The organism is Chryseobacterium takakiae (assembly GCF_900129385.1).
Classification (GTDB): Bacteria; Bacteroidota; Bacteroidia; order Flavobacteriales; family Weeksellaceae; genus Chryseobacterium; species Chryseobacterium takakiae.
In genome coordinates this window covers 57672-173014 of the sequence record NZ_FQVO01000001.1, presented here as the reverse complement: position 1 = coordinate 173014, position 115343 = coordinate 57672, and the positions used below count along the sequence as shown (strand labels likewise).

Below are 115343 nucleotides of genomic sequence, written 5' to 3'. Positions count from 1 at the left end.
CATATTCTTTCATCTTTTCGATTTCAGAAAAAAGCAACAGGAACTTTGCGTCCACATTGATCCCGAGGCGATTTACATACAACCTGAATTGCCGTTTTTCCGAGGTCGTAAGCGACTTAATAAGGACAAATAAAAAATCTTTATGCAATTCTGCCATTGTAAATTTTTAATTTTTAAAATATTGATAAACAGTAATTTAAATTCAATTTATAACATTTTGAATATTGTAATTTTTGTAAAAAAAGGAAATGAATAAACGTTTCATCTTTTTAGTTTTGAATCAAAATTAAGTAAAATACTTCATTATGAATTCCGAAAAAGTTGAAATTTTTGACACCACACTGCGGGACGGAGAGCAGGTTCCGGGCTGTAAACTGAATACGGAGCAGAAACTGGCAATTGCAGAAAAGCTTGATGAACTTGGGGTTGATATTATTGAAGCAGGTTTCCCCATTTCCAGTCCGGGAGATTTTCATTCGGTTTCTGAAATTTCAAAACTCGTGAAGAATGCAAAAGTCTGCGGATTGACAAGAGCCAATCAGAAAGATATTGATGTAGCTGCTGAAGCACTTAAATTTGCAAAAAGACCAAGAATTCACACAGGAATCGGAACTTCGGATTCCCATATTAAATATAAATTCAATTCCAACAGGGAAGATATTATTGAAAGAGCGGTACAGGCTGTAAAGTATGCCAAAACTTTTGTGGAAGATGTAGAGTTTTACGCCGAAGATGCGGGAAGAACCGACAATGATTATCTTGCAAAAGTCTGTGAAGAAGCCATAAAAGCAGGAGCTACGGTTCTTAATATTCCTGATACAACAGGATATTGCCTTCCCGAAGAATACGGACAAAAGATAAAATACCTGAAAGAAAATGTAAAAGGTATTGAAAAAGCAGTGCTGTCATGTCACTGTCATAATGATCTGGGATTAGCGACTGCTAATTCAATTTCCGGTGTCATCAATGGAGCAAGACAGATCGAATGTACCATCAACGGGCTTGGAGAAAGAGCCGGAAATACAGCTTTGGAGGAGGTTGTCATGATTCTGAAACAACATAAAAATTTAAAATTATACACAGAGGTCAATTCCAAAATGCTCAATTACATGAGTGTTTTGGTGTCTGATCTGATGGGAATGCCGGTGCAGCCTAACAAAGCTATTGTTGGTGCAAATGCCTTTGCGCACAGTTCCGGAATTCATCAGGACGGCGTCATTAAAAACAGGGAAACCTACGAAATTATTGATCCTGCTGAAGTGGGTGTTAATGCTTCAACCATTGTGCTTACTGCCAGAAGCGGTCGTTCGGCATTGGCTTACCGGTTCAAGAATATCGGATTTGATGTTACTAAAAACGAACTGGATTTTTTATATCAGGAATTCCTCAAAATGGCTGACCGTAAAAAAGAAATTGATAATAATGACTTAACTGCCATCATCGAAAGAGTAACGAGAAAAATAGGATAGCAGACTGTTTTCAATTATACAAGATAATGAATATTGAGAAAAAAACACTTTTTGACAAAGTCTGGGATGCTCACGTTGTAGAAACGATTCCCGACGGACCTCAAATCATATACATCGACAAGCACCTGATTCACGAGGTAACAAGCCCGCAGGCTTTTGCAGAACTGGAATCCAGGAACCTGGAAGTTTTCAGGCCAAAGCAAATTGTGGCGACTGCCGATCACAATGTTCCGACATGGGACCAGGACAAGCCGATACGGGATGAATCTTCCAGAAACCAGGTTCAGCAATTAACGGAAAACTGCAGAAAAAACAATATCGAGTTGTATGGTCTGGGACATCCTTACCAGGGGATTGTTCACATTATTGCTCCGGAGCTGGGAATTACCCAACCGGGAATGAGCATCGTTTGCGGCGACAGCCATACTTCTACGCATGGTGCTTTCGGATCAATTGCTTTCGGGATCGGGACCAGTCAGGTAGCACAGGTTTTTGCGAGCCAGTGCTTATTGCTGAATAAGCCTAAATCCATGAGAATTACCGTAAACGGTCAATTAAATAAGAATGTTCAGCCGAAAGATGTGATTCTGTACATCATTTCAAAAGTCGGGACCGATGGAGGAACAGGCTATTTCTGCGAGTATGCCGGAAATGTTTTTGAAGAAATGTCGATGGAAGGGAGAATGACCGTCTGCAACATGAGCATCGAAATGGGAGCCCGCGGCGGAATGATTGCTCCGGATGAGACTACTTTCAACTATGTTAAAGGGCGAAAATTTGCTCCGGAAGGAGAGGAATGGGAAGAGAAACTGGAGTACTGGAAAACCCTGAAGTCCGATGAAGATGCTGTTTTCGATGCTGAATTTTCGTTTGAAGCTTCTGAAATTTATCCGATGGTAACCTACGGAACCAATCCGGGAATGGGAATTTCGATCAGCCAGAACATTCCGGATCCGCAAAATGATTCTGAAGAAAAGGCTTTGAAATACATGGGATTAACAGCCGGACAGGCACTTTCTGATATTAGGGTGAATTATGTTTTTATCGGAAGCTGCACCAATGCCAGAATTGAAGATTTCCGTTCGGCGGCAAATTACATTAAAGGAAAAAGAAAATCGGAACACGTTCATGCCTTAATTGTTCCGGGTTCTCAGCAGGTAGCCAAACAAATATATGAAGAGGGCCTCGACACCATTTTTACGGAAGCCGGATTTCAGATCAGGCAGCCCGGATGTTCGGCCTGTCTGGCGATGAACGATGATAAAATCCCGGAAGGAGAATATTGCGTTTCGACTTCCAACAGGAATTTTGAAGGAAGACAGGGACAGGGTGCAAGAACGATTCTTGCAAGTCCGTTAACGGCTGCAAAAGTTGCCGTAGAAGGGAAAATTTCGGCTTTTGAAAACTGATGGTCAAGTGAATTTTACTTGGTAAGTGAATGGTGAATGGTGAATCTTAAAATTGACAATTGACTCACGAAGTGAAATTAACCATTCACTCTTTTAGCCCCGATAGAAACGGTTACCCCGGAGCAAGCGTTAGAGAGATGCTGAGTATAAGGATTTAGCATTGGAGAAGGCAGGAAGAATGGGAGCGAGGAGTATGAGTGGATAGCGGGAAAAAGCTCCTGAAAAAATTAATTTATAATTAAAACTATTTTGATTCAGAAAAAATGCAAAAATTAGTCATGATACAATCCCGGGCAATTCCGTTGCCTGTAGAAAATATAGATACCGACCAGATTATTCCGGCCCGGTTTTTAAAAAGTATTGATAAAAAAGGGTTTGGGGAGAATCTTTTCAGAGACTGGCGTTATGATGTTCATACAAACGAACCCAACCCGGATTTTGTATTAAACAATCCTAAATATTCAGGTGAGATATTGGTAGCCGGAAATAATTTCGGTTGCGGAAGCAGTCGGGAGCACGCGGCGTGGGCTTTGACGGATTATGGTTTTAAGGCTGTTATATCCAGCTTTTTCGCTGATATTTTTAAAGGAAATGCTCTAAATAACGGGTTGCTTCCGGTAAAAGTTTCCGAAAGGTTTTTAAAAGAAATCTTAAATGACATTACTGAAAATCCCGAAAAAGAAATTTTTGTAGATGTTGAAAAACAGACGGTAAGCTTTGGGGACCTTTCCGAGTATTTTGAAATTGATCCCTACAAAAAAATCTGCCTGATGAACGGGTATGATGATATTGATTTCCTGATCAGCCGAAAAAAGGTTATTCAGGAATTTGAATTAAAAACGCAGAAGATTTATGAAAACAAGTTTTAAAATTGCCGTTCTTCCTGGAGACGGAATCGGCCCGGAGGTAGTGAACGAAAGCACGAAAATCCTGAATGCAATTGGCGAAGCTTTTAATTATACCTTTGAATTTACCTACGGATTGATGGGCGCGGAAGCGATTTTCAAGACGGGAAATCCTTTGCCGGAAGAAACGCTGCAGATTTGTAAAGAGTCCGATGCCGTGCTTTTCGGAGCCATCGGGGATCCGTCTTTTGATAATAATCCTGACGCAAAAGTGCGGCCTGAACAGGGACTCCTAAAACTCCGTAAGGAACTTGGGCTTTTTGCCAACATCCGTCCTTTAAAAACATATGCTTCCCTGATCGATAAAAGCCCGTTAAAACGAGAGGTTATTGAAGGAACTGACATTCAGATTTTCCGGGAACTGGTTAGCGGAATTTATTTCGGTGAAAAATTTACGGATGAAGAGGCCGGGTATGCGTATGATATTTGTAAATATAACCGTGATGAAATTGCACCGATTGTTCACATGGCTTTCCAGGAAGCGCAAAAACGCAGGAAAAAATTAACCCTGATTGATAAGGCTAACGTTTTAGATACTTCCAGATTATGGAGAAAGGTTTGTAAAGAAATTGCGCAGGAATATCCAGATGTGGAACTTGATTTTATGTTTGTGGATAATGCGGCGATGCAGTTAATTTTAAATCCGAAGCAGTTTGATGTTATTGTAACAGAAAACATGTTCGGCGATATTATTTCGGATGAAGCCAGTGTGATCGGCGGTTCTATCGGTCTGCTTCCATCCGCATCGATCGGAAACGAAAATGCTTTGTTTGAGCCTATACACGGATCTTATCCTCAGGCAAAAGGGAAGGGAATTGCCAATCCTGTAGCGTCTGTTCTGAGTACAGCGATGATGCTGGATTATCTTGAATTGGATCAGGCGGCCGAAAAATTAAGACAGTCTGTAGAATATGCTATTGAAAACAAATATGTAACGGTAGATCTGAATGCTGATCAGTATTATTCAACAAGCGAAGTGGGAAGCTTCATTGCCGATTACATCAAATATTCTGAAAAGTCCTATTATAATTTTGAAAATGTGAAACTCGGAAAATCCACGATTGTCTGATTTTAAAATATAATTTCGCTTCGCTGAAAATTAGATAATATAGTTAACAGTCCATAAAATTCAGACGGCGGAGCGAATTTTTATATGGTTTGATTTTTATTTGTATATTTTTTTTCTAAAAAGGTTCCGCTTTTCATAAGCAGAACCTTTTTATTTTATTCTTCAATATTATCCGTTTTTCCGGATTTATTGTTTTTTGAAGATTTCTGAACGTCTTCCTTATCTACATCCGAAGGGTTTGTTTTCTTTGATGATGCCGGAATATTCGGGAAATCCTCGTTTTGCTTTTTTGTTTCTGCCGTGTTTGCAGATTCCTGTTTTTTGTTTTCTTCTGAGTCCATTGCTTTTAAATTTTACAGTTTTAGAACACCCAGCTTGCCTGTCTGGTCTTCTATTGTATAATTCAAAGCCTTTGCCAAAACGAAAATGGTATTCAGATTTTCCATGAGCTGCTGTTTGCCTTCACCTTTTAACCTGTTCTGATCAATGGAATTAATGGCCGTAGTTTTGGCCTTCTGCGTCACGTTTTTAATGTCTTTTTCAGAAATCCTGTTGAAGAAAGAATCATCCAGCGACTGGATTTCCACACTTGGGGTAATTCTTATCTCCGGTTCCGGCAGTTCTCTTATAATCAATTTTTTATTAACGGAATCCACTTCCATTTTCATCTTGTTAAGATCATACGAAACCTGCGCATTGGTTTTGGTATAGGTAATAATACTGTTGCTGGATACTTCCTTTCCGAAAAACTCGTAGCCCATTTTGGTCTTCTGCATGGAGGACGTATTCTGCTCCAGAACCACCATTTTATTCATTTTTGAGATTTGATTGGTCAGAATATAATAATCTGACTTTTCGGTTTTCTCAGCAGGATTTAAACAGGATCTGAAACTGAAAAACAGGATCATCATCAAAATGACTCCTGCCAGAAACGGTAATATTACTTTTAAATTTCTCAAGATTTATTTGCTAAAAATTTCTTTGATTACGGACTGATCGTCTTTTTTTAATATTTCAACAAGATCTCTTTCAATATATCCTGTTGTCGGCATTTCTATAATTCTGCCGATTTCCTTGCCATATCGCTCTACAATAATCGTAGGTACCTTCTGAACGTTATACGTTGCTTCATCTCCCGTTGGCGATTCTTTTTTACGGTTGACAGCAATAATGGTAAGTCTGCTTTCAGGGTATTTTACATCCTCCAGAATTTTCATGAGGCGCGGAAAATCCCTGTGGCTGTCTTCACACCATGTTCCCATAAAAACGATCATATTATAAGAATTGATCTTCGCTTTTTTAAGCTCGCTGATGGCTTTCTGGTCCAGTGCATATTCATCGTGCTCTTTTACATACCAGTCGGCATAAGGAGCTTCCAGGAATTTTGATTTCAGCTGATTTCCCAACAGCATTTTGCCATCGTCGGTAGTTTCCACTTCGCGGCCCACCACAACTTTTTGTGCAGAAAGCTGCTGAACGGCCAGGAACAATACAGATACCGCAAGGATACTCTTAATAATTTTTTTCATTCTATTTTTCAATAATTGTCTTCAGATCGGCAGGAGAATAATATTTATTTTTCAGGACTTTATGATCTGCTTTCCTGTATACATTATACTTTTCGCCTGATTTTTCGTAAAATGATTCTACACCTTTTTCTTTGTAGAATTCTACGGTTTCCTGTGCCTGCTCTTCATTATCACATGCTTTCGACATGTTGGATCGCTGCACTTCGTTGAACAGTTCTACAAATTTACTGCCAAGTCCGAATTCCAGAACCGCACCACTTAATACATACTGAAGATCACACAATGCATCGGCAATTTCTACAATGTTATTATCTGTAATGGCCTGCTTTAATTCATTGAGTTCTTCCTGTAAAAGTTCAACCCTTAAATTGCATCTTTCCGGTGAAGGAATCTGCGGGGTATCTAAAATAGGGGCTTTAAAAGTGGTGTGGAATTCTGCTACCTGGTTCAGACTGTCAATTTTATCCATGAATATTTTTTATTTAGGCAAATATAAAAATTAGGTTTCATAAAATCAGGATTGATGAGTTGAGTTTTTACAATTAAATGAAAATCATTTGTTGTGAATGTCAATGGTGAATTGTGAATTATTGATTCCTGATTATAACAAGATCAATAATCAATCATCATTTATTACTCATTACTAATTGCTCATTACCCATAAAAAAAGACTGCCCGTTTCCGGACAGCCTTTCAGTTTAAATTGATTGGTTATTAGTTTTTAATGAATCTCTTGGAGGTTTCTCCGATCTGAATCATATAAGCTCCTTTGATAAGGCTGCTCACATTTACAGAACCTCTTTCAAGTTTCCCAGAGTTGATTAGTTTTCCACCCATATCGAAGATTTTATAATCTTCTGCCTTCGTATTTGAAATATATAAAATGTCTTTTACCGGGTTCGGATACAGTTTAACATCTGTGATAAGATCTTTTGTGCCAACTTCACCTCTTCCGGAAGATAGGATATTTAAAGTGTAATCTTCCACCTGTCCGTAAGTATACGTTCCGCACGAAGATGAAGGCACAGAGCTGTACTGCATCATCACTCGCATTCTTGTGCTTCCTAAAACAGCTGTTGAAGGAATGGTGATAGAACCTGTTGCGGGACTCGTGGTAGAACCTGTTTTAGACCAAGCCAGTTCGCCACTGTCTGTAAAGTCTCCGTCTCCGTTGTAATCAATATACACAGCGTAAGCTTCACTGTAAACGGTAGAAGTCCAAACCGGAGTTATAGAAATGGTGTAAGACGTTCCTCTTGTAACATTGGTAGAGATTGATGTGAAATTTTCATAACCGGCAGTTCCTGTAGAAGTGTTGTTAATCGTACCGAATTTTACATTACCGATTCTTTCATCGGCTGTATTATTTGCAGAAGCAGAGCAATAAGAAACCGTACTTCCTGCCAGTGTAGTTACACTTACCGAGTTGCTTGAAGATGAAACATTTCCTGCCGCATCTTTTGCTCTAATGGAGAATGTATATGTTGTGGAAGGACTAAGACTTGTCACCGTATACGATGTAGAAGCCGTTGAACCGATCAATGACGCTCCCTGATACACATCGTAGCCTGTCACCGCAACATTATCCGTTGCTCCGGACCATGAAAGATTAGTACTTGTAGAAGTTGTTCCTGAAGCAGCAAGAGTAGGAGCGGTAGGAGCTGTTGTATCTACTGTTCCGGATCCCGCATTTACCGTGATATTGGCATTGTTTACATCAAAGAAAATATGATTGGATCCTTTCACCATAATTCTTCCCGTGGTGGTAGATGAATTAGGAATTATCACTGCCTGAGAACCGTCGTTTGGTGTTCCCGCAAGCAGGGTAGTCCATGTATTTCCGCTGTCCGTTGACCAAAGAATATCAACATTGGCTGCATTGACGCCGTTTGCGGTAGTTCCTGCAACATTCCACGTTACGGTTTGAGAAGTTCCTCCGGTATATGTTGTGGCCGAATTTTGTGAACTTACACTGAAAGGTCCTGCTGTTCCGTTTACGGTGATCACCGCATCATCAGAATTATTCCCTGAACCACCCGCTCTGTTGTCGCGAACCGTAAATCTGAAATTATACGTTCTGGCTACATTGGATAAAGCCTCCACAGTGATCTCTGAACCAGCTGTTGTTGTAGCTCCGGCCAATACAGAAGCCATTCTCGGGAAATACCTTACCGGCGAAGCGGTTGGCGTAAAGGATCTGAAAGTAGGCCCTGAAGCTTTGGTAGCACTGGCTGCCGAACTTGCTCCGGTCTGGGATGAAGAAGCATTATCCATCTGTTCCCAGATATAGGTTAACGAATCTCCGTTGGCATCCGTTCCTGTTCCTGTTAACATAAAGGGTGTTCCTTTCGGTATGGTATAATCTGAGCCTGCATTAGCCGTAGGAATTGAATTCCCGGTATTGGTGCTTACAGGACAGGTTTTAGCTTTAATATTATTGGTAATCTGCTGAATGCTGATCGCATGAAAGAAAGCATCAGAATGCGGCTGGATATCCTGGCTTGTAATTCCTGCATATCCCATAATAGTTGATCCTGATCCCGGTTCCATGTTGGCTCCCGTTCCTTCATTGCTCATGGAGAAGGTATGGTTTCCGCCGAACTGGTGCCCCATTTCGTGGGCTACATAATCAATGTCGAAATTATCTCCCGAAGGAATTCCGTCTGCCGGAGAGGTATAACCGCTTCCTTTCGATCCGTTGGTACAAACACAGCCGATGCAGCCTGCATTTCCTCCGCCTCCGGAAGCTCCGAACAAGTGACCGATGTCATAATTGGCTTCGCCGATAACTGATGTTAACGTCGACTGCAGCTGAGAGTTCCAGTTGTTCATCTGTGCAGCAGCAGAGTAGGGATCTGATGAAGCACTGGTATAAATTACCGCATCATTATTGGAAATCAAAACCATTCTCGCCGAAAAATCTTTTTCAAAAACGCCGTTTACACGGGTCATGGTGTTGTTCATTGCAGCTAAGGCATTGGCTTTGGTTCCTCCGAAATAAGCGGTATATTCTCCTGTACAGGAAAGTGCAAGTCTGAAGGTTCTCAACTTGGCATCATCCGCGTTGGGCCTTGCAGTGACGTTACTTGTAGCAGCGCCTTTCTGGGCAACATCAAGTACGGTACATTCAAATTTATTAAGATCGTCTTTTTTATCAGATTTTTTGTACACGATATATGTAGAAAGATCTTTGGTGTATGGTTCAATAAAAACTGCTGATTTGTCACCGTAAATTTCCATGGATGAAAGTCCTAATGGCGAAACACTGAAATAAACAGTTGAAGATGGATTTTCAAGGCCCTCACCGACGTATGATTTTATATCGGGATATTTTGCCGCCAATTGAGGATCGAAATTGGAATTTTCGCGGACTTTGAAGTTTTCCATTCTTCCTTCAGCATTGGGAAAAGAAATGATAATTTCAGATTTTTCTCCTGCGGCAAGTCTTTTAGGAGCTTTAGCAAGAACATTTTTTAATCCGTTGATATCAAGGCTGTAGATTTTAGGATTAATAATGCTGCTTTTGTTTTCAAAGATACCTGAAGTTGCTTTTGCTGAACTCGAAGACCAGAGATGATCGGTCTGCGCGAAGGAAATGCCGGATAGAAAAAGCATTCCCAACAACGATAATTGTTTTTTCATATAAATTCTTGTTTGATTGTGGAATACCAAATCTAATAAAAATATGATTACGAAAAACAAAATTTTTTAAGAATATTTTAGATATTTCATCTAAATAATTATGCAATACATTGAATGTTTGAATTTTTATAATTTCTCCAGAAAAGAAAATAGCACACGCAAAACACGTGTGCTATTCACTTTTTAATGATATAATTCTAATTTTTTAAAAAGAGTTATCATCCGCAGTCGGACCATAGATTCCGGGAACATTATTTCCGGTTGATCTTAAATAAACAATTAATTCGCCTCTATGATGATATAAATGATTAAACAGAAAACCACGAACCACCTGAATTTTCGGCATTGGAGGAAAAATTACGTTTCCGTTCATTTCCATTCTCCAGTCATTCATTGCGGTACTTTCATCCCAGTTATTCAATGCTTCATGTGCTCTGGCTACATTTTCTTCAAACTTTTCCACGATGTTCTTTGCTATTGAAATGTCACCCTTGTCATATTGATAGGTTCCCATATCAAAAACATCTTTGTTAAAAGTGTCTTCATACCAGTTGTAAACTTCCGCAATATGGGAAGCCAGCTGTGCTGTTGTCCAGTTTTTCTCGGAAGGCTTCCATTCCAATGCGCTGTCCGGGATGGCATTTAAAAGTTTTCTGGTGCTCTCTGCCTCATGCAGGAATTCACCCAAAAGAGCTTGTTTAATCATTTGTATTTATTTTAAAAATGTTTTTTTATTTTGTAATATCTCTTCCGATTACCAGTCTCTGGATTTCAGAAGTTCCTTCTCCGATGGTACAAAGCTTGGAATCTCTATAGAATTTTTCAGCAGGAAAATCTTTGGTATATCCATATCCTCCGAATATCTGAACTGCATTATTTGCAATCCTTACACAAGCTTCAGATGCATATAATTTTGCCATTGCTCCTTCCTTCGTCATTTTCTGTTTTGCATTTTTTAGAGTAGCTGCTCTCTGGATCAATAATTCCGCTGCATCAATTTCAGTTGCCATATCAGCCAGCATAAAGTTAATGGCCTGGAACTCTGAAATTGATTTTCCGAACTGCTGTCTTTCTTTGGCATATTTTAAAGCTGCCTTGTAAGCTCCTCGTGCGGTTCCCAAACTTAGTGCAGCGATAGAGATTCTTCCTCCGTCAAGGATTTTCATGGCTTGTTTAAAACCTTCTCCTACTTCTCCCAATCGGTGAGAATCCGGAACACGTACATTATCAAAAATAAGCTCTGCTGTTTCAGAAGCTCTCATCCCTAGTTTATTTTCTTTTTTTCCTGAACTGAAACCAGGCATTCCTTTTTCCAGTACAAAAGCGGTAGAGTTGTTCTTTGCGCCTTTTTCTCCAGTTCTGGTCATTACTACCGCGATATCACCAGAAATTGCGTGGGTAATAAAATTTTTAGCACCGCTGATAATCCATTCATCACCATCTTTTACGGCAGTAGTGGACATTCCGCCGGAATCAGAACCTGTATTATGTTCAGTAAGACCCCATGCACCGATTACTTTTCCTGATGCAAGCTGAGGAAGCCATTTATTTCTCTGCTCTTCGTTCCCAAATTCATAAATATGATTGGTACAAAGAGAATTGTGTGCTGCTACGGAGAGACCGATAGAAGGATCAACCTGAGAGATCTCATCCAGAATGGTAACGTATTCGTGATATCCAAGACCTGAACCTCCATATTGCTCAGGAATAACAATTCCCATAAACCCCATTTCTCCTAATTCATGAAACAAATCTTTAGGGAACGTCTGACTTTCATCCCACTCCATAATATTAGGTCTAATATTCTTTTCAGCAAACTCTTTTGCTGTTTCCGCTATCATTTTAATGTTGTCAATAGTCTCTGTATTCATATAGATATATAGTTAATTCCCAAAGATAATTAAATTGACGGAACGTCCAAAAAAATTATTCAAAGCATTCTACTAGTGTTGCAAATTTTTAATTTCCAGGTTTTTATATTTTAAAAGTTAATGATATTTTAATAAAAAAACCGAACTTTAAGGAGATTAATTTACTATTTTAGACCCCCAATTTTTACGGTATGAAAAAATTTCTACATATTACCATTCTTATAGTATGTTATTCTGCAGCCCAGGCTCCGGCGGGATATTATAACGGAACAGCAGGTTTATCAGGCTATGCTTTGAAGGCCAAACTTCATGATATTATCTCTGAAAAAAATATCAACTGGCATTATGGTGATCTCACCAATTATTATAACCAGACAGACCTGGATCGGTATTATGATCATGGCGCCTCTAACACAACCATATTACTGGATATTTATTCAGAAAAGCCGTCCGGTCCTGATGCTTACGAATATACAACGGCAGATATTATTGGGAGCGCCAGCGCGGAAGGCCAGGGCTGGAACAGGGAACACATGATGCCTCAAAGTACGTTTTACAGTAATTATCCTATGTATTCGGATTTATTTTATGTGGTTCCCACGGATGCCAGGATCAACCAGCTAAGGAGCAATTACCCTTACGGAATTGCAGGATCTCCGGTTTATTATACTTTCAGCAATTCATCTAAAATTGCAAAATCTGCCATTCCCGGAATAGCTTATACTGGTCGCGTTTATGAACCGATTGATGAGTTTAAAGGAGATGTAGCAAGAAGTCTTCTTTATTTTGCTGTACGGTATGAAGGAAAACTGGGAACTTTTAATTTTAACAATAATACCAATCCGGCTTCAGATACCAATCCGCTGGACGGAACCGAAGAAAGAGCCTATGATCCTGCCTATATTGCAATGCTGCTTCAGTGGCATCAGCAGGATCCTGTTTCTCAAAGGGAAATCGACAGGAATAATGCAGTGTACGCTATTCAGAAGAACAGAAATCCGTTTATTGATAATCCTTCGTGGGCAAATGCAATCTGGAGCCAGACTCCGGATGCAACAGTACCGCAAAGCCCTGCCAATTTAACGGTTACACAAAACAGCGCTTACTTTGTTACCCTCAACTGGACGCCAAGCACAAGCACTGATGTAATAGGTTATAAAGTGTATCAGAATGGAAATCTGGTAGCGACAACGAAAGGGTCTACATTCAGTGCGGATCATTTAACACCTACCACAACCTATACCTTTACAGTAAAAGCATACGACAACGGCTATTTACTTTCTCCAGACAGCAATACCGTTTCCACGACAACTTTAGCGTCAGATGTCTATGCTAAAGATCTTTTTGTTTCGAAATACCTTGAAGGAAGCTCAAACAATAAAGGTCTTGAAATCACCAACAGAACAGGTCACCCCGTCAATCTGAGTGATTACAGATTGTCTATCCAGTTTCCGAGCGGATCCAATTACTATTTTCCTGATCCTTATGAATTGGAAGGCATCATACAAAACAATGAAACGTTTGTGGTATTAAATCCCGATGCTAATTTTCCATGCTATACCATCAGCCAGGCAAAGTTTGTTACAGCAGCGCCGCAGATGACATTCTCCGGAAGCCAGTATTTGGAATTGAGATATAAATCGACTACCGTTGATGCAATCGGTGTTCCTTCTACAAACAATTCTTCGGTATTAGGAAATGTTTCTTTATACAGAAAAGCCGCTATTAACCAGCCAAATACGGTGTTCAATAGCAATGAATGGGACTCTTATCCTTCCAATTACTGTCAGAATCTGGGAGTGCTTTCGGTATCAGATCTGGTTTCATCAGGAAACACGTTCAGGATTTATCCGAATCCGGCTCAGGAGGAAATTTTTATTGAAGGAAAAACCGATCAGATAAAGTCGGTACAAATTTTTGACTTCTCAGGAAAATTGATGTATTCTAAAAAATTACCATTTAAAAATAGAAAGAGTATTTCAGTTCAGAACCTAGTTTCGGGATCTTATCTTCTTAAAATTGATGATGCTGTTTATCAGTTTATTAAAAAATAATTCTTGTAAGATATAAAGCAGGCTTCGGGGCTTCAAACAAAGTTTGAAGCCCCGAAGCCTTTAAACAAATTAGATCATGCAATTCTTTCATGCGAAATAAGCGATCTTAATTTCTTTACTCTTCAAAAATTAAACAGTTTAAAACATTCATTAATTTTAAAATTTTACTGTACAATATTTCGTTAAAAATCATTAATTTGGTATTGTCTTCTCATAAACGACATTTTGAAGTAATAAAGAAGCAGAATTATGGACACACCAAATTACAGAATGCCTTTTGTTCCGTCTACCTTAATGACGGAAGGAGGAAGCATCGACACATGCGATATGGGAGAAAGCATCGCCCATAACATCATGCTGTTGATCACCACTAAAAAAGGCGAAAACAGATATGATGAAAATTACGGAAATGATGTCTGGAACCTGGAGTTCGATAATGGCGTTACCAGCGCCGTCTGGGAGACGGTCTTCATTAAAAGCCTCAAAAGGCAGATTCAGGAATACGAACCCCGGATTGTCAATCCGCAAATTGATGCCCATATTCAGATTGTGGAGCACACCTACGATACAAAAGAACATACCGAAATCAAAAAGAAAGTAAAAATTGCCATCAATGCAAAAATGGAAGCTACCGGAGAACGTTTCAGCTTTTCTACGGAACTGTTTCTCAGCCCGATGTCAATTTATTAATTTCTAATACCGCAATCACAAAATATGAATTTAGACCAGAATATATATTCCAAAGAATCGGTAAAGGCGAGAATGCTTCAGAATGCCACTAAAGTATGGGGACTGAAAAGCCCTCAGTCGCTTGACCCATTTGTAAAACTGCTGATTGACGCTTTCAGCACGGAAGTTTTTAAAGCTAATAATGAAATACAGACGGTAAACGCCAGAATCCTTGAAAAGCTGGCAAAACTCTTAACTCCGTCCATATATACCCACCCGGTTCCGGCACATGCTATTGCTTTTACGCAGCCTTTCGAATCTTCAGAAATCCTGTTGGAGCATACCGAGTTTTTTTTTAGAAAACATATGACCTCCACCATCAAATCGGAATCCGATAAGCAGATTAACATTCCTTTTACACCGGTAGGAAATGTGAGGATCAATAAAGTACAGACAGCCGTGATGTTTGTCGGCAATACCTGCTACAGCATTGATGAGCGACTTAATAAGATCCCGATTGCAAGATTCCAGGGAAAGCCTGAAGACTATCGCAAAGTAACCATCGGCATTGATGTCAGTAAATATTCTCAGGAAACTTTTCCGAAATATGTAAGCATTTACTGCTCCAACCCCGCATTTGAGCATCTAGATTTCACGTACAAGCTATTGCCTTATATTACGGTTACAAGCAATGGAAATCCACTTTTTATTAAGGAAGGATTAACCTATTATAAAAATACGGAGGCTGAAGGATATGAACAGATTTTTTACGAACAGTCAATACGCAATAAAATTATTGAAGATGTAAAAAGCATTTATCATCATAAATTCATCGAAGTAAGCGGAATCTCAAATTCATTATTTTCCGAACCCGGCCAGCTTCCGGAAAATCTGAGTTATGTTGATTATAAAGAAGAAATTACCAAATATATTGAGGGAAAGCGTTACCTGTGGCTCACATTTGAGTTTCCACCGCAATTTTCCGCAGAAATTCTTGATAATTTTTCCTTTGTCCTAAATGCCTTTCCCATCTATAACCGCGGCTGGAAAAAAACAGAATACAGTCTCGACATTATGGGAAATAATATCCCGCTGGTTACCGATGAAGGCGAGCATTTCCTGTATGTTGATGAAGTTCAGGACGGTGACGGAAGACGCTATACCGAAATTCCTTTTACCCCGAACGACAATCTGAAAAAAGGCTTGTACACCGTAAGAAAAGGCGGAATGGAGCGTTTTACGAATAGAAACGCAGTTGATATGATCGCCAATGTTCTTGAACTTACCCGCGATGAGATCGCTGCTTTTTCTTTATTAAACAGAGATAATGTAAAAGGTTTGCTGAGCGAAATGTCCGATAAAATGAAATCAATGGTTCAGAAAGTAAACAATGCCAAAAGAAGCATTAAACAGGAGCTGAACTATGTAATTATGGAGCCGGTTGAAAAAACAGATCATACCTACGCTTCGTTCTGGATAACCCATTGTACCCTTGCCAACCACGTGCGTCCAGGAACAGAATTATCCAACCAGCTAAAATCCCAGGTTCTTATCCTGCTCAGTGAAACCATCGGCGGGGCAGAAGAGCAAAAAGGGACAGACAGTATCCAGGCATATAAATATGCATTAACCACAAGGGATAAAATCATTTCCCTGGAAGATGTTAAAAACTATTGCCGCATGGTTCTGAAAGACGAATTGAAAGAAGTCCGGGTGAAACGCGGAACCATGATCAGCAATAAACCGAAGGAAGGATTCATAAGAACCGTAGAAGTTGAAATTGTACCGAATAATTATTCGTTCTACGGAAGATTATACTGGGAAAATATGGCCAACATCCTGAGAAACCAGATTATTCTTAAAGCCATCGACGGCATAGAATATGTAGTGAAGGTTACGAATGAAGATACCGATTTTTCCTGATCAGTAATTATACAATAAATACCATATCAAATATTTTTATGAAAAAAATGATGACGATTGCACTTGCCCTGTCGGTGAGTGTAACAGCAGTAAGCTGTAAAAAAGGGCTTGATAAAATAGAAAATGCAGTAACAAAGTCTGGAGAAGACAAGTCTCAGGCTATTATTGATTTTAACAACAATTTCCTTGATTCCTACAAAAGCTCTTCCAGACATGTAGAAAACATTGTTGAATATGCCGAAGCGGCCGTAAAAAAATCTAAAGGAGAAACCGTCTACAGCATGCCGATGGTGATCAACTCCATGGATTATTCTTTAAGCAAAATTAAAGGCGTTCCTTCCGGTTTTGATAGCGAACAGAAAATTATTGAAACAGAACTCGTAACCTATAAGAGAAGGCGGGAAAGTATTGAGAAAAAATATGAGGAACTGAAATCTTATATCACTTCCGAGGATTATAAAGACGACCAGGGCGCAAAAGCACTGGCTTTGCAAAAAGATATTAATGCAGAAGCAAAAGCATTTTTCCTGGCAGGTGATAATATTGTTGCCAAAATAAAACCTGCCACTGAAGCCGCAGAAGAAGTTATTTTAAAAGATCATCCGATGAAAGATTATATTGTTTCATCCAAATCTGTGATGAATACTCTGGATGCCGTCATGGATGTTCTCGATAAACAATACACACAAGGTTTCAATGAAGCGGAAGCACAGAAAAATTACGACGAACTGGAAAAAGCGGTTGACGTGAATGCAAAAAAACAATTCGACGTAGCAGGACAGCAGTATGCCTATAAAAAGACCCTGTTTGAAAACTTCAATAAAAGGGCGACTGAGTTTCTTGACAAATACAGGAAGCTGATCAGGGATTCTAAAACGGGCAATAAGATTCCGGATAGTAACATCCAGGAAATCAGCTCTGCTTATGATTCTGTCCTGAATTCTTATAATTCTTTTGTACAATAAATTTTAAATTAATATAATTCATACCGGTAAATCATACCGGTATTTTTATATAGATTAATATTTTGAAATTAAAAATCATACGAAGATGAAGGATCAATATTCTAACGTTTTTTAACACAGAAAATTCCATAAAATTCCGTAATTTTGCACATCGTGATTTTCATGTAAAATCACACCAAATTATGAGTAAATCAACAGAATATATAGAAGTTTACGGTGCGCGCGAGCACAATCTGAAAAACATCAATGTCAAAATTCCCCGAAACGAACTTGTTGTGATTACCGGTCTTTCAGGAAGCGGAAAATCATCACTGGCTTTTGATACGATTTTCGCGGAAGGCCAGCGTCGCTATATCGAAACATTTTCGGCTTATGCAAGACAATTTCTTGGCGGACTGGAACGACCTGATGTTGACAAAATTGAAGGATTGTCGCCCGTAATTGCCATCGAACAGAAAACAACGAACAAAAACCCGCGTTCAACCGTAGGAACCGTAACGGAATTGTATGATTTCCTGCGTCTCCTTTTTGCAAGAGTTTCGGATGCCTATTCTCAAACTACAGGAAAAAAGCTGGTAAGCTACACCGAAGAGCAGATTCTCGAAACCATTAAACAAAATTATAAAGGCGAAAAAATCATGCTGATGGCTCCTGTCGTAAGAGCCAGAAAAGGGCATTACCATGAGCTTTTCGTGCAGATGGCCAAAAAAGGGTATGGACAGGCAAGAATTGACGGTGAACTGCAGGATATTGAATATGATCTGAAACTCGACCGTTACAAAACCCACGATATTGATATCGTGATTGACCGCTGGATTATCGGGGAAAGCGCTTCCGAAAACAGAATGGAAAAATCCCTACGTACAGCAATGGAAATGGGAGAGGGCCTTATCGGAATCCAAAAGCTGGGAAGCAACGATATTGAATATTTTTCTAAAAATTTAATGGATGCCGAAACCGGTCATTCACTCGCTTTGCCGGAACCGAATACCTTTTCGTTCAACTCGCCGAAAGGAAGCTGTCCAACCTGTAAAGGACTGGGAACCATTAAAAAAATCAACACCGATTATTTTATTGAAAATCCTAAACTATCCATCAACCAGGGAGGTTTACTGCCTTTGGAAGACCTTAAATCCAATAAATGGATCCTTTCCCAGATCAAAAATATCCTTGAAATTTTTGGATTAGGGCTCACAACGCCTATGAAGGATATTCCACAGGAAGCATTGGATTATATGTACAACGGCTGTCATAAAGAGTTCAACAAAGACCTGAAATACGCCGGAATTACGAAAAAAATCAAAATAAGCTTTGATGGTCTGATTGCCTTCATGGAAGAAATCATCGAAGACAGGGAATCCTACGAAGCGATACTTCTCGAAAGACATTTCACTACGGAAGAAACATGCCCGGAATGCAAAGGAACACGTCTTCAGCCTTCCAGTCTCAGCTTCAAAATTGACGGAAAAAATATTGCTGAAGTCAATGCTTTAAGCCTTATCGATCTAAAGGAATGGCTGGCCGATGTTAAAAATAAATTTTCCGAGAAAAACGCAATTATTGCCCACGAAATATTAAAAGAAATCGAAACAAGACTTCAGTTTCTGCTGGATGTAGGGTTAGATTATTTAAGCCTGAGCAGAAGTTCCAGAACGCTTTCCGGAGGAGAATCTCAGAGAATTCGTCTGGCGACGCAGATTGGATCCCAATTGGTGAATGTTCTTTATATTTTGGATGAACCCAGTATCGGACTCCACCAGCGAGACAACGAACGGTTAATCAATTCCTTGAAAAATCTGCGTGATATAGGAAATTCCGTGTTGGTGGTGGAGCACGACAAAGATATGATCCTCGAAGCTGATGAGGTATTGGATATCGGGCCGAGAGCCGGAAAATTCGGTGGCGAAATTCTGTGGCAGGGAAAACCGAAAGATCTTTTGAAAGCAGATACGATCACCGCACAGTACATCAACGGAAAAAGAAAGATCGAAATTCCTGCGGAACGACGCAAAGGAAACGGTAAAAATATTGTACTGAAAGGAGCAACCGGAAATAACCTTAAAAATGTTACCCTTACTGTTCCTTTAGGAAAACTCGTGGTGGTTACGGGAATCTCAGGAAGCGGAAAATCTTCCCTGATCAACGGAACTTTATACCCGATATTGAACAGGCATTTTTACAGAGCGGTTCAGGAACCTTTGCCGTATAAAAAAATTGAAGGTCTTGAAAACATTGATAAGATTGTAGATGTAGACCAGACGCCAATCGGAAGAACTCCACGTTCCAATCCTGCAACCTACACCGGGATGTTTACCGACATCCGAAATCTTTTTGCAGAGTTGCCTGAAAGCAAAATCCGTGGTTACAAACCCGGAAGATTCTCTTTCAATGTAAAAGGTGGAAGATGCGAAACCTGTCAGGGAGGCGGTCTGAAAGTTATTGAAATGAATTTCCTGCCGGACGTGTATGTTCACTGTGAAACCTGCAATGGGAAGCGATTCAACAGGGAAACTTTAGAGGTTCGTTACAAAGGAAAATCGATTTCCGATGTGCTGGATATGACGATTGATGAAGCCGTGGAATTCTTCCAGCCGATTCCAAAAATTTATTCCAGAGTGAAAACGCTGCACGATGTAGGTTTAGGGTATATCACATTGGGACAGCAGTCAACGACGTTAAGTGGAGGAGAGGCACAGCGTATTAAATTAGCTACGGAACTTGCCAAAAGACAAACCGGAAATACATTGTACATTCTCGATGAACCGACCACCGGACTTCATTTTGAAGATGTAAAAATTCTGATGGATGCGATCAACCAGCTGGTGGAATTAGGAAATTCCTTCATCATTATTGAACATAACATGGATGTTATTAAGCTTGCAGACCACATCATCGACGTTGGTCCGGAAGGCGGAAAGCACGGCGGACAGATCGTTGCCCAGGGAACACCCGAGGAAATCGTGAAGTCGAAGAAGAGTCTGACAGGGAAGTTTTTGAAGAGGGAACTGGAGTAAAAAGTATATGAATATTTTAAATCAAAAAGACGGAAGAAACAAAAAGTATTTTGAAATTCAGGAAGATGGAGTTTTCGTAAGGACGTTATTTGCAAAAGAACTTAATGAATACAAAGTTCACTTTAACGATATTCAGAATGATGAATCCGTATTTAGAAAATCAAAAGATCCTATATTGATTGGGATTGTTGTTTCAGTTATTTTAAACTCAATATTACTGACGATTTTTATTAATGATAATTATAATCTATCTTTTTCAGCAGGAATGATCGTGTTTGGGATTGCCATAATTCCGTCATTACTAGTAACTGCTTTGTGTAATAATGAATTTAAAAAGGATAATTCTAAAAGCCTTGCTGCTACAAAACCTCTTATATTTTCTTATAGTAACAAGCAAATGACCGAGGTAGATTCCTTCATTTCAAAAATTAAAGAATGTAAGAAAAATTATTATCTGAAAACTTACTATAAAGTAGATAATCTGATTCCACCGCATATTCAGATTTCCAGAATTCACTGGTTATATGAAAATCAATATATTACAGAAAGTGATGCAACATTTATCATTGCTGAAATTAACAGTAAGAAGATTATTGACGGATTATATTAAAAGAACCTTAAGTTTATAATAGAATATGGCTGAAACATTTAAGTTTTGGCCTTTTTCAGCTCATAATTTCACTTCCAATATTAAATTTTCAATTATTTTAAAAATTTAAAACACTGTAAATCAATAATTTAATATTTAATGTTAACTCAATGTTAACTCAATGTTAACTGTATGTAAAATTAATATGAATTTTTTTATATATCTTTGGTAAAGAGTTAGTAGAAAATTTAAAACAACCCTTAAAACCAACGAGTTATGAAAAATAAAATTCAGATAGTAATCTCTTCTTTATTAGTTTGTGGATTTGCAGCTGTAATGAATACAGCAAAAGCGCAAGCTACCAATAATAACACCATTCAGGAAGTACAGTTGAATAAAGCCGATGCATTCAATGAAATAAGAAATCTACTGATGGCTAATTTCGATTTTACCAATTCCGATTACAAACAGGGAATTGTAAATTCTGAAGTAAAATTTGACATCGCCGAAAACGGAAAAATCGTCAATGTTCACTCCAAAGGCGACTGCAAAAACGTAAGCAGAGAAATAGAAAACGTATTGAGCAAGCTGCAATACAGAATAGACAGCAGAAAATTAACCGAAAATATGCTCGCTTCTAGCTATGTAATGCCGGTAAGAGTGGATATCAACAACAGATAACAGTATATTAATTGAAAAAGCCCCCGGAAATAAAGTATTTTCGGGGGCTTATTATTTTAAATCTCAGGAATAGGCCGAAAGACCAGATTTGTTTTATTAACTTTGCAGTTCAATATAATTTTTATGCACAAAGCAGGATTTGTAAATATCGTCGGGAAACCGAATGCCGGGAAATCAACCTTACTCAATCAGTTAATGGGCGAGAAGCTGGCCATTGTTACCCAGAAAGCACAGACCACACGCCACAGAATTTTTGGAATTTATAATGAAGAAGATTTGCAGATCGTATTTTCCGATACGCCGGGAGTTTTAGATCCCAAGTACGGCTTACAGGAAAAGATGATGGATTTTGTGAAAGATTCCCTTCAGGATGCAGACGTATTCCTGTTCATCGTTGATGTTACCGACAAAGCAGAACCTTCAGAATTTTTAATTGATAAACTGAATAAAATCCCTGTACCGGTTTTATTGTTGCTGAATAAAGTAGATCAGACCAACCAGGAAGGACTTGAAAAGCTGGTTGAAACCTGGCATGAACGGATCCCTAAAGCCGAGATTCTCCCGATTTCCGCACTGAATGCTTTTAACACCGACATTATTTTACCGAAACTGAAATCATTGCTTCCGGAAAATCCCCCGTATTACGATAAAGACCAGTATACTGACAAACCGGAACGGTTTTTCGTAAATGAGGCCATCCGCGAAAAAATCTTACTGAACTATGATAAGGAAATTCCGTATTCGGTAGAAGTGGTGACGGAGCAGTTCAAGGAAAAGGAAGGAATTATCTTCATCGATTCTATTATCTATGTGGAAAGGGATACTCAGAAAGGTATTGTAATTGGCCATAAAGGTGAGGCTATTAAAAAAGTAGGAACAGAATCAAGACTGGATCTGGAAAAATTTTTCAATAAAAAAATCCACCTGAATCTTTTTGTAAAGGTGAAAAAAGACTGGAGAAAAAACGACAGAGATCTCAAAAACTTTGGGTACAGGTAAACTAAAACAGACAGAAAAGACGTTCTATTAAAAAGATTTTCATTATATTTAATTTAAATTTTAACTTAATGAACTATTTGAACACTGCAAATTCTAATACGGTTTTTAAAGATATTATTTTATTATTGGTGAGAGTTTTTATTGGTTTCGCCATGCTGTCTCACGGATTCCCCAAACTTCAGATGCTTTTGGAAGGCGGAAAAATTGAGTTTTTCGATTTCCTGGGAATGGGGCCAACCCTATCTTTAACGCTGACTGTCTTTGCAGAGTTTGTGTGTTCCATTCTTCTTATTTTAGGACTGTTTACAAGAGTTGCCCTGGGTTTTCTCACATTTACGATGATCATCGCAGCATTTGTAGTTCATGGGGCCGATCCTTTTGAAAAGCGGGAGATGAGCCTTATTTATCTTTCAGTATATCTTTTGCTAATAGCTTTCGGACCCGGAAAAATCTCTGTCGATTATATGATCGAAAAAAGAAAAAGAGCCACCGAGTGGTAATCACAATACAGGCAGCAATTTTTTTGCTGCTTTTTTTATTTTATTTAAATAAAGTCTGGTTAACATAAAATTCATTAATTTCGTCAAAAAGAGAATATATAATGAAGATAAAGCTAACCATTTGCCTTCTCGCGTTTCTTAATTTTTATGATGCGCAGGAAAATATCACCTATCAGAAACCATCTGCTGAGATCCTTAAGCTGGCAGATTATGAAAGACCTCCGAGTGTTTTAATGAACAGCAAAAAAGACTGGATTGTTTTCAGCTACCGCCCAACCTATAAAACCCTTGAAGACCTGAACCAGCAGGAAATGAAGCTTGGCGGTTTAAGAATAAATCCCGTAACCAATATTTCAAGCTCCGTTACCTACATCAATAATCTGAAAGTAAGAAAGCTGAATGATAAAACAGAAGTTCAGGTTAAAAACTTACCTCAGAAACCTAAAATTGCGTTTACCTCATTTTCTCCGGATGAAAAATCTTTTGCCTTTACAAATACCACCAGTAAAGGCGTAGAACTCTGGATGGTTGATCTGGAAACGGCAACGGCAAGAAAAATTACTTCTGACAACCTGAACGCCAATCTGGGAAGCCCTTATACGTGGAACAAAGATTCTAAAAATCTACTGATCAAAGTTCTTCCACAGAACAGACCGGCGTTGATTGATTCAAGTAAAGATCTTCCGACAGGACCTATTGTTTCCACTTCCGATGGTAAGGTTTCGCAAAACAGGACCTATCAGGATTTGCTTAAAAATCCTCAGGATGAAAAGAACTTTGAAATTCTTACCGCTTCCGAAATTTATAATGTCGATTTTCAGGGAAATCTTAAGAAAATAAAAGATCAGGACATGTATACCGGTCTTAGCTATTCTCCGGATGGAAACTACCTGATGGCCACAACCATTAAAAAACCATTTTCCTATATTGTGCCATTAAGCCGCTTTCCGATGACCACAACAGTTTACGATACCAACGGAAATGTGGTAAAAGTGGTAAATGAAATTCCTTTGAATGAAATTATGCCGAAAGGGTTTTCATCGGTAAGAATGGGAAAAAGAGATATGGGATGGAGAAGCGATATGCCTGCAACGTTGGTTTTTGCGGAAGCTTTGGACGGCGGAGACCAGTCCAAACCGGCAGATTTCAGGGATGAAATTTTCACCTGGGAAGCTCCATTCAGCAATGCCCCGAAATCGTTCTTCAAAACAAAACAAAGATATGAAGGAACAAGCTGGACCAATGACCATTATGCTATTGTTTCGGAAGGATGGTATGATACAAGAAATACAAAATCTTATTTAATTGATCTTAACAATGGCGAATCTAAAATAATTGACGACAGAAATTATCAGGATGTTTACAATGATCCGGGAAATTTCAATACTACCAAAAACCAATACGGAAGATATGTGGTTGATATGAAAGGAGGGAAGTCCTACCTGATCGGAGCAGGATTCACCAAAGACGGGCAGCACCCTTTCCTTGATGAAATGGACATGAAAACGTTAAAGAAAAAAAGGCTCTACACCTCCAATCTTAAAAATGCGAAAGAAGAAATTATCGATATCCTGAATCCGGCCAAAGGTGAAATTTTAACCACCCAACAGTCGTCAAGTCAATATCCAAATTACTACAGGAAAAATATAAAATCCAATAAATCGGAACCGGTAACACAGTTTGCCAATCCGTTTGAAAGCATAAAAGATGTTTACAAGGAAGTTATTACGTATAAAAGAAATGACGGGGTAACATTAACGGGAACGCTTTATCTTCCTGCCGGTTACGACAGAAAGGCAAAGACCGAAAAACTTCCGTTGTTGATCTGGGCTTATCCTACGGAATATAAAGATAAAAATACGGCCGGACAAAACACGCAAAACCCGAATGACTTCACATTTCCGTATTACGGATCTTTTGTTTACTGGACAACCAAAGGTTATGCGGTTCTGGATGATGCTGCATTCCCGATTATCGGAGAAGGAAAAACAGAACCAAACGACACTTTTATTCCGCAGTTGGTTGCGAATGCAGAAGCTGCCATTGATGCGGTTGATCAGCTCGGATATATCGACCGTAAAAAAGTTGCCGTGGGAGGACATTCTTACGGAGCCTTTATGACAGCCAATCTTTTAACACATTCCAAACTTTTTGCCTGCGGAATTGCGAGAAGCGGAGCCTATAACCGTACATTGACGCCTTTCGGGTTCCAGAGTGAACAGAGAAATTATTGGGATGTTCCGGAAATTTATAATACGATGTCACCATTTATGAATGCGGACAAAATGAAAACGCCTTTATTGCTTGTTCACGGTGATGCCGACAATAATCCGGGAACATTCACGCTTCAGACGGAACGCTATTTCCAGGCATTGAAAAACCTCGGCGCTCCGGTAAAAATGGTTCTTTTGCCTAAGGAAGCCCACGGTTATGTAGCGAAAGAAAACATTCTGCATTTGCTTTGGGAGCAGGATCAGTTCCTGGAAAAATGCCTGAAGAAATAATATTAATTCATATCATTAAAATGTCCTTAAAGTTTTAGCTTTAAGGACTTTTTTATTTAACCACAAAAGACGAAAGATTTAATGCTACATTTCAAGCGTATCAATAACAGTAAAAGAGTACAAGAGTTAAGAGATTGTTTAAATCTATAATTATACAACATTAAGAAATTAAGTCATGTTAGCTTAAAAAACTTAATACCAATCAATGTATTGATTTCTTAATTATTATCAGTTTAATTTACTTAAATTCTTAATGTTAATTTTAAGCTTAATGTTAATTTTAAGAATAAACAAAGTTTATTTTCATTTAGAACATTAAGAAAGCTATAAAATTTATTAAGTAGAATAAACTTTTGTATCTTCTGCCGTTAATTAATATAATCCAAAATCTCACGAATGTTTTTAAGTTCCATAAAACGTTCAGATTCCGGTTTTTGTTCGTGCTGTTCATGTGCCCAGGTAAGATGATAAGGAATATGAGCTGCATAGCTGCCCGTTTCCAGCACCGGAAGAATATCAGATTTTATAGAATTTCCAACCATCAGAAATTGTTCAGGCTGACAATCCAGATGCCGGACCAGCTTCTGATAATCGCTTGTTTTTTTATCACTCATAATTTCAATATGATGAAAATAATCCAGCAACCCTGATTTTTTAAGCTTCCTTTCCTGATCCAGCAGGTCACCTTTTGTAGCAACCACAAGCCTGTATTTTCCTTTCAGTTGATCGAGGGTTTCGGCAACGCCGTCCAGAAGTTCAACCGGTTTTTGTAAAAGTTCGTGTCCGATTTCAATGATTTTCCGGGTTAGTGATGCGTGATTCGTCCCAGACGAAAGCTTTCCTGCGGTTTCTATCATACACAGCATAAAGCCTTTCACGCCATAGCCGTAAAGCTGAAGATTCTTCATTTCAGTAATAAATAATTCTTCTGAAACCATTTTATTTGGCAGTTCATCTTTAAAAAGTTCACAGAAAGCAGATTCGGCTTCGTGAAAATACGTTTCGTTTACCCAAAGCGTATCATCGGCATCAAAAGCGATGGTATGGACAGAATTCATAATACGTTAAAATTAGATTTTGTAATTTTCCGCTCCAAAATTCAGAAATAAATATCAACCAAAAAAGGACATTTGTCCCGATTATTATGCTGAGAACGAATCAACCATTTTTAGACTATCTGGAAACGCTTTATGAGAAACAGCCGGAAAAGGAAAATATCATTATTAAATCCTATGCTAAAGGAGAACGATTGCTCACCCAGAATGAAACTTCCACAAAGATCATGCTCATTAGAAGCGGTATTACCAAATGTTATTTTATAGAAGAGAATGACAAAGAATATATTGTTGAATTTTTAGGCAAAGGCGAAATTATCGGCGAGATTGAAGTCATTAAAAATGTTCCCTGCCTTTGTTCTATTGAAGCCATCAGTGAAGTTACGGTGTATGCGATGTCGATCCCGTATTTTAAAGATTTGCTTAAAAATGATTTAGGCCTGAATAATTTTCTGCTCGATGTTTTTGCACAACGTATTGTCAACACCTCAAGCAGGGCATCGTATCAGCAGCTTCACACGACGGAGCACACGCTCAACCAGTTTCTGGAATTAAAATCAAAAGAAATGGAAATTTCAAAAGAAGATATGGCTGCTTATCTGGGAATCAGTGTGAGAAGCCTGAACCGGAGCCTGAAAGAACTGAAAGATCCCGAAGCCGAAGAATAATCCTATCAAAAAGAAATCTTCATGTATATTTGCAGATAAATGCTGCCGTTTATGGAAGAACTGACCTTCAGAAATGCCACCCTTGAAGATTTACCTACAATTGTTGATATTTACAATTCTACCATTCCTTCCCGAATGGTAACTGCCGATACCGAAAATGTTTCGGTGGAAAGCAAAGTACAATGGTTTCATGAGCATAACCCGGAAAATCGTCCGCTCTGGATGGTTGAAGATAAAGCAAAGAATATTTTAGGCTGGGTAAGCTTTTCGTCATTCTACGGAAGACCTGCGTACAATGGAACGGTGGAAGTCAGCATTTATATGGATGAAAGCTGCCGCGGAAAAGGATTCGGTAAACAAGTTCTTCAATATTGTATTGACAATGCCGGGAAATTCGGAGTGAAAACATTCTTAGGATTTATTTTTCTTCACAACGAACCAAGCCTGAAGCTTTTCAGACATTTTGGATTTGAAGACTGGGGAACTTTTCCGAATGTTGCCGTGCTGGATGGAGTAGAAAGAACATTGGTCATTCTTGGCAAAAGAATAAGCTGATTACCTGACTTTTTTTGCCTGTTCCACCAACCTTTTGATTCTGGAATCCAGATCTTCACTGGAAAGGGTCTGACGGAGACTGTCGACTTTTATCGGGAAGCTCAATGGCGTAAAAGAATTGGCAAATTTTAAAATTATTTTTGACTTTTCAATTCGTTTAAATGCTTCCACAAGCCGCTGCTCCTGAAGCTGCATATTGAATACTTCGGTATAAGACTGTCTCACGAGAAAATGATCAGGGTCATAATCTTCCAGTACTTTAAAAATAAGTCCGGCCGAACTTTGCAACGATTTATTGGAACGCTGCTGCCCTGGGAAGTTCTGAATGACCATTCCTGAAATTACCGCAATATCTCGAAATTTACGCCTCGCCATTTCGGCTGCATTAATACTTGAAATAACATCCGTCATTAAGTTCTCACGAGTCAGAATCTTTTCTAAATTATCTTCATTCAGCGGAATTTGTTTATCGCTGAATAATTCAAAACCATAATCATTCATCGCCATGGAAAATGAAATCGGAGCCAGCTTTGAAATACGGTACGCAATCAGGGCCGCCATTACTTCATGAACCAGCCTTCCTTCAAAAGGATACATAAATAAATGGTAACCTTCCCGGTTTTTGATTAATTCCACCAGAAATTCGTCTTCTTCCGGAATATGAGACCGTTCTTCCTGATTGGCAAGCAAAGGATGCAGAAATTTTAATTCTTTTTCAGAAGATTTAGGATTTAGCGCACCCGAAAGTTTTTCCCTTAAAAACTGACCTAGATTGGAACTTAAAGGCAGTCTTCCGCCCAGATAACTTGGTGCAAAAGCTTTTCCTTTGGAAGCCCTTACGAAAACCGTCATGTCTTTAATCATGGCGACTTCCAGAACGCGCCCTGCAAGAATAAATTTATCCTCTTTTTTTAATCTCGAAATAAAATATTCTTCCACCATCCCGATGTAACCGCCGGAAATAAATTTTACCTTCAGCATGGCATCACTTACAATCACTCCCATGTTCATCCGGTGAAGCATCGAAATTCTTCTGGATGTTACTTTATACAGTCCGTCTTCATCAATAACCACTTTATGAAATTCTTCATAGCTTTTCAGTGCCTTTCCGCCGATGGTTAAAAAATCAAGAATATTTTTCCATTCTTCGTCCGTCATCTGCTGAAATGCAAAAGTTTGTTTAATCTGCGGAAACATTTCATCAGGATAAAACCCATCGCCGATGGCAAGTGTCATGAGAAACTGCACCAATACATCAAAACATAAGACCTGCGGGTCTCGTGGTTCAATTACATTGTTTTTTACGGCTTCCTTCAATGCGGAAACCTCAATTAATTCTAAAGAGTGGGTCGGAACGCAGTAAATTTTGGAAGTTTCGAAAGGGGAGTGGCCGCTTCGTCCGGCCCGCTGCAAAAACCTTGCAACTCCTTTTGCAGAACCGATCTGTATTACCGTATCAACCGGTTTAAAATCAATTCCCAAATCTAAAGATGAGGTGGATACCACGGCTTTCAGTTTTCCGTTGCTCAGGTTTTCTTCAATCCAGATCCTTAGATGCGCGTCAATCGAACTGTGATGAATGGCAATTTGTCCGGCAAAATCCGGATAGGCATCCAGCAGAAGCTGATACCACATTTCGCTCTGGCTTCTGGTATTGGTAAAAACAATGGTTGAGTTGGAATTCAGGATAATCGGTACGACTTTATCTGCCAGTTTATGCCCAAGATGCCCTGCCCACGGAAGAATCTCCACTTCATCCGGAAATACGGAAAGAATATCAATTTTCTTTTTCTCTTTTGCGGTAATTTTTGTTTTTTTTACATGATAAGGAATTAAAACTTCCATCGCTTCATCCAGATTTCCTATCGTAGCCGTAATTCCCCAGATTTTAAGTTTCGGAACATATTTCCTGAGCTGAGAGATTCCCAGCTCAACCATTACGCCGCGTTTGGAACCCAGCAATTCATGCCATTCGTCAATGACGATGGTCTGCAAATTCTGAAAAAACCGCTGATGCTTTTTTTGTCCGAGCAGCAAATGAAGGCTTTCGGGAGTTGCGACAAGAATTTCAGGCATGTTTTTAACCTGCTGCTGGCGAACTTTTGGATCTGTATCTCCATTTCTTACGCCTACTGCCCAGTCTAACCCAATCTCGTCAATGGCTTCCTGCATCGCTTTGGCAATATCTTTTGAGAGCGATCGGAGAGGGGTGATCCAAATCATTTTCAATCCTTTTCCGTATTTTTCCGGACGATTCAGAAAGTCTGAAATCAATGCTAAAAAAACTGAATAGGTTTTTCCGAAACCTGTGGGGGCAACAACCATTCCGCTATACCCATTTCCGAACTTTTTCCAGGTTTCAACCTGAAATTTGAAAGGGGAAATGTTTTTATCAGCCATCCAGTTTTGGATGATTTGGTAGCCGTCGGTATTTTCGAATGTTGTCAAGTTTTTTATTTAATTAATACAATTATAATCACCGTAAAACAGTATCTCAATAATTATTCCATCAATTTAATGAAAAATTTTTAAGTTGAATTTTTGGTAAATTACCAAAAATTGGTAACTTTAATTCATTAAAAATAAATGCGATGGGAAGAAATACATCAGTCTCTTTAGGAGATTATTTTGAAGATTTTGTTGATTCTAAAATTTCTGAAGGCAGATTTAAGAATGCCAGTGAAGTAATAAGAGCGGGATTAAGGCTTTTGGAACAAGAGGAAAACAAAATACAGATGCTTAAAAATGCGGTTGAGGAAGGTATAAGCAGTGGGATTGCACATGACTTTAATCCGCAGAAACATTTAGAATTGATGAAATCCAATCTGAAAAAAAATGGGTAGTTATTTCCTGACCAATAAAGCAGTTGAAGATATTACAAAAATATATGAATACACTTACGAATTTTGGTCAGAAAAGCAAGCAGATATTTATTATGAAGAACTGATTAATTTCTTTCACTTATTGTGTGAGAATCCATATATCGGAAAAAATTATACCGAAATAAGATTTGATGTTTATGGTTTTACAGCCAATAAACATATCATTTTTTACAGAATTCTGAATCCGGCTGAGATTGAAATTGAAAGAATTTTGGGCGCAGAAATGGATTTAAAAAACCGGATAAAGGAATAATTATCAAACCAGTTACTGCATCAATTTCTTAATTTCCTCAAGATCATCAATTTCATCAACCTTTTTATCTTTACGCCATCTTAGAATTCTTGGAAACCTTAAGGCAACACCGCTTTTATGACGGTTACTGAAGCCAATTCCCTCAAAAGCAATTTCAAAAACAAGCTCCGGTTTTACCGTTCTTACCGGCCCGAATTTTTCAATAGCATTTTTATTGACAAACTTACTGACTTCCATAATTTCTTTATCCGTAAGACCTGAATAGGCTTTTGCAATAGTCACCAGCTTATCTTCATTTTTTACGGCAAACGTATAGTCGGTGTAATAGGCGCTTCTTCTTCCGCTTCCTTTCTGGGCATAGATCAGAACGGCATCAATCGTCAGCGGGCTGATTTTCCATTTCCACCAATCCCCTTTTTTTCTTCCCGAATGATACTGAGAATTCTTCTGTTTCAGCATCAATCCTTCACTGTTAATATCTCTTGAATTTTCACGGATATTGTTTAGTTCATTCCAGTTTTCAAAGGGTATTACTTCTGAAATTTTAATATTTTCGGGATTTTCATTGAGTAATAATTCTTCCAGCATCGCTCTTCTTGCAGAGATCGGTTTTTCCCTTAAATCGTTGTTTTCAAGTTCCAGAAGATCGTACGCAAATACCTGAATCGGGATTTCGGAAAGCATTTTTTTAGTTAAAGTTTTCCTGTTTAATCTTTTCTGTAATTCATTAAAATTTAAAACCTTACCCTCTTTCACCGCAAGTATTTCTCCATCTATCACAAAGTCTCCTTTCATATTCTGAACCACTTCTTTTATTTCCGGAAACTGATCGGTAACGAGCTCTTCGCCGCGGGACCAGATAAACACTTCATCGTTTCTGCGGATAATCTGTCCACGGATTCCGTCCCACTTGTATTCAATAAGCCATTCATCAGGCTCTCCTAATTCTTCCAAATCTTTTTCCAAAGCATAGGCCAGACAGAAAGGGTAGGGTTTGGAATTATCCGGATTGATATTTTCTGCGGAAATCAGCTCACGAAAGGAAACCTCATCAGGCTGCCATTTTCCCATAAGGCTGTGCATTAATGTGCTTGATTCCTGATGAGAAAACTTCGTTAAGGCATTGATCAGTGTTTTATCCGAAACCCCGATCCGGAAGCTTCCTCCTAATAATTTATTAAAGATAAGCCTTTCGGTATAATCCAATCCGTTCCATGAATTGAGGACAAATTCTTTTTTTTCCTGGTCGGTTTTGTTTTTCAGATTAATAATTTCATTCATCCAATCGGACAGAGAGCGGTCTATTTTTTCCGTTGGCGGCGGCAGAATCAATGAAATCGTTTCTCCGAGATCTCCCACGGAAGAATAACTTTCCTGAAAAAGCCAGAATGGCAATTGGGTAATTTCCAAAGCCCATTCTTTCATATAGTTGGTATTGACATTCCGCTTTGGTCTTTTGCCGGTAAACAGCGCTATAAACCAAACTTTATCTTCATCGGGGGCACGCTCCAGGTAATCGATAATGGCATCGATTTTAGCATTGGTTTTATTGGTGCTTTCGAGAGCGTTGATAAGATCTGCGAAATGTTTCATTTTTTATTAATTATATAGACAAACCTTCAAGGTTTAATTTTCTAGTATTTCTTTCTCTTTTTCCTCTTCGTCATCATCTCCGTAAAGCGTTTCCACTACATCCGATTGAATTCCGATTTCGTTTAAATATTTGGAAAAAACTTCTGTCTGTCCGTGTGTTACGTGAACCAATTCGGCTTCGGTAGCTTTTATGGCCTGTAGAAGCCCTTTCCAGTCGGCATGATCACTCATTGCAAAACCGGCATCCGCACTTCGCCATCTTCTTGCTCCGCGCACCTGCATCCATCCGGAACATATCGCTGTTGCCGCATTGGGGATTTTTTTAATGACATTGGAATCCAGTAAAGCGGGTGGTACAATGACAATTTCATCCTGAAGATTCTTTACACTTTCCCTGAAATCAGGAATTTCATAATCCGGAAGATCAATTCCTACCGTTTCGAAAGCTTCATTCAGCTTTCCGATGGAATAATGGACATGAATTTTTCCAAGCCCTTCAACCGCTTTCATAATTCGCTGGGCTTTACCCAAAGAATAGCCGATAAACACGGAAGTTTTCTGATTTTCTTTATTCTTTAGCACCCAGTTCTGGAGTTTTTTATTCAGATCTTCTGTTTCCAGCCAATTATAAATGGGAAGTCCGAAAGTACTTTCGGTAACAAATTCATTACACCGTACCAGTTCAAAAGGAGTACTCAAACCGTCATCCTGTACTTTATAATCTCCGGAAACCACACTTACATATCCTTTATATTCCAGTCTGATCTGTGCAGAACCGATAATATGACCGGCAGGATGAAGCGAAACTTTTACGCCATTGATATCGATCACTTCACCATATTCCACACTCTGGCATTCAATATCCTCACTGATTCTTTTATACAAAATCGGCTTTGTGTAGTGATGGCAAAGGTATTTTTTCATTCCCCAGCGTGCGTGGTCTGCATGTCCGTGTGTGATGACCGCAAGATCAACAGGTCTCCACGGATCAATATAAAATTTACCCTGCGGACAATAAATGCCTTTGTTTGTAAATGTAATTAATTTCAATGGTGTAAAGATTTAGAAACCTATATTCAAAAATCCAACCAAAATAAATAGTCTTAGTTTTTATCTCCTATTAATATACTTTTTACATTCATTGAAAGAATTTCAACCGCTTTTTCCATCTCACTTTCTGTAAAATTTCCGAAACCGAGACGCATTGCCGTGAGCTTCCGGTTCTGATACAGCAAATTTTTAGGAATAAAAAGATTATTTCGGGCACACTTCTTTGAAAGATTCATAAGATTTACCGGCTTTTTCCATTCTGCCCAGAAGGCCAGTCCGCCTGAAGGAATTTTAAAATTGATAAATTCATCCAGATGATGTTTAAGCAAATAAGCAAAACAATCTCTTCGTTCTTTATAGATTTTCAACGATTTTTTCAGATAACGGTTGATTTCTCCTTCAGCAATCATTTCCCCGAGAACATGTTCCATCAAAATATCGCCCTGCCTGTCGATGATACCCAGATACTTTCTCATTTCCGTCATCACATTTTCCGGAGCTACAATAAAACCGGTACGAAATCCCGGAGCCAGCAATTTTCCGAATGAGCCAATATAAACAACCATGCCTTTTGTATCTGCGCTTGCCAACGGAAGAATAGGACTTTTGTCATAATGAAAATCATAATCGTAATCATCTTCAAGAATGATAAAACCGAATTCCTGAGATAAATTTAAAAGTTCCAGTCTTCTTTTTGCACTTAAGGTAACCGTAGTAGGATAGTGATGATGAGGGGTAAGATACAGCATCCTGATTTTTTGTTTTTCACAAATTTTCCGGACTTCTTCCACATTGATGCCTTCATCATCTATTGAAACGGTCCGAATGGTAACTCCTGTCCTTTGAAAGATCATATTGACAGAAAAATAACTAAGTTCACCTACCAGAACCGTATCACCTTCAGACAACAGAATTTCTGAAACAATATACATGCTCATCTCAGTGCTTCTTGTAATAAGGAGATTATTTTTTGAGATCGGTAATCCTCTTGATAAATTTAAATATTGTGAAAGATGATGTTTAAAAAATTCACTTCCATCAGAATTGTATTGTCCGATTTTATGTGCTTTCCTTTTTAAAATAGAGCTGTAAATCCCGGAATACTGATCTACCTGTGTAAGTCGGATATCAGGAATCCCATCATTAAAAATATAGTCGCATTCAGAATGTTCAAAAGGATTATCCAGGATATTGGAAGTTTTAAAAGAAAATCCGGATTGTTTAGGATAATTTTCAAGATGATGATTTCTAATGGATTCCACCGTCGCAGTATTTTGTTCTTTTCCTATCACAAATGTTCCTTTGTTCGGAAAACTTTCTATCCAGCCCTGAGCAAGCAGTTCATCATAGACAGAAACAATTGTATTTCGGTGGACATTCAGAAGCGTGCTAAGCGTTCTCGTTCCGGGAAGCTTGGTTCCGTAGGGTAGAAATCCGCGCTGAATGGCATTGATCAGCTGATTGGAAATCTGAATATAAACAAAAACATCAGATGATCTGTTTATTGTTATAAAACTTTGATAGGGAATTAAAACCGGACTACTCATTATCTTAAAACTGGTACCATATAACCATCCGGCAATATACTACTTTTGAATTAAAATAATAAAGAAATGATACTTTATAAACTTCTTGAAAGAATTGTTAGTGATCATCATACTCACGCCAAATGGCTGAATACCTTGTCCTATATGGAAAACGCAGGTGCAAGGAAAATTTCCGCCTGTGAGCATCCTTCTGAAGTAAATCTTATTCAGCTGAAACATGCAGCGGAAGAACACCGGCATGCGTATTACCTTAAAAAACAGATCAATAAAATTACTTCATCTACTTGTGAAAATTACCAACAGCAATATTTGCTTGCATCAGCCTCTACCAGACACTATCTTCATTGTTTAGATATTAAAACTTGTAAATATCTGCAACAAAAATTTTCATTATCGAAAGAGCAATTAAAATATGCTGCCTATCTTTTTGTCACCTATGCGATTGAAGTTCGGGCAGACGAATTATATCCTGTTTACCAGGAAGTTCTTACGAAATATGGCTCAAAAGTTATGGTGAAATCTATTATTCTGGAAGAAGAAGGCCATCTGGAAGAAATGATTCACCAGCTTGATGAATTTTGCAAAGAATGGAAAATTCATGCTGAACATATTTTGAAGATTGAAAATGATCTTCACCAGCAATGGATCAACAGCATTTCACAGGAAATTTTGAAGGCAGAACATGTTGAATGATTTTTTACCATTTGAAGAAGCTTTAGCCAAAAGAAAACGGGAAGGAATTTTAAGAACATTACGTTCCGGGCAAAATGGGGTGGATTTTTATTCTAACGATTATCTCGGATTTGCAGGAAACAATGATTTCCAAAGCTTGCTTTTAAAAACAGTCCAGAAAAATCCTGCGTTGCTCAAAGGATGCACAGGTTCAAGACTCATCAGCGGAAATACTTCAATGATTACGGAAACGGAAGAATTCATTGCCAAAGAACATCAATGTGAATCGGCACTGCTTTTCCCATCGGGTTATAATGCCAATCTTGCTTTATTTGCTTCACTTCCAACTCGTCATGACACCGTTATCGTGGATGAAAAAATTCACCGCTCGGTACACGATGGCTGCAAATTGTCGAATGCTAAAAAATTAAAATTTAAACATAATAACTGTAATCATTTAGAAGATATTCTGAAAAAACAGTCTGGTACGGTTTATATTGCTGTTGAAAGCCTGTATTCGATGGATGGAGATTTTTGTCCGCTTCAGGAGATAGCAGAACTCGCTGCAAAATATCAGGCCGAACTTATTGTAGATGAGGCACATGCTTTTGGAGTTTTCGGATATGGTCTTGTTCACAGGTTTCAGCTTCATGAAAAAGTTTTTGCTACAGTTGTGACTTATGGAAAAGCATTGGGTACACATGGGGCTGCCATTCTTATCAACAACATAATAAAATCTTACCTCATCAATTTTGCCTCGCCTTTTATTTATACAACAGCCGCACATGACTTTTTATGGATGAGCATTTCCAGAGGATATGAATTTTTAAATGAAAATAAAGCAGCATCAGTTCAGCTGCAGGAAAATATCAGTGCTTTCCGGAAAGCGAATTTACAGACTCATTCTCACGAAAATAGTCCGATACAGGCGATTATAATTCCTAACAATCATAAAATGAGGATATTGGCAGAAACTTTATCCGATAACGGATTTTTAACCTATCCCATTTTCAGTCCGACTGTGAAAGAAGGTACGGAGAGATTAAGAATTTGTCTGCATAGCTTCAATACAGAAGAAGAAATCATAAAGCTTACAAAAATTATTAATGAATTTATCTAGATTAAATTATGGATAGAATATCATCAAAAAAAGAGAATTCCGGACAAAAAAAAGTATTCATTACAGGAATCGGCACCGAAGTTGGAAAGACCGTGTGTTCTGCAATTCTAACGAAATATTTCAGTGCAGAATATTGGAAACCCGTACAATCAGGCGACCTCGATTTTTCTGACACCATGAAAATAAAAAGCTGGAGCGGAAAAAATACGATCTGCCATCCCGAAACATACCGTCTCAAACTGGCGGCATCACCGCATCAGTCGGCAAAGGAAGAAGAAATTAGCATTGATCTGAATGCTTTTAAACTTCCTGAAACCAATACTAATTTGATTATTGAAGGAGCTGGAGGTCTCATGGTTCCGCTAAATGATGAGTATTTTATCGTTGATCTGATGCAAAAGCTGAATATTCCCGCAGCTCTGGTTGTGAAAAACTATTTAGGGTGCATTAACCACACCTTATTATCGCTCATAACTTTAGAACAAAGAAAAATTAAATTACGATATATCATTCTGAACGGAAATTTTCCTCCGGACACAGAAAGGATCATTCTTAAAAATATTCAGCCGGAAACAGCCATCATCAAAATCCCTCATTTAGAAGAAATAACAACAGAAAATATAGAAACTGCTGTAAAACAATTAGAAATACTATGAAAGAACGTACACTTTTAAGAAACGACTGGACCCGGGAAGAAATAGAACAAATTTACAATCTCCCGCTTCTTGAGCTTGTCTACAAAGCCGCTACCGTACACCGCGAATGGCATAATCCCGAAGAAGTTCAGATGTCAACACTGCTGTCGATAAAAACGGGCGGTTGTCCGGAAGACTGTTCATACTGCGGACAGGCCGCAAGATATCATACCAATATTAAAGTCCAGGCTTTACTGCCGACAGAAAAGGTTATTGAACACGCTAAAAATGCAAAAGAAGGAGGTTCTTCAAGATTCTGTATGGCAGCAGCATGGCGGGAAGTGCGCAACAACCGTGATTTTGACCGTGTCATTGATATGGTGAAAGGAGTGAATGAATTGGGAATGGAAGTATGCTGTACTTTAGGAATGCTTACCGAAGAACAGGCAATCCGCCTGCAGGAAGCTGGTCTGTACGCTTACAACCACAATTTGGACACATCCGAACAGTATTACGAAGAGATTATCTCGACCCGAACTTTCGATAATAGGATCAATACCATTAATAATGTAAGAAAAGCCGGAATTACGGTATGTTCGGGAGGAATTATCGGATTGGGAGAAACGCATGGCGACAGGATTTCCATGCTTTTAACCCTTGCAACAATGCTAAAGCATCCGGAATCGGTTCCCATCAACGCACTGGCAAGAGTGAAGGGGACTCCTCTTGAAAATAATGAGAAAACCGATACCTGGGAAATGATAAGGATGATTGCCACCGCCAGAATTATCATGCCTTCTTCTATGGTTCGCCTCAGTGCAGGAAGAATCGAAATGACGGATTTTGAACAGGGTTGGTGCTTCATGGCAGGAGCGAATTCCATTTTTACAGGAGAAAGAGAAACTCTTTTGGTAACCCCAAATCCGGGAGTTTCAGAAGATTTGCAGCTTTTGAAAACATTAGGATTAAAGCCTATGGTCAAAGAAAAAAGCAATGTGCTAAAAAATGAAATATGAATGGTTAATTGTTAATTTTTTAAATAGTATTGATGAATTTATCTGAACGCGACAAAGCTGTCAACTGGCATCCTTACACTCAAATGAAAACAGCAGATGATATCATTCCAATTGTAAGAGGAGAGGGTATTTATCTTTTTGATGATCAGGGGAATAAATATATTGACGCGGTTTCTTCTTGGTGGGTAACGCTTCACGGCCACGCACATCCTCATATTGCTAAAAGAGTTTCGGAACAGCTGAATACTTTAGAGCAGGTCATTTTTGCAGGTTTTACCCATGAGCCGGCTGTACAGCTTTCCGAAAATCTACTGAAGCTTCTTCCTGAAAACCAAAAGAAAGTTTTTTATTCCGATAACGGTTCTACAGCAGTTGAAGTAGCTTTAAAAATGTGTATTCAATATGCATATAATCAAAAAAGCAAAAAGACAAAAATTCTTGCATTGAAGAATGCTTACCATGGAGACACTTTCGGAGCGATGTCAGTCAGCGGAAGAAGTGCGTGGACCCAACCTTTCAGCGAAATGCTTTTTGAAGTTGTCTTTATTGATGCTCCCACTTCGCAAAACCTTGACAGCTTAAAGGCATTTATAAAAAATATTTCGGATGAAATTGTATGCTTCATTTACGAGCCTCTAATCCAGGGCGCTGCAGGAATGTTAATGCATAAAGCAGAAGATCTTTCGGAATTAATGAAATTCTGCAGGGAACAGAACATTCTGATGATCCAGGATGAGGTGTTTACCGGTTTCGGAAGAACAGGAAAACTATTTGCAGCAAACCACCTTTCTGAACAGCCCGACATTATGTGTTTTTCTAAAGGTCTTACAGGCGGTACTATGCCGATGGGTATTACCACCTGTTCACAGGAGATTTTTGATGCTTTTTTATCAGAAGATCAGTACAAAACATTGTTTCACGGACATTCTTTCACTGCCAATCCAATAGCCTGTACAGCAGCTATCGCCAGCATGGAGCTTTTATTAAAAGAAGAAACATTGCAAAGTATTGATCTTATCGCTGAAAAACATTCCGGATTTGTAAAGATACTGGAACACCATCCAAAGGTTCAGAATGTAAGACAAACAGGAACAATTCTGGCATGGGAAATTATCACAAGCCACCAGACTTCTTATTTTAATAATGTTGGAAAATTATTGTATAAAGAATTTCTGAAAAGAGGAGTTATATTACGGCCGCTGGGAAATGTAATGTATCTCGTCCCTCCTTATTGTATTACCAGTGAAGAACTGGACTTTATCTATCATCAAATCACTGACGTTCTGGATCAATTTTAATATCAGACAAGAAAATCATATGCCGGCTTGGCGCATTATTTGAATTTTCAGAGCAAATCTATCAATATGCTATCTGTATTTCTATTACAATTCGACTGGAAAGAACTTCTTTTGGGAACAGAGGAATGGTCTTTTCTGCTGGAGATTACTCTCAGGACGATCATTATGTTTATAACAATTATTATCGGACTTAGGGTGCTCGGAAAGAGGGGCGTTAAGCAGCTTTCGCTTTTTGAGCTGGTGGTAATTATCGGTCTTGGTTCTGCGGCAGGAGATCCTATGTTTTACAGAGAAGTAGGGATTGTATCTTCAATTCTCGTGTTTGTGCTGATTGTTTTAATGTACACATTAGTAACCTATCTTATCGGGAAAAGCAAAAAATTTGAAACCCTGCTGGAAGGGAAATCAATATGCCTGATCGAAGACGGAGAATTTTCCATTGAAAACTTTAAAAAAGAAAACTTAGGAAGTGATGAGTTTTTTGCTGAGCTCAGGTTAAAAGGCGTGTCACAGCTTGGACAAATAGACCAGGCTATTGAAGAAGTTTCCGGTGAAATCAGTGTTTTTTATTTTGAAGATGAAAAAGTAAAATACGGACTCTCTATTATGCCGGATTCTCTAAAAGATTCGGTAAAATATATAAAAGAAGAAGGGTATTACGCATGTACTTTTTGTGGCCACACGGAAAAAAAACAAACAGGAAACGGAGGAAACTGCCCGAAATGCAAAAAAGATAAATGGGTGAAGGCAAGCAACAGAAAACGTATTACATAAAAAAGGCTCCTTACGGAGCCTAAAAAAACACAAATGATGAAAAAAAATTATTTCGATTCACAAATATAGTAAAATTTTACCTAAGTCAAAACTTAATTTCAACTTATTTCTAAAATTACCCTATAACAATTATTGCTTATGTTATCCTGCATTCAGCTTTTGTGAGGTGGTACAAAAACCAATTGCCAGCAGTGCCAAAATACTTACAGCAAAGATCTTTGCTGCTTTTTTAATTCCCTCTCCGGTATCTAAATTATGATTCGGAATATAAGGATTTGCTAATGTTTTCATAGATTAAAGTTACAAAAATCATATCCTATTCCCAAATCATTGGTACTATTATTCATTATATGATTCCGGTCATAAAATAGCTATTCCTGACTTATTATTTTTGGATCCGAAATATTTCATATTTCAAGTTTTAAAAGGCAAACAAACTTCTCTCTAAAGAGGAGTTTTTTTATTAATGTTTGATAGTTTTACCTTGATTCTAAATTATATAGACTTTTGTTTATTTTTCAAATTAGCATAAAGAATTTAAGCAAGTTAAATAGACTATAATTGAGAAATCAATAAATAATTCTTTATTAATTTTATCAAGCTTAGGAGTTTAATGTCTTATTGGTAAAAAATAAATTCAAATTTAAACAGGCTCTAAGTCTCAGAAAAGTTTTAACCTAAAAAATCCCCCTCCCGAAAAGGAAAGGGGACCACACCTAATAGTAAGAAATTTGCTTTAAACAATAAACAAAGATGCAATTGTCTGAGCATCACTTCCCGTTAAAATTTCATCATAAGCCGCAGAACCTGCCGCAGCTCCGAAAGCTGTAGCTGTATTGTATCCGGCTTGAGTTGTATTTTGCTCTCCTGCATAAACAGGGTTTGTTGCTGCCGGCATATTTCCACCGTCGGCCAATTCTATCCAGCCTTTATTTGCTCTCATTCTTCTTACCTGTGATGCATGTCTTGCTTCTACGGAGTGGATTTGTAAAGCCGCCTGCAATACAGTTTTGTTACTCATCACATTTCCTGCCTGCCCTTTGTAAGCCCGAACTCCGGTGTCTTCAAAAGCCTGGGCCAATATTAAAAACTGACTGTAATCTGTAAAAGGAGCAAAAGCACCTCCTGCCGTAAAATCAAAAGTAGGTTTTGCGCCCGGCGTAACTCCTAGCGAAGTTAGGGTGTTTTTAAGGAAAGTGACATGCGCAGACTCATGTTTGGCAATTTGCATAAAAACGGGTCTGTCCGCATTGGAAATTAAACCTGCCGTAGAGAGTCCGATTGCATAATATTCGTTTTCAAGATATTCCAACACTAAAGCCAACTGTAGTGCATCTGTTAAAGTATTTTTATAGGTGTTTCCACCGGTAAGGCCAGCTGCTTTTGCAGTGGTAGTCATCAACGCGCCCAAACCCAGCGGGACAGCAGCAACCGCAGCCTTTTTCCCGAATGCGGAAATGCTTGTAAGAGTTTCTAATCTTGACGCTTCTTTGCTGAAAAATTTATCGTCAGAAAGTTTATCCAGTAATTTAAGAATGTTCATAATGTAATTTTTTTGAAGTGAATAATTAACCGATTCCCTGTTCTTTCCATGTGAAAGGTGTTTTTATAAATCCTCCCGCTGCCATAACGATATCTTTAGGCTCTTTAGCAAGATCAAGTCCGTTGCTATCGATGATGTCATCGCCTGAAAATGCAGCCGTTCCGGGATTGATAATATTCCTGATCGCTGAAGCATGTCTTGCTTCTACCGATACAATTTTCCCTGCAATTACCAGGTAATCTGCATTTGTGATATACTTTCCGGCACCGTTATACGCTGCAACGCCTGTATCTTCCAATGCTTTTGCAGTAGCCAATACAGAGTTTCTGTCGTTAAAATTCACATTCGGGTACTGGAATTCCAGGGTCGGTAAAACGTTGGAAGTAGCTCCGCTGATTGCTGCTTTGAAAAAATCACGGTGTATTACTTCGTGATGATAGAGATCAGTAAATAGTTCTTTTTCTGCGTTTGAAATTCCGGAATAAAAATTATTCACCACTTTTGTATAAAAGTCCGCCTCAAGTTGCTCAAGAGCATACGCATAGTTCAGAACGCCCACATCGCCTTTGCCAAGGTCAAAGACATTGGTCTGCATGAAGTCGTAACCTTCGTTGTCTTCACAGCCGATCAGTGTAAGTCCGGCCATTGCCAGACCTATGCCGCTCAGCTTCAAAAAATTTCTTCTGCCTGTATCTAGGGTTGCTCCCTGATTAGACACATTAATCGTTTTTTTCATAATATTATAGGTTTAAGTGTTATTGATTTGTTTTAAAAAAGAGAATAAAAAAACAGCATAACAAGTATGCTGTTTGACAACTAACACCACTACGGCATCAAAACCGTGTCTATTACGTGAATCACTCCGTTTGACTGATTAACATCAGCTATCGTAACTTTTGCATCATTTCCTTTAGCATCTCTCACATAAAGGTCTTTCCCTTTCACCCAGAATGTAAGCTCTTCACCTTCTACTGTCTTCATCATACTTTTCCCGTTTCCTGCCTTTACGGCTGCCCAGATTTCTTTTGCGTTGTATTTGCCCGGTAAAACGTGATAGGTAAGAATTTTTGTAAGCATTGCTTTATTTTCCGGCTTTACAAGGTTTTCAACTGTTCCTTTCGGCAGCTTTGCGAAAGCGGCATCAGTAGGAGCCAAAACAGTGAAAGGACCTTCTCCTTGTAACGTTTCTACAAGACCTGCAGCTTTTACGGCTGCCACCAATGTTTTATGGTCTTTCGAGTTTACGGCATTTTCAATAATGTTTTTGGAAGGATACATTGCTGCTCCACCCACCATTACGGTTTTTTCTTTCATACTCTGTGCCGACATGTTACCAGCGAATGCGAATGATAATACCATCATTCCGAAAACTGCGATTTTTGATTTAGTGTTCATTTTTTGATTTTTAAGTTAATATGTATTTGAATAAATCTTTATCTAAAACCATTTACGAGACTGGTTTTATTTTAGATTTAGAAAATGTAAAATAATTTATAACTTTCTAAAAATCAATACATTATTTTCTTAAATTTATAAGACATCCTATTTTTATTATTAAATTTAAAATAGTATATGATTATATTCAAACATTATTAAACAAATGATTAATTTTATTGTGTATTTAAAAGATGGTGTGAGTATTGCTTATTATCTGTTTTATTTTATTACATTTGAAAACAAAAATATTCGCTATTAAAACACAGTATTCGGAAGAACAGCTGATCATGTCACTAAAAGACAGAAACGAAAATGGTTTTCATTATTTGTATGACCATTATTCCGGCGCACTATATGGTGTCATCCTCCGAATCGTTCAATCGAAAGACTATACCGAAGAAATCATTCAGGATGTTTTTGTGAAAATCTGGAATTCTATCCATCAGTACGATTCATCGAAAGGAAGGTTTTATACCTGGATGATCAATATTGCCAGAAACACTGCTATCGATTATTTAAAATCAAAAAGCTTTCAGAACGAGCTCAAAAACCAACCCCTGCCGGATTTCGTATATAATTCTGCGGAACTTTCCACAACAAACAATTCTTCTGATTTTATCGGATTTAATAATGTGCTGGAAAGCCTGGAAACCGACAAGAAGGAGCTTATCGATCTGGCCTACTATCAAGGATATACCCAGAACGAAATATCTGAAAAACTGAAAATCCCCCTGGGAACAGTAAAAACAAAAATGAGGAACGCCCTGATGAAATTAAAAGATTTGTTAAAAGATTATCAATAAATTGAACACGAAAGAATACATATCATCCGGAATTATAGAATCTTATATTCTAGGTCTTGCTTCTCCCGAGGAGGCAGGTATTTTGGAGTGTGTGATGAAGAATAATGCTGAAGTGAAAGCGGCTTTTGAAGAAGCGCAGAAAACATTGGAAGATCTGGCAACCGTACAGGCTGTTACACCTCCCGATGATCTCCGGGCTAAGATCTGGAACAAAATTCAGCAGGAACAGAATGTCGAAGAATTATCACCTGTTGCCTCTGCGGATATTCCTGCAGCCCAACCTCAGGAAGAAATAGGAATTCAGAGAAACAGTAAGTGGAAAGCATTTGCCATTGCGGCGTCAGTTTTATTCCTATTAAGTGTTACAGGGAATATTTTCTGGATGAACAATCAGGCGGTAACCCAACAGGAAATCGCCAGAATGAGCACGGAAAAGAAAAATCAGGACCTGGCGATGCAAAAAATGAATCAGAAAATGGAAATGATTTCCAATCCTGATATGAAGATGGTCATGCTGAAAGGCGTTGAGAAACATACGGATTCCAAAGCAATGGTTTTCTGGGACACCAAAACAAAAGCGGTCTATCTGAACGCCGAAAAACTGCCTAAAGCACCGGAAGGAATGCAATACCAACTTTGGGCAATTGAAGACGGAAAACCGGTAAACGCCGGAATGTATACCGAAGAAAAAGACAGCAAAACAGCACTCGCCAACATACCGAAAGCACAGGCTTTTGCCATTACGCTCGAGAAACAGGGTGGAAGTGCAGTACCCACGATGGAAAATATGTATGTAATGGGAGAAATCTAAAAATACTTCAACAGAAAAATATAGAAAGATCAGCAATTGGCTGGTCTTTTTTATTATACAAAATGTAAAATTTATAAGCTTTTTGGTATGAAATTCTCTGTTAAAAGCTGGTAACCAACCATCAATTAATTATGGAAAAGCGGACAATTAAAAATACAGATTTACAGATTACGCCTGTTAATTTCGGGGGAAATGTTTTTGGGTGGACCCTGGATGAAAAACAGTCATTTGATATTCTGGACAAATTTACAGGTGAAGGTTTTAACTTCATAGACACGGCGGACACTTATTCCTGGTGGGTAAATGGGAAAGGAGGGCAATCTGAGGAAATTATCGGAAAGTGGATGAAAAGCCGCGGAAAAAGAAATGATCTTGTCATTGCTACAAAAGTAGGCTCCGAAACAAAAGAACATGGATTTGATATCAGCAGGAAGCATATTTTAAAATCAGTCGATGAGTCTTTACAGCGGCTGCAGACTGATCATATTGATTTATATTATACCCATTTTGATGATAAAACCACGCCCGTAGAAGAAACCCTTCAGGCTTATGATGAAATTATAAAAGCTGGTAAAGTGCGGTATATCGCTGCTTCCAACATTTCACCTGAAAGATTGAAAGCTTCCTTTGAAGCTGCGGAAAAGAATAATCTTCCAAAATATGCTGCGTTGCAGCCGCATTATAATTTAATGGAAAGAGAAGGCTTTGAAAAAAATTATGCTCCTTTGGCTAAAGAATTCGGATTGAGTGTATTTCCTTACTGGTCGCTGGCTTCAGGCTTTTTAACGGGAAAATACCGGAGTGAAGATGATTTGTCTAAAAGCCAGAGAGGAGAGGGAGCCAGAAAATACCTGAATGATAAAGGTATGGGAGTCTTAAAAGCATTGGATGAAATCGGTGCAAAATACAATGCCAAACCGGCCACTGTTGCATTAGCATGGTTACTTGCACACCCTTTAGTTACCGCGCCGATTGTAAGTGCAACCAGCGAATCTCAATTGGAAACCTTATTTGCAGCACCAAAGCTTCAACTGGAAAAAGAAGATCTCGATCTGCTGAACACAGCGAGCAAATAAATTGAATATTTTCATAATAAAAGCCGTTCATCAATTATTGAACGGCTTTTACTTTATTTAAAATCGTGCTTAAACTTTTAGACAAGTCATAAACGACAGTACTAACCTTCTATTCAAAATGTTTATTATAAAAGTAAGATCAAAATGGTTGAAGAGTCATCTAATTTTACTCAATGAATTTTATAACTTTTCTTAATTTTCTAAATTAAAATAAACTTTGTTTATTCTTAAATTAATAATAAGAATTTCAATAACCTTGACCGACTATGATAAGAAATGAATACATTAATTTTATTAAGTATTTAACCTAAACCTCTTAATTTTCTTAATGTTAAAAATAAATTTAAATGCAAACAGACTTTAAAATCTTCGATTTTTATTCTTTTCTTTGGCGGTTAATTCTGAATTAGTTAAACAGGTTTAAAATTTAAATTTATTAAGATACACTACTATTCCGAATATTCTTTTAACAGCTGCCTGTAACTCATTAAAATGGTTGATTTTGAAATAAAGCCGATAAACTTATTCTGAGAATCAACCACCGGCAAATTCCAGACACCCGTATCGTCAAAAGTCTGAAGAATATCCAGAGGCTGATTTTCAGGATGAATGACTGCAGGAGGAGCTTTCATGATCTGGCTGATGGATACTGAAATATTGTCACTGGCAAAAAGGTACGGCCGAATATCGTCCAGGGTAAGAATGCCACGGAGTGTTTTATCATCATTTACCACAGCGAAAATATTCTTATTGCTGTTTTTTACTTTTTCAAATAGTTCTGTTATCGGTGCATTTTCATTAATAACTTGGGAATAACGGTCTATAAAATCTTCCGTTCTTAGCGAAAATAGGATATTTTTGTCATGCTTGTTGGTGAAAATTTTTCCCTGGTCCGCCAGAGATTTCAGTTCCGGGGAAATTGGGGAGAACCATTTTGCAATCAGATAAGAAATAATAGAAACAATCATCAGCGGGATAAAAAGATCATACCCGAAGCTGGATTCTGCAATCAGGAAAATGGCAGTAAGCGGAGCATACATCACGCCGGCCATCGCTCCGGCCATACCTACCAAAACAAGATTCGTTACCGGTACATCCGGAAGCCCGATCTGTTGGCAGATTAATGCAAATAAATAACCTACGGTACCTCCGGCAAAAAGGGAAGGAGCAAAATTACCTCCGTTTCCGCCACTAAAAATCGTAAATGAAGTTGCAAATGCTTTCAGTAATAAAACGAGAATTAAGAAGACAATAATGGTAAAATTACCAATCTCAAAATATCTGAAAAGACTGTTTTCAATAATTCTGTGCATATCTCCGTTGGTAAAAGCTTTTACTGTTTCATAGCCTTCCCCGAATAAAGGCGGAAAAAGCACACACAACAGCGAGAGAACCGCACCGCCGAACATTGCTTTACGAAGTCTCGACATGTTTAGCTTTTTAATAAAATGCTCAACCTTCTGGGAAATAACTACAAAATATCTTGCGTATAAACCGGTTACAATTCCCAGAATAAGATAGTAAGGAACATTTTTATAATTAAAGGCTTCGCGTGTATAAAACCTGAACAGAACATCTTCCTGCAATAAAATCCTTGACAACAAACTGCCGCAAACCGCAGCCACAACAAGCGGAATAAAATCCGTAAAGACAACTCCCGTCAGCAGAATCTCAAATGCAAACATAATCCCCGCAATCGGAGCATTAAAAGCAGAAGCAATCCCGGCTGTAGCACCTGCTGCCAGTAACAAAGTTCTTTCTTTATAGCTGAGCCGGTAGGTCTGCGCAAAGTTTGATCCGATGGCTGCACCGGTTACCGCAATAGGACTCTCCAGTCCGGCAGAACCTCCCAAACCAACCGTTACTGCACTCTGTACAATCTGCGAATACATTTTAACGGAGGAAACAATACTTGAGTTTTGCGCTATTTCATAGAGAATTGCACCAATTCCTTTTCTGTCCTGACCTTTAAAGATTGTCAAAACAATACTAGCCGTTAAAACAATTCCCAGAAAAGGAAAAATAATATAGAAAAGAATCTGATATTCAAAGTGAACTTCCGTGGTAATAAAATGATGGATGGCATGCACCAGTGATTTCAGCAAAACACCGGCAAGACCCGCAGTACATCCCACTAAAATTCCCGAAAGCACCAGAAACTGATTTCTGCTTAATCTGTTGTTGAGCCAATGAAGAATGAGTTCGTAGCTGCGTGCTTTTTCAAGCCCGTATTTTTGAAAGTCTCTTTTGAACTTTAAAAAGCTCAGAAACTTTTTCTTCTGATGAATATTCACTTTTGAGATTTTATACTGTAAAAGAATATTTACAGTTCCGTAAATTTATGAAATATATCATGAATAATAAAATTACTTCTGTCCAGTAGTATCTCTTTTTGGTCTCAAAATTAAACGTATTGAAGGATTGTTGGTGATAAAAAGCCGCATCCAGTTGAATGCCAGACGTACTTTACTGCTGAAGCTTACCAAAGGAATAATGTGGATAAACAACCATGTAAGCCACGCCAAGAAACCTTTAAATGAAAATTTAGGCAAATCAACCACCGCATTGAATTTGGATATAATCGCCATACTTCCTTTATCATTATATTTAAAAGGAACCAGAACTTTTTCATCTTCAATTCTTTTAAAATTCTTTCCTAAATTTTTAGCATGCTGAATCGCGACCTGTGCCAGCTGAGGGTGTCCTTTCGGATATTTTTCTTCGGTAAGTTGTAAGGCAATATCCCCTAAAGCAAAAATATTGGCTGTTGCGTTCACTTTATTATAAGCATCTACCAGCAGCCTTCTTCCTTTTCCAATGCTTTCTTCAGGTAGTCCGGGAACTTCTCTTCCGACCACCCCGGAAGTCCAGATCAGGGTTTCCGTTTCAATAACCTGCCCGTCTCCGAGTATTACTTTGCAATCTTTATAATCTTTAACTGCCGTATTAAGGATAATTTTTACGCCCAGTTTTTTAAGTCTTTCATACGCCGCTTCCTGAGCCATTTTGCTCATCGGCGAAAGAAGAGTAGGTAAGGCATCAATAAGATAGATATTGGAAAGTCCCAGCTTTATTTCCGGATATTCTTTTTCTGCAATGTAGGTTCCCATTTCCGCGATCATCCCTGCAAGCTCCACACCAGTAGGGCCTCCGCCGGCAATCACAATATTCTGAAGTTTCTGTGCTTCTTTTACATTCTTATTCCTTGCAGCTTCTTCAAGAGTTAGAAGCATGTGATTTCTCAGGTATAATGCTTCATCAATGGTTTTCATGGGTAAGGCACATCGTTTTACATTTTCCATTCCGAAGAAATTGGATTCTGTTCCCAAAGCTAAAACAAGATAATCATATTTTAAAGTACCGTTGTCGGTTTCAAGCATATTATGTTCATGATCCACTTTTACCAGATTTCCCATGTGGAAATTCACATTTTTATAGTTTGAAATTAATTTTCTGAAAGGATAGCTGATATTGGAGGCTTCAATAAATGAAGTTGCCACCTGATAGATCAATGGCGGAAAGAAATGATAATTGTTCTTATCAACCAATGTAATTCTGAAACGGCTGTCATTCACCAACGATTTAATAAGGTTGATCCCTGCGAATCCTCCTCCGACGATAACGATATGTTTTTTCATAAATTTATATTGAAATGGTGCCTGAACCAGTCCAATAATAAAGCCAAAAAATTAGTCTGTGGTATCCATTTACGAAGGATTACCGTCTGATACAGCTGAAAATTTTTACTGCTATTTTAAACATCCTTCAAATATATATATAAAACACTGATATACAACCTTTAACAATCATTTACTTAAATATATCAGGTTGATGTTTAAAAATTTATCCGGATAAATCTTGCAAATCATATTGATGAATTTTTCCGGCTCGAAATCTGAACAGAAATATCATGCAAATAATTTCAGAAAAGCAAGGTTCAGAAAAGCAAATGCACGATGTTTGTATCTGTTAGTTCACCAATCATTAAATATTCATATATGAAATCAGACATTTTAACGGAAAAACACAGGCTGGGATTAGGCGGTGTGGCAATCGGAACTGCTTTTGAAGCCCTTACGGACGGACAGTCTTATGAAGTACTTCAGAAAGCATGGGATCTCGGAATACGTTATTACGATACATCGCCATGGTATGGCCTTACAAAAAGTGAAAGACGATTCGGGAATTATCTTCACGGTCAAAACAGGGAAGAATTTCTACTTTCTACCAAAGTCGGAAGATTATTCGTAGAAGTTCCTGAAGATGAAGTTCCGCCAACAATGTGGCAGGATCCTCTGAATTTCGATTTTGAACATAATTATACTGCAGATGCCATCAAAAGATCTATTGAAGAAAGCCTGGAGAGATTGCGATTGAATCATATTGATATTGTCTACGTTCATGATCTTTTCGAAGACCAGGTGGGCGACCGATATCCATATTTCCTGAAACAGGCGAGGGAAGGGGCATTCAAAGTGTTGTCGGAACTAAGATCTCAGGGTGTCATTAAAGCATGGGGAATGGGTGTTAACAAAATAGAACCTATCCTGGATTGTCTTGATTCTGCAGATCCTGATATTTGCCTTTCAGCTACCCAATATTCTATTTTAGAACACGAAGATGCGGTAGACAGGCTGCTTCCGGCAGTAAAAAAAGCGGGTGTCAGACTTGTTTCGGGAGCAGGTTACAATTCAGGATTTGTAACCGGAAGACCGAGATATAATTATAAGGATGTTATTCCTAAAGGAATGACCGAAAAACGTGACCGGATTTCAGCAATTGCCCAAAGATACGATATCGATATTGTGGATGCAGCACTTCAGTTTGTTCTGGCTGCGGAAGAATTTGCTTCAATTATTCCGGGAGCAAGCAAACCCGAACAGGTAGAAGATAATGTAAATGCTCTTCAAAAAAAGATACCTTCAGATTTTTGGCAGGAGCTGCAATCGGAAGGATTGATTTATGAAAAGGCACAGGTTCCTGGTTAACAATAAGTCTCCTTGAAGGAGGCTTTTTCTTTTAAAAACATCATGAAAACAATAGTTTAGCCTAATGAAATTTAAATTTGGCTAAACTTTTTTATTATCACTAATCAAGTAGTTATATTTAAGTATATTTGCTGTTCATTTTAAAAAATAATTTAAATATATACAATGAAAAAGTTAATTATAGCATTTTCCTTAGCTACAGGACTTTTCCTGACCTCCAATTTTGCGCAGGCTCAACAGAAAATCGGGCATGTAAATTCTGATGATATCTTTGATAATTTGTCTGAAACAAAAGCAGCAGAAGCTTCACTGGATACTTTTACAAAAACAAAGCAGACTGAAATAGAAAAGCTGATCAGTACTTACGAAACCAAACTGAAAGCAGGCCAGGAAAAAGAAAAAACAATGACAGAAGCGAATAAAGCCGCATTGATTAAAGAACTTTCTGCCACACAAACCGAGCTTGAAGCATTAGGAAAAAATATTGAAGATGCCAGAGTGAAAGCAGCACAGGATATTTCAAAAAAACAAACTGAACTGTTCACACCTATTCAGAAGAAAGTTGCCACCATGATTGCTACCGTAGCAAAAGAAAAAGGTCTTGCCTATGTATTTGATATTGCAGCTTCCCAGGGTAACAGCAATATTGCATATATTGATGGCGGCGAAGATATCACACCTGCTGTAAAATCTAAATTAGGAGCAGCCTCTGTAAAGCCTGCCGGCAAATAACAATTCAATTATCATAATAAAAAAGCTGGAAATTAAGAAGTTGTACCTTCCTATTTCCAGCTTTTTATTTTCATTTTTTAGCAAATCTAATCGAGGGGTCTCCTTCCTGATATAAGATTGTAAAGAACTACAATAATTGCAATAACAAGCAATATGTGAACTAAATATCCTGTATCCATTCCAGGTACGACACCCAACATTCCTAAAAGCCACACCACTATACAGATAACTGCGACTAACCATAATATACTTCTCATAACTAAATATTTTAAGTGATTCGGTTAACTATATACACATATTGTGCCTTTTTATAAAGAATCTGTTAAAAATATATACCACAAAAAGTAAAAAGTTATATAAATCCCCGTCAAATAATTTAAATTCAGAGAACTCCAAAATGAATCAGGGCAGATTCAATACCATGATTGTCAACATCTTCAGTTACGTAATCTGCTATCTTCTTGACATCATCATTGGCATTCCCCATGGCAACGCCAATTTGCGTGAATTTCAGCATGGCGATATCATTTCCACCATCCCCAAAAGACATGGTCTCCGAGGTATCAATATTGAAATAATCGCAAAAATGTTGGATTCCGGTGCTTTTAGTTATCCCACCATGATTTACATCCGCAAACAAAGGGCTCCATCGTGATGCTGAAGAATTAGGCATAATCTTTTCCATAAACGCTTTTTCATCCTCCTTTTCCAGAAAAATATTAGCCTGAAGTACATGATCCATATCAATATTTTCTTTATCATGAACAGGCGGAACGGGAAGATTGACATGAGCATACATTCCTACAACTTCCGGTGCGGCATCGTTGATTTCTACTTTATCTTCGTACATCAATGAATAGCTTAAAGGAAAATCTTCTGAATACTTAACAAGATTCTTTATATCAGAAGAATCTATAAAAGTTTTATACATTACTTTTCCTTCTGTAGTAATGCAGTAACTTCCGTTGAAGGTAATAAATCCGTCAAAAGTAATATGCCTGATATGATCTAAAGAATTAATGGAGCGTCCGGTGGCAACAATTACTTTTATTCCTTTTTCGCGAAGACTTTGTATGGCTTTATGCGTAGATTCCGGGATTGTATTGGTTTTGAAACTGATTAATGTGCCGTCAATATCAAGAAATACGGCTTTTATATTCGGTTTTTTTAATATGCTCATATTGGGTTTTGTGAATTAAGTACAAAAATAATCACAAAAAATTATAATTCCTTTTAATTAGGATGAATTTATAAACATTATTAAACTTAAAAAAATGTGGTATCACAATACTTAATCTGGGTATAATTCTTGTACACGTTCCTGCACACCAAAATAACAGTATTATGAACAATAAAGAAGAAGCATCAGTATTAAATGATCTGTTGCATATTACCAATGACAGAATTGAAGGTTTTGCAAAAGTAGAAGGAAAAGTATGGGAAAATTATCCCGATGTGAAACCGGAATACGCCAAACTGAATTCTCTTTCCAAAGTGATGAAAAATGAACTTATTAATCTTATTCAGGAAGATGGAGAAGAGGCTGACGATTCAGCTTCGGTAGCGGGAGCACTGCACAGAACATGGATTGATATTAAAAATTCTTTTACTTTAGGAAATAAAGAAGAATCTACGATTGGAAATGTAATATTCGGGGAAAAGGCAGCCATTGATGCTTACCAGAATGCAATAGACAGTGGTAAACTCAGCCAGAAAAGTCTGGATATTGTCTCGGAGCATTTAAAACATATCAAAGATTCTTACCACCAGTTCAGCAAAATGAGTGAGTATAAAAATAAATAAGTACAATATTTAAACAAAAGACAGGACATTTCAGATAAGAAATGTCCTATTTTAATTTAATTAAAGATTTCATTCATTTCCGTCAGGATGATCGGCTGTCCATCCGTAATGATAATGGTATGCTCATGCTGTGCCATATAACCGCCTTTATTGCCAACCATTGTCCAGCCGTCTTTGAGCTCAACAGCAATATTCGAAGATGTTGAAATAAATGTTTCAATTGCTACAACAGTATTTTTTCTGAACCGTCTGTTATCAAAACGGTTTCTATAATTCATCAGTTCATCCGGTTCTTCGTGGAGGCTTTTTCCAACGCCATGCCCGCCCAGGTTTTTGATGACTTTAAACCCTCGCTTTTTGGCTTCCGTTTCCATCAGCAGCCCAATATCAGAAATTTTAACGCCGCCTTTAATATTGTTTATTGCTTTATTTAAAATTTCTTTGGAAGCATTTACGAGTGTTGAATGGTTATTAAGATCGTTCCCAACAACAAATGAATTTCCATTGTCGGCCCAGAATCCGTTAAGTTCCGCAGAAACATCTATATTGATAAGATCTCCCTCTTTTAAAATCCGCTGATCTGAAGGAATACCGTGACAAAATTCATTGTCGACGCTTATACAGGTACATCCCGGAAACCCGTAGGTGAGAGCAGGGGCTGATCTGGCACCGAAGCTTTTAAGAACTTTAGCCCCGAATCGTCAACTTCTTTCGTGGTCATACCCGGTTTTGCAAACCCGCACATCTCTTTTAAAGTAAAAGCAACAGCTTCACTTATTTTTTTCATTCCGATCAAATCAGACTCATTGGTTATAGACATCTTGGTAATTTATACAAAGATAATGACTTATCGTCATGTATTTTGTATTGTTATAAATAATAACTTCCAAATATTCCGTATAACTACTGAAATTCTATTTTGGGTAGAAGTACGGTTGATCGCAGACCAGTTTTCGATGTAATTTTACCCTAAACTAATACCATGGAGACCAGAAACCATTTAAACGGGGCGTATCCTGAAAAGCCATATGAGTAAGGCTCTAAAAAACACCACATTATGAATCACGTGAAGTACAGGGTGGGAAAATGGCTTCCATCCGACAGAAATTTCCTGAACAAGTGGATTGAAAAGAAAATTGCCCAGGTTAATGCAAATCCGCTTCCACTGAACCCTGCGATTGAAGACCTCAGAAATGCCATTTACAATGACGCAGTCCTTTATATGAGCTTTACCAGCATGTATGACCAGATTCCTCAGGGTTATAATGACCAGGTGAAGAACTTTGAAACCATGCTTCAGATCATGAATCAGATTCTTCAGGAAGGGCCTTGCTACAGTAAGATTGAAGACCAAATCGGTTTGGTAGGATTTCCAATCAATGCAATTCTGGACTGGGCAATGGGTACGGAAGGCGGTTATCTGGCATTTACCAACACATTGGTCAATCAAAAACTGCAGGTGATTCTGAATGAATGGAAAAATTTCCTTGAATCTCCTGCGTCTGCTTATGTTTTGGTTGATGGACCTATAGATCAGCCACAACCCGATTATACTGCTCCTGTAGGGTGGTTTTCGCAGGAAGCGCTGGAAGCTATTGCCAGTATGGATCCGTTGAGAGGGCAGGGCAATGATCCTTATGATGCGCTTCAAAACTTTATTTACAATTATCAGTGCCAGCCGGATCAGCCCCATTTCGGATATAAAAGCTGGGACGATTTTTTCACAAGGGAATTTAATCCAGGCGTTCGTGAGGTGAGTGAAGCAGACAAAGATTCGGATGTAATTGTAAACGCGTGTGAATCGGCTCCGTACAATTGCGTTACGAATGCCATGATGAAAGATAAATTCTGGATGAAAGGCCAGCCGTATTCGCTTCTGGATATTATGGATAATCATGAACTGGCCCAGCAATTCGGTGACAACAGTACCGTTTACCAGGCGTTTTTATGTGCTAAAACCTATCATCGCTGGAACAGTCCGGTTGATGGGACTATTGTAGCCATCCAAAATGTGCCGGGAACGTATTATTCTGAAGCTCCGGCTGAAGGATATGATCCTGCAGGACCGAATGATTCTCAGGGATATATTGCTGAACTGGCTGCGCGTGCATTGATTTTTATTAAATCTGATAATGAAAAAATCGGACTGATGTGTTTTGTAGCCATCGGAATGGCAGAAGTTTCCAGCTGTGAAATCACTGTTTCGCCCGGAAATTACGTAAAAAAAGGTGATCCACTTGGAACATTTCATTTTGGAGGATCTACCCATTGTCTGATTTTCCGTCCCGGAGTTAATATCAATTTTGATTTCCACGGACAGACACCAAGCCTGAATACCTATAATATTCCGGTAAAAGCAAGAATTGGTGTTGTTGAATAGCATAGAAGATTTTTTTATAAAACCATACCGAAATAAACATTTTAATCTATTTTATTGATAATCATAATACTATATAGTTTATTACATGGCAAAGTATATTATCCGTAAATCTTTTGACGGGAAATACTGGTGGGTCTTAATAGCGCCGAACGGGGATAATTTATTAACCAGTGACGCATATACTTCAAAAGAAGGTTGTTTAAATGGAGTACAAACCAGCAAGGAAAGTCTGAAAGATTCGAATTTTAAAATGTTAATGACAGCAAGGAAATATGAGCCGTATTTTACGCAGATTGCTGATAATTATCAAATATTGGCAAGAAGTGAAATATATCCGGCAGCTTATGCCAGGGATGCTGCAACAGACACTGTCAAAAATTATGCAGCAGATGCAGTAATTGAAGATTTATCTTAAAAAGAAAGGCAGCTAATAATCATAGCTGCCTTATTTTATTTAATTATTGCAGTTAATAATAAGATACTGTTAAGATAATCTTGTGGCTTAATGTTCAGGTATTATATAATTTTTAAAGCTTTTAGTAACTATATAATCAATGATTTATCAAATATTCCGGAAACCTGAAATACATTCTATTTAACATAATATAAATTATAGGACTTTTAAGAATTATAGGAAATACATTTTAGTCATTCAAATTTGCGTAGCCAAATAACTTCATTTATATTTGTCGTCAAATAGCTACATATGAATTTAAGACGTGATGTATTCCAGGCAATTGCGGATCCAACCCGCAGATCAATTTTAATGCTGCTGGCTTCACAGTCTATGACTGCCGGCGCTATTGCATCCAATTTCAATACCGCAAGACCAACCGTTTCCAAACATCTGCAGATTCTTTCGGAATGCGAACTGCTCAAGCCTGAACAAAACGGCCGGGAAATCATTTATCATCTCAATCCTGAGAAAATGAAAGAAATTGCCGATTTTATCGAACCGTTCCGCAAAATGTGGGATGACCGGTTCAATACGCTTGAAAATATTATGAAAAACTATACAACAAAATAATAGATATGGAACTCAAAACAAAAATCACTGCTGAAGACGGTAAACAAGAAATTTTCATTACACGAGAATTTGATATTCCTTTACATCTGCTTTTCATTAGAAAATAAACGACACGGCAGTTATCAGTTTGAAACCAGAAATAATAACGGAGATATCATTTTCAAAGCACATGGAAGCATCCACGACATTATTGGGGAACAATTAATTATCAGAACTTTTCAGATGGAAAACACTCCGTTTCCTGCCCAAATCGAATTTTTGACATTTGAAAAAATTTCAGATAATAGAAGTAAAATTACCATTCAGAGTATTTATAAATCGGCGGATATCAGAGACCAGGTATTAAAATTACCTTTTGCTCAGGGAATCAATATGGCTCACAACAGATTAGAAGAATTTATGTTATCCTCTATTAAACAGTAACTTGAATTTCACAAAATAAAAATATTATGGCTAAAAAAAACTTATCAAAAGAACAGAAAGAAATATTGCTGGAAACATTACGAACACGTTTCTCAAAAAACATGAGTCGCCATAAAAACATGGAATGGAACCAAATAGAAAAGAAATTGCTTGAAAACCCGGAAAAACTCTGGTCTTTGAACGAAATGGAAATCACAGAAGGTGAACCCGATGTTGTAAGCATTGACATCACCTCCAGTGAAATTTTATTCTTCGACTGTTCCCCGGAAAGCCCGAAACGCAGAAGCCTTTGCTACGATTACCAGGCATGGAATTCCAGGAAAGCCAATAAACCTGAAGGAAATGCTATTGACAAAGCCGCTGAGATGGGTATAGAAATTTTGACTGAGGAGCAATACCGAAAGCTTCAGGAGCTTGGGAAATTTGATCTTAAAACTTCAAGCTGGGTACAGACTCCGGAAAAAATCAGGCAAATGGGCGGAGCCGTTTTTTGTGACAGAAGATATGACACTGTTTTTCTTTATCACAATGGTGCTGAATCCTATTACGCAGCAAGAGGATTCAGAGGATGTCTTAAAATTTAATTTTCTTTCTGATATTGAACATTGGACCATAAATTGATTTGTTTACTCCAATTTAATTTTGAAATAAAATAGTATTGCTATTTTAGCATGAATAATATCAATTCAAATAAAAAGGGATATGAAAAAAGTAATCTTATTAGGAGCATTATCATTTTTCTTAATGAACTGCAGCAAAAAAGCAGAAGCTCCTGTTGCCGAAACAGCACAGCCTGATACCGCAGCTACTACAGAAAAAACGATTGATACACTTACTGCAAAATCGTTTTGCTACATAGGCGTTACCGGAAAAGACACTGTTTTTGTAAGCATTGATGACAACCTGGGAACAATAACCGGAAAAATGGCTACTAAAAACAGCGAGAAAGACAGTAATAAAGGTGAATTATCAGGATTTAAATCCGGGGACACGCTGAAACTGACGTATGAATTTGCTTCAGAAGGTAAAACAGGAAACAAAAATGACATCTATTTCCTCCAGACTAAAGACGGACTGAGCGAAGGAATCGGTGATAGAGACCCTGAAACAGGTACAAAATATGCCAACGAAAACAAAATCAAATATACCGGAGGCAGAACTCTTAAGCTTGCAGATTGTAATATGGTAACAAAAGCATTACAATAAAAACTCCGGCACGGGAGTCCTGAAAGGACGGACTTATCTAAGGATAGGATAAAATCCTATCAAAAAAACATGAAACAGCCTTTGATAAGGCTGTTTTTTATAATTCATTATTAATCATTTTAATAAATTCTTCTACCGGCTGATCCGCAGTGTTCCAGGAAGTGATGAGGCGAATCGCTGAAAAATCATCTTCCATTTTTTTCCAGATATAAAACTCAAATTTCTCAGACAGTTTTTCAATAAGACTATTACTCAGAATAGGAAAAATCTGGTTGGTATAAGTGTCAGAAAGAAACCCTACTCCCCTTTCTTTCATCGCATTTTTAATTTTCATTGCCTGACGGTTTGCATGTGCCGCAAGCTCGAAATACAGATCATCTTTCATCAATTCTAAAAACTGAATTCCCAGAAGTCTTCCTTTTGCCAGCAAAGCGCCTTTCTGTTTAATATTAAACGCAAAATCCTGCTGCAGTTCTTTATTGTTGATAACAATGGCCTCTCCTATCAATGCGCCGTTTTTGGTACCTCCGAGATAAAAAACATCGGTAAGTTCTGCAACTTTTTGGAGGGTAAGATCTGTGGTCTCTGCAGTGAGCCCATGTCCCAATCTTGCGCCATCTATAAAAATATAAAGATTATTTTCTTTGCAAAATGATGAAAGCCTTTCAAGCTCAGCCAGCGTGTAAACGGTCCCCAATTCTGTAGAATTCGATAGATAAACAAGTTTCGGCATTACCTGGTGCGGAATATTTCTATGACTTTCCAATACAGGGATAATATCTTCTGGTTTCAGTTTACCATCCTCTTTTTCGATACTTAAAATTTTGTGGCCGGTTGCTTCTATGGCTCCTGTTTCATTATTTAAAATATGTCCTGTAGATGCCGAAATGACACACTGATAAGGTTTTAGTATTGAAGAAATAACAATTAGATTGGCCTGCGTTCCTCCGGAGACAAAATAAATATCAGAATCAGATTGTATTTTTTGTTGTATAAGTTTTTTTGCTTCCAAAGAATATTGGTCTTCTCCGTAACCTGCCTGCTGATCACCATTATAAGATAATAAAGCATTTAAAATATTGGGATGACAACCTTCGGAATAATCGTTTTTAAAAGAAAATTTCATAGTGTAAAATTAGAAAAACTAAAAAGAACAGTCGTACAATATTCATAATATTTTGTTAGATTTGTCATAAAAAGCATCTAACATTTGAAAACAACACTTACGGAAGAAAATTACCTGAAAGCTTTATTTCATCTTGTCGACAGTGAAAATAAAGTGACGATTAATGAGCTCAGCAAGTTTTTATCCGTAAAAATGCCGAGTGTAAATAATATGATGAAAAAGTTTGCCGAAAAAAACTGGGTCATCTATGAAACCTATAAACCGCTTATCGTTACCGAAAAAGGAAGACGCGAGGCTGCTTTGGTAGTAAGAAAACACCGCCTTACCGAAATGTTTCTTGTAAAAAAAATGAACTTTGGCTGGGAAAATGTGCATGAAATTGCAGAACAGCTGGAACATGTACACTCTACCCTTTTCTTTGATAAAATGGACGAGATTCTGGATCACCCGAAATTTGATCCTCATGGAGAACCAATTCCTGATAAGGATGGAAATATTATTGCACAGGATCTGCAGAAATTAAGTTCATGCCATGTGGGAGAAACCGTTGTATTTGCTTCAGTGACGCTTTCTGACGATTCTTTCCTTAATTATCTTACCGAGAGAAATCTACTGCTGAACAAAAAAATCAGAATTTTAAAAATTGAAAGCTTTGATAAATCCATTACTGTTGAAGTTGACGGAAAGCAGGAAATTTTAAGCAGAAAAGCGACAGATAAAATTTTGGTAAAAAAATAATCAGACTTATCCACATTTTTTTGTGGATAACCTGTGAATTTTAACATTTAATTATTGTTTATAAGATTTTTTATTTCTACATTTACTATGTAATACAACTGAAGTGGAAACATATTTTGCTTTTTTCAACTCTGAAATCGCAATTAAATTTATAAAAATTTAAGCACAGCATTGTCGGCTGTGCTTTTTTATTGTTGTCTAATTAAAAAAATGAGATGTTTTTATCTACTGAATCCGTTCCTAAAGAGCGGATTCTTTCATTTAATTAAAATATTTTATACATTTGATGAAAGGTCTCATAGTTCAACGGATAGAATAGAAGTTTCCTAAACTTTAGATCCAAGTTCGATTCTTGGTGAGACCACAATTTATAGTAACAAATAAACCGGCAGGCCAGCCGCCGGTTTTAAAACAAAAATTGATATGGATATGATTAAGAAATATTTTATCTCTTAAAACTAACAACACAAATATAAGTTTTATTTAGAATAATTAAAAATAGATAAGCACTGACATTTGTCATTGTCAGCTGAAATTGAAACTATTTAATCCTTGTTAGCTGATCAAGTTTTTTTAGTAATGTCGGAATTCTGAATTTTCCATGCATCTTTTCTACTCTTAATGTAATTTCATCTACATCAGCTCCTATAGCAGTCACAAATAACGGCGTTTTACTTTCTCCTCTATAAACATTTCTTCTTTGGTCATCCTCTGAATTAAATCCGTTTTTTGCAATCCCGACTACAGTAAATTTTCTTTCCAGAGATTCAAACAAATGTCCTCCCAGTCCTATTTTTCCTGTATTATCCAGCGTCACATATCCGTCAACAATAATCAGATCATCTTTTTTTAGTTCAATACTTCTCAGAAGACTCAGGATGCAAGGCAATTCTCTTTTGTAGAATGCTCCGCTTTCATAATTTGCTGCTACTGCTGTTGTCTGGGTAAAAATTTTAGCTTCAGTTTCAGAATCCCAGTTTTCAAAAGCAATACATACTGTTTTTGCCCGGTCTCCGAAGTAATAACTGTCAAATGCGTAAATCATTTATCAATATTAATTATTAATATTAATATCAATTTCAATTGATATGTTTTTAAGAATTAAAAAATTCTCCAAAGTGCCACAAAATTCCGCACGGATCAATTACAAAGCATTCTTTTCCCCATGGCATTGTTTTTACCGGTAATAATTTTACTCCCGGATATTTATCAGTAAGGTTGAGGGAGCTCAGGTAACTCCAAAACTCATCCGTATTGTCTACTTCAATAAAGAGCATGGTATTATCAATCCAGTCTTTTACATAAGCGTCCTGAAGATAAAATGCAACTTCTTTCCATCGGAAAAGTGAAAGTTTCGGTTCTAAAACCACTTCTTCAAAACCAAGGTCTTTATAAAAGTTCCTGCTCATTTCAAAGTTTTCAGATCCTACAAAAGGGCGTATAGATTTTGGATTATGATTCATAAGTTTATATTTGGCAATATTAATAAAGGCAAACAACTTTTAGCCATCTGCCTTTTCTTTAATTTATTTTTTATCAACAATAATTCTGTCGGGTCTGTTGGCAATTTCCCAGGCTGTTGCGAAAACAAGCTGGGTTCTTTTGGCAAGCAGCTCATAATCGATTTTTTCAACATCATCTGTTGGTTTATGGTAATCTTCATGAATCCCGTCGAAGAAAAAAGCAACTGGAACATTATTTTTGGCAAAATTATAATGGTCAGACCGGTAATATAACCTTTGGGGATCATTTGGATCATCGTATTTGTAATTCAGTTCGAGGTTATTCGTTCTTTTATTGGCTTCTTCATTAATTACTTTCAGCTGAGAACTCAGCATTTCAGATCCAATGACATACACATACTGTTTTCCTCTGTTTTCAGGATCATCGCGGCCAATCATATCAATATTAAGGTCAACCACCGTATTGGCAAGCGGAAATACCGGATTATCAGTATAATATTCAGAACCGAAAAGACCGTGTTCTTCTCCGGTCACATGAAGAAATAAGATGGATCTTTTAGGTCCTTTTCCTGCTTTTTTTGCAGCCTGGAATGCTTTTGCAATTTCCATAACGGCTACCGTTCCGCTTCCGTCATCATCTGCACCATTGTACACAACGCCATTCTGCATACCGACATGGTCGTAATGTGCGGAAACAACCACTACTTCATCAGGTTTTTCAGATCCTTCAATAAAAGCAAGAATATTTTCAGAATCCGGAAGATTTGATCCGCCTCTTTTTTTCATAAAATCAGAAGGAACTTTCTGATAATAAGAACCCAGAGCCTTTGGAAATGAAATTCCCAGGTTTTTATAATAATTTACCATATATTCTCCTGCTCTTTTCTGTCCGGGACTTCCGGTATCACGCCCTTCCATTTCATCAGACGCAATCACGTATAAGTTCTTCTTAAGATCTGCAGCTTTAATTTCTTTATAGGCAGATACAAAAGTTTTATCACCCTTTACAGCTGATGAATTTTGGGATGAAGAAACATCGGAAGCGGTTTTGGCAGTTCCACAACTTGTCATTATAACTGCCAAAAATGCAGGAACTAATAGTTTTCTCATTTTATTAATAATTTGCCTAAAAATAACAAAATTAATTTACATTCCTTTGAATAGGTAAATTTCTTATATTTGATATAAATGCAATATATGGAGAAAGTTTACGGATTTACCCATTACTCCTTTTTTTCTGAAATGTCCGAATTGGCTGTAAAAAACAACAGCTTCGATCTCTCTTTGGGTCTTGCGGATTTTGATATTGATCCAAAGCTGAAAGCATTTCTGAAAGAGGCTGCTGACTTCTCCACGCATCATTATGAGCCCCTTGCCGGAAATCCTCTATTGATTGACAGTATTATTCGTTATAACTCCAGAAGAAGCAACCGTATTTTTCTGAACCAAAATGAAGTTACCATTACTCCATGTGCAACTTTTACTTTATATACAGCATTAAAATGCATTATTAACCAAGGAGATGAAGTCATTGTTATACAACCTTCGTATTATACTTACGGTCCATCAATTGTTCTGAATCACGGAACTCCTGTTTATTATGACTTAGAGTATGATTTTAGTATCAACTGGGAAAAATTCGGTGGCTGCATTTCAGAAAAGACCAAAGCAATCATCATTAATTCTCCACAAAATCCTACCGGGAAAATATGGTCTCAAAAAGACTGGAATCAGCTTTATGAGCTCATAAAAGATCAGGAAATCTATCTTATTTCAGAGGAAATTTATGACACCTATTGCTATGATGGAACTGCGCATTACAGTGCCTTTCTTCACCCCGAACTTAAGAAAAGGTGCTTTTGTATTTTTTCTTTTGGTAAAATGTTTCACTCTACAGGATGGAAAGTGAGTTATCTATTATCTTCAGAAAATCTTACAGCAAAGTTCAGATGTCACCAACAATATATTTCATACAGTGCCAATTCGCCCTGCCAGCATGCGATAGCAAAATATCTTGATATTTTTGATCCCTATCAGAATCAACATCTTATGCAGAAAAAGCGTGATATTTTTAACGGTATGATTAAAGAAACACCTTTTATTGTCGAACATATAGCTGAAGGTGCTGTTTTCCAGATCGTTAATTTCCGGAATATTTCTAAAACCATGACTGATGTTGAGTTTTCAAAATGGCTTACCATAGATAAAGGCGTAGCCTGTCTTCCGCTTTCTGCATTTTATAATTCAAAAAATAATTCGGATTATATACGGTTCAGCTTTGCTAAAAATGATGAGCTTATCATCAATGCACTGGAACATCTGAAAAAAAACCTTTAATATTTCAAACCGAATAACAATTTAAATGGATAAATTTTAGTTAAATAAAAAAAGCACCGCTTCTGCAGTGCTTAGTATTCTTAAATTATATGGTTTAAAGACTTAAAACTCTTACATCAATCCTTCTGTTTTTTGCCATACATTCATCAGTATCATTTGCTGCACAAACAGGATATTGCGCGCCGTATCCTTCAGCTTCTACCCTGTCGCCGGCAATTCCCAGCTCCAGAAGCTTAAGTTTTGCAGTTTGTGCTCTCAGGTTAGAAAGTTTAAGATTGCTTTCCTCATTTCCTGAATTATCGGTATAACCTCCTAATTTTATCCTCATGGTTGGATATGAATCAAGAATTTCCACCAGATTTAAAAGCTGTGCTTCTGAGCCAGGTCTTAATTCACTTGCTCCGGTTTCAAAATAAAGATTTTCTATAGTAAACCATTTATTAGGATCCAAAACAGCCTGATCTTTATTTTTTACCAACTCATACATTTTGTAAAGCTGACTGCTTTCTCCAATGGAGATCTTTTTACCGCTTTTTAACTGTACTTCTTTTAATGTTCCGGTATCGTATACAAAATCGCCATTTTCATTCAGATATCCTTTAACTTCTGCAGGAGCTAGTGCCATAGTCGCACTACCGGGAACAGCAACAGCGCTGGTTGTACCCGTCAAACTTTCAATTTTGGCTTTTCTGTTGGCCTCGATTTTATCTTTATGAAGAACAGCTAATGTAGGAGCAATAACCAAAGAAACAATAGACATCAGCTTAATCAAAATATTCATGGAAGGTCCGGAAGTATCTTTAAAAGGATCTCCCACTGTATCACCAGTCACCGATGCTTTATGAGGATCAGAACCTTTATAATAAGTCTGTCCGTTGATGTTCACTCCTTTTTCAAAGGATTTTTTGGCATTATCCCAGGCACCTCCGGCATTATTCTGGAACATTCCCATCAAAACACCGGAAACCGTTGCTCCGGCCAGAAATCCACCTAATACTTCAGGTCCGAATATAAAGCCAATCAACAAAGGTGAAACGATGGCAATAGCTCCCGGAAGCATCATCTTTTTAATAGAAGCGTCGGTAGAAATAGCTACGCATTTTTCGTATTCGGGTTGTGCTTTTCCTTCCAGAATTCCCGGAATTTCCCGGAACTGTCTTCTTACTTCTTCTACCATTGCCATGGCGGCCTGTCCTACTGCGGTAATCGCAAGAGAAGAGAAGATAAACGGAATCATTCCTCCGACAAATAAACCGGCAAGAACATCGGCTCTGTATATATCTATTCCGTCAATGCCTGCAATTCCTACGAAAGCCGCGAACAATGCGAGAGCTGTTAAGGCCGCAGAAGCGATGGCAAAACCTTTTCCTGTTGCCGCTGTTGTATTTCCTACGGCATCCAGAATATCTGTTTTTTCACGGACTTCTTTAGGTAATTCACTCATTTCAGCAATTCCTCCTGCATTATCGGCAATAGGCCCGAAAGCGTCGATGGCAAGCTGCATGGCCGTTGTAGCCATCATTCCTGCTGCAGCAATAGCTACCCCGTATAATCCGGCGCAAAGGTAAGATCCGTAAATTCCGCCCGCTAAAACAATAATGGGAAGTAAAGTAGATTCCATGCCCACGGAAAGTCCGCCAATAATATTGGTAGCATGCCCGGTAGAAGACTGTCTTACAATACTGGAAACCGGTCTTTTGCCCATTGCGGTATAATATTCTGTAATGATGCTCATTAATGTACCCACAACCAATCCCACCATGATGGCTCCGAAAACGCCCATTTTAGTAAATTCATGACCCCTTAAAACCATCTCATCAGGTAAAATATAATTCACCAGAAAATAAGAAGATATCGCAGTAATAACAATACTCCCCCAGTTCCCTAAATTTAAGGCATTCTGAACATTTGATGTTGATGAATCTTCATTATCATTTATTCTCACAAATAAAGTTCCTATGATAGAGAAAATTATTCCCGTTCCGGCAATAAGCATCGGCAGAAGAATCGGCGCAAAACCACCGAATGAATCTTCAGAAACGGTTTCTCTTCCCAAAACCATTGTTGCCAAAACTGTTGCTACATATGAGCCGAAAAGGTCGGCACCCATCCCAGCCACATCTCCTACATTATCTCCTACATTATCGGCAATAGTAGCCGGATTTCTAGGATCATCTTCCGGAATACCAGCTTCCACCTTTCCTACAAGGTCAGCCCCAACGTCTGCCGCTTTTGTATAAATCCCGCCTCCTACTCTTGCGAATAAAGCAATAGACTCTGCACCCAGTGAGAAACCTGTAAGAATCTCAATGGTTCTTTCCATCTCATGGGAATCTACATGAGCATCGGGAGCAAATATCTGCTTGATGATTAAAAATAAAGCTCCTAATCCTAAAACAGCCAGTCCGGCAACTCCCATTCCCATAACGGAACCTCCTGTGAAAGAAACCTTTAATGCTTTTGAAAGTGAGGTTCTAGCGGCTTCTGCCGTTCTTACATTGGCTTTTGTGGCAATTTTCATTCCTATAAATCCAGCAAGCGCCGAAAATACGGCTCCTACAACAAAAGCAACACCAATACTCCAGTGAGAATTGGCATTAGTGGAACCCATAACAGCCAAAAGAATGGCTACAATAACTACAAAGTAGGTTAAAATTTTGTACTCAGCCTTGAGGAAAGCCATCGCACCGTCAGCGATATGTCCGCTGATTATTTTCATTTTTTCATTTCCTGCGTTTTGTTTGCTTACCCAGTTACTTTGAATGAAAGTGTACAGTAAGGCTACTACACCGAAAATTGGCACTAACACAAATAGATCCATAGTTTAATATTTTTTTGGTAATAAAGTATTAAATATAATGAATTATTCCGATCTATATGCTTAAAAATATTACACTTATTTAAAAATGAGTAAGTTAAACGCTTAAGCTCGTTTTGGAAATGGCTTTGGCTGGTATTCAATAGCCCGGATTGAGCGGCATGTCTGAGCTCTTTTTGATTTTTTGGGGCGCGGCGAAGCCGCGCCCCAAAAATCAAAAAAGCGAGTAGCGAAAGCCGGAATAGCTCCAAAAAAATCAAGAAATAAAAAAAGGATAAATGAAAAACCCATTTATCCTTTTATCATGTTGCTGAGAGGTAATTTATCCTCCGTATTTATTAGAATAGTCTTCCTGAGAAGCTTTAATCACTTTTTTAGCGTGCTCTGCGCCATACACTTCCTGGATTCTGCATTTTGCAGGTTCGTCCGGTAGATTTTTATAGGTTAAAAAATAGTGCATTAATCGTTTCACTTCTGCTTCAGGCAATTCTGAAATATCTCTGAAATGTCCGAAAGCATGATCGCCGATCATTACGGCAACAATTTTATCATCTGCTTCTCCTCCGTCGATCATTTTGAAACCACCGATTGGAATAGCTTCCATCAAAAGACCACCTGCATGGATGTTGTGAGAGCTTAAGACACAGATATCCAGCGGATCATGATCTCCCATAGTAACATCATTGGCTCCTCTTTCAATGGCTAAATTCATTACTGCAGTATCGCAATACGTTCTCGGAACAAAACCGTATAATGCCGGAATAATATTGGAAAACTTCTGAGGTCTGTCTACCTTTAAAAACCCTGTTTCTTTATCTACTTCATATTTGATGGTATCAGAAGGAACGATCTCCACGAAAACATTTACAACATTTGGCGCATCTTCTCCTGCAGAAATACCGTGCCATGGATGTGCTTTAAAATTTGGAATCATTATTTAATTGAATTTATTTTTTTAATTATGTTATTATTAAAATTTCTCTTTTCAGGTCTTCTATTGTTGCGGAGATGTAATCTTCCCCGTTTATAAAATTCATGATGAAAACGGTCTTGAACTCGTCCAGCGTAGCATTACCACTGATTTCACTATAGGTTTTGTGAAGAAGTTCTATGATGGCGTTTTTGGAATCAACGATATTTTTCCATGAATTTTTCGTAATGTAAAGCTGCTGGGAGGAATTATAGTCGAATTCTTCGTTAATGGTTTTTTCGGTAAGGAAAATGAACTCATGAACGGCAAGATCTTTATCGAAACGCTGAATAAGATTAGACGGCTTTATTCTTTCCATAAAAAGCGTCATCCTTTCATACGACTGTGCCTTGTTTCCTGTATTGGATTTCACGGTAAGCAGTTTGATTTCCTGCTCCTTAAGCCTGATGTAGGTGAATACGAATTGTCTCAGCAAAACCAGAAAAGGTATTGCAATAATCAATGCAAATGCATACGGTAAGTATCCTGAAAAACTAGCCATAATTGAGGTAGCAAAATTAGTGATATTTTCTGAATTTACCGTGAAAATCATATAAGTATTCCGATTCTTTTCTATCTTAAATTTTTAGAGAACGAAGCACTCTCATTAATTTTCTAATTGCCATTAAAAGACTTGAACTTTTATCGAAATGGTCATCATAAATATCTTTAAATAAAAATAATATGTCTGTACTATTAAGAGAGTTTTTCTAAAATTTTACTTTGCAGGTAAGGGTATGCCCGGAGTTCTGCGCCAAAGCTTTTAAAAAAAACTTCAATCCCGCGAATATTGCTTCCCATGAAGTTAAATTTTTTCTGATGAATGTAGATATTCAGGATTCTATCAATTAAAAAAGAAGGTCCGTTTTCGGTTTTATAGTTTTCATCATTAATTAAAGCGAGCAAAGAAAGTTGTGTATTCTCGTCAACAACGACGGCTACATTAATAAGTTTGTCGTCCAGGTAAGCTGCACACAATTTTAATGATTTATTGTGATGGAGAAAGTTCAGATAGTCTTTAAACTTCTTAATATCAGTTTCTTTTTTTAAACCTTTAAAATGCTTTTCAATGAAAGAAAGATGTTCCTGATTCAATTCGATCTCTCTATAAATAAGATGCTGTGCACATTTTGCAGTAGATTTTCTACCCTTAAAATATTTTTTTCTTCGTAAAATCACATAATCCGAAACGGGAATCGTATAGTTCTTTTTTATGCTTAAACCTTCAGAAAATGAGTTATGCTGGTTAAAGGAATATAAAAAGACTATATAATTTTTTTTCAGGAATCGTAAAAAATAATCATTAATCACTACATCATCTTTCTCCGAAAACACGCCTAACTGCTGGCAAAACAGCGGCATAATGACAAAGTTGATTCCAAACTTCTTCTTCAGCGGAACCGGTAAAACGGCTTTATAGTCTTCATATACCAAAACTTCCCAGTTTCCGGAAAGCTCATCCAATACTTCTTTTCTTGCATACCAGTTTTTCTGCACAGAATTTTCTAAGCATTTTGTATATTTCTGGAAATCAACCTCGTGATATTTTAGTCTTCTTATCATAATAATCCGTCGTCTGAAAAGCTAAAATAAGAATTCTGTGTGATGATGAGATGATCCAGAAGCTGGATATTCATTGTCTCTCCCGCTGTTTTTATTTTTTGGGTGATTTCAATGTCTTCTCGGCTTGGCTGCAGGCTACCTGAAGGATGATTGTGTGCAATGATAATTCCCGTAGAAAAATGATCCAACGCTGCTTTAAATAAAACCCTGATATCTACAATAGATTGATTAATTCCTCCCTGCGTCAATTGCGTAAAATGAATGACCTTATTGCTCCTGTTAAGAAAAATTGCCCAGAATTCTTCTGTTCTCAGATCCGATAAGTGATTTCTGAAAATCTCGTAAGCCGTTTTGCTGTTTGAAATTACAGGTTTTTCCGGCACTTCCTGTCCGGCTCTTCTTCTCCCGATCTCCAGAGAGGCCGCAATGGAAATAGCCTTCACCTCTCCCACTCCTTTAAATTTCATTAAATCTTTTACAGACAGAAGACTGAGCTGATTCCAGTTGTTATCTACCGAAGCCAAGATCCTTCTTGCCAGTTCTACCGCTGTTTCATCTTTATTTCCGCTTCCCATAATGATCGCTAGCAACTCGGAATCTGAAAGTGAACTTTTGCCTTTCAGCAAAAATTTTTCACGGGGCCGGTCATCTTCAGCTAAAAATTTAATAGACATAAAAAAGAATAATTAAAAACCTTCAATTTTTGGAGTAATGGTAAACGTTGCAGTACCACCACCTACCTGAACCGGCATATTTCTTTCTGCAGAAATCAAAGCTTTTGTTTTGCTGTCGAAAACATATTTTCCTTTAATATCCGTATCTTTCATCATTCCTTCTACGCCCTGTATTGTTGAATTGATGGCAAATTCAATCTTATTATCTTTAGTGCCTTTGTACGTAAAACTGCTTGTAACCGGCATAATAGATTTTGTTAAAGGATTGGAAGTATCTACTTTCCATGTAAATCCCTCTTCCACCGTTTCTCTCGGAAAAGAAAACGGAATAATATTATATGTGCTTAAACTACTCTCATCTGCAGCTTCTTTTGTAAATTTCTGCTTCTCAAGAATATTACCGAATTTATCTATTTTAAATGTAAAAGGATTGTTAATCATCGGTTTAATTTCTTCTCCCATTCCATCATCATTATCAGAAGCCTCTCTTGAATCAAAATGAATTTCTTCTCCAAACATTTTTTGGTTAAAAGTCATTCTCATAATTTCTCCTGTAATATAATAGTTGGAACTCTTGTCTACAGAATCTACCCGGAATTTTACTTCGGTAGCTTCATTCATTCCGCCGTTATTATTGCCATCGGTGGAAGAAGCATAAATTAGGGTCTGCTCAAAACCCTTCTGAAGATTAAGCGAGAGATTTTCTTTATGAAGTTCTTTTTTTTGACAGGAAATCACCATTAAAAGTGATGCGGAAAGGATAGAGATGTTTTTCATGAATTATTTAGTTTTAATAAAATGCGTATAAAATGATTGTTTTTTTCGATTGGCTGATCAATTTTGAAGTTTCGTTAAATGCTTTTCTGGAAAGCATGGGACAGCCGAAGCTTAAACATGCAGGATTGGAAGATTCCTGGTCAGGGATACAATAATAAGAATGAAGTACGATTGCTCTTGATCTTGCATTGCTGTTGGTTTCATCAAGACCGTCCAATCGATATGCTTTTCCGAACTTTCCTGAATAACTTTCCCTGATTTCGTATTTTCCCAAAGACGATTGATGTGAACCGTCAATATTACTGAATTTCAGGGCAAAGGAATTTTTAACTACAGATCCGTCCCCATGGGCAACAATGGCCTTTTGTAAAATTTTATTGTTTTTAAGATCGTAAACAAAATACCGGTATTTTCCGGAATGAATTTTAAAATTGATAAAAATCGCAAGATCCTGATTGTAATCTTTTCCTTTTATAAATTTTTTAATCTCCGAAATTCTTGATACAGGCAAAACAGCAGATGAGCCTGAATCCCGGTATTCAAATTTAGAGAATGAAATAAGGAATAAAAGGGAGAGAATAAAGGATTTCATCATTTGCGGATTTTTTACTCGATAATCATTCCGTCTTTCATAACCAGTTTCCTGTCGGTGATTTCTGCCAGATTCGGGTTGTGGGTAACAATGACAAAGGTCTGGTTGTATTTATCCCTGAGATCAAAAAATAACCTATGAAGATCATCCGCATTTTTAGAATCGAGATTTCCCGTAGGTTCATCTGCAAAAATGATTTTCGGAGAATTGATTAAAGCTCTGGCAACAGCCACTCTTTGAGCTTCACCGCCGGATAACTGGTTGGGTTTATGATGCAGTCTCTGCTCTATTTTAAGATCTTCGAATAAAGCATATGCTTTATCCATGGCTTCTTTTTCATTGGCTCCGGCAATTTTCGTTGGAAGAAGTACATTTTCCAGTGCGGTAAATTCAGGAAGAAGCTGGTGAAACTGAAATACAAAACCAATATTCTGGTTTCTGAATTTAGAAAGCTGTTTATCGTTCATATTGATAAAAGACTCACCTGCAATGGTAATCTCCGTATCAAACTTTGATGAAGTCGTTGGCTGATCCAGCGTTCCCAAAATTTGTAAAAGCGTAGATTTTCCTGCTCCTGATTCTCCTACAATTGAAACAACCTCACCCACTTTGATATGAATATCAACACCTTTTAATACTTCTAAATTCCCATAAGATTTATGGATATTTCTTGCTTTAATCATAATCCAAAAATAGTGATTTGATTTGAATCCTGAAAAGCAATAAAGAAGGAATTTTATTATGTTATATTTTAGTCATTTCAGATTTTTTCTCAATTTTATTGGCAAGCCAGCTCACATAAAACAGCTGAAAACTGTGATAAATCATCACCGGTAACAGGAATAGTACTTTTTCATCCTCGGCAATTCCGAGAACCATCACAAAAAGACTTCCATGAACTAATGATTTTTTTGATCCGCAGAATGTTGCCGTTATGACGTCTTCTCGTTTAAAATGCAGTTTTTTAGAAATCAGTTTCAGGATTTCATATACTGAAAAAAACAAAGCGATGATGCTTAGCGCAATGATGATAAAAATAACGGGTGAAACGGAGGCAAAAACATTTTGGGTAAAAGCTTCTGAAAAACTTTCATAAACAATCAAAAGAATAATAAGCTTATCAAACTCTGCAATAATCTTGCTGTATTTCGTAACCATATTTTTTAAAACCGGATTTAACAACAATCCTAAAATGATAGGCAGCAATACTTTCAGCAATAATTGTTGAATGATTTCCGAGTTATCCATATTTTCCTGTCCGGGCTGAATGAAAAAGCTCATCAGTAAAGGTGTCATTACAATCCCGATAATTCCTGAGATTGATGCATTAAATATAGCAGAAGTCACATTTCCTTTGGCAATGGAAACCATAACAACCGAAGATGATACGGTGGACGGAAGACATGCAAGAAAAAATATGGAAAGCCAGGTGGTATAATAGACAGTATCTTTTGCAAATCCATAAAATAAAAATACCAGCATAGGAAAAAGAAGAAAAGTTCCGGACTGTACCAAAAGATGAAGTTTCCAGTTGGATATATCTTTTACAATTTCTTTAATATTAAGCTTTAATCCGTATAATAAAAAAATAGCCGCGATTCCCCAGTCAATGAATCCTGATAAATTGAAATACTGGTTATACTCATCTCTGAAAGGAATTAGCTTTCCCGCTGCAACCATTAGTATCAGTAATAAAAGAAAAATATTTTGTTTGTCTAATGTTATTTTACCCAACTTCATAAATTAAATATAGCAATCATCATTCTAAAATTTGCGAATACCAATTAAAATTAGCTTAAAAAATAAAAAAGCTTACCAAAAATAATGGTAAGCTTTCTATTTATTTAAAATTTTTCCTGAATTACAGTAACAAAGTTAAAGGATTTTCCAGATACGTTTTTAAAGTCTGTAAGAACTGAGCTCCTGTAGCACCGTCCACCACTCTGTGATCACAAGCTAATGAAAGCTTCATGATATTTCCAACTACGATCTGTCCGTTTTTCACAACCGGTTTTTCAATAATGGCCCCTACTGAAAGGATGGCAGAGTTTGGTTGGTTGATAATACTTGTAAATGTTTCGATACCAAACATTCCCAAATTTGAAATAGAGAATGTAGAACCTTCCATTTCATTTGCTTTAAGACCTTTATTTTTCGCTCTTGCAGCCATATCTTTTACCGCAGCAGAAATCTGCGTGTAGTTCATTTGATCGGTATTCTTAAGGACCGGAACAACCAATCCGTCCGGAATGGCAACCGCTACCCCCACATTGATGTTTCCTCTGTGGATGATCTTATCACCAGCCCAGCTTGAATTCACCTGAGGATGTTTTCTTAAAGCAACAGCTGTAGCCTTAATGATCATATCATTGAAAGAAATTTTGGTATCCGGGAGAGCATTGATTTCTTTTCTCGCCTCAATTGCCTTATCCATGTTGATTTCAACCATCAGATAATAGTGAGGCGCAGTGAATTTACTTTCAGAAAGACGTTTTGCGATAACATTTCTCACCTGAGAATTCGGAGTTTCCGTATCTTCACCCTGAACGAAGCTTAGTGCCACCTGAGCCGCAGCAGGACTTGCAGCCGGAGCTGAAGCAGCTGGTTTCGCTGCAGAAGGCTGGTAATTTTCAATATCTTTTTTAACGATTCTTCCGTTTTCTCCTGAACCCTGAATGCTGTTGATATCCACTCCTTTATCCTGCGCCATTTTCTTTGCTAAAGGAGAGATGGCAACTCGATCTGAAGATGAAGAATTTGCAGCAGGAGCCGCTTTTTCTTCTGATTGAGATTCCGCTTTTTGTTCAGCAGGCTTTTCTGACGATGAAGAAGTTGCTTTAGGAGCACCAACTCCCGAAACATCAGTTCCTTCTGGTCCGATGATAGCTAACACGGAATCAACCGGGGCAGCGCCCCCTTCTTCAACCCCCTGCTTCAATAACACTCCGTTGAATTCTGATTCAAAATCCTGAACCGCCTTATCGGTTTCGATCTCCGCAAGAAGATCTCCTTCTTTTACGGTATCTCCAACGTTTTTGTGCCATTTAGCCACTTTTCCTTCCGTCATCGTATCGGAAAGTCTCGGCATAGTAATCACTTCCACTCCTGCAGGAATTTCAGCGTCAGCTTGTTCTATACTGGTTGCGTTATTTTCTGTCTTATGGTCTTCATCCGTTTTTTTCTCTTCAGAATCATTGGATTTAGGAGCTTCCCCACCGGTTAATCCTGAGATATCTTCACCGTCATTACCGATAATTGCCAAAACAGAATCTACAGCAGCAGCGCCTCCTTCTTCTACTCCAACGTATAAAAGGGTTCCTTCTACTTCAGATTCAAAATCCTGAACGGCTTTATCAGTTTCAATTTCTGCTAAAATATCTCCTTCCTTTACTTTATCTCCTACTTTTTTATGCCATTTAGCCACTTTCCCTTCCGTCATTGTATCGGAAAGACGTGGCATTGTAATTACTTCTGCCATAATTTTATTGATTTGAGATTTGAGATTTGAGATTCGAAATTTGAGATTCACTGAATTTCAAACTTCAAATTTCAAATTACAAATAATAATATTTTTTAGTTTTCTAATTTGTCTAAGAACGGGTAATCTTGCTGAGCGTATACATACTCGTAGATTTTTTCTGCATCCGGATAGGGTGAGTTTTCCATGAATTCTATACACTCTTCCACAAAATCTCTTGATTTATTATCCATTGCCTCCAATTCTTCTTCGGTAGCCCAGTTGTTTGCCAGGATTCTTTGTTTGATCAGTTCAATAGGATCATCATTTTTGTGGATCGCAACTTCTTCTTTAGATCTGTACGGTTCTGCATCAGACATAGAGTGTCCTCTGAAACGGTATGTTCTTGCTTCAATGAAAGTAGGTCCGTCTCCTCTCCTTGCTCTCTCGATGGCTTCGTAGGCAGCTTCAGCTACTTTTTCAGGATCCATTGCATCTACTGCAAGACAAGGCATTTCGTATCCTAAACCTAATTTATAGATATCTTCGTGGTTGGCAGTTCTTTTCACGGAAGTTCCCATTGCGTATTGGTTGTTTTCCACCACAAAAACTACCGGAAGTTTCCAGTTCATGGCCATGTTAAACGTTTCATGTAATGAACCCTGTCTTGCCGCTCCATCTCCGAAGAAGCAGATATTCACTGCTTTTCTGTCAAAATACTGATCTGCAAAAGCGATTCCGGCACCTAAAGGAATCTGGCCTCCTACGATACCGTGTCCTCCGTAGAACCTGTGTTCTTTGCTGAAGATGTGCATAGATCCACCCATACCTCCTGACGTACCTGTAGCTTTACCACAAAGTTCGGCCATAATTCTTTTAGGATCTACTCCCATCGCCATCGGATGGATGTGGCATCTGTAAGCAGTGATCATACTGTCTTTGGTTAAATCCATTGCATGGGTAAATCCAGCAGGAATAGCCTCCTGACCGTTATACAAATGTAAAAAACCTCTGATTTTTTGCTTTAGATAAAGAGAACGGCATTTGTCTTCAAACCTTCTCCACATTGTCATATCTTCATACCACTTCAGGTATACCTCTTTAGAAAATTCTTTCATGTGTTGAGCTCTTGCTTATTTATTATGAAATAGTTGAGCAAAATTATAAAAAAAACTTTGTTTTTATTGTATACCTGCCCATTGTTTTTTTGGTTATAATATTATATTTACATAGTCAAACTTAATTATGGAAGAAAAACACCCTTCATTTATTCATAAAATCTCAAGAATTATATCCGATTTTTTTAATCCTCTGGTTTCTTTGATCATTTTTTTCATTTACATGAGTATTAAAAATTATGCTTTAAAAAACTCCCTTTTATATTTTCTTCCGATTGTATTAATGGTTATCCTCCCTGTAATTATCTGGCTGGTTTGGAATGTGAAAACCGGAAGGTATACCAATATGGATGTTTCCAACCGCAATCAGCGTAAAAGCTTGTATTTTTTCATCGCAGCCTGCGTGATCTCTTACCTTGCTTTTAATTATTTCAAAAAAGGCTATATTGATTTTGTCATGCTCTTTATCCTGATTCTTCTTTTTGCCATGCAGATCAGTAATTATTATATTAAAAGTTCCATGCACACTGCTTTCAACGTATTTGTTGCAGCATTATTTTTTGCCATTGATACAGGTGCCGGACTGATCTGGTTGGGTATAGCAGCATTGGTAGGTGTTACACGGGTTATTCTGAAAAGGCATACACCGCGTGAAGTATTCATGGGCGCCGGAATTGCTATTGTGGTATCTTTTATTTATCTTTATTGCAACATTCAGTTTCAACATTAAGAATTTCATATGAAAATAAATCATCTTACATCTGCTGAGGAAAACTTAATGAGACTGTTGTGGAAGCTCGGATCTTTTTATCTGAAAGACATTATGGAACAGCATCCGGAACCGAAACCACATCAGAATACAGTTTCTACTTATTTAAAAATACTAACGGAAAAAGGATATCTTTCAACAGTAAAAGAAGGAAGAATATTCAGGTATCAGACAATAGTACCGGTTGAAGAATACAGAAAGTTTTTACTTATCCAGCTTTCCGATCATTTTTTCAGCAGTTCCGGAAAAGAAATAATAAGTTTTATGATTCATGAGCAATTGATTTCAGCAGATGATCTTAGAGATTTCAATATTGATATCGACCCCGTATTGAAAAAAGAGCCTGAGTTTCAATATGCCAACGAAATTCTTAATCCTAAAAAAGATAAAAAGAAAAACAAGGACAAAAAAAAGAAGAAAAAGAAAGAAAAGGAATAATAACTTTCAACATAATAAAGGCTGCCTCAAAATGAAGCAGCCTTATTAATTTGATCTGATTTGATGATTAGTCTTTAACGATTTTAAATGACTGATCTTTACCTTCAGATTTTACTCTCAACAGATACACTCCTTTGCTAAGATCAGATACATTGACCTGTCTGGCATCTTTGTCAATTGTTTTGATAAGTTGTCCTGTCAGTGAGAAAATTTCAATGCTGTTGAGTTTCTTCTCAGAATTGATGTTCAGAACATCTTTTACAGGATTTGGATATACTCTTACATCTGCATTATTTCTGGTTACATCATTTACAGCCAGAGAAGATGCATCTACAACAGAAACATTATCTACATCAATACCTCTTGCCCAGTTTGAAGTTCCCTCAAAAGCAATGGTATAATTTGCAGACTTGTTCGGAAGCGGTATACTTACATCAAGCCACGCTGCATTTTCAGTTGTATATGAGCTTCCTATCTGCGTCCAGGCATCGGAAGGATTTGCTTTGTAGTAAATTCTCAGTTCATCTACATCACCAAACCAGTTTACATTGGCAAGACTGAATCTAAGCTGAGGCGTGGTAAGTGCGGAAATATTTAAAGGAGGTAATAATAATTTAGCTTTATTTCCTGCTGTTGTGGTTCTGAATTCTGCCATTCTCGGAGCGGATTTAGGCGTTATTGAACTGTTTCCATTTGCGGTAACATAGGCCCAGGTGGAAGTACCGCCTCCCGTAACAGCTTCATTGGACCAGCATGAAGGAATGGTTGCCGTATCAAAATTTTGTGTATAAGGGAATGATGAAACCGGAGTACAGGTTGTTGTAAAAGATTTTACAGCAGTCCACGAACTGAAACCATTGGTGCCGCAATTGGATCGCACATAAAACTGATATCCGGTAGCAGCTGTAAGATTAGGAATGGTAGCAGACGTAGCTGATGAAGTAATAACAGTACCGGTTCCCTGAGTAAATCCTGTAGGACCATACTCGATCTGATAAGTTGCTCCTGCAGTAGGAGAAGCAGTCCAGCTTACATTTGCAGAATTTGACAATACTGAATTTACCGTAACTCCTGAAGGAGCATCACATGCCGGAATGGCTCCCACTGAGATATCATCCAAATCAAAATAAAACTTATCGGTAGTAGCAGAGTGAAAACCTATGTAAATAGTCTGTCCTACATATGAAGTAAGATTATAGGTATATCTGTAAAAGTTGGGTCCGCTTGCCGGAGCTACCGAAGCAGCCAATGTAGTAGTAAAAGCACCTGCAGTAGGTGTAGTGTTTGAAATTCTTACGCTGATGGTTTCCGGATAAAGAGGATCACGGCTTCTGGCATAAAATGAAAGGAAGTCGCTCACGCCGGCAGTTACTGTAATGGCAGGGGTTACCAGATAATCATCGTGAGCTGTGGAACTATAGCCGATAGAAACAGTATTGGCACCGCTGTAGGCAGTGATATTTCCTCCAGTATAATCTACAATAGACCAGGTATTGGTATCTCCGCCGTTTAAAACCGTCCAACCCGCCGGAATTGTTGTTCCAGCATCAAAATTCTGGGTGAATTGCGCATTGGCAATGAAAGGCATTGCGAACAATGCCAAGAGTAATTTTCTTCTCATAATTATTAATTTAATTTTATTATGTTAACTTACAAATAATCTACTATTTAACCAAATAAAATCATAAAAATTGAGAAAAAACTTAATATCGTTACATGATTGATACTATAATTATAGTACAATAATTGCATAAAAAAAGCGGCTCTTTTCAGAGCCGCTTATATTATTTACCAACGTTTTCCACCGCCGTTACCGCCACGGTCTCCACCGCCGTAACCGCCACCGCTTCTGTTGTTACCTCCGTAACCTCCACTTCTGTTACCACCTCCGTAACTTCCGCCGCCTCTGTTACCTCCGCCTGCGTTGTTACTGAAAGTTCTTCTTGGCTTTTCCTCTCTTGGTTTAGCCTCTGAAACATTAAGTGTTTTTCCGTTGAATTCTTTCTGATTAAGAGCCTCAACAGCCTGCTGACCTTCAGCGTCTTCCATTTCGATGAAACCGAAACCTCTTGAACGGCCAGTTTCTTTGTCTGTAATGATTTTTACTGAAGAAACTTCTCCAAATTCTGAGAATAAATCTTGCAACTCGTAGTCTTTCGTTGCGTAGTTGATGTTTGAAACAAAAATGTTCATCTGAGTTAAAAAATTAAAAATGTTAAAAATGATTTGGTTTATAAAAGAAAAACAACATAAAGAATGAACAAATATTGATTCCAGATATAAGACAGGTGCAATATACAACTTATAATTTCATATCAAAAGCTTTTTTGAAAAAATATTATTAAAATTTTCAATCAAAATAAACCTTTCTTAAAAAGTATTAATTTATCGTCAAATATTTATGAATATTTATTAAAATAGTAATTATTAACAAAGCTCCAATCAATAATTTAAATTAAATTCCTTCGTATTTCCACGATTATTGGTAACATAAATCATTTTCTTTCAGGCATTCAATACAAATCTGTTGGACAATGCCTATTTTAAACACTAAATTTGCATAGGAAATACTGAAAATTATGAATTATCATACCAGAAAATGGGTAAAACCCGAAGACCTTAACCCTAATCAGTCTTTATTCGGTGGGAGATTATTGCAGTGGATTGATGAGGAGGCTGCATTGTATGCAGTAATTCAGCTTGAAAATAAAAAAGTAGTTACCAAATTTATCTCAGAAATTAATTTTGTAAGTTCTGCGAAACAGGGAGACATTATTGAAATCGGAATTGAAGTTTCGGCTTTCGGCTCTACTTCACTTACATTAAGATGCGACGTAAGAAATAAAATGACCCATCAGACCATCATTACTGTGGATAAAATTGTCATGGTAAATCTTGATGAAAATGGAAATCCTGCACCACACGGTAAAACTAAAGTAGAGTTTGTAAAAGACAGGCTGAACAAGCAAAACCCGACATGAAAATCTACATAAAAAATATGGTGTGCGAAAGATGCATTACTGCGGTTTCCAATATTTTTAATGATATGAATATTAATGTCAAAAACATCAGCCTTGGCGAAGCAGAAACAACATCCGAAATTTCGGAAAAAAAACTTTTGCAGCTGGAAAAACTTCTTGAAGAAACAGGTTTTGAAAGAATAAAGAATTCTTCCCGCCAGCTCATCGAAAAAATCAAAAACCTCATCATTACAAAAATCAGCCAACTGGATATTGATGAGGATTTTCTTCTTTCTGAGTTTCTGAGCAATACAATTCATAAAGATTACAGCACGCTCTCCAAAACGTTTTCCCAAAACGAAAATATTACCCTGGAACAGTTTTTTATCCTTCAAAAAATTGAAAAAGTAAAGGAGCTTCTTCTTTACAATGAATTTACCTTAACGGAAATTGCAGGAAAACTTGGCTATAAGAGCGTTCAGCACTTATCTTCCCAATTCCGGAACAGCACCGGTTTTAGCCCTACAGAATTTAAAAAACTGAAAGTCCACAACCGAAAACCGCTGGATCAGGTTTAAAAAGTCTGAGAGTTTGAGGGTTTGAGGGTTTGAGAGTCTGGGTGTTTGAGCATATCTACTTAATGGCAACATTGACATATTTACTCAAAACTTGTATAACAATTACAATATTACAACTCTATAACTCTCCAACATAAACAAAATTCTGTAAACATTATCCTTAAATCTATAACAGTCTTCCGGTACAATTTTGGAAATTTGTATGATAAAATAAAGAATCATGCAATATCAATATACAATTTTAGGAATGACCTGCTCCGGCTGTCAGAAAAAAATTTCTGAAAAGCTCAATAGCCTCGAAGGGATCAAAGCAGATGTCAATCTTGAAAATAATACCGCAACCATTTTTTCCGATAAGCAAGTTGATTTAAATACTTTAAATGAGGCCCTTAAAGAAGCCGGAAATTACAGGCTTGAACACCCAGGCGAACCTGACAAGACTTTTGTAAAACCTCAGGATCGAGTTTCTCCATCATCGGTATATTATTGCCCAATGGAATGTGAAGGTGAAAAAGTGTATTTCCAACAGGGAAAAAGATGCCCGGTATGCAATATGTACCTTGTTCCTGTTGAAGAGAAATTAGCCAAAGATCCTAATTATAAGCCTGCTTATTCTTCTTCAAATCTTCCTGATAATTTTAAAGATCATATTGGTGAATATTACTGTCCCATGTTTTGCGAAGGCAATAAAATTTATCCTGAACAAGGAGACTGCCCTGTCTGCAATATGCATCTGGAAGAAATTACTGAAGAGCTGGTTCAAAATTCAGGAATACAAAATCATCATCATTCACACCTGCATGATCATCATCATGAGCCGCCAAAAATAACCGATGCCATGGCCGGAAAGTATTACTGTCCGATGTTTTGTGAAGGTGACAAAGTCTACGATTCTAATGTAGGCTGCCCTGTTTGCGGAATGGATTTGGTGAAATACCCCGAAAAAAAGACCTTAAAATACACCTGTCCCATGCATCCGGAAATCATTCGGGATGAGCCGGGAGACTGCCCGATCTGCGGAATGGATCTGGTAAAAATTCCCGAAAAGGAAGATGACAGCGAAGATGAAACCTACAAAATTTTAAAGAAAAAATTTATTATTTCTTTAGCATTTACAGTCCCGGTTTTTATTTTATCGATGGGAGGAATGCTGATTGACTTTCCGTTTTCTCACCAGTTACAGGGAATTATTGAATTGATTTTAACACTTCCTGTGATCTTTTACTCCGGATGGTTCCTGATGAAAAGAGGCTGGGTTTCATTCAAAACATGGAACCTGAATATGTTCAGCCTGATTGCACTCGGTGTTGCGGCGGCTTTTATTTTTAGTGTAACAGCACTGATTTTCCCTCAGATCATCCCTCACGAAATCCGCGGAGAACATCATGAAACACCTCTTTATTTTGAAGCAGTGTGTGTAATTTTAACACTGGTTATTTTAGGACAGTTAATGGAAGCGGCAGCGCACAGGAAAACCGGAAATGCCATCCGGGAATTGATGAACCTTTCTCCCGACGAAGCCAATATTATCATTAATGGAGAGGAAAAAAGAATATTGCTATCACAGGTTAAAATCGGTGACCTTTTAAAAGTAAAGCCGGGCGAAAAAATACCCGTTGACGGAAAAATTACGGAAGGAAGTTCCAGTGTTGATGAAAGTATGATCACCGGAGAGTCGGTTCCTGTAGAAAAAAATGTTAATGATAAAGTTTCATCAGGGACCATCAACGGAAATAAGGTTTTTATAATGAAAGCTGAAAAAGTAGGCGAAGATACGTTGCTTTCACACATTATAAGGATGGTTAATGAAGCCAGCAGAAGCAAAGCCCCTATCCAGAAGCTTACTGATCGGGTTTCAAAAATATTTGTACCGGCGGTTATCCTGGCTGCTGTTATCACATTTATTCTGTGGCAGCTTTTCGGACCCGAAGGAAAGAGAAGTCTTTTCGCTTTTGTAAATGCCGTTGCTGTTTTAATTGTTGCCTGTCCGTGTGCTTTAGGCCTTGCTACACCAATGTCTCTTATGGTGGGAATCGGGAAAGGTGCCCGAAACGGAGTTTTAATAAAAAACGCCGAAGCGCTTGAACAGATGAACAAGGTAAATGTTCTAATTACCGACAAAACAGGAACTTTAACCGAAGGAAAACCATCTGCTGAGCATATTGAAGCTATTGACGGCGATAAAAATTCAATCCTGAAATTAGCGTATTCTTTAAATCAAAATTCGGAACATCCTTTGTCCAATGCCGTTATAACAAAAGCAAGAGAAGAAAACATTACCCCTGAAAAAGTTGAAAACTTTGAAAATATCTCTGGTAAAGGAGTAAAAGGAATAATTGACGGAAAGACAGTTTATGTAGGAAACGAGAATTTACTTACCGAATATCATATTTCGATTCCTGAAAATTTGAAACAAAAAGCAGCCGAAGTACAATCGAAAGCACATACCATTTCTTATGTAGCAGAAAATGAAAAGGTATTAGGATTCATCAGTTTTACCGATAAAATAAAAGAAAATGCTAAAAATGCGATTCAGCAACTGGTAAACGAAGGTATTGAGGTAATGATGCTGACCGGAGATAACGAAAACACTGCAAAAGCTGTTGCTGACGAACTCGGAATTAAACATTTCAAAGCCAACTGCCATCCTGAAGATAAGCTGAGCGAAGTAAAAAGACTCCAGCAACAGGGGAAAATCGTGGCCATGACCGGTGATGGGATTAACGACTCCCCTGCCCTCGCTCAGGCCAATGTTGGTATTGCAATGGGAACAGGAACCGACATTGCTATGGAGAGCGCCGAAATCACCTTATTGAAAGGGGATATCTCTGGTGTCGCAAAATCAAGAATTCTAAGCGAAAAACTTCTGAAAAACATCAAAGAAAACCTGTTTTTTGCCTTTATCTATAATGTTTTGGGAGTTCCGGTTGCGGCAGGATTATTGTATCCGTTTTTTGGGATATTATTATCACCAATGATTGCAGCGGCGGCAATGAGTATAAGCTCACTTTCTGTTATTTTAAATTCGCTTCGATTAAATTCGGTTGATTTAAATAGTAAATAAATTTTTAATCTTAATTTAAAATAATCCGCACCATCTGCTAAATCTGCGAGAGAAAATATAAAAAACATGAAAAAAGAAAATCTACATATCGGCTGCTCAGGTTTTTACAATAATGACTGGAAAGGATCACTATATCCGGAAGATGCAAAAAGTAAAGATTTTCTTACTTTATATTCTCAGAAATTCAACTGTGTAGAAATCAATTCCACTTTTTACAGGAAGCCTACTGCAAAAACATTGATCAAGTGGACGGAAGAAACTCCTGATGACTTCAGATTTTTCATCAAAATTCCGAAAACCGTTTCTCATGAAAAAAGAATGAAAGGCTGCAAAGAGGAAATCAGCGATTTTTGTAATCATATTCAATCTCATCTGAAAGAAAAACTGTCCGGTTTCCTGTACCAATTTCCACCGTCTTTTAAATACACTCCGGAGAATGTAGAGACAATTCTGCAAAATATTGACTTTAACTATTTAAATGTTATTGAATTCCGACATGATTCCTGGTGGAATGAACAAGTTTTCAATCTGCTCAAAGAAAATAATATTGTCGTTTCAGGCGTAAGCTTTCCCGGAAATCTTCCGGAAGATGTTATCATCAATCATCCGGATATTCTTTACTATCGGCTTCATGGAAAACCGATACTCTACAAATCTGAATACAGTGAAGAATTTTTAAATGATTTAGCTAAAAAAATTAAAAAATCTTCTCATACAGCTTTTATATTTTTCAACAATACATGGGGAACTTCAGCTGTTAAAAACGGACTAATTTTGAAAAATATTCTTAAATAAATTGTTGGTAACAATATTTATTAAAATAAAATTAAAAAGCAAATTCCCTACATAAAAAGGCATAATTCTTGTTAAGAAATATTTGGAATTTTTAACAATTTTTAACAAACTAAACTCCATTTAATTTTATGACAAAAACTTTTGCAGAAAAGTCTTTAAACAGGGCTTTTCTCGGGATGCTTGCATTGGTGAGTGCAACTTCAATTCTAAGTAACAGCTGTAATCAGAAAAAAGACAAAAAAGAATCAGAAAAAATGATTCATAATGACCATCCCGTCGCAAAGATTGTCCCCAAAATTCATGATAAACATGTTCCGGCAGATAAAAGAGTCATTTATCTTACTTTCGATGACGGCCCCAACCGCGGAACAGAAAACCTTCTTAAAATTCTACACAAAAGAAATGTCTGCGCCACTGCTTTTCTCGTTGGAAAACATGCCTACGGAAGCAAAAAACAACAGGAAGACCTTCAGCTGTTGCGAAAAGACAGGCTGATAGAACTGGCAAATCACAGTTTTACCCATGCTCATAACAAGTACACCGATTTTTACAAAAACCCAATTGCAGTTGTGCATGATTTTGATACCGCGAAAGACAGTCTCAAACTTTATGACAAAATTGCCAGAACCCCCGGAAGAAATATCTGGAGGCTGAACAATATTACCGTTACCGACCTGAAGAGTTCTACAGAAGCTGCCAACAGTCTGAAAAAAGCAGGATATAAAGTTATCGGATGGGACCTGGAATGGAAACCTACCAATAAAATGGCCTTAAAAGGAAATCACGAAGCCATGCTGAAAAGAGTGGACAGCATTTTCTTCAATGATCTTGAAAAAACTTCCAGACACCTGGTATTTCTTACGCATGACCAATATTTAACGGACGCAGATTCCATTAATGAGCTTGATCTTTTTATTGAAAAACTTCAGAAAAGCAACCGTTTTGTTTTCAGAAAAATCTCGGAATATCCGGGAATTAATGAAATCCTGAACTGAAATATTCTTTAAATTTTATTTGATTTTTATTTACCACAAAAGGCGCAAAAGATTAAGAGCCTATTTAAATTTTTTATTGCACTTTAACATTAAGGAATTAAGCACCTTAGCGTAAAAAACTTAATAAAATTAATTTATTGATTCCTTAACTTAAATAAAGTCTAACTCTCTAAAATCCTTAATGTTAATCAAAGAATAAACAAAGTTTATTTAATTCAGAAAATTAAGAAAAAACTTATAAAAAATTTATTTAGTAAAATTTAAACAGGCTCTAAAAATATATTTAAAGTTGTTTATTAATAATATTGATAATAAGATCTCATAAGTTTTTAAAAGTCTTTGATTTTTATTTTTTGTTTTCTTTTATTTATCTAAAAATAATTTCAAACTAATCTTTTGTATCATTTGTGGTTAAATTAAAATTGATAAGATCTGATTACATTTTGATTTAAAATTCAGAAATTTGCAGGTATGAGTATTCAGGAAAATTATAACGCAATAAAAAGCAGTCTTCCTCAACACGTAGAATTGGTGGCAGTGTCAAAAACCCACCCGGTTTCTGTGATTCAGGAAGTCTATGACCTTGGACAAAGAGTTTTCGGGGAAAATAAAGTACAGGAACTCACGGAAAAATATCCGCTGCTTCCAAAAGATATTAAATGGCATCTGATAGGACATCTCCAGACCAATAAAGTAAAATATATTGCTGAATTTATTGATACCATCCAGAGTGTGGATTCGGAGAAACTGATTCGTGAAATCAATAAGGAAGCAGGAAAGCACAATCGTAAAATAAAAGTGTTGCTCCAGGTAAAAATTGCAGAAGAAGAAACCAAGTTTGGGCTTGAAGCTGAAGAAGCAAAAGGCCTGTATGAAAAATACCTCAGCAGTGAGTTTCCCAATATCCTCATCAACGGCTTAATGGGAATGGCTACTTTTACAGACGATAAAAACCAGGTAAAAAAGGAATTTTTAAACCTAAAAAGACTTTTTGACGAATTAAATAAACTTCATCCTTTGGAAACATTATCGATGGGAATGAGTGATGACTTCCCCATCGCCATTGAATGCGGAGCCAATTCGGTGCGCGTAGGATCGGCTATTTTCGGGAGAAGAGATTATTCAAAATAGTGTATTAGGTATAGTTTTTGCTAATAATTCAATCAAAAAAATCTAAATTTGCAACTATGCAAAAAATCCTTATTGTAGAAGACGAAAAAGCAATCTCCGGAGTACTCCAAAGTATTCTTTCCGATGAACTTACTGACTATGAATTTGTAATTGCCGAAGACGGCCTTGAAGGTTATAAACAGGTAGAAAAAGAAGATTTCGCACTGGTGATTTCCGATATTAAAATGCCTAAACTTTCAGGAACTGAGCTTTTGAAACAGAGTTTAGCCCTAAAGCCGGAATCCACTTTCATTATGATCTCAGGACACGCAGACATTGATTCTGCCGTTTCCTGCCTTAAAGACGGTGCTTACGATTTCATTTCCAAACCTATCGACATCAACAGACTGATTACCAGCGTAAAAAATGCGTTAGCTAAAGAGAGCCTGAAGAAAGAAAATAAAAATCTTCAGACCGAAAATAAAACGCTTAAAAGAAAGGTAAACAAGAAATATCAGATGATCGGTGAATCAGCAGGTTTAAAGAAGATTCAGGACATGATTGAGAAAGTGGCCGCTTCTGACGCAAGGGTTTTAATTACAGGACCGAACGGAGCCGGAAAAGAGCTTGTTGCCCACGCAATTCACAATCAGAGTGACAGAGCCAGAGGGCCGATGGTAGAAGTAAACTGTGCCGCGATTCCTTCCGAATTGATTGAATCTGAATTATTCGGTCACGTGAAAGGTTCTTTTACGGGAGCGATCAAAGATAAGCAGGGAAAATTCGAGCAGGCCAACGGCGGAACTATTTTCCTTGATGAAATTGGTGATATGAGCCTTATTGCCCAGGCAAAAGTTCTCAGAGCATTGCAGGAAAGCAAAGTATCTCCTGTAGGAAGCGATAAAGAAATAAAAGTTGACGTAAGAGTTCTTGCCGCTACCAATAAAAATATGCAGAAGGAAATTGAAGCCGGAAGATTCCGTGAAGACCTTTACCACAGACTTTCTGTTATCGAAATTTATGTACCGCCATTGGATGAAAGAAAAGAAGACATCAAATCGCTGGTTGAGCATTTCGCAGGAATAATCTCTGATGAGCATGGAACTGCTCCGAAGAAATTTGATGATAAAGCTATCGAAGCTTTAAAAGCACTTTCTTGGACAGGTAATATCAGAGAGCTTAGAAACGTAGTGGAAAGGCTGATCATACTTGGAGGAAACACTGTTTCTGCCGACGACGTTGCAAGTTTTGTAAGGAAATAATGTAAGTATTACTTCAGATAAATTATGAAAATTGCAGTATCTCTTGTTACTGCAATTTTTTTTGATTAAAACTATGAACCTTAAACTATTATGAACTTTTTAAATAAGAACTATACAAAAGAATGCTTGACACTGGCCCTTCCGGTCATGCTGACCCAGGTTGGCCAGGTTTCGGTAAATCTTTTTGACAATATTATCGTAGGAAAACTGCTGGGAGCCGATGCGCTGGCTTCGGTTTCATTGGGAAATGCCGTTTTTTTCTCCATGTTTGTGCTGGCGTTGGGATTTTCCTTCGCTATTCCACCGCTTGTTTCGGAAGCACATTCTAAGCACGATCACACTACCATCAATTCAGTCTTCAGTCATGGTTTTGTAATCAATATGACGGTAGGAATTATTTTAATGGGAATTCTTCTTTTAGGAATGCCTTTGCTGTACCATTCCGGACAGCCGGAGAAAATCATTCCGGATACGGTTGATTTCCTTACGATTATGGCCATCAGCATTGTTCCGTTTATGGCTTTTCAGACCCTTCGGGAAGTTTCGGAAGGGTTATCCTATACAATTGGTGTAACCAAAGCCACAATTATCGCCAATGTCATCAATATTGTCTTAAATTATGTCTTTATCAAAGGACTTTTCGGACTTCCGCCGATGGGTGTGAAAGGTTCTGCACTGGCCAGTCTTATCGCCAGGATATTTATGGTGGTGTTCCTGTATTTTGTGCTTTTAAATCAGGAAAAAACCAAACGTTACATCAAAGATTTTACTTTAAAAATTGAAGTTTTTTCTAAAAAGATGTTTGATAAAATGGTGAGACTGGGTCTGCCGACCGCACTACAAATGTTTTTTGAGGTTACTGCCTTCGCTGCAGCTGCCTTTATCTGCGGATTGATTTCTGCACATGATATTGCTTCCCACCAGATCGCTTTAAGCATGGCATCATTTACATTCAATTTATGTATTGGCTTCAGTGTTGCTTCTACGGTAATGATCGGAAGAAAGCTGGGTGAACAAAACTTTACGGAACTAAGAAAAGTAGGAATCAACAACCTTAAGATCGCTTTTATTTTTATGGCCATCTGCGGATTCGTTTTTATTTTAGGAAGAAACATACTGCCTACTTTTTTCACCAAAAAAGAAGAAGTTGAAGTGATTGCGCTGGCTGCCAAACTCATGATTATTGCAGCGTTATTCCAGCTTTCAGACGGAATTCAGGTGACAGCATTAGGAACCCTGAGAGGAATGCAGGATGTGAAAATCCCTTCCATTTATACGTTTATTGCCTATTGGATCATTACAATTCCTTTAGGATATTTTCTGTGTGTGACTTTAGAAATGGGCGCTTTCGGAATGTGGATTGCACTTGGGCTCGGATTGACCATCTCCGCAGTGTTCCTGGTGAAAAGATTTCTTAATTTGTCCGCAAAAAGAATTAAGAGTAATATGAAAAGTGAATTGAAAAGTAATACATAACCAATAAAGTTTATTCAACCACAAAAGAGACAAAAATTTAGAGGCTTATTTACGGAAAATAAAATTCTAAAATGAGCAGACAATTGACAATGAACACCGCTCCGTAGGAGCGGAATCTGTGTAGAAAAATACATTGATTCAAGAACAGAACTCCGTAGGAGTTCAATCTATATTTTAATAACTTAAGAAGTATTCCTGAAAAGAATGAACGTACAGACTAAAAAGATAAAAATCCGACATGAAACATTTACGTTAACCAACCAGAGGGCTTTATTCTGGGAAGAGCAGAAAGCCCTTATCCTATCGGATTTGCATATTGGAAAAACCGCCCATTTCCGGAAAAACGGAATTGCTCTGGCCAATCAGATTATGAAAAATGACCTGGAACGGCTTTCGATTCTTATTGAATATTTTAAGCCTGAAAAGTTTATGGTCGTTGGAGATCTTCTGCATGCCGGTGATAATTCGGATGTTGATGAATTCTGCAGCTGGAGAAACCGGTACAGCGATCTTGAATTCCATCTTATTGAAGGTAACCACGACAGAATTTCCAAAAAGCTTGAATCTAAATTATGCTTGAACTTTAAAGCTGAACTGCTGGAAATTGAAGATTTTATGCTGATTCATGATTTTGAAAAGAAACACCAGAAATTTCAGATTACCGGACATATTCATCCGGGATTCGTCATCAATTCCGCTGTAAAAAAAATAAAGCTTCCCTGTTTTGTCGTAACGGAAAACCAGCTTCTGTTGCCCGCATTCAGCGAGTTTACCGGGCTTGATACCAAAAATCTCCCTAAAAAAGGAAGATTTTATGTATTTACCGATGCGGAAATTTATGAGATTTAATTTTTATTCCAGCACTTTTTTCATCATCAGATCAGTCTGCTCATCACTTCCTAAGCGGAAAATATGTTGATCAAATTCTGTAAATCCGTTTTTACTGTAAAAGCTCACCGCTCTTTTATTTTCTTCCCATACGCCGAGCCAGATGTATTTCTTTTGTTGCCGAAGAGCAATTTCCAGTGCTTTATCGTAGAGAAGCTGCCCTACTTTCTTGCCGTAATGGGAGCTTTTCACATAAATCCTTTCAATTTCCAAAGCAGTCTCATCCTGAAGTTCGGTCTGCGCTTTTCCGGAATTTACTTTGAGATATCCTATAGGATTTTCTTTTTCCCAAGCTATGAAAAACTGAGAATCCGGAGTATTAAGTTCTTTCAATAATTTTTCTGAAGAGAAACTTTCAGTAAGATACTTCTGTATTTCATCTTCGGAATTGTATTTTGCAAAGGTTTCGTAAAAAGTTTCCTTTCCAATCTGCTGCAGAGTTTCGAGATCTCCCGCAGAAGCTTTTTTAAGAACTATTGATGTCATACTATTACTATCAGTACATTTTAAATTTATAACACAAAGCTAAACAAAGAAAAATAAAAACTGTATTCTTATCTTAAGAGAAACAAAGGCGTTACAGTTAACAATGATACTATATATGAGTTTACTTTTAATAGTAAGAATTAAAGGACTTATACTTTATTTTAAAAATAAAATTTTATTAAATGCTTCCGAAGCAAGATGTACCTGTACTGTCCAGTCGTCTGCAGCCTCGCTTCCTGCATCATCGGAAATGTATTTCAGGCAAAGAAACGGAATGTTTTCTTTCATGGCTATCAACGCCAGCGGATACGCTTCCATATCAACAACATTATAGTCAGTTTCGGAATGATTCATTTCAAAGCTGTCCCCGCTGCCGCAAATTCCTTCAGGAAGACCGTTTCTTTTTAATCCATATTCAAGAACAGGCGGAATACCGGACAATGGTGTTTCATATAAACTGAAGCCGAGCCCTCTTACATCCATGTCCCGCTGGATAAATTTGGTACAGCAAACTACTTCTCCTTTATGAAAACTCTTACTTCCGGCAGAACCCAGATTTATAATTAACTTTGGTCTTCTCCGATGAATTTCTTTCGTCAGCTCCATCGCAGCATTCACTTTTCCGATGCCTGTGATCAGTTTATTTTTATCATTAAAGTTTTTTCCTGCTTCAGAATCCAAGGCAAACACGAAAAGCGTTTCTTCTAACGGAAAGCTGTAATTTTCATTTACTGTGATCATACAATGATTTTATTTGAATATTATTTAAATGCTGCAGCCGTCTGTTCCACAGGAATTATCATCTCCAGAAATATTTTTCAGCGGAGAAACCGTTTCTTCGTAGGTCTGCTGAAGGGCATTGGCAAAAAAATCAACAGGCTGCGCTCCGGAAACGGCATATTTTCCGTTCAGAATGAAAAAAGGAACTCCTGAAATCCCGTGACTTTTTGCTTCTGAAAAATCTTGCTTTACCTCATCATCAAATTCTTCTGATGTTAAAATCTTTCGGGCTTCTTCTGTATTTATTCCCAGAGATGCGGCAATATCAACAAGCGTATTGAGATCTCCCACATTTTTTCCTTCAATGAAATGTGCAATAAAGAGAGCCTCTTCCATTTCATTGTCTTTTTTATATTTCTTTGCTAAATGTAATAATTTGTGCGCTGAAAAAGTATTGGTAATGATTGCTTTGTCAAAATTAAAGCTGATTCCTGCCGTATTTCCCATCTGTGAAACCTGTTCTACCATCTGCTTCGCCTGAGCTTCGGGAACTCCTTTTTTCTCTTTGAAATATTCGAAGGTTTTTTTGGTTTCTTCAGGATTCAACGTCGGATCAAGCTGAAAGCTTTTCCATTTTACTTCTATTTCATCTTTGAAAGGCAGTTTTTCAAGCGCTTTCTCAAAATTATTTTTACCGATATAGCAAAACGGACACATAACGTCCGACCAGATTTCTACTTTCATCGTATTTATATTTAGCTAAATTATACTTTTCATTTATTTTTTCGGCTGAAAAGAAGGTGGGTCGTTAAAGCCAGGATTCCCATCGATACTCCTACAAAACAGACACCACCCCATTGGTAATACTGCCACGCAATGGAAGCAAGCCATGTTCCCAGAGAACCTCCTATAAAATAAGACACCATATAAACGGTATTCAGTCTGTTTACAGCGGTAGATTTTATAAGGAAGAAATCGGTCTGATTCATGATGTGGGCAGACTGAACCCCCAAATCTATCAGAACTACTCCAACAATCAGTCCCCAATACGTTTCACCCGCAAAATAGGTGAACCCCCAACTGATCAGCAATACGGATAAAGCATAAATGATGATTCTGTTTAAATCAAATATTTTTTGCAGTTTTCCAACCCTTGCTGCAGCTAAAGCCCCGGCCGCTCCGGCGAGACCAAAACTTCCTACTACTGATGAACCGGCATTAAACGGCGGTTTTTCCATGTGGAAAACCAAAGTTGTAAACAGTGCACAGAGAGAACCGAAAGCCATTGCACCACGGAATGAAGCGAGCCTTAAAACAGGTTGTGTTTTAGCAAGATGAAATACCGATTTCATCAACTCTCCATAGGTTCCCTTAAAATTAGGGGGAAGTGCGGGAAGCATGGTATATACAGCAATCCAAACGATAATCATCATTCCTGATGCTATTCCGAACATAGTTCTCCAACCCCAGATTTCTCCTACGATCCCTCCGATGAAACGGGATAAAAGTATTCCCAGCAAGAGCCCGGACATGACCAATCCGATATTGGAAGACTTTTCTTTATCCGTTGAAAGTTCTGCTGCGATGGGTATAAAAAGCTGAGGAATTACAGAAGTTACTCCAATGAGCAGACTGGCAATATACAGCATCCATAATTCGTTTGCAAAAGTTATCCATACTAATGAAAGAAATACCAGCAAAAGATCAACAAGAATAAGCTTTTTACGGAATAATTTATCTCCAAGCGGAACAATCAGTAAAAGCCCGGCTGCATATCCCAGCTGGGTAAGTACGGAAATTTTTCCTGCTGCTGCTTCGGATACCTGCAGATCTTCGGAAATCAATGAAAGCAAAGGTTGGTTATAATATATATTTGCTACAACAAGCCCCGAAATGATGGTCATGAGCCAGATCACAGTACGTGAGATCCCACTGGTAGAATTCAACTGCATAGATTTTGTTTAAGTATGTGCGAAATTGCCGGAACAAAAATACTTATTTTATGATAAACACTATTTAAACTTTTATCGCTTTTAGCGATGATTTTAATTGATGAAAAAGGTTTTCAAAATCAGAATTTATGAAGAAATTTGCACCATGAAAATTATACCGCTGAAAGAAGGCAACTTTTCTACGAACAAAACAAAAGATTTTACGCTCTTAACAGGGGAAAATAACGCTACGGTAAAAGGAATAAAAATGTCTATCACTCCTTTTCTCATCATTACGGAAAAAGATATTATAATGCTGGATGCAGGAATCGGGTGGAAAAATGAATCAGGAAAAACGGTTATCTCTGAAATTCTTGCAAGGGAAAATATTAAACCTGAAAGTGTGACCAAAGTCCTGCTTTCTCATCTCCATAAAGATCATATCGAAACAACCATTGTCCGTACGGAAAACGGTTTTGAGGCAACTTTTCCCAATGCTGACATTTATATCCAGAAACGTGAACTGGAATATGCAATGCAGAACAAAAACAGCCATTCTTTCGATTTTGATACACTGGAAAAGCTGATCAGCCTGGATCAAATAGTGTGGATGGATGAAGACAGCGGATCCATTACGGATGAAATTTATTTTGAGGTTGCCGGCGGACATACTCCTTTCATGCAGGTTTTCTGGATAAAGGATGGTAAAGAAACGGTCTTTTACGGAGCTGATGATCTTCCGCAAGAATCCTACCTGAAATATCATCTTGCTTATAAAAGTGATTTTGATGGAAGAAAGGCAATGGAGTTAAGATTAAAATGGCAAAAAGAAGCAACTGAAAATCACTGGAAGATTCTGTTGTATCATGACCTGGACAAAGCAATTCTGCAGTTTTAAAAATAAAAAAATGGTTTAAAGTTCATTAAACCATTTATAAATATCAATATTAGAGGCAATATTCAATTTTTTTCTCAATCTGTTTTTCCTGTTTTGAATGGCTTTAGGAGTAACAAAAGTATAGGTTGCAATCTCCTTTGTTGTTAAATTGAGCTTTAAATAAATACAGAAAATAAGTTCAGAATTTTTTAAATTGGGCTGAATACCAGACAATTTCTTAAAAAAGTCCGGATCCACTAATCTGAATTTGCTCAACAGACGTGGAGAATTTTCTTTTGCTAATGCCAAAATTTCATCCTGCACAAAAATCTTTTGGTTTAAATCTTCTAAATTGAATTCAGTCTTTTCGTTTTTCATAATGTTTTCTCATCTCTACTAATTCCTGTTGTAAGCTCCAGCATTAATACTTTAACAAAACTTTTCTGAGAGTATCAACTCCTTTTTTTAAGTTTCTATTTTTATGCTTGATATTTTATCATTTTGAAAATTGGCCTGCCTTAGTAGTAATTACGTTTTTTCTGCTTTTTGCATTTAATTTTAAAATATTATCGCAAAAAATGCGATTATATATTAGGTAAAGACAAAGAAAGAAAAAATGATTAAAATTTTCCTGAATTAAAATACCACATACATACCACGCCAGTTTCTTTAATGCTGCCTTTATCCTTTACATCAGGTCGTTTAAAATATTTCAATAATCTGAGAACAAAACTAAAGTATTCTGAAATTGTTTTTTATGATTGTAATCAATAGAGATAAAAAATGTGAATTATTTTTGTTATGATCTACATAAATCATTAATTTATAATAAGAAGCAGATCGTATTTATGGTATTACTATATTATAGTAGCAATTATTTTATTTTGTAATATTCTCTGGTATGAAACAATTATTTTTCAGAGGGAGCATATCATAGAAATAATTTGTACAACTGAAATAGTTGTAAGAATTAACAGATTTTAATTTATGAAAGAGAGAATACCTCAATTTTCAAATCAGTGAATAATCATTTATAAATTTGAATTTTTGATAATGTGTGTATAAAGAATTTAAGATCCAATCCGGTACACTGATTAAAAAATGTTTTCAACATTTTCCAAATTACATTTTGCTGAATGCTTTTAAAATCTTTTCAAATGTATTGATATTTCTACTGGTCAATTGATCTTTAAGACTTTTCTTTCCTCAAATTTTACCAAATGTAGAATCAAGTGTATTGCCTTTCGGTACCTGCCAATAAAAAATACGATCAATAATTTTAGCTTCTTCATGAGTTGTCTTTGCAGCGGATTCAAATTCTTTCATCAGGATATTCTCCACTCCGTCATTTCCTATGAAAGTATAACAATGCAGGTTTTCATCTTTTTTAAAAGGATTCCCGTTCCAGAAGCTTTCAATCTCGGGTTGCGATTTTATAAATAAAAAAGCTTCATACGAAAAATGGCCAGACATTGCTTTTTCAAGAATATTTTTTAATTCTGCCGGATCTTTTTCCGATGCAAAAAGGATGTTTCCGGAAGCAAGTACGGAGCTCACATGCTCTACTCCTGCCCCTCTGAACACCTCACATACTTCGGCCATTTTCATATTGGTACCCTTTACATTCACTCCCCGCAGAAATGCACAGTATTTCATTTTTTAATTTAAATTATGATGTTGAAAATCTTTCTAAATTAATCAATTCTTTCGTATAAATTGTAATCTGATCCGGAAGGTTTTAAAATGTAAATTTTCTGCAAAATAAAATGATCACTTTTCAAATGATCTTTTACACGGAATTCTTTGATCAGTTTGTAGTGAAGTTTTATATATTCTGCATTTTCAGACGTCAATAAATCATCATACGAAAGCAGGTATTTAGGCTTTCTGTCCTTTATCGTGTTGATCCAAAATTTTTTTTTGTCTTTCCTGATTTCATCCTGAACATTTTTATCAACCAACCCCACTTCATCTATTGTTTTCAGCCCTGAAAAATAAGGAACATATCCTGCCGGCTCAAGAAAAATCCATTGGCTTTTATCTTTTTCATAAGAATTTAAAAAAAGTCCTATTGTACGTCTGTAGTTCCATTCACCATTTCCGGTTGCGATGGCATGAACTGTCTGGAAAACCAGCATGGGAATACTGTAAAATACAATTAATAAGGCCAGCCAGAGGTTTCTTTTTTCTTTCTGTTCGAGAACAAAAAGTAAGACAGGGACAAAAAGCAGAATCTGGGGTATCCAGTAATACCAATCGAACATACTTTTCTGAGAAAGGAAAATCAGCTGTTTTATCCATCCGAAAATGAAAATGACCCACAAGAAAAAGTTTCTTTTATCTTTTTGCCTGATTAAATAAATAAAACAAAGCCATTCAAACATCAGCAATACAATTGTGAACGGATTAAAATCTCCCGGAAGCTTGAGCATTCCCCAGAAATTTCCAAAATTCTGTATAAAATGATCCAGGTTTTGATGGAATGTGTAATATTTGTCATAGGCCAGTTTCTTGGCGACAATGGTATTATTAACAATTTCACCGAAATACAGCCAGTTGAAGGCCAACAAACCGGCCGTCCCCAAAATTCCGCCAAGAATATAAAACCACCGTATTTTTTTATTCCACAAAAGATCGATAACAAAGACAATTCCCAGAAAAATTACCGTATCAATTCTTGTAAAAATAATTAAAACTGGCAATATGATCTGAGCCCATTTTTTACTTTTACCAAAACCATAATACAAAAGCATCATTTCAAGAAAGAAGAGAATGCCATATTCCATTCCGAGGATCGAAATTTTTATAGCGGGGGGCAAAATTCCTATTAAAAAAATAAATAGCGCTTTATGCCAGGTATTTTTCAGCAACAAATGAGAAAGAAAAAGGGTGCCGGTAGTAAAGAGTATCGAATTGAAAATCAGCAGCGGCTCAATAAAATTTTCCTTCCCGAAAATCAGGTTAAAAACATAAGAGACAAAAACATATAAATGTGTTGTGGAGGCTGAAATTTTATCATTCCCGTTAAAACCGATCACTCCATAATCCAGGAGATTCTGAGCAACCCTCCATGTAATGAATGCATCTTCCTGAATGTAGTGTGTTAATAAAAATAATAATTTTACAAGTACTGTAAAAAATACCGCATAGACCGGGATTTTATGATTCCTTATTTCTGTCATTGTGTTTCTTTGTTAGGACAAATATACTGTTTTTAATTATTCGATTCCCAACAAAAAAAAACGGAACCGAAGTTCCGTTTTAGATATATTATTGTGTTGCTTTTATTATTGCATTGGTAATCTGCGTTTCCTTTTCTTTCGAATAGGTAGAGTCAAAAGGTTCCATAATATCAAATAAATATTGGTAGAATGGGGTAATCTTCTGTACCTGCTCAGATTCATTCATTGCTTTTTCCTTGCCCATTTCTTTAAGATTTTCAACGAAGGTATTGAATTTCTTATCGATCGGTTCAATGGATTTTACGAGATAATCATATGCTTTTTCTTTCTGTCCGAGTCTGGTGTAAGCATCCGTAACCGCTGAAATCACTAATGAATATTCCATCGGTTTTGTTCTGATCTGTCTTTTTAAATAGTTCTGGTCCGACTTACTAAGGCTCATATAATAATCATATTCTTCAAAAACACCTTTTTTCAGTACTTCTGCCAACTTCAATCCTTTACTTTCCTGACCCGAAACAATATATCCATACACCAATGAACTCAATGAACGAGGATCATTATACTTTTCTGCAGGAATTTCCCTTGATGCCAGGTCAAGAAGTTCAATTGCTTTTCCTTTTTGCCCCATTGTAGCCAAAGCTGCTGCTGCTCTGCTTGCAGAAGATCTGTAGCTGATGATGTTGGAAGTAGCCGTCTCATCGAAATGCGTATTCAGGTCTTTAAAATTGCCCCATCTGAAGTTTTTAACAACATTGTATAAAGAATTTGCATCTACTCTTCCCAATTCTCCGTCCGGAGTCTGAGGAGTGTGGATAGGAATCAGCCTGTAGCTAAATCCATCGAATTGAAGATATTCATCCAGATAGAAAACATTCTCACTGTCGTAGATTCCTCCTGAAGAGAAGCTGATCGGTCTTTTCCAGTCGAAATTCGCAAGAATATCAAGCATAATCAGATTATTTTTATACAATGTATTAGCCTTGTATGTAATCATGATCTGATTTACCGTGTTTGGAAGATCAGCGGCATTGATGATTCCTGAATTTACCGCATTAATCTTATTTACAGGAAGAATGAATTTATTAACCGGTAAAATATTGTATTTTTCATACTTTTCCTCTCCGAAATACATTTTAAGAAGCTCGTTTTTCGCAGGAGATGAATGTTTAAGAAAATTCAGCGCTTCTTTCATCGTCATAGAATCCTGAACAAGATATTTTCTGAATTCCGCAAACTCCGTTTCAGGGGCTCCCTGCTCTTTCAGCATTGAGAAAACACCTTCCCAATCTTGTTTTTTCATCATATAGATCTGATCATTAGTTCCGTCTCTGTAATCATCATGCGTTAAAATCCCCGGAACAGCCGCCGCATTATAGGTTCTTCTTTTAATCTGATCAATATTCCATGGAGTGGAAGCAAGGGTAAAGTTGACCACCTTTACATCGTCCCTGAACTGCTCCGTTTCCTGGATCGCCCATACCGGATAGGTATCATTATCACCATACACGAATAAAATATCATTCTTGGGTAATGATTTTAATACTGAGTATCCGTAATCATATGAGGTATAACGGTTGTGCCTGTTATGTACATTGTAATTCTGGAAGCCCATCATGAAAGGTACTCCTAATAAAACTACACCAACAACAATATTAGCCGCATTAGATTTAACTTTAGACTGCAGGAACCACAGAATGGCGGCTGCCCCTAATCCGATCCAGATGGCAAAAACATAGAATGAACCTACCATCGCATAATCTCTTTCTCTTGGTTCAAATGGCTTTACACCGGTATAGAAAATGATTCCCACACTCATTAATACAAAAATTGAAAGCATAGCATAGAATCTTCCGAAATCTTTATTCAATTGGAAAAAGAATCCGATAAGCCCTAACAGCAACGGTAAAAAGAAGAACTTCACCGTACTTTCGTTTTTGAATTTCGCAGGCATTTTATCCTGATTTCCTACGATAGAATCATCGATAAAAGAAATTCCGGAGATCCAGTTCCCGCGGGTGCTTTCCATGTTTCCTTCAAGGTCATTCTGACGCCCCACGAAGTTCCACATCAGGTATCGTACAAAGTAATATCCGTTCTGGAAAGTAATAAAATAATCCAAATTCTGTCCTAAAGAAGGTCTCTGAACATTGATAAGATCATACGGTCTTACCTTTAAATAATCGGAAGCAGTAATTGTTTTATCTTCGTATTTTTTTCTGAGTTCATCAAAAATCTGTTTTGCTTCAGGGCTGTCTGCAACATCTTCGTTGCCATAATTAAAGCTAAAGTCTGGTGCACCGTACATAGAAATGTAGTTGGCCATGACATCTTTATCTTCATTAAACATTCTCGGCATAAAACCGACATGCGCTTTATTGAATACATAATTGAATCGGTCTCCGGTCTTTCTGTAAGTACCGGTTTTCTCATCCTTTTCATAGATCTCACCCGTTTTTTGTGTCTTGAAACTTCCGTCTTCATTTTTTTCAATTCCTTTAGCATCAAGATAAGCTGTGTAGTTTTGACCGTAAATCGTTGGCCAGTCACCATATTGTTCTCTGTTGTAGTAATCCAGCATCCCGATGGCATTGTCCGGATCATTAAGGTTCATCGGCGGATTGGCATTTGCCCTGATAGGAATTACCATCCAGCATGAAAAACCAATCATCATAAATACCACAGATAAAGCGATGGTCTGAAACACATTTCGCTTCATCTTTCTTGTATAGGAAATCAGGAAATAGCAGATCGCAATCATCAGGATAAATGCTGCAATCGTTCCTGAGTGGAACGGAAGCCCTAATCCGTTAACAAAGAAAATTTCAAGTTTTCCGAACATCGTCATGATGAAAGGGAAAATTCCTTTAAAAACAATAGCCAGAATGATTAAGGTAATTACATTGGCCCAGATAAAATTTTTCCAGGTAAAAGTATATTTTCTAGCATAATATATAAAGCATACTGCAGGAATCGCAAGCATACACATCATATGTACCCCCACAGAAAGTCCCAGAATAAAAAAGATGAGGATAATCCATCGTTCATTGTCCGGAAGCTGGTACTCATTTTCCCATTTGGTAATCAACCAGACTAAAAGAGCAATAAACATAGATGCCATAGAATATACTTCGCCTTCTACAGCAGAAAACCAGAAGGTATCTGAAAAAGTAAAACATAAAGCTCCTACAATTCCTGCGAAAAGAATGGAAATCTCCTGGTGTTTTGTAATTTCGTCAAAATCCTTATTTAAAAGTCTTCTCACCAAATGGGTGATGGTCCAGAATAAAAACAGAATCGTAAACGCGCTGAACAATGCGGACATCGCATTGATTACGATAGAATAATTTTCGCCATTTCCCAACGCAAACATGGCTGCTACAGCACCCACAATCTGGAATAATGCCGCTCCGGGAGCATGCGTTACTTCAAGTTTTACCGCCGAGGAAATATACTCGCCACAATCCCAAAAACTGAAATTCGGTTCTATGGTGGACAAGTATGTAATAAATGCAATGACGAAAACTACCCATCCGAGAACGGTGTTCCATCGCCTGAAAGTCCAATTTTTCATAGTATTAAATCAATTACGCGAAAATAAGGCTTTTCTATGATTTAAGGCGGTTTTTAACAAAATTTAAAGAATTTGGCTCGTTTTTTGAAAAGTTTACCTGTTGAATAGTAATATAAAATTTTTTTTATCTATTTTAGAGGTTAGAAATCAAAACAAAAGTTTAGAAATAAATTTATTTTTTTGTATTTTTGCCGACAGATTTTTATTGAAAAATAACAAATAATGAGTAATGTTTACGATAATATACTTGGCCTAATAGGAAATACTCCTATGGTGAAGATTAACACTGTGACGAAAGAAATTCCTGCAACTGTTTATGCCAAGTTAGAATCATATAATCCTGGACATTCCACAAAAGATCGAATCGCACTTCATATTATAGAAAACGCTGAAAAAAAAGGTTTATTAAGAGAAGATTCCGTAGTGGTAGAAACTACATCTGGAAATACAGGATTCTCAATTGCTATGGTTTGTATTATTAAAGGATATAAATGTATTCTTGCGGTAAGTGATAAAACCAAGCCTGAGAAAATTGCCTATCTGAAGGCATTGGGAGCTACCGTTTATATTTGTCCGGCCAACGTACCGGCAGATGATCCTAGATCCTATTATGAAGTTGCCAAAAGAATAGCTTCAGAAACGCCCAATTCAGTATACATCAATCAATACTTCAATGAACTGAATATTGACGCACATTATCAGACTACCGGGCCTGAAATCTGGGAACAGACACAAGGTAAAGTTACTCACCTTTTTGCGTGCACGGGAACCGGCGGAACTTTGTCCGGATCAGCAAAATTTTTAAAAGAAAAAAATCCGGATATCAAAATCATTGGTGTTGATGCAGACGGATCTATTTTAAAAAGCTATCATGAAACTGGAGAAATTCATAAAGAAGACGTGCATCCTTACCAGATTGAAGGAATGGGAAAAAATTTAATTCCTTCTGCCCTTCTTTTCGATAAAGTAGATGAATTTGTGAGGGTAAACGACGAAATGTCAGCGTACAGAACCCGTGAAATCGCTTTAAAGGAAGCCATTATGGGAGGGTATACTACAGGAGCGGTTACACAGGCGTTGATACAATACGCTCAATCCCACAAATTTTCAGAAAACGATATGGTTGTTTTGATTTATCCTGATCACGGTTCCAGATATATTACCAAAGTATACAGTGATAAATGGATGGCGGAACAGGGTTTTGTAAACAACTGCGTTCACAACTACGATGAAGTTTTTAAAACTGAATTTATTAAATAAGAATAAAAAAGTTATACAAATCAAGCCTTTTTGTAACCAAAAAAGGCTTTTTTACTTAAAATATTAATAAAATGTTGGATATTTTTGACAGAATAAAAGAAAATCCAGGACCTCTTGGACAATTTGCAGATTATGGTGAAGGGTATTTTATTTTCCCGAGATTAGAAGGACCTATTGGCCCAAGAATGAGATTTCAGGGAAGAGAAGTTATTTTCTGGAGTGCTAACGACTATCTTGGAATGTGTAACCACCCTGAAGTGTTAGAAGCTGATGCGAAAGCAGCTGCAGAATTCGGGATGTTCTACCCAATGGGTGCAAGAGCAATGTCCGGAGAAACGGAGCAACACCTGCAATTGGAAAGAGAGCTGGCCGATTTTGTACAAAAAGAATCTGCCTATTTATTAAACTTCGGATACCAGGGAATGGTTTCTACCATTGATGCTTTGGTTGGAAGAAATGACGTAATCGTTTATGATGTTGATTCTCACGCATGTATCGTTGACGGGGTAAGACTTCATTCAGGAAAAAGATTTACTTACAGACACAATGATATTGCAAGTCTTGAAAAAAATCTTGAAAGAGCCACTAAAGTAGCACAAGAAACCGGAGGAGGAATTTTAGTGATTACAGAGGGTGTTTTTGGGATGAGAGGACAGCAGGGAAAACTGAAAGAAATCTGTGAATTAAAATCCAAATACAAATTCAGACTGTTGGTAGATGATGCACACGGGTTCGGAACGCTGGGTGAAACCGGAGCCGGGGCTGGTGAAGAGCAGGGATGTCAGGATCAGATCGATGTATACTTCTCCACTTTTGCAAAATCTATGGCCGGGTTCGGAGCGTTTATCGCCGGTGATAAAGAAATTATAAGATACCTGAAATTCAATTTAAGATCGCAGATTTTTGCTAAATCTTTAACAATGCCAATGGTAATCGGAGGTTTAAAAAGACTGGAACTGTTAAGAACAAGGCCTGAAATTAAAGCGAAGCTTTGGGAAAATACACATAAACTTCAGAACGGTCTAAAGGAAAGAGGTTTTAATATCGGTGACACCAACACTTGTGTGACTCCGGTAATGATGCAGGGAACTCCGGTAGAAGCTACACTCTTAGTGAAAGACTTGAGAGAGAACTACGGAATCTTCACATCTGTAGTAGTTTATCCTGTAATACCTAAAGGAATGATTCTACTAAGATTAATTCCTACAGCATCACACACCGATTCTGAAATTAATGAAACGCTGGCAGCTTTTGAAGCGATCCATGACAAACTTGTTGGCGGTCATTATAAAGATCAGGAGCAAAAACTGCTGGCTGAACAAGGTTTAAGTTTTAAAGAAATTTAAAAATAATACAATTAAAACCACTGAATGATCAGTGGTTTTTTTGAAATTATATATTCCGAAACCTTACCTTTGTAAAAATTTTACTGTTGAAAGACCTCCTTCTGATCACTCCGCCTTTTACACAACTTAATACGCCCTATCCTGCTACTGCTTATATCAAAGGTTTTCTGAATACCAAAAATATTTCATCATCTCAGGCAGATTTAGGAATTGAAGTCATTCTGGAATTGTTTTCCAAAGAAGGAATCCGGGACATTTTCAACAGAAAAATAGAGATCAGCACTATTTCTGAAAATTCACAGCGCATTTTTTCATTACGGGACGAATATATCAAGACCATCGGTCAGGTTATTTCTTTTTTGCAGGGTAAAACACCAACTTTAGCAAGACAGATCTGCTCTATGAATTTTCTGCCTGAAGCTTCACGCTTCAATCAGCTGGATGATATGGAATTTGCCTTCGGAAGCATGGGATTGCAGGATAAAGCTAAACACTTGGCAACATTATATTTAGAAGATCTTTCAGATTATATTGTTGAAAGTATTGATACCGATTTCGGTTTCAGCAGGTATGCGGAACGGTTGGGAAAGAGTGCCAACTCATTTGATGAATTGTATTCAAAAATTACGGGTAATCAAACATTTATTGATGACATTACTTTAAAAATCCTCAATAAAAAATTAGAATCTGTTCAGCCAAAGCTGGTTTGCTTTTCTGTTCCGTTTCCGGGAAATTTGTATTCTGCCTTCCGTTGCGCCAAATTTATCAAAGAAAATTATCCTAATATAAAAACGGCAATGGGCGGCGGTTTTCCAAATACCGAATTGCGGGAAGTGAAAGATCAGAGGGTTTTTGAATTTTTTGATTTCATTACGTTGGATGACGGAGAACTTCCGATTGAACTGCTTTATGAAAATATTTGTCATTCTGAACAAATTCAAGAATCTAAGTTCAAAAGAACTTTTTTAATTGAAAATGGAGAAGTTACCTATAAAAATAATTCCGGAAGACATGATTATAAACAAGCTGATATCGGAACTCCTGATTATTCAGATTTGTTACTGGACCAATATATTTCGGTGATTGAAATTGCCAACCCGATGCACAGTTTATGGAGTGACGGAAGATGGAACAAATTGACGATGGCTCACGGATGCTATTGGGGAAAATGTACTTTCTGTGATATTTCTTTAGATTATATAAAAATTTACGAACCCATTTCTGCAAAAATTTTGGTTGACCGAATGGAAGAACTAATCCGGACAACCGGAGAAACAGGATTTCATTTTGTGGATGAAGCTGCTCCGCCTGCTTTAATGAGGGAAGTTGCTCTGGAAATTTTAAGGAGAAATCTTGTGGTAACCTGGTGGACCAATATTCGTTTTGAAAAAAGCTTTACCCTGGATTTATGTTTTCTTCTAAAACTCTCCGGATGCGTTGCGGTTTCGGGAGGGCTTGAAGTGGCAAGCGACCGCTTGCTTAAATTAATTGATAAAGGAATTTCCGTTGAGCAGGTTGCGAAAGTAACCAGAAATTTCACGGAAGCCGGAATTATGATTCATGCTTATCTTATGTATGGCTATCCTACACAGACCGTTCAGGAAACTGTGGATTCATTGGAAATGGTACGACAGCTTTTCGAAATGGGAATTTTACAAAGTGGGTTCTGGCACCAGTTTGCGATGACTGCCCACTCTCCTGTCGGAATAAATCCTGAAGAATTTGGAGTTACCCCAATTAAGCAGGAAATTCTTTTCGCCAACAATGATGTTGATTTCACAGACCGCACAGGAATCGATCATGGAAAATTTAGTTTTGGTTTAAAAAAATCTCTTTTCAATTATATGCACGGAATTAATTTTGAACTTCCTCTTCAGGAATGGTTTGATTTTAAAATTCCGAGGACAACCGTTCATCCGGATTATATTCATGATGCTTTGCTTGAAAATGATGATTTTACTTTTAAAGGCAATTCAAGAATTATTTTTTTAGCTAAAAACGTAATCGCTGAGAATCGCATAAAAACAAAAAAGAAGTACCATTATACGTACACACAAATTACAGTGCACTTAAAACCAATATTGTGACTATTGATTTAGATGAGGGGCATGCTGAATGGCTGATGAAAATGTTTAATGAATACTCAATAGAAAATATAAAAAAGCCTACGCTTCAACAACTTAAGACTAATTTCGAAGAAAATTTTGAAAATTTCGAATTATTTTGGTTTTCAAAATCCATGCAGCAACTGAAAGAGAATGGAGTAATTTTGAGTCTGTAATTTTTAAACATTATTTTCCGAAAACAGAAAAACTCCAGATGAATTCCAGAGTTTCTGTACATTTTGTTATAGCTATTTACATTATATTAATTCAAATTTCCATTTATTATTTCTCAACGCCATCTCTTTTTACTTCACCTACAATTACTTTTTCCTGGATTTTAATAAAATTCGGATCCAGAATTGCCATTCTTTCGGCTATGGCTTTGTAAGTGGGAAATTTCAAAATGGATGCACGCCCGGACATTTCCCTGTATAAGGTAAACGTTTTTCCGCCTGCTGTTTTTATTTGTTTGGTTGTAGTAATATATTTTCCAATGTATTTGCTGTTGGCATCATAAATTTCAATGTCTACAAAGGTTTTATCAGTAATGGTATCTTCAGATCCAAAACTCACCGGTAAATTAGTAAAGTAACCTACTGGCTTTCCATTACTTAATATTTCACCGACATTATTAACAGTTATATTCAGCTTATCAATCTTACTTCTGGTGGTATATGCATCTTTAGTTTTACTATCAAGCTTTCTTTTCGGATTATTTTTAAAGAGTTCATCAAGATTTTTAATATTAATTCCTCTTTCGTCGATAATCTTCAGACTTTTTACGCAAGTATACGCTGCAGATTTTTCTTCCCCCGAAAAGGCTGACGGTGATATATAATCCAGCTCAAGTGTCTTATCCTTATTATAAATTCTGTTTAATTTGATATAACTGTCTCTTACAGAATCTACTATACTTTTATCTACAAATTCCACAGTGTAAATCGGAGTCTCTTTAAGATCCATAAAAGTATACACATTGGATTTATTGGAAACTTTGGCAACGTGCACTCCTTCAAGTGTTACAATTCCTCTTTTGATTTTTACCGTTTGCGCATGAAACAAAAAACCCAGAATTGTAAACATGATAATCAAACTCTTCTTCATAAAACCAGATTTTTACATAACATAAAAAAAGTGTAACCAAAGTTACACTTTCTTGAAAATATATTTAGCTTTTCATTTAATTATTCACAAAGGATGATTCCTTTATTATGATTAAATTCTACAACACCGCTTTTGATAGGATAAGAAAAAACAGAATCTTTCTCATTTTCTTTGGTAAAATATTTATTGTACACCTCATCAACAGATTTGGTATACAGTTTCACTTTACCGCCGATTAAAGAAGAAACAATTCCTGCGTGATTTTTCATGATGTGGAATTCACCATTTTTTCCAGGCAGCAATACAGAATCTACTTCTCCTTCAAAAACTACGTATTCTGGTGTTAAAATTTTTATATTCATTTTAATTGCTTTTGGCTTTTGGCTAATAGCTATTGGCTATCAGCAATTAGCATTATTATGCGTTATCAGCTAACATTTTTTGTCCCGCTTCGATTGCTTCCTCAATGGTACCTTTAAGGTTGAAAGCCGCTTCCGGTAAGTGATCCAGCTCTCCATCGATGATCATGTTGAATCCTTTGATGGTATCTTTAATATCTACTAAAGATCCTGGAATACCAGTGAACTGTTCTGCTACGTGGAAAGGCTGAGACAAGAATCTCTGAACTTTTCTTGCGCGGTAAACCACTGATTTATCCTCTTCAGAAAGTTCTTCCATACCCAAGATCGCAATGATATCCTGAAGCGCTTTGTATCTCTGAAGAATCTCTTTTACTCTCTGAGCACAGTTATAATGCTCTTCACCAATTACTTCAGGAGCAAGGATTCTTGAAGTAGAAGCCAATGGATCTACCGCAGGATAAATACCCAATGAAGCAATTTTTCTATCCAATACCGTTGTAGCATCCAAGTGGGCAAAAGTAGTTGCCGGAGCCGGGTCAGTTAAGTCATCCGCAGGTACGTAAACCGCCTGTACTGAAGTAATGGAACCGTTTTTAGTTGAAGTAATTCTTTCCTGCATCGCACCCATTTCAGAAGCAAGTGTCGGTTGGTAACCTACTGCAGATGGCATACGACCAAGAAGTGCAGACACCTCAGAACCAGCCTGTGTAAAACGGAAGATATTGTCTACGAAGAAAAGTACGTCTCTACCTTGTCCGCTTTCTCCACCGTCTCTGTAATATTCAGCCAATGTAAGACCGGAAAGTGCTACTCTCGCTCTTGCACCAGGTGGCTCGTTCATCTGTCCGAAAACGAATGCTGCTTTAGAATCTTTCATCGCTTCCAAATCTACTTTAGAAAGATCCCAACCTCCGTTTTCCATAGAGTGCATGAAATCTTCACCATACTTGATGATTCCGGATTCCAACATCTCTCTCAAAAGGTCATTTCCTTCTCTCGTTCTTTCACCCACTCCAGCGAAAACTGAAAGACCTCCGTGTCCTTTTGCAATATTGTTAATCAACTCCTGGATCAATACGGTTTTACCTACACCGGCACCACCGAACAAACCGATTTTCCCTCCTTTTGCATAAGGTTCGATAAGGTCGATAACTTTAATACCTGTAAATAAAACTTCAGCAGAAGTTGAAAGTTGATCAAATTTTGGAGCTTCTCTGTGGATTGGAAGTCCTCCATCCTTAGAAATATTCTGAAGCCCGTCGATAGCATCACCAACAACGTTGAAAAGTCTTCCGTTTACAGCCTCTCCGATTGGCATTGTAATAGGATTTCCGTACCCGATTACATCCTGCCCTCTTTTAAGACCGTCAGTAGCGTCCATTGCGATACATCTTACTGTATCTTCTCCAATATGCTGTTCTACCTCTAAAACTACTTTTTCACCGTTATCCTTTGTAATTTCTAACGCGTCATAAATGCTTGGAACTGCTTCCACATCAGTAAAGACAACGTCGATTACCGGACCAATAATTTGAGAAATTTTACCTTTAATTTGGTTTGCCATTGCTAAATTTTTTCTTGGTGCAAATATAATGATTCTTGCTTAACCCGCAATTGGTAAAAAACAGATTTTTATCATACTTTTTTATAAGTCTGACAATCTATCCATTTAGCAATATAACAATAATTATGGATTAGAATATTGGTAAACTGTTATATTGATACATTGTTACATTATTTCCTATATTTGCAGTCAAAATTTTTTTCATTTTGAAAGTTTTCAGGAATTTGTTTAGTGATTTATGATTTAATTAATATAATACGTAAATCCTATTCTGTAAACATTTCTTTTGGAATAATAATAATCTAATGCGGTATTATCATATTGTTTGGTAAAAGCTTTAGAAAAGGATGCTTCAAAATACAAGTTTTTTATAATTTGATAATCTGCTCCTAAATCTGCATTTACCCCCAATCTTTTTCTAAAATAATTAAAATTATTATACTGAACATCAGGAATATATTGTAATTTTAATCCTCCAAAAACAGAAATTTTGTTATAAACATTATATCTATAGTAGATAGGAAGCTCTATAAATGTAACATCATCTGTATAAGAAATTAAAGCTGAAACCTGTATAAATGAGCGGCTTGTAAGTCTTTTTTGAGCAACGAAACCTCCGTATAATTCTGTACCTATATATCCCGATTTTTCTCCAACATCATCTGTGGCATTAACTACTGAATGATTTAATCCCCCTTTCATACCAATCCTGAAATCCTTTACATCTGTTTCTATTTGTGAATTATATTTTTGAATTATAAAAAGTAAACAAGTACAAATGGAGATTTTATGAATCATGCTTTTCATGTTTGTTAAAATTTAAAAAAATATGTCAAGCCCATTCTGTAAAGATTTCTTTTAGCAGATATAGAACTTGAATCTTGAGTATCTAATTGGTTTGTATAACCATGAGAATATGATGCTTCTATATATAAATTATTTGTAAGCCTATATTCGATTCCAAAACTTGTAGAAAATCCAATCTTATTATTGAGTTTATAAACATCATCCCATTCTTGTTTTATGATATAGTCTATCTTAGGACCTAAAAATATGGAAAACCTATTGTAAAATATGTACTTATATAAGACAGGAAATTCTAAAAAAGTAACACTATCCGTATAAGAAATAAGCAGCGCTGTTCGTATAGCAGACTTCTTAGAAAATCTTTTCTCAAAGATTATTCCTCCATACATTTCATCACTACTATCTCCTTTATTTTTCTCTCCATTTGCGTTAACATCATTATATATAGAATGATTCCAACCTGCTGTAATACCATATTGTATAGGTGATTTTTGAGAATATAGTATTGAAGAATACAGCAAAAATATAAACGAAAAAATATTGAAGGGGAAACCCTCAATATTTTTTTTTGAATCGATCACTTTTTTAGTAGATATCATTTTCGTATGTATTTCCTTCTTGCTTGTGAACACTAAAAAGTAAATTTTGTTGAGTAGAGCGATTTCCACTTACATAGCCCCTCTGCTTTACCTTTTTTCTTTTTTTAGTTGTAAGTTCATTGGGAATGTCATCATTTTGCGGATTTGAGCATTGTACATCAACAGTTTTTCCTGTAAAACCCCGTAGAGATTGTTGATTTATACTTTTTCCATCTTCCTTTTTTCTTTCTAAAAGATTTTGTATACGTCTTTATCAAAGTCTTATCTGTAAGTAATGGATGAACTAAAAAACCGGTTTCTTTAAATTTATGTTTCCATGAAATTCTTCTATCGGAACTGAATAGATGTTCTCCTTTATCCTTTACGTAATTTCTGCAAGAACCTGAATTTGATGATGTAGGAGGAACAGTTGTCACCACCTTAACTACTGGTTGTTCATAATTAGCTAAGACATCATTCACCTGTGACGGTGTCGCTCCATTTATATTGATAGGTTGTACTGTAGGGTTTGTTATATTATTCAAAGCTGTCAATATTGTTGTCACACTTCCTATATCTGCAATTGAAAAACTTATATACCCCCAATCATATCTTTTATATAAAGTATAGCCATCTCTACAATTTCCTACAATAAACTCAGACCCTATGCTTAGTAATGCTCTTTCTGTATCATCATCTATATAATAATTATCCGGATTTGTGTCTAAATTCCAAGCACCATCTCCCTGTTGATCAAGCCAATTATCTTCTAAAGGTATTAAATAGCTTCTTAGAGAACAAAAGTCAAGCTCTTTTCAAAATCAGTTAAAGGTTGGTCCTCATCGAAGCCAATAGCATCCGCATAATTATCAGACTCTTCATCTGTCATATTAGCAGTTTGTTGATCAAATGCATCATTATGTTGTTCTATAAGCTCATCTAATTTTCCAATAGCATTTTCATACTCTTGTAATGTGGGAAAAATAAGAATATTATTGCTACAAGTTGTAGATATGCCGTATCAATATAAGTAGCTTTTACACCCTGTAGAATACTGCTTTCTTGTGCTGCTTCAAAATACTCGCATGGAGAATCTTTAACATCCATAGTTCTTGCCATATTCTTTTTAGAATCTAAAGAATTAGCATTTTCGAATTCTCTGTCTTGAGAACATGAATTTAGTAATGAAATTGCTATAAAACTCATTACCATAAAAAACAAACTTGTTTTCTTCATAAATTTGTGGTTTTAAACTAACAGTGCAAAAATATATACCTTGCGAAATAATCATCTACAATTTCTTTCACAAGTATGTGTAATTTCTTTCACAAATTCTTATTTTTGCCAAAAACAAAAATGAGCATAGGAAACACTCTTAGGAAATTAAGAACGAAAAAAAATTATTCACAACAAGATGTAGCTGATTTTTTAGAAGTAGACAGAAGAACATATGTAAATTGGGAGAATGGTGAGAATGATATAAAATCTGATTTTATCCCTAAAATCGCTTCTTTCTTTGATGTTGAGATTAAAGATTTATTTAATGAAGAAACGAATAATGAAAGTAAAGACAATAGCATAGTCCTTATCGTACCAGATAAAGAAAGTGTAGACAAATTAATAAAAGTACTCAAAAGTAATATCCAAAAATAGTTTTTTTTCATTTTGAAAGTTTTCAGGAATTTTAGCGATTATACTTCTCAGAAGCCTTTAGCCTTATCTTTAGGGATGTTCGACGGGGTACATCTTGGGCATAAAAGTATTATTGATGAATTAATCAGAATAGGCAGGGAGAATAATCTTGAAACTGCAATCCTTACATTCTGGCCTCATCCGAGATTTGTTTTTAACCCGAATGAAGATTTAAAGCTTCTCAATACGCTGAACGAGAAAAAGTTTCTAATGGAAAAATATGGTATTGATACTTTATTTTTAAAAGAATTTGATGAGGAGTTCAGGAATCTTACCGGTGAGGAATTTGTACGGCAGATTTTAGTGGATAAACTCAATATTAAATACTTAATCATCGGGTACGACCATTCTTTCGGGAAAAATAAAAGCGGAAATTTTGAATTGCTTCAGAAACTTTCGAAAGAACTTGATTTTGAAGTGGAACAGATGGAAGCCATCAATATTCATGAAAACAACATCAGTTCCACAAAAGTTCGAAATGCTCTTTTAGCAGGAAATATTAAAGAAGCCAACGAAATGTTAGGCTATTCTTACTCCGTATCCGGAACGGTGGTTCATGGTAAAAAAATAGGAAGAACAATCGGTTATCCAACCGCAAATATCGAAACAGATCAGGTTAAACTTCTGCCAAAAAAAGGTGCTTATATTGTAGAAGTTTTTGTGAAAGGCCAGCGATATAAGGGAATGCTCAGCATCGGCACCAATCCTACCGTGAATGGAGAAAAGCTAACAGTTGAAGTGTATATTCTTGATTTTGAAGGAGATATTTATGACGAAAAAATTACCGTTGCCTTCAGGGATTTCCTGCACGATGAAATTAAATTTGAAGGTCTTGAAAAACTGATTGAAAGACTGGATGAAGATAAAAAGTTAACTGACGAATTTCATTTTTAAATAAAAAAAGCTTACAATCAACTGTAAGCTTTTCTGTTTTATTTGTACCCTAAAATCTGGTTTTCTGCATTCATAGCCTCTTCTACAAATTTCTTAAATTCGGTATACTGACCGGCTTTGATATTATCCCAGGGGGTGTCAGCAACCCTTGTAATCTTCAATTTATTGTTTTTCACCAGCTCATAGTTGATTGAATATTTAAAATTGTTGTACGCCAACGTTTTATTTTCCGGGATTTCAATAAACTTCATGTTTTCCGGTATATTCAGATATATTTCTTCAAAATAATTTTTTTCTTTCTCGTATCTTGTATATACAATATCTGTTTTCCGGTTTTCGGTAGCTACAAGCTCTTTTGTGAAAGGCTTTGTTACAAAAGGTATTTTCATAATTTTCAGGCTTCCCACAGACTGCGGTTTATCATTTATACTAAACTGGACTTCATATGCCAAAGGTTTTGGGGTAAGATCTTTTCCTTCCAAAAGTTTGACCGTTTTTACACTGATGACTTTATCCAAAACAGATCCAATCTCCTCTTCTACACTCTTTTTACGAGAATCATCGGTCTGAGATTCCTGAAAGAAATTGTTATAATAGCTTTTTGATTCTCCAGTTACGTATTGTTTTACAGTAAAATTCTGATCATCTCCGTTTACATTAACTTCACTGGTGGTTTTAAATATCGACTGTGCATTATTGGCAGACGGAATTTCTATGAGTTCTGCATTTCCTGATGAATTTTTATCCGTATCAATTATCAGCCCTTTTGCTTTGTAGTTGCCTTTTACCAGAGAATTAAAAGGAAGGTATTTATCTGTCATTTCAAGAAACGTTTCTTTTCCGTCAAGATTTACTTTTACGATACAATGATTAAAACTTAAGTTCGGTAGAAGCAAACGCTGTACGGAATTATCATTGGTCTGCACCAGCACGAGATTGGATTTTAATCCGGCTTGGTTTCCAAGAATCACAAACAGTGTTGAAAGATCTTTACAGTCGCCCAGCTTTGTACTGAGTGTTTTGGAAGGCTTCTGAGGAATGTAGCCGCTCTGGCGGAAATCCACCGAGCTGTACGTTATATTTTTTTCAATATAATTATAAATTTTTTCTGCTTTCTCTGCATCATTCATTCCTGAAATCCCCGACGGAAAAATTTCTTTAAATGCTTTTTCCACGACTTTATCCGAAACAAGACTTTTTCTAGTAAGATCCGAATACCAGGTTGCAATTTCCTGCCATGTTTTAATAGAATTTGCCGTTACGGAAATGGTTGTATCATAGAAAGTCGGCCCGAAATATTCATCAAAATTCACTTCTTCCAGATTATTAAGCTTCCAGGTCTGGTATAATTTTCCATCTGATTTCTTTTTGATAGAAGCTACTTCCTTATTATTGCTTTTAACCTGATAATTTAGATTTTCCGGTGTTATTACGGTAAAGATGGATTCTATAACAGGATATTGAGAATTGAAATAAGAACTTACGTTAAAATCCTTATAAAATCTACCGCTTTTTCTTTCTAAACTTTCTATCTGGATAAGGATGACATCTCCTATGGCAAGATTGGTGAATACAATCTCTTCCGAAGACTTTTCTCCCGGAATAATACTTCCGTCCGGCTTTACGATTTCTGCTTTGATAACATCATCATAATAATCAATTCCGTATTGCTTGAGTTCTTCGATTCCGCTTTCGGAAGTAATTTCGTAGGCATAAGTACTTCTTTTTTTAAACCCTCCTTCAGCATAAACATT

The 115343-nt window shown here is 37.1% G+C and carries 108 protein-coding genes, 1 tRNA gene and 2 pseudogenes (2 of these 111 cut by a window edge); 56 read left to right on the top strand and 55 right to left on the bottom strand.

The window, feature by feature from the left end; genetic code table 11:
- Positions 1-157, bottom strand: the beginning of a protein-coding gene (locus BUA76_RS00825; protein ID WP_072882704.1) for a hypothetical protein. 1388 nt of this gene lie to the left of the window's left edge; only the first 157 of its 1545 coding nucleotides appear in the window; it begins with the start codon at positions 155-157; the stop codon falls past the left edge of the window.
- Between the two features lie 148 nt (positions 158-305).
- Between BUA76_RS00825 and BUA76_RS00820 the strand changes: the two genes are divergently transcribed.
- The 4 genes from BUA76_RS00820 (at position 306) to leuB (ending at position 4852) form a co-directional block, all read left to right on the top strand.
- Complete coding sequence (locus tag BUA76_RS00820) at positions 306-1469, top strand: 2-isopropylmalate synthase (protein WP_072882701.1); 1164 nt, start codon at positions 306-308, stop codon at positions 1467-1469.
- Positions 1470-1495: 26 nt separating this feature from the next.
- The gene (gene leuC, locus BUA76_RS00815; RefSeq protein WP_072882699.1) at positions 1496-2878 is read left to right on the top strand and encodes a 3-isopropylmalate dehydratase large subunit; all 1383 of its coding nucleotides are present in this window, start codon (positions 1496-1498) and stop codon (positions 2876-2878) included.
- Between the two features lie 263 nt (positions 2879-3141).
- Complete coding sequence (leuD, locus tag BUA76_RS00810) at positions 3142-3747, top strand: 3-isopropylmalate dehydratase small subunit (protein ID WP_072882697.1); 606 nt, start codon at positions 3142-3144, stop codon at positions 3745-3747.
- The gene (gene leuB / locus BUA76_RS00805; RefSeq protein ID WP_072882695.1) at positions 3731-4852 is read left to right on the top strand and encodes a 3-isopropylmalate dehydrogenase; all 1122 of its coding nucleotides are present in this window, start codon (positions 3731-3733) and stop codon (positions 4850-4852) included. The genes leuD and leuB overlap by 17 nt, the downstream gene beginning before the upstream one ends.
- A 155-nt stretch (positions 4853-5007) precedes the next feature.
- Here leuB and BUA76_RS00800 read toward each other — a convergent pair whose 3' ends face one another.
- The 7 genes from BUA76_RS00800 to BUA76_RS00770 form a co-directional block, all read right to left on the bottom strand.
- Positions 5008-5193 carry a hypothetical protein gene (locus BUA76_RS00800; RefSeq protein WP_072882693.1) on the bottom strand — a complete coding sequence of 62 codons (186 nt, stop codon included), beginning with the start codon at positions 5191-5193 and terminating at the stop codon, positions 5008-5010.
- 12 nt (positions 5194-5205) lie between these two features.
- Positions 5206-5811: a DUF4230 domain-containing protein gene (locus BUA76_RS00795; protein ID WP_072882691.1), complete on the bottom strand. Its 606-nt coding sequence runs from the start codon at positions 5809-5811 to the stop codon at positions 5206-5208.
- Between the two features lie 3 nt (positions 5812-5814).
- Positions 5815-6381, bottom strand: a complete 567-nt coding sequence (locus BUA76_RS00790) for a TlpA family protein disulfide reductase (protein ID WP_072882688.1) — start codon at positions 6379-6381, stop codon at positions 5815-5817.
- Between the two features lies 1 nt (position 6382).
- On the bottom strand, positions 6383-6850 hold the full coding sequence (locus tag BUA76_RS00785) for a pyrophosphohydrolase domain-containing protein (protein WP_072882686.1): 468 nt from the start codon (positions 6848-6850) through the stop codon (positions 6383-6385).
- Positions 6851-7095: 245 nt separating this feature from the next.
- Positions 7096-10023, bottom strand: coding sequence for a reprolysin-like metallopeptidase (locus BUA76_RS00780; protein ID WP_072882684.1), 2928 nt, complete (start codon positions 10021-10023; stop codon positions 7096-7098).
- Positions 10024-10228: 205 nt separating this feature from the next.
- Positions 10229-10729 carry a DinB family protein gene (locus BUA76_RS00775; RefSeq protein ID WP_072882682.1) on the bottom strand — a complete coding sequence of 167 codons (501 nt, stop codon included), beginning with the start codon at positions 10727-10729 and terminating at the stop codon, positions 10229-10231.
- Between the two features lie 25 nt (positions 10730-10754).
- Positions 10755-11894, bottom strand: coding sequence for an acyl-CoA dehydrogenase family protein (locus tag BUA76_RS00770; protein WP_072882680.1), 1140 nt, complete (start codon positions 11892-11894; stop codon positions 10755-10757).
- Between the two features lie 191 nt (positions 11895-12085).
- Here BUA76_RS00770 and BUA76_RS00765 point away from each other — a divergent pair, with 191 nt between their 5' ends.
- From BUA76_RS00765 to BUA76_RS00720, 10 genes are all read left to right on the top strand, one after another.
- A complete protein-coding gene (locus tag BUA76_RS00765; protein ID WP_072882678.1) occupies positions 12086-13948 on the top strand; it encodes an endonuclease in 1863 nt (620 codons plus the stop codon).
- A gap of 249 nt (positions 13949-14197) precedes the next feature.
- On the top strand, positions 14198-14638 hold the full coding sequence (locus BUA76_RS00760; RefSeq protein WP_072882676.1) for a GPW/gp25 family protein: 441 nt from the start codon (positions 14198-14200) through the stop codon (positions 14636-14638).
- Positions 14639-14662: 24 nt separating this feature from the next.
- Positions 14663-16540 (top strand): type VI secretion system baseplate subunit TssF, encoded by a 1878-nt coding sequence (locus BUA76_RS00755; protein ID WP_072882674.1) that lies wholly within the window; start codon positions 14663-14665, stop codon positions 16538-16540.
- A gap of 38 nt (positions 16541-16578) precedes the next feature.
- Positions 16579-17505, top strand: a complete 927-nt coding sequence (locus BUA76_RS00750; protein WP_072882672.1) for a DUF3829 domain-containing protein — start codon at positions 16579-16581, stop codon at positions 17503-17505.
- 182 nt (positions 17506-17687) lie between these two features.
- On the top strand, positions 17688-20519 hold the full coding sequence (gene uvrA, locus BUA76_RS00745) for an excinuclease ABC subunit UvrA (protein ID WP_072882670.1): 2832 nt from the start codon (positions 17688-17690) through the stop codon (positions 20517-20519).
- Between the two features lie 7 nt (positions 20520-20526).
- Complete coding sequence (locus BUA76_RS00740) at positions 20527-21129, top strand: hypothetical protein (protein WP_072882668.1); 603 nt, start codon at positions 20527-20529, stop codon at positions 21127-21129.
- A 255-nt stretch (positions 21130-21384) separates the two neighbouring features.
- A complete protein-coding gene (locus tag BUA76_RS00735; RefSeq protein WP_072882665.1) occupies positions 21385-21789 on the top strand; it encodes a hypothetical protein in 405 nt (134 codons plus the stop codon).
- A 123-nt stretch (positions 21790-21912) separates the two neighbouring features.
- Positions 21913-22788: a GTPase Era gene (gene era, locus BUA76_RS00730; RefSeq protein WP_072882662.1), complete on the top strand. Its 876-nt coding sequence runs from the start codon at positions 21913-21915 to the stop codon at positions 22786-22788.
- Positions 22789-22856: 68 nt separating this feature from the next.
- Complete coding sequence (locus BUA76_RS00725) at positions 22857-23288, top strand: DoxX family protein (RefSeq protein WP_072882660.1); 432 nt, start codon at positions 22857-22859, stop codon at positions 23286-23288.
- Between the two features lie 101 nt (positions 23289-23389).
- The gene (locus tag BUA76_RS00720; RefSeq protein ID WP_083573122.1) at positions 23390-25792 is read left to right on the top strand and encodes an alpha/beta hydrolase family protein; all 2403 of its coding nucleotides are present in this window, start codon (positions 23390-23392) and stop codon (positions 25790-25792) included.
- A 368-nt stretch (positions 25793-26160) separates the two neighbouring features.
- Here BUA76_RS00720 and BUA76_RS00715 read toward each other — a convergent pair whose 3' ends face one another.
- Positions 26161-26853, bottom strand: a complete 693-nt coding sequence (locus BUA76_RS00715; RefSeq protein WP_072882658.1) for an HAD family hydrolase — start codon at positions 26851-26853, stop codon at positions 26161-26163.
- Positions 26854-26936: 83 nt separating this feature from the next.
- Here BUA76_RS00715 and BUA76_RS00710 point away from each other — a divergent pair, with 83 nt between their 5' ends.
- The gene (locus BUA76_RS00710) at positions 26937-27515 is read left to right on the top strand and encodes a Crp/Fnr family transcriptional regulator (protein ID WP_072882655.1); all 579 of its coding nucleotides are present in this window, start codon (positions 26937-26939) and stop codon (positions 27513-27515) included.
- Between the two features lie 51 nt (positions 27516-27566).
- Positions 27567-28070, top strand: a complete 504-nt coding sequence (locus tag BUA76_RS00705; protein ID WP_072883351.1) for a GNAT family N-acetyltransferase — start codon at positions 27567-27569, stop codon at positions 28068-28070.
- Here BUA76_RS00705 and BUA76_RS00700 read toward each other — a convergent pair whose 3' ends face one another.
- Positions 28071-30518, bottom strand: coding sequence for a ligase-associated DNA damage response DEXH box helicase (locus tag BUA76_RS00700; RefSeq protein ID WP_262484263.1), 2448 nt, complete (start codon positions 30516-30518; stop codon positions 28071-28073).
- Between the two features lie 143 nt (positions 30519-30661).
- On the opposite strand from BUA76_RS00700, the gene BUA76_RS00695 reads away from it, so the two are divergent.
- Positions 30662-30913, top strand: coding sequence for a type II toxin-antitoxin system ParD family antitoxin (locus tag BUA76_RS00695; RefSeq protein WP_072882653.1), 252 nt, complete (start codon positions 30662-30664; stop codon positions 30911-30913).
- A complete protein-coding gene (locus tag BUA76_RS00690; protein WP_072882650.1) occupies positions 30906-31205 on the top strand; it encodes a type II toxin-antitoxin system RelE/ParE family toxin in 300 nt (99 codons plus the stop codon). Before BUA76_RS00695 ends, BUA76_RS00690 begins: the two co-directional genes overlap by 8 nt.
- A 12-nt stretch (positions 31206-31217) precedes the next feature.
- Here the strand turns inward: BUA76_RS00690 and BUA76_RS00685 are convergent, their stop codons facing one another.
- The 3 genes from BUA76_RS00685 to BUA76_RS00675 are packed head-to-tail and all read right to left on the bottom strand — an operon-like array spanning position 31218 to position 35395.
- Positions 31218-32798 (bottom strand): ATP-dependent DNA ligase, encoded by a 1581-nt coding sequence (locus BUA76_RS00685; protein ID WP_072882648.1) that lies wholly within the window; start codon positions 32796-32798, stop codon positions 31218-31220.
- Positions 32799-32831: 33 nt separating this feature from the next.
- The gene (locus BUA76_RS00680) at positions 32832-33848 is read right to left on the bottom strand and encodes a ligase-associated DNA damage response exonuclease (RefSeq protein WP_072882646.1); all 1017 of its coding nucleotides are present in this window, start codon (positions 33846-33848) and stop codon (positions 32832-32834) included.
- Positions 33849-33901: 53 nt separating this feature from the next.
- Positions 33902-35395, bottom strand: a complete 1494-nt coding sequence (locus BUA76_RS00675) for an aminotransferase-like domain-containing protein (RefSeq protein WP_072882643.1) — start codon at positions 35393-35395, stop codon at positions 33902-33904.
- Positions 35396-35461: 66 nt separating this feature from the next.
- Here BUA76_RS00675 and BUA76_RS00670 point away from each other — a divergent pair, with 66 nt between their 5' ends.
- The 6 genes from BUA76_RS00670 to BUA76_RS00645 all read left to right on the top strand — a co-directional run bounded on the left by BUA76_RS00670 (position 35462) and on the right by BUA76_RS00645 (position 40910).
- Positions 35462-36088 (top strand): hypothetical protein, encoded by a 627-nt coding sequence (locus BUA76_RS00670; protein WP_072882641.1) that lies wholly within the window; start codon positions 35462-35464, stop codon positions 36086-36088.
- The gene (locus BUA76_RS00665) at positions 36078-37187 is read left to right on the top strand and encodes an aminotransferase class I/II-fold pyridoxal phosphate-dependent enzyme (RefSeq protein ID WP_072882638.1); all 1110 of its coding nucleotides are present in this window, start codon (positions 36078-36080) and stop codon (positions 37185-37187) included. The genes BUA76_RS00670 and BUA76_RS00665 overlap by 11 nt, the downstream gene beginning before the upstream one ends.
- Positions 37188-37195: 8 nt before the next feature.
- Positions 37196-37843, top strand: coding sequence for a dethiobiotin synthase (gene bioD / locus BUA76_RS00660; protein ID WP_072882636.1), 648 nt, complete (start codon positions 37196-37198; stop codon positions 37841-37843).
- Positions 37840-38838, top strand: coding sequence for a biotin synthase BioB (gene bioB, locus BUA76_RS00655; protein WP_072882633.1), 999 nt, complete (start codon positions 37840-37842; stop codon positions 38836-38838). Before bioD ends, bioB begins: the two co-directional genes overlap by 4 nt.
- A gap of 32 nt (positions 38839-38870) precedes the next feature.
- Entirely contained in the window at positions 38871-40136 is a 1266-nt protein-coding gene (gene bioA / locus BUA76_RS00650; RefSeq protein WP_072882631.1) for an adenosylmethionine--8-amino-7-oxononanoate transaminase, read from the top strand.
- 66 nt (positions 40137-40202) lie between these two features.
- Positions 40203-40910 carry a DUF421 domain-containing protein gene (locus BUA76_RS00645; protein ID WP_072882629.1) on the top strand — a complete coding sequence of 236 codons (708 nt, stop codon included), beginning with the start codon at positions 40203-40205 and terminating at the stop codon, positions 40908-40910.
- Positions 40911-41051: 141 nt separating this feature from the next.
- On the opposite strand, the gene BUA76_RS19150 is transcribed toward BUA76_RS00645, so the two are convergent.
- The 4 genes from BUA76_RS19150 to BUA76_RS00630 form a co-directional block, all read right to left on the bottom strand.
- Positions 41052-41201: a hypothetical protein gene (locus BUA76_RS19150; protein WP_178337287.1), complete on the bottom strand. Its 150-nt coding sequence runs from the start codon at positions 41199-41201 to the stop codon at positions 41052-41054.
- A gap of 445 nt (positions 41202-41646) precedes the next feature.
- A complete protein-coding gene (locus tag BUA76_RS00640) occupies positions 41647-42453 on the bottom strand; it encodes a ferritin-like domain-containing protein (RefSeq protein ID WP_072882627.1) in 807 nt (268 codons plus the stop codon).
- A gap of 25 nt (positions 42454-42478) precedes the next feature.
- The gene (locus BUA76_RS00635) at positions 42479-43189 is read right to left on the bottom strand and encodes a ferritin-like domain-containing protein (RefSeq protein ID WP_072882625.1); all 711 of its coding nucleotides are present in this window, start codon (positions 43187-43189) and stop codon (positions 42479-42481) included.
- Between the two features lie 89 nt (positions 43190-43278).
- Entirely contained in the window at positions 43279-43848 is a 570-nt protein-coding gene (locus BUA76_RS00630) for a fasciclin domain-containing protein (RefSeq protein ID WP_072882622.1), read from the bottom strand.
- A gap of 275 nt (positions 43849-44123) precedes the next feature.
- Here BUA76_RS00630 and BUA76_RS00625 point away from each other — a divergent pair, with 275 nt between their 5' ends.
- The 3 genes from BUA76_RS00625 to BUA76_RS00615 all read left to right on the top strand — a co-directional run bounded on the left by BUA76_RS00625 (position 44124) and on the right by BUA76_RS00615 (position 46580).
- The gene (locus BUA76_RS00625; RefSeq protein WP_228408433.1) at positions 44124-44693 is read left to right on the top strand and encodes an RNA polymerase sigma factor; all 570 of its coding nucleotides are present in this window, start codon (positions 44124-44126) and stop codon (positions 44691-44693) included.
- A gap of 1 nt (position 44694) precedes the next feature.
- On the top strand, positions 44695-45504 hold the full coding sequence (locus BUA76_RS00620; RefSeq protein ID WP_072882620.1) for an anti-sigma factor: 810 nt from the start codon (positions 44695-44697) through the stop codon (positions 45502-45504).
- Between the two features lie 131 nt (positions 45505-45635).
- Positions 45636-46580 carry an aldo/keto reductase gene (locus tag BUA76_RS00615; protein WP_072882618.1) on the top strand — a complete coding sequence of 315 codons (945 nt, stop codon included), beginning with the start codon at positions 45636-45638 and terminating at the stop codon, positions 46578-46580.
- Positions 46581-47029: 449 nt separating this feature from the next.
- On the opposite strand, the gene BUA76_RS00610 is transcribed toward BUA76_RS00615, so the two are convergent.
- On the bottom strand, positions 47030-48874 hold the full coding sequence (locus BUA76_RS00610) for a chloride channel protein (RefSeq protein ID WP_072882615.1): 1845 nt from the start codon (positions 48872-48874) through the stop codon (positions 47030-47032).
- Positions 48875-48946: 72 nt separating this feature from the next.
- Positions 48947-50218: an NAD(P)/FAD-dependent oxidoreductase gene (locus tag BUA76_RS00605; protein WP_072882613.1), complete on the bottom strand. Its 1272-nt coding sequence runs from the start codon at positions 50216-50218 to the stop codon at positions 48947-48949.
- Between the two features lie 360 nt (positions 50219-50578).
- Between BUA76_RS00605 and BUA76_RS00600 the strand changes: the two genes are divergently transcribed.
- Positions 50579-51568: an aldo/keto reductase gene (locus BUA76_RS00600; protein ID WP_072882611.1), complete on the top strand. Its 990-nt coding sequence runs from the start codon at positions 50579-50581 to the stop codon at positions 51566-51568.
- A 165-nt stretch (positions 51569-51733) separates the two neighbouring features.
- Positions 51734-52300: an OmpH/Skp family outer membrane protein gene (locus BUA76_RS00595; protein ID WP_072882609.1), complete on the top strand. Its 567-nt coding sequence runs from the start codon at positions 51734-51736 to the stop codon at positions 52298-52300.
- Between the two features lie 86 nt (positions 52301-52386).
- On the opposite strand, the gene BUA76_RS19040 is transcribed toward BUA76_RS00595, so the two are convergent.
- A complete protein-coding gene (locus BUA76_RS19040) occupies positions 52387-52557 on the bottom strand; it encodes a lmo0937 family membrane protein (protein ID WP_143149831.1) in 171 nt (56 codons plus the stop codon).
- A gap of 125 nt (positions 52558-52682) precedes the next feature.
- Positions 52683-53480, bottom strand: coding sequence for a Cof-type HAD-IIB family hydrolase (locus BUA76_RS00590; RefSeq protein ID WP_072882606.1), 798 nt, complete (start codon positions 53478-53480; stop codon positions 52683-52685).
- Positions 53481-53644: 164 nt separating this feature from the next.
- Here BUA76_RS00590 and BUA76_RS00585 point away from each other — a divergent pair, with 164 nt between their 5' ends.
- Complete coding sequence (locus BUA76_RS00585; RefSeq protein WP_072882604.1) at positions 53645-54103, top strand: PA2169 family four-helix-bundle protein; 459 nt, start codon at positions 53645-53647, stop codon at positions 54101-54103.
- Between the two features lie 56 nt (positions 54104-54159).
- Here BUA76_RS00585 and map read toward each other — a convergent pair.
- A pseudogene (gene map, locus BUA76_RS00580) lies at positions 54160-54923 on the bottom strand (type I methionyl aminopeptidase).
- A gap of 237 nt (positions 54924-55160) precedes the next feature.
- Here map and BUA76_RS00575 point away from each other — a divergent pair.
- The 6 genes from BUA76_RS00575 to BUA76_RS00550 all read left to right on the top strand — a co-directional run bounded on the left by BUA76_RS00575 (position 55161) and on the right by BUA76_RS00550 (position 59139).
- Positions 55161-56483, top strand: coding sequence for a phosphatidylserine decarboxylase family protein (locus tag BUA76_RS00575; RefSeq protein WP_072882602.1), 1323 nt, complete (start codon positions 55161-55163; stop codon positions 56481-56483).
- A gap of 85 nt (positions 56484-56568) precedes the next feature.
- Entirely contained in the window at positions 56569-56898 is a 330-nt protein-coding gene (locus tag BUA76_RS00570) for a YegP family protein (protein ID WP_072882600.1), read from the top strand.
- A gap of 291 nt (positions 56899-57189) precedes the next feature.
- Entirely contained in the window at positions 57190-57510 is a 321-nt protein-coding gene (locus BUA76_RS00565; RefSeq protein WP_072882597.1) for an ArsR/SmtB family transcription factor, read from the top strand.
- Positions 57511-57579: 69 nt separating this feature from the next.
- Complete coding sequence (locus BUA76_RS00560) at positions 57580-57933, top strand: SRPBCC family protein (RefSeq protein WP_317041280.1); 354 nt, start codon at positions 57580-57582, stop codon at positions 57931-57933.
- Positions 57934-57959: 26 nt separating this feature from the next.
- Positions 57960-58517, top strand: coding sequence for a DUF4256 domain-containing protein (locus tag BUA76_RS00555; protein ID WP_072882595.1), 558 nt, complete (start codon positions 57960-57962; stop codon positions 58515-58517).
- A 118-nt stretch (positions 58518-58635) separates the two neighbouring features.
- The gene (locus BUA76_RS00550; protein ID WP_072882592.1) at positions 58636-59139 is read left to right on the top strand and encodes a hypothetical protein; all 504 of its coding nucleotides are present in this window, start codon (positions 58636-58638) and stop codon (positions 59137-59139) included.
- A 97-nt stretch (positions 59140-59236) separates the two neighbouring features.
- Here BUA76_RS00550 and BUA76_RS00545 read toward each other — a convergent pair whose 3' ends face one another.
- Complete coding sequence (locus BUA76_RS00545; RefSeq protein WP_072882589.1) at positions 59237-60265, bottom strand: threonine aldolase family protein; 1029 nt, start codon at positions 60263-60265, stop codon at positions 59237-59239.
- An 84-nt stretch (positions 60266-60349) separates the two neighbouring features.
- Here BUA76_RS00545 and BUA76_RS00540 point away from each other — a divergent pair, with 84 nt between their 5' ends.
- The gene (locus BUA76_RS00540; RefSeq protein WP_072882587.1) at positions 60350-61003 is read left to right on the top strand and encodes a metal-dependent transcriptional regulator; all 654 of its coding nucleotides are present in this window, start codon (positions 60350-60352) and stop codon (positions 61001-61003) included.
- A 292-nt stretch (positions 61004-61295) separates the two neighbouring features.
- Positions 61296-61367: transfer RNA gene (locus BUA76_RS00535), tRNA-Arg, on the top strand.
- Between the two features lie 177 nt (positions 61368-61544).
- On the opposite strand, the gene BUA76_RS00530 is transcribed toward BUA76_RS00535, so the two are convergent.
- The 3 genes from BUA76_RS00530 to BUA76_RS00520 all read right to left on the bottom strand — a co-directional run bounded on the left by BUA76_RS00530 (position 61545) and on the right by BUA76_RS00520 (position 63576).
- Complete coding sequence (locus tag BUA76_RS00530) at positions 61545-62048, bottom strand: endonuclease V (RefSeq protein ID WP_072882585.1); 504 nt, start codon at positions 62046-62048, stop codon at positions 61545-61547.
- Between the two features lie 49 nt (positions 62049-62097).
- Positions 62098-62466: a VOC family protein gene (locus BUA76_RS00525; RefSeq protein ID WP_072882582.1), complete on the bottom strand. Its 369-nt coding sequence runs from the start codon at positions 62464-62466 to the stop codon at positions 62098-62100.
- Positions 62467-62529: 63 nt separating this feature from the next.
- The gene (locus BUA76_RS00520) at positions 62530-63576 is read right to left on the bottom strand and encodes a M28 family metallopeptidase (protein WP_072882580.1); all 1047 of its coding nucleotides are present in this window, start codon (positions 63574-63576) and stop codon (positions 62530-62532) included.
- Between the two features lie 87 nt (positions 63577-63663).
- Between BUA76_RS00520 and BUA76_RS00515 the strand changes: the two genes are divergently transcribed.
- On the top strand, positions 63664-64803 hold the full coding sequence (locus BUA76_RS00515) for an aminotransferase class I/II-fold pyridoxal phosphate-dependent enzyme (RefSeq protein ID WP_072883348.1): 1140 nt from the start codon (positions 63664-63666) through the stop codon (positions 64801-64803).
- Positions 64804-64897: 94 nt separating this feature from the next.
- Here BUA76_RS00515 and BUA76_RS00510 read toward each other — a convergent pair whose 3' ends face one another.
- From BUA76_RS00510 to pdhA, 11 genes are all read right to left on the bottom strand, one after another.
- The gene (locus tag BUA76_RS00510) at positions 64898-67624 is read right to left on the bottom strand and encodes a sodium-translocating pyrophosphatase (protein WP_072882577.1); all 2727 of its coding nucleotides are present in this window, start codon (positions 67622-67624) and stop codon (positions 64898-64900) included.
- Positions 67625-67943: 319 nt separating this feature from the next.
- Positions 67944-68555 (bottom strand): inorganic pyrophosphatase, encoded by a 612-nt coding sequence (locus tag BUA76_RS00505; RefSeq protein ID WP_072882575.1) that lies wholly within the window; start codon positions 68553-68555, stop codon positions 67944-67946.
- Between the two features lie 25 nt (positions 68556-68580).
- Positions 68581-69093: a DUF7935 family protein gene (locus BUA76_RS00500; protein WP_072883347.1), complete on the bottom strand. Its 513-nt coding sequence runs from the start codon at positions 69091-69093 to the stop codon at positions 68581-68583.
- 194 nt (positions 69094-69287) lie between these two features.
- The gene (locus BUA76_RS00495) at positions 69288-70154 is read right to left on the bottom strand and encodes a hypothetical protein (protein WP_072882573.1); all 867 of its coding nucleotides are present in this window, start codon (positions 70152-70154) and stop codon (positions 69288-69290) included.
- Positions 70151-70828 carry a RadC family protein gene (gene radC, locus BUA76_RS00490; RefSeq protein ID WP_072882570.1) on the bottom strand — a complete coding sequence of 226 codons (678 nt, stop codon included), beginning with the start codon at positions 70826-70828 and terminating at the stop codon, positions 70151-70153. Before radC ends, BUA76_RS00495 begins: the two co-directional genes overlap by 4 nt.
- Before the next feature lie 12 nt (positions 70829-70840).
- Entirely contained in the window at positions 70841-71605 is a 765-nt protein-coding gene (locus BUA76_RS00485) for a DUF6263 family protein (protein WP_072882568.1), read from the bottom strand.
- 13 nt (positions 71606-71618) lie between these two features.
- Positions 71619-72200, bottom strand: a complete 582-nt coding sequence (locus tag BUA76_RS00480; RefSeq protein ID WP_072882565.1) for a murein L,D-transpeptidase catalytic domain-containing protein — start codon at positions 72198-72200, stop codon at positions 71619-71621.
- Positions 72201-72211: 11 nt separating this feature from the next.
- Positions 72212-72880 (bottom strand): ABC transporter ATP-binding protein, encoded by a 669-nt coding sequence (locus tag BUA76_RS00475; protein WP_072882562.1) that lies wholly within the window; start codon positions 72878-72880, stop codon positions 72212-72214.
- Between the two features lie 61 nt (positions 72881-72941).
- Positions 72942-73937 carry a bile acid:sodium symporter gene (locus BUA76_RS00470; protein ID WP_072882560.1) on the bottom strand — a complete coding sequence of 332 codons (996 nt, stop codon included), beginning with the start codon at positions 73935-73937 and terminating at the stop codon, positions 72942-72944.
- Positions 73938-74058: 121 nt separating this feature from the next.
- A complete protein-coding gene (locus tag BUA76_RS00465) occupies positions 74059-75675 on the bottom strand; it encodes a pyruvate dehydrogenase complex dihydrolipoamide acetyltransferase (protein ID WP_072882557.1) in 1617 nt (538 codons plus the stop codon).
- Between the two features lie 95 nt (positions 75676-75770).
- Positions 75771-76772: a pyruvate dehydrogenase (acetyl-transferring) E1 component subunit alpha gene (pdhA, locus tag BUA76_RS00460; protein WP_072882555.1), complete on the bottom strand. Its 1002-nt coding sequence runs from the start codon at positions 76770-76772 to the stop codon at positions 75771-75773.
- 127 nt (positions 76773-76899) lie between these two features.
- Here pdhA and BUA76_RS00455 point away from each other — a divergent pair, with 127 nt between their 5' ends.
- Positions 76900-77502, top strand: coding sequence for a phosphatase PAP2 family protein (locus BUA76_RS00455; RefSeq protein WP_072882552.1), 603 nt, complete (start codon positions 76900-76902; stop codon positions 77500-77502).
- Positions 77503-77511: 9 nt separating this feature from the next.
- Positions 77512-77979, top strand: a complete 468-nt coding sequence (locus tag BUA76_RS00450) for a BlaI/MecI/CopY family transcriptional regulator (RefSeq protein ID WP_072882549.1) — start codon at positions 77512-77514, stop codon at positions 77977-77979.
- 67 nt (positions 77980-78046) lie between these two features.
- Here the strand turns inward: BUA76_RS00450 and BUA76_RS00445 are convergent, their stop codons facing one another.
- Both BUA76_RS00445 and BUA76_RS00440 read right to left on the bottom strand, forming a co-directional pair.
- On the bottom strand, positions 78047-79600 hold the full coding sequence (locus BUA76_RS00445) for a T9SS-dependent choice-of-anchor J family protein (RefSeq protein ID WP_072882546.1): 1554 nt from the start codon (positions 79598-79600) through the stop codon (positions 78047-78049).
- A 167-nt stretch (positions 79601-79767) separates the two neighbouring features.
- Positions 79768-80172 carry an RNA recognition motif domain-containing protein gene (locus BUA76_RS00440; protein WP_072882544.1) on the bottom strand — a complete coding sequence of 135 codons (405 nt, stop codon included), beginning with the start codon at positions 80170-80172 and terminating at the stop codon, positions 79768-79770.
- A 386-nt stretch (positions 80173-80558) separates the two neighbouring features.
- On the opposite strand from BUA76_RS00440, the gene BUA76_RS00435 reads away from it, so the two are divergent.
- The 9 genes from BUA76_RS00435 to pdeM all read left to right on the top strand — a co-directional run bounded on the left by BUA76_RS00435 (position 80559) and on the right by pdeM (position 91068).
- Complete coding sequence (locus tag BUA76_RS00435) at positions 80559-80960, top strand: acyl-CoA thioesterase (protein WP_072882541.1); 402 nt, start codon at positions 80559-80561, stop codon at positions 80958-80960.
- On the top strand, positions 80957-81517 hold the full coding sequence (locus tag BUA76_RS00430) for a helix-turn-helix domain-containing protein (RefSeq protein ID WP_072882539.1): 561 nt from the start codon (positions 80957-80959) through the stop codon (positions 81515-81517). The genes BUA76_RS00435 and BUA76_RS00430 overlap by 4 nt, the downstream gene beginning before the upstream one ends.
- A 220-nt stretch (positions 81518-81737) precedes the next feature.
- Entirely contained in the window at positions 81738-84581 is a 2844-nt protein-coding gene (locus tag BUA76_RS00425) for a heavy metal translocating P-type ATPase (RefSeq protein WP_072882536.1), read from the top strand.
- Between the two features lie 66 nt (positions 84582-84647).
- Positions 84648-85376, top strand: coding sequence for a DUF72 domain-containing protein (locus tag BUA76_RS00420; RefSeq protein ID WP_072882534.1), 729 nt, complete (start codon positions 84648-84650; stop codon positions 85374-85376).
- Positions 85377-85504: 128 nt separating this feature from the next.
- A complete protein-coding gene (locus BUA76_RS00415; RefSeq protein WP_072882532.1) occupies positions 85505-86371 on the top strand; it encodes a polysaccharide deacetylase family protein in 867 nt (288 codons plus the stop codon).
- Between the two features lie 471 nt (positions 86372-86842).
- Positions 86843-87502: a YggS family pyridoxal phosphate-dependent enzyme gene (locus tag BUA76_RS00410; protein ID WP_072882531.1), complete on the top strand. Its 660-nt coding sequence runs from the start codon at positions 86843-86845 to the stop codon at positions 87500-87502.
- Between the two features lie 56 nt (positions 87503-87558).
- Entirely contained in the window at positions 87559-88743 is a 1185-nt protein-coding gene (locus BUA76_RS00405; RefSeq protein WP_072882530.1) for a sigma-54-dependent transcriptional regulator, read from the top strand.
- Between the two features lie 90 nt (positions 88744-88833).
- The gene (locus BUA76_RS00400) at positions 88834-90219 is read left to right on the top strand and encodes an MATE family efflux transporter (protein WP_072882529.1); all 1386 of its coding nucleotides are present in this window, start codon (positions 88834-88836) and stop codon (positions 90217-90219) included.
- Between the two features lie 204 nt (positions 90220-90423).
- Positions 90424-91068, top strand: a complete 645-nt coding sequence (pdeM, locus tag BUA76_RS00395) for a ligase-associated DNA damage response endonuclease PdeM (RefSeq protein WP_072882528.1) — start codon at positions 90424-90426, stop codon at positions 91066-91068.
- 3 nt (positions 91069-91071) lie between these two features.
- Here pdeM and BUA76_RS00390 read toward each other — a convergent pair whose 3' ends face one another.
- The 4 genes from BUA76_RS00390 to BUA76_RS00375 all read right to left on the bottom strand — a co-directional run bounded on the left by BUA76_RS00390 (position 91072) and on the right by BUA76_RS00375 (position 94265).
- Positions 91072-91593, bottom strand: a complete 522-nt coding sequence (locus tag BUA76_RS00390; RefSeq protein WP_072882527.1) for a GNAT family N-acetyltransferase — start codon at positions 91591-91593, stop codon at positions 91072-91074.
- A 156-nt stretch (positions 91594-91749) separates the two neighbouring features.
- Positions 91750-92334, bottom strand: a complete 585-nt coding sequence (locus BUA76_RS00385; protein ID WP_072882526.1) for a 5'-methylthioadenosine/S-adenosylhomocysteine nucleosidase family protein — start codon at positions 92332-92334, stop codon at positions 91750-91752.
- A gap of 24 nt (positions 92335-92358) precedes the next feature.
- Positions 92359-93057: a DsbA family oxidoreductase gene (locus BUA76_RS00380; RefSeq protein WP_072882525.1), complete on the bottom strand. Its 699-nt coding sequence runs from the start codon at positions 93055-93057 to the stop codon at positions 92359-92361.
- Between the two features lie 29 nt (positions 93058-93086).
- Positions 93087-94265, bottom strand: a complete 1179-nt coding sequence (locus BUA76_RS00375) for an MFS transporter (RefSeq protein WP_072882523.1) — start codon at positions 94263-94265, stop codon at positions 93087-93089.
- A 145-nt stretch (positions 94266-94410) separates the two neighbouring features.
- On the opposite strand from BUA76_RS00375, the gene BUA76_RS00370 reads away from it, so the two are divergent.
- On the top strand, positions 94411-95142 hold the full coding sequence (locus BUA76_RS00370; protein WP_072883346.1) for an MBL fold metallo-hydrolase: 732 nt from the start codon (positions 94411-94413) through the stop codon (positions 95140-95142).
- Between the two features lie 15 nt (positions 95143-95157).
- On the opposite strand, the gene BUA76_RS00365 is transcribed toward BUA76_RS00370, so the two are convergent.
- The 4 genes from BUA76_RS00365 to BUA76_RS00350 all read right to left on the bottom strand — a co-directional run bounded on the left by BUA76_RS00365 (position 95158) and on the right by BUA76_RS00350 (position 101877).
- Positions 95158-95499, bottom strand: coding sequence for a helix-turn-helix transcriptional regulator (locus BUA76_RS00365; RefSeq protein WP_072882520.1), 342 nt, complete (start codon positions 95497-95499; stop codon positions 95158-95160).
- 828 nt (positions 95500-96327) lie between these two features.
- Entirely contained in the window at positions 96328-96777 is a 450-nt protein-coding gene (locus BUA76_RS00360) for a DUF1697 domain-containing protein (RefSeq protein ID WP_228408432.1), read from the bottom strand.
- A gap of 38 nt (positions 96778-96815) precedes the next feature.
- Entirely contained in the window at positions 96816-98303 is a 1488-nt protein-coding gene (locus BUA76_RS00355) for an LTA synthase family protein (RefSeq protein ID WP_072882518.1), read from the bottom strand.
- 88 nt (positions 98304-98391) lie between these two features.
- The gene (locus BUA76_RS00350) at positions 98392-101877 is read right to left on the bottom strand and encodes a glycosyltransferase family 117 protein (protein ID WP_072882516.1); all 3486 of its coding nucleotides are present in this window, start codon (positions 101875-101877) and stop codon (positions 98392-98394) included.
- 222 nt (positions 101878-102099) lie between these two features.
- Here BUA76_RS00350 and BUA76_RS00345 point away from each other — a divergent pair, with 222 nt between their 5' ends.
- From BUA76_RS00345 to BUA76_RS00335, 3 genes and pseudogenes are all read left to right on the top strand, one after another.
- Positions 102100-103137, top strand: a complete 1038-nt coding sequence (locus tag BUA76_RS00345) for a PLP-dependent cysteine synthase family protein (RefSeq protein ID WP_072882513.1) — start codon at positions 102100-102102, stop codon at positions 103135-103137.
- Positions 103138-103211: 74 nt separating this feature from the next.
- Positions 103212-104483: an aminotransferase class I/II-fold pyridoxal phosphate-dependent enzyme gene (locus BUA76_RS00340; protein ID WP_178337295.1), complete on the top strand. Its 1272-nt coding sequence runs from the start codon at positions 103212-103214 to the stop codon at positions 104481-104483.
- Positions 104484-104569: 86 nt separating this feature from the next.
- A pseudogene (locus tag BUA76_RS00335) lies at positions 104570-106764 on the top strand (B12-binding domain-containing radical SAM protein).
- 106 nt (positions 106765-106870) lie between these two features.
- Here BUA76_RS00335 and BUA76_RS00330 read toward each other — a convergent pair.
- The 7 genes from BUA76_RS00330 to BUA76_RS00300 form a co-directional block, all read right to left on the bottom strand.
- Positions 106871-107692 carry a hypothetical protein gene (locus BUA76_RS00330; RefSeq protein ID WP_072882509.1) on the bottom strand — a complete coding sequence of 274 codons (822 nt, stop codon included), beginning with the start codon at positions 107690-107692 and terminating at the stop codon, positions 106871-106873.
- 80 nt (positions 107693-107772) lie between these two features.
- Positions 107773-108054, bottom strand: a complete 282-nt coding sequence (locus BUA76_RS00325) for a FoF1 ATP synthase subunit delta/epsilon (protein ID WP_072882506.1) — start codon at positions 108052-108054, stop codon at positions 107773-107775.
- 55 nt (positions 108055-108109) lie between these two features.
- The gene (atpD, locus tag BUA76_RS00320) at positions 108110-109618 is read right to left on the bottom strand and encodes a F0F1 ATP synthase subunit beta (RefSeq protein WP_072882504.1); all 1509 of its coding nucleotides are present in this window, start codon (positions 109616-109618) and stop codon (positions 108110-108112) included.
- A 243-nt stretch (positions 109619-109861) separates the two neighbouring features.
- Complete coding sequence (locus BUA76_RS00315; RefSeq protein WP_072882501.1) at positions 109862-110425, bottom strand: porin family protein; 564 nt, start codon at positions 110423-110425, stop codon at positions 109862-109864.
- Positions 110426-110430: 5 nt separating this feature from the next.
- Positions 110431-111024 (bottom strand): outer membrane beta-barrel protein, encoded by a 594-nt coding sequence (locus BUA76_RS00310; RefSeq protein WP_072882499.1) that lies wholly within the window; start codon positions 111022-111024, stop codon positions 110431-110433.
- Positions 111025-111182: 158 nt separating this feature from the next.
- On the bottom strand, positions 111183-111569 hold the full coding sequence (locus BUA76_RS00305) for a hypothetical protein (RefSeq protein WP_072882497.1): 387 nt from the start codon (positions 111567-111569) through the stop codon (positions 111183-111185).
- A 373-nt stretch (positions 111570-111942) separates the two neighbouring features.
- Positions 111943-112239, bottom strand: a complete 297-nt coding sequence (locus BUA76_RS00300) for a hypothetical protein (protein ID WP_072882494.1) — start codon at positions 112237-112239, stop codon at positions 111943-111945.
- 120 nt (positions 112240-112359) lie between these two features.
- On the opposite strand from BUA76_RS00300, the gene BUA76_RS00295 reads away from it, so the two are divergent.
- Together BUA76_RS00295 and BUA76_RS00290 are read left to right on the top strand one after the other, a co-directional pair.
- Positions 112360-112656, top strand: a complete 297-nt coding sequence (locus tag BUA76_RS00295; protein WP_072882492.1) for a helix-turn-helix transcriptional regulator — start codon at positions 112360-112362, stop codon at positions 112654-112656.
- Between the two features lie 12 nt (positions 112657-112668).
- Entirely contained in the window at positions 112669-113589 is a 921-nt protein-coding gene (locus BUA76_RS00290; RefSeq protein ID WP_072882489.1) for a bifunctional riboflavin kinase/FAD synthetase, read from the top strand.
- 38 nt (positions 113590-113627) lie between these two features.
- Here BUA76_RS00290 and BUA76_RS00285 read toward each other — a convergent pair whose 3' ends face one another.
- Positions 113628-115343, bottom strand: the 3' portion of a protein-coding gene (locus BUA76_RS00285) for a transglutaminase domain-containing protein (RefSeq protein ID WP_083573120.1). 2037 nt of this gene lie beyond the right edge of the window; the window shows 1716 of its 3753 coding nt (coding positions 2038-3753); its start codon lies beyond the right edge, outside the window; it ends in the stop codon at positions 113628-113630.

Excerpts from the sequence above, each read along its gene's own strand:
- BUA76_RS00555 (WP_072882595.1), top strand. The coding sequence starts at position 57,960 with ATGGCTAAAAAAAACTTATCAAAAGAACAGAAAGAAATATTGCTGGAA.
- BUA76_RS00345 (WP_072882513.1), top strand. The coding sequence starts at position 102,100 with ATGAGTAATGTTTACGATAATATACTTGGCCTAATAGGAAATACTCCT.
- bioB (WP_072882633.1), top strand. The coding sequence starts at position 37,840 with ATGAAAGAACGTACACTTTTAAGAAACGACTGGACCCGGGAAGAAATA.
- leuD (WP_072882697.1), top strand. The coding sequence starts at position 3,142 with ATGCAAAAATTAGTCATGATACAATCCCGGGCAATTCCGTTGCCTGTA.
- BUA76_RS00300 (WP_072882494.1), bottom strand. The coding sequence starts at position 112,239 with ATGAAGAAAACAAGTTTGTTTTTTATGGTAATGAGTTTTATAGCAATT.
- BUA76_RS00615 (WP_072882618.1), top strand. The coding sequence starts at position 45,636 with ATGGAAAAGCGGACAATTAAAAATACAGATTTACAGATTACGCCTGTT.
- era (WP_072882662.1), top strand. The coding sequence starts at position 21,913 with ATGCACAAAGCAGGATTTGTAAATATCGTCGGGAAACCGAATGCCGGG.
- BUA76_RS00720 (WP_083573122.1), top strand. The coding sequence starts at position 23,390 with ATGAAGATAAAGCTAACCATTTGCCTTCTCGCGTTTCTTAATTTTTAT.
- BUA76_RS00495 (WP_072882573.1), bottom strand. The coding sequence starts at position 70,154 with ATGATAAGAAGACTAAAATATCACGAGGTTGATTTCCAGAAATATACA.
- BUA76_RS00410 (WP_072882531.1), top strand. The coding sequence starts at position 86,843 with ATGAGTATTCAGGAAAATTATAACGCAATAAAAAGCAGTCTTCCTCAA.
- BUA76_RS00600 (WP_072882611.1), top strand. The coding sequence starts at position 50,579 with ATGAAATCAGACATTTTAACGGAAAAACACAGGCTGGGATTAGGCGGT.
- BUA76_RS00740 (WP_072882668.1), top strand. The coding sequence starts at position 20,527 with ATGAATATTTTAAATCAAAAAGACGGAAGAAACAAAAAGTATTTTGAA.
- BUA76_RS00355 (WP_072882518.1), bottom strand. The coding sequence starts at position 98,303 with ATGACAGAAATAAGGAATCATAAAATCCCGGTCTATGCGGTATTTTTT.
- BUA76_RS00780 (WP_072882684.1), bottom strand. The coding sequence starts at position 10,023 with ATGAAAAAACAATTATCGTTGTTGGGAATGCTTTTTCTATCCGGCATT.
- bioA (WP_072882631.1), top strand. The coding sequence starts at position 38,871 with ATGAATTTATCTGAACGCGACAAAGCTGTCAACTGGCATCCTTACACT.
- atpD (WP_072882504.1), bottom strand. The coding sequence starts at position 109,618 with ATGGCAAACCAAATTAAAGGTAAAATTTCTCAAATTATTGGTCCGGTA.
- BUA76_RS00665 (WP_072882638.1), top strand. The coding sequence starts at position 36,078 with ATGTTGAATGATTTTTTACCATTTGAAGAAGCTTTAGCCAAAAGAAAA.
- BUA76_RS00385 (WP_072882526.1), bottom strand. The coding sequence starts at position 92,334 with ATGATCACAGTAAATGAAAATTACAGCTTTCCGTTAGAAGAAACGCTT.
- BUA76_RS00415 (WP_072882532.1), top strand. The coding sequence starts at position 85,505 with ATGACAAAAACTTTTGCAGAAAAGTCTTTAAACAGGGCTTTTCTCGGG.
- BUA76_RS00500 (WP_072883347.1), bottom strand. The coding sequence starts at position 69,093 with ATGGCTAGTTTTTCAGGATACTTACCGTATGCATTTGCATTGATTATT.
- BUA76_RS00470 (WP_072882560.1), bottom strand. The coding sequence starts at position 73,937 with ATGAAGTTGGGTAAAATAACATTAGACAAACAAAATATTTTTCTTTTA.
- BUA76_RS00645 (WP_072882629.1), top strand. The coding sequence starts at position 40,203 with ATGCTATCTGTATTTCTATTACAATTCGACTGGAAAGAACTTCTTTTG.
- BUA76_RS00595 (WP_072882609.1), top strand. The coding sequence starts at position 51,734 with ATGAAAAAGTTAATTATAGCATTTTCCTTAGCTACAGGACTTTTCCTG.
- BUA76_RS00440 (WP_072882544.1), bottom strand. The coding sequence starts at position 80,172 with ATGAACATTTTTGTTTCAAACATCAACTACGCAACGAAAGACTACGAG.
- BUA76_RS00455 (WP_072882552.1), top strand. The coding sequence starts at position 76,900 with ATGGAAGAAAAACACCCTTCATTTATTCATAAAATCTCAAGAATTATA.
- BUA76_RS00545 (WP_072882589.1), bottom strand. The coding sequence starts at position 60,265 with ATGAAATTTTCTTTTAAAAACGATTATTCCGAAGGTTGTCATCCCAAT.
- BUA76_RS00570 (WP_072882600.1), top strand. The coding sequence starts at position 56,569 with ATGGCAAAGTATATTATCCGTAAATCTTTTGACGGGAAATACTGGTGG.
- BUA76_RS00450 (WP_072882549.1), top strand. The coding sequence starts at position 77,512 with ATGAAAATAAATCATCTTACATCTGCTGAGGAAAACTTAATGAGACTG.
- leuC (WP_072882699.1), top strand. The coding sequence starts at position 1,496 with ATGAATATTGAGAAAAAAACACTTTTTGACAAAGTCTGGGATGCTCAC.
- BUA76_RS00405 (WP_072882530.1), top strand. The coding sequence starts at position 87,559 with ATGCAAAAAATCCTTATTGTAGAAGACGAAAAAGCAATCTCCGGAGTA.
- BUA76_RS00510 (WP_072882577.1), bottom strand. The coding sequence starts at position 67,624 with ATGGATCTATTTGTGTTAGTGCCAATTTTCGGTGTAGTAGCCTTACTG.
- BUA76_RS19040 (WP_143149831.1), bottom strand. The coding sequence starts at position 52,557 with ATGAGAAGTATATTATGGTTAGTCGCAGTTATCTGTATAGTGGTGTGG.
- BUA76_RS00480 (WP_072882565.1), bottom strand. The coding sequence starts at position 72,200 with ATGATGAAATCCTTTATTCTCTCCCTTTTATTCCTTATTTCATTCTCT.
- BUA76_RS00375 (WP_072882523.1), bottom strand. The coding sequence starts at position 94,265 with ATGCAGTTGAATTCTACCAGTGGGATCTCACGTACTGTGATCTGGCTC.
- BUA76_RS00550 (WP_072882592.1), top strand. The coding sequence starts at position 58,636 with ATGAAAAAAGTAATCTTATTAGGAGCATTATCATTTTTCTTAATGAAC.
- BUA76_RS00725 (WP_072882660.1), top strand. The coding sequence starts at position 22,857 with ATGAACTATTTGAACACTGCAAATTCTAATACGGTTTTTAAAGATATT.
- BUA76_RS00485 (WP_072882568.1), bottom strand. The coding sequence starts at position 71,605 with ATGAAAAACATCTCTATCCTTTCCGCATCACTTTTAATGGTGATTTCC.
- BUA76_RS00605 (WP_072882613.1), bottom strand. The coding sequence starts at position 50,218 with ATGAAAAAACATATCGTTATCGTCGGAGGAGGATTCGCAGGGATCAAC.
- BUA76_RS00530 (WP_072882585.1), bottom strand. The coding sequence starts at position 62,048 with ATGATTTACGCATTTGACAGTTATTACTTCGGAGACCGGGCAAAAACA.
- BUA76_RS00350 (WP_072882516.1), bottom strand. The coding sequence starts at position 101,877 with ATGAAAAATTGGACTTTCAGGCGATGGAACACCGTTCTCGGATGGGTA.
- BUA76_RS00585 (WP_072882604.1), top strand. The coding sequence starts at position 53,645 with ATGAACAATAAAGAAGAAGCATCAGTATTAAATGATCTGTTGCATATT.
- BUA76_RS00565 (WP_072882597.1), top strand. The coding sequence starts at position 57,190 with ATGAATTTAAGACGTGATGTATTCCAGGCAATTGCGGATCCAACCCGC.
- bioD (WP_072882636.1), top strand. The coding sequence starts at position 37,196 with ATGGATAGAATATCATCAAAAAAAGAGAATTCCGGACAAAAAAAAGTA.
- BUA76_RS00525 (WP_072882582.1), bottom strand. The coding sequence starts at position 62,466 with ATGAATCATAATCCAAAATCTATACGCCCTTTTGTAGGATCTGAAAAC.
- pdhA (WP_072882555.1), bottom strand. The coding sequence starts at position 76,772 with ATGAAAGAATTTTCTAAAGAGGTATACCTGAAGTGGTATGAAGATATG.
- BUA76_RS00765 (WP_072882678.1), top strand. The coding sequence starts at position 12,086 with ATGAAAAAATTTCTACATATTACCATTCTTATAGTATGTTATTCTGCA.
- BUA76_RS00750 (WP_072882672.1), top strand. The coding sequence starts at position 16,579 with ATGAAAAAAATGATGACGATTGCACTTGCCCTGTCGGTGAGTGTAACA.
- BUA76_RS00790 (WP_072882688.1), bottom strand. The coding sequence starts at position 6,381 with ATGAAAAAAATTATTAAGAGTATCCTTGCGGTATCTGTATTGTTCCTG.
- BUA76_RS00775 (WP_072882682.1), bottom strand. The coding sequence starts at position 10,729 with ATGATTAAACAAGCTCTTTTGGGTGAATTCCTGCATGAGGCAGAGAGC.
- BUA76_RS00735 (WP_072882665.1), top strand. The coding sequence starts at position 21,385 with ATGAAAAATAAAATTCAGATAGTAATCTCTTCTTTATTAGTTTGTGGA.
- BUA76_RS00760 (WP_072882676.1), top strand. The coding sequence starts at position 14,198 with ATGGACACACCAAATTACAGAATGCCTTTTGTTCCGTCTACCTTAATG.
- BUA76_RS00445 (WP_072882546.1), bottom strand. The coding sequence starts at position 79,600 with ATGAGAAGAAAATTACTCTTGGCATTGTTCGCAATGCCTTTCATTGCC.
- BUA76_RS00365 (WP_072882520.1), bottom strand. The coding sequence starts at position 95,499 with ATGAAAAACGAAAAGACTGAATTCAATTTAGAAGATTTAAACCAAAAG.
- BUA76_RS00390 (WP_072882527.1), bottom strand. The coding sequence starts at position 91,593 with ATGACATCAATAGTTCTTAAAAAAGCTTCTGCGGGAGATCTCGAAACT.
- BUA76_RS00400 (WP_072882529.1), top strand. The coding sequence starts at position 88,834 with ATGAACTTTTTAAATAAGAACTATACAAAAGAATGCTTGACACTGGCC.
- BUA76_RS00755 (WP_072882674.1), top strand. The coding sequence starts at position 14,663 with ATGAATTTAGACCAGAATATATATTCCAAAGAATCGGTAAAGGCGAGA.
- BUA76_RS00465 (WP_072882557.1), bottom strand. The coding sequence starts at position 75,675 with ATGGCAGAAGTAATTACAATGCCACGTCTTTCCGATACAATGACGGAA.
- BUA76_RS00785 (WP_072882686.1), bottom strand. The coding sequence starts at position 6,850 with ATGGATAAAATTGACAGTCTGAACCAGGTAGCAGAATTCCACACCACT.
- BUA76_RS00685 (WP_072882648.1), bottom strand. The coding sequence starts at position 32,798 with ATGAAACATTTCGCAGATCTTATCAACGCTCTCGAAAGCACCAATAAA.
- BUA76_RS00590 (WP_072882606.1), bottom strand. The coding sequence starts at position 53,480 with ATGAGCATATTAAAAAAACCGAATATAAAAGCCGTATTTCTTGATATT.
- BUA76_RS00820 (WP_072882701.1), top strand. The coding sequence starts at position 306 with ATGAATTCCGAAAAAGTTGAAATTTTTGACACCACACTGCGGGACGGA.
- BUA76_RS00695 (WP_072882653.1), top strand. The coding sequence starts at position 30,662 with ATGGGAAGAAATACATCAGTCTCTTTAGGAGATTATTTTGAAGATTTT.
- BUA76_RS00420 (WP_072882534.1), top strand. The coding sequence starts at position 84,648 with ATGAAAAAAGAAAATCTACATATCGGCTGCTCAGGTTTTTACAATAAT.
- BUA76_RS00800 (WP_072882693.1), bottom strand. The coding sequence starts at position 5,193 with ATGGACTCAGAAGAAAACAAAAAACAGGAATCTGCAAACACGGCAGAA.
- BUA76_RS00295 (WP_072882492.1), top strand. The coding sequence starts at position 112,360 with ATGAGCATAGGAAACACTCTTAGGAAATTAAGAACGAAAAAAAATTAT.
- BUA76_RS00360 (WP_228408432.1), bottom strand. The coding sequence starts at position 96,777 with ATGAAATACTGTGCATTTCTGCGGGGAGTGAATGTAAAGGGTACCAAT.
- BUA76_RS00425 (WP_072882536.1), top strand. The coding sequence starts at position 81,738 with ATGCAATATCAATATACAATTTTAGGAATGACCTGCTCCGGCTGTCAG.
- leuB (WP_072882695.1), top strand. The coding sequence starts at position 3,731 with ATGAAAACAAGTTTTAAAATTGCCGTTCTTCCTGGAGACGGAATCGGC.
- uvrA (WP_072882670.1), top strand. The coding sequence starts at position 17,688 with ATGAGTAAATCAACAGAATATATAGAAGTTTACGGTGCGCGCGAGCAC.
- BUA76_RS00330 (WP_072882509.1), bottom strand. The coding sequence starts at position 107,692 with ATGAAGAAGAGTTTGATTATCATGTTTACAATTCTGGGTTTTTTGTTT.
- BUA76_RS00430 (WP_072882539.1), top strand. The coding sequence starts at position 80,957 with ATGAAAATCTACATAAAAAATATGGTGTGCGAAAGATGCATTACTGCG.
- BUA76_RS00315 (WP_072882501.1), bottom strand. The coding sequence starts at position 110,425 with ATGAAAAGCATGATTCATAAAATCTCCATTTGTACTTGTTTACTTTTT.
- BUA76_RS00380 (WP_072882525.1), bottom strand. The coding sequence starts at position 93,057 with ATGAAAGTAGAAATCTGGTCGGACGTTATGTGTCCGTTTTGCTATATC.
- BUA76_RS00575 (WP_072882602.1), top strand. The coding sequence starts at position 55,161 with ATGAATCACGTGAAGTACAGGGTGGGAAAATGGCTTCCATCCGACAGA.
- radC (WP_072882570.1), bottom strand. The coding sequence starts at position 70,828 with ATGTCTATTAAATTTTTAGCTGAAGATGACCGGCCCCGTGAAAAATTT.
- BUA76_RS00705 (WP_072883351.1), top strand. The coding sequence starts at position 27,567 with ATGGAAGAACTGACCTTCAGAAATGCCACCCTTGAAGATTTACCTACA.
- BUA76_RS00505 (WP_072882575.1), bottom strand. The coding sequence starts at position 68,555 with ATGATTCCAAATTTTAAAGCACATCCATGGCACGGTATTTCTGCAGGA.
- BUA76_RS00675 (WP_072882643.1), bottom strand. The coding sequence starts at position 35,395 with ATGAGTAGTCCGGTTTTAATTCCCTATCAAAGTTTTATAACAATAAAC.
- BUA76_RS00770 (WP_072882680.1), bottom strand. The coding sequence starts at position 11,894 with ATGAATACAGAGACTATTGACAACATTAAAATGATAGCGGAAACAGCA.
- BUA76_RS00310 (WP_072882499.1), bottom strand. The coding sequence starts at position 111,024 with ATGATATCTACTAAAAAAGTGATCGATTCAAAAAAAAATATTGAGGGT.
- BUA76_RS00370 (WP_072883346.1), top strand. The coding sequence starts at position 94,411 with ATGAAAATTATACCGCTGAAAGAAGGCAACTTTTCTACGAACAAAACA.
- BUA76_RS00670 (WP_072882641.1), top strand. The coding sequence starts at position 35,462 with ATGATACTTTATAAACTTCTTGAAAGAATTGTTAGTGATCATCATACT.
- BUA76_RS00635 (WP_072882625.1), bottom strand. The coding sequence starts at position 43,189 with ATGAAAAAAACGATTAATGTGTCTAATCAGGGAGCAACCCTAGATACA.
- BUA76_RS00710 (WP_072882655.1), top strand. The coding sequence starts at position 26,937 with ATGCTGAGAACGAATCAACCATTTTTAGACTATCTGGAAACGCTTTAT.
- BUA76_RS00640 (WP_072882627.1), bottom strand. The coding sequence starts at position 42,453 with ATGAACATTCTTAAATTACTGGATAAACTTTCTGACGATAAATTTTTC.
- BUA76_RS00690 (WP_072882650.1), top strand. The coding sequence starts at position 30,906 with ATGGGTAGTTATTTCCTGACCAATAAAGCAGTTGAAGATATTACAAAA.
- pdeM (WP_072882528.1), top strand. The coding sequence starts at position 90,424 with ATGAACGTACAGACTAAAAAGATAAAAATCCGACATGAAACATTTACG.
- BUA76_RS00520 (WP_072882580.1), bottom strand. The coding sequence starts at position 63,576 with ATGAGAAAACTATTAGTTCCTGCATTTTTGGCAGTTATAATGACAAGT.
- BUA76_RS00515 (WP_072883348.1), top strand. The coding sequence starts at position 63,664 with ATGGAGAAAGTTTACGGATTTACCCATTACTCCTTTTTTTCTGAAATG.
- BUA76_RS00475 (WP_072882562.1), bottom strand. The coding sequence starts at position 72,880 with ATGATTAAAGCAAGAAATATCCATAAATCTTATGGGAATTTAGAAGTA.
- BUA76_RS00630 (WP_072882622.1), bottom strand. The coding sequence starts at position 43,848 with ATGAACACTAAATCAAAAATCGCAGTTTTCGGAATGATGGTATTATCA.
- BUA76_RS00435 (WP_072882541.1), top strand. The coding sequence starts at position 80,559 with ATGAATTATCATACCAGAAAATGGGTAAAACCCGAAGACCTTAACCCT.
- BUA76_RS19150 (WP_178337287.1), bottom strand. The coding sequence starts at position 41,201 with ATGAAAACATTAGCAAATCCTTATATTCCGAATCATAATTTAGATACC.
- BUA76_RS00325 (WP_072882506.1), bottom strand. The coding sequence starts at position 108,054 with ATGAATATAAAAATTTTAACACCAGAATACGTAGTTTTTGAAGGAGAA.